Source organism: Paraburkholderia elongata, assembly GCF_013177735.1.
In the GTDB taxonomy this organism is placed as follows: domain Bacteria; phylum Pseudomonadota; class Gammaproteobacteria; order Burkholderiales; family Burkholderiaceae; genus Paraburkholderia; species Paraburkholderia elongata.
In genome coordinates this window covers 57,348-172,453 of record NZ_WOEZ01000210.1, presented here as the reverse complement: position 1 = coordinate 172,453, position 115,106 = coordinate 57,348, and the positions used below count along the sequence as shown (strand labels likewise).

The 115,106-nt window shown below is 60.3% G+C and carries 103 protein-coding genes and 7 pseudogenes (2 of these 110 cut by a window edge); 52 read left to right on the top strand and 58 right to left on the bottom strand.

Annotation, left to right across the window (positions count from 1 at the left end; genetic code table 11):
- From GNZ13_RS37935 to GNZ13_RS37915, 5 genes are all read left to right on the top strand, one after another.
- A protein-coding gene (locus tag GNZ13_RS37935; protein WP_172174562.1) for a CocE/NonD family hydrolase crosses the window boundary here: on the top strand, nt 1-964 show its 3' portion. It extends 776 nt beyond the left edge of the window; 964 of the gene's 1,740 nt are visible here — the last part of the coding sequence; its start codon lies off the left edge, out of view; it ends in the stop codon at nt 962-964.
- 65 nt (nt 965-1,029) lie between these two features.
- Nucleotides 1,030-1,818 (top strand): enoyl-CoA hydratase/isomerase family protein, encoded by a 789-nt coding sequence (locus GNZ13_RS37930; RefSeq protein WP_172174558.1) that lies wholly within the window; start codon nt 1,030-1,032, stop codon nt 1,816-1,818.
- 114 nt (nt 1,819-1,932) lie between these two features.
- Entirely contained in the window at nt 1,933-3,669 is a 1,737-nt protein-coding gene (locus GNZ13_RS37925) for an AMP-binding protein (protein WP_172174555.1), read from the top strand.
- Between the two features lie 119 nt (nt 3,670-3,788).
- Nucleotides 3,789-5,543 (top strand): FAD-dependent oxidoreductase, encoded by a 1,755-nt coding sequence (locus GNZ13_RS37920; protein WP_172174552.1) that lies wholly within the window; start codon nt 3,789-3,791, stop codon nt 5,541-5,543.
- A gap of 191 nt (nt 5,544-5,734) precedes the next feature.
- Nucleotides 5,735-6,682: a hydroxymethylglutaryl-CoA lyase gene (locus GNZ13_RS37915; RefSeq protein WP_172174549.1), complete on the top strand. Its 948-nt coding sequence runs from the start codon at nt 5,735-5,737 to the stop codon at nt 6,680-6,682.
- Between the two features lie 233 nt (nt 6,683-6,915).
- On the opposite strand, the gene GNZ13_RS37910 is transcribed toward GNZ13_RS37915, so the two are convergent.
- Nucleotides 6,916-7,989 carry a maleylacetate reductase gene (locus GNZ13_RS37910; RefSeq protein WP_172174546.1) on the bottom strand — a complete coding sequence of 358 codons (1,074 nt, stop codon included), beginning with the start codon at nt 7,987-7,989 and terminating at the stop codon, nt 6,916-6,918.
- A gap of 60 nt (nt 7,990-8,049) precedes the next feature.
- A complete protein-coding gene (locus GNZ13_RS37905; RefSeq protein WP_172174543.1) occupies nt 8,050-8,934 on the bottom strand; it encodes an intradiol ring-cleavage dioxygenase in 885 nt (294 codons plus the stop codon).
- 131 nt (nt 8,935-9,065) lie between these two features.
- Here GNZ13_RS37905 and GNZ13_RS37900 point away from each other — a divergent pair, with 131 nt between their 5' ends.
- On the top strand, nt 9,066-10,031 hold the full coding sequence (locus GNZ13_RS37900) for a LysR family transcriptional regulator (protein ID WP_172174538.1): 966 nt from the start codon (nt 9,066-9,068) through the stop codon (nt 10,029-10,031).
- A 33-nt stretch (nt 10,032-10,064) separates the two neighbouring features.
- Here GNZ13_RS37900 and GNZ13_RS37895 read toward each other — a convergent pair whose 3' ends face one another.
- The 10 genes and pseudogenes from GNZ13_RS37895 to GNZ13_RS54445 all read right to left on the bottom strand — a co-directional run.
- Nucleotides 10,065-10,523 (bottom strand): MarR family winged helix-turn-helix transcriptional regulator, encoded by a 459-nt coding sequence (locus GNZ13_RS37895; RefSeq protein ID WP_328807356.1) that lies wholly within the window; start codon nt 10,521-10,523, stop codon nt 10,065-10,067.
- Nucleotides 10,524-10,703: 180 nt separating this feature from the next.
- Entirely contained in the window at nt 10,704-11,711 is a 1,008-nt protein-coding gene (locus GNZ13_RS37890; RefSeq protein WP_172174535.1) for a lysylphosphatidylglycerol synthase domain-containing protein, read from the bottom strand.
- The gene (gene hpnK, locus GNZ13_RS37885; protein WP_172174532.1) at nt 11,708-12,580 is read right to left on the bottom strand and encodes a hopanoid biosynthesis-associated protein HpnK; all 873 of its coding nucleotides are present in this window, start codon (nt 12,578-12,580) and stop codon (nt 11,708-11,710) included. The genes GNZ13_RS37890 and hpnK overlap by 4 nt, the downstream gene beginning before the upstream one ends.
- Nucleotides 12,580-14,001, bottom strand: a complete 1,422-nt coding sequence (gene hpnJ, locus GNZ13_RS37880) for a hopanoid biosynthesis associated radical SAM protein HpnJ (protein ID WP_172174529.1) — start codon at nt 13,999-14,001, stop codon at nt 12,580-12,582. The genes hpnK and hpnJ overlap by 1 nt, the downstream gene beginning before the upstream one ends.
- Nucleotides 14,002-14,091: 90 nt before the next feature.
- Nucleotides 14,092-15,315 (bottom strand): bacteriohopanetetrol glucosamine biosynthesis glycosyltransferase HpnI, encoded by a 1,224-nt coding sequence (gene hpnI, locus GNZ13_RS37875; protein ID WP_172174526.1) that lies wholly within the window; start codon nt 15,313-15,315, stop codon nt 14,092-14,094.
- 411 nt (nt 15,316-15,726) lie between these two features.
- A complete protein-coding gene (locus GNZ13_RS37870) occupies nt 15,727-16,980 on the bottom strand; it encodes a DUF3734 domain-containing protein (RefSeq protein ID WP_172174523.1) in 1,254 nt (417 codons plus the stop codon).
- Between the two features lie 10 nt (nt 16,981-16,990).
- Entirely contained in the window at nt 16,991-17,773 is a 783-nt protein-coding gene (locus tag GNZ13_RS37865; protein ID WP_172174520.1) for a 3-hydroxybutyrate dehydrogenase, read from the bottom strand.
- A gap of 22 nt (nt 17,774-17,795) precedes the next feature.
- The gene (locus GNZ13_RS37860) at nt 17,796-18,575 is read right to left on the bottom strand and encodes an acetoacetate decarboxylase (RefSeq protein WP_172174517.1); all 780 of its coding nucleotides are present in this window, start codon (nt 18,573-18,575) and stop codon (nt 17,796-17,798) included.
- A gap of 203 nt (nt 18,576-18,778) precedes the next feature.
- Nucleotides 18,779-18,881: pseudogene (locus GNZ13_RS53005) on the bottom strand (IS5/IS1182 family transposase); the annotation flags it as partial.
- Nucleotides 18,877-18,975, bottom strand: a pseudogene (locus GNZ13_RS54445) (IS5/IS1182 family transposase); the annotation flags it as partial. The pseudogenes GNZ13_RS53005 and GNZ13_RS54445, both read right to left, overlap by 5 nt.
- A 224-nt stretch (nt 18,976-19,199) precedes the next feature.
- Between GNZ13_RS54445 and GNZ13_RS37850 the strand changes: the two are divergent.
- The 8 genes from GNZ13_RS37850 to GNZ13_RS37815 all read left to right on the top strand — a co-directional run bounded on the left by GNZ13_RS37850 (nt 19,200) and on the right by GNZ13_RS37815 (nt 30,274).
- Nucleotides 19,200-20,171, top strand: a complete 972-nt coding sequence (locus GNZ13_RS37850) for an amidohydrolase family protein (RefSeq protein WP_172174514.1) — start codon at nt 19,200-19,202, stop codon at nt 20,169-20,171.
- Nucleotides 20,172-20,193: 22 nt separating this feature from the next.
- Complete coding sequence (locus GNZ13_RS37845; RefSeq protein WP_172174511.1) at nt 20,194-21,663, top strand: aldehyde dehydrogenase family protein; 1,470 nt, start codon at nt 20,194-20,196, stop codon at nt 21,661-21,663.
- 22 nt (nt 21,664-21,685) lie between these two features.
- Nucleotides 21,686-23,059: an MFS transporter gene (locus GNZ13_RS37840; RefSeq protein WP_172174508.1), complete on the top strand. Its 1,374-nt coding sequence runs from the start codon at nt 21,686-21,688 to the stop codon at nt 23,057-23,059.
- A 139-nt stretch (nt 23,060-23,198) separates the two neighbouring features.
- A complete protein-coding gene (locus GNZ13_RS37835) occupies nt 23,199-23,663 on the top strand; it encodes a (2Fe-2S)-binding protein (RefSeq protein WP_172174505.1) in 465 nt (154 codons plus the stop codon).
- Nucleotides 23,660-25,888 (top strand): xanthine dehydrogenase family protein molybdopterin-binding subunit, encoded by a 2,229-nt coding sequence (locus GNZ13_RS37830; RefSeq protein WP_172174503.1) that lies wholly within the window; start codon nt 23,660-23,662, stop codon nt 25,886-25,888. The genes GNZ13_RS37835 and GNZ13_RS37830 overlap by 4 nt, the downstream gene beginning before the upstream one ends.
- A 91-nt stretch (nt 25,889-25,979) precedes the next feature.
- Nucleotides 25,980-27,629, top strand: a complete 1,650-nt coding sequence (locus tag GNZ13_RS37825) for an FAD-dependent monooxygenase (protein WP_172174501.1) — start codon at nt 25,980-25,982, stop codon at nt 27,627-27,629.
- Nucleotides 27,630-27,852: 223 nt separating this feature from the next.
- The gene (locus GNZ13_RS37820) at nt 27,853-29,004 is read left to right on the top strand and encodes a porin (protein WP_172174499.1); all 1,152 of its coding nucleotides are present in this window, start codon (nt 27,853-27,855) and stop codon (nt 29,002-29,004) included.
- A gap of 304 nt (nt 29,005-29,308) precedes the next feature.
- Nucleotides 29,309-30,274, top strand: a complete 966-nt coding sequence (locus GNZ13_RS37815; RefSeq protein WP_172174497.1) for an amidohydrolase family protein — start codon at nt 29,309-29,311, stop codon at nt 30,272-30,274.
- Nucleotides 30,275-30,406: 132 nt separating this feature from the next.
- Here GNZ13_RS37815 and GNZ13_RS37810 read toward each other — a convergent pair whose 3' ends face one another.
- Nucleotides 30,407-30,568, bottom strand: coding sequence for a hypothetical protein (locus GNZ13_RS37810; protein ID WP_172174495.1), 162 nt, complete (start codon nt 30,566-30,568; stop codon nt 30,407-30,409).
- A gap of 194 nt (nt 30,569-30,762) precedes the next feature.
- Here GNZ13_RS37810 and GNZ13_RS37805 point away from each other — a divergent pair, with 194 nt between their 5' ends.
- Entirely contained in the window at nt 30,763-31,047 is a 285-nt protein-coding gene (locus tag GNZ13_RS37805; RefSeq protein ID WP_172174493.1) for a DUF4148 domain-containing protein, read from the top strand.
- A gap of 111 nt (nt 31,048-31,158) precedes the next feature.
- Here the strand turns inward: GNZ13_RS37805 and GNZ13_RS37800 are convergent, their stop codons facing one another.
- Entirely contained in the window at nt 31,159-31,272 is a 114-nt protein-coding gene (locus GNZ13_RS37800) for a winged helix DNA-binding protein (protein WP_172174491.1), read from the bottom strand.
- Between the two features lie 183 nt (nt 31,273-31,455).
- On the opposite strand from GNZ13_RS37800, the gene GNZ13_RS37795 reads away from it, so the two are divergent.
- The gene (locus GNZ13_RS37795) at nt 31,456-31,878 is read left to right on the top strand and encodes a DoxX family protein (protein ID WP_172174489.1); all 423 of its coding nucleotides are present in this window, start codon (nt 31,456-31,458) and stop codon (nt 31,876-31,878) included.
- A gap of 70 nt (nt 31,879-31,948) precedes the next feature.
- Nucleotides 31,949-32,926 carry an alpha/beta hydrolase gene (locus GNZ13_RS37790; protein WP_172174486.1) on the top strand — a complete coding sequence of 326 codons (978 nt, stop codon included), beginning with the start codon at nt 31,949-31,951 and terminating at the stop codon, nt 32,924-32,926.
- 41 nt (nt 32,927-32,967) lie between these two features.
- Here the strand turns inward: GNZ13_RS37790 and GNZ13_RS37785 are convergent, their stop codons facing one another.
- Nucleotides 32,968-33,885, bottom strand: a complete 918-nt coding sequence (locus tag GNZ13_RS37785; protein WP_172174483.1) for a LysR substrate-binding domain-containing protein — start codon at nt 33,883-33,885, stop codon at nt 32,968-32,970.
- Between the two features lie 180 nt (nt 33,886-34,065).
- Here GNZ13_RS37785 and GNZ13_RS37780 point away from each other — a divergent pair, with 180 nt between their 5' ends.
- The 4 genes and pseudogenes from GNZ13_RS37780 to GNZ13_RS37765 all read left to right on the top strand — a co-directional run bounded on the left by GNZ13_RS37780 (nt 34,066) and on the right by GNZ13_RS37765 (nt 36,957).
- The gene (locus GNZ13_RS37780; protein WP_172174674.1) at nt 34,066-34,764 is read left to right on the top strand and encodes a pirin family protein; all 699 of its coding nucleotides are present in this window, start codon (nt 34,066-34,068) and stop codon (nt 34,762-34,764) included.
- Nucleotides 34,765-34,815: 51 nt separating this feature from the next.
- Entirely contained in the window at nt 34,816-35,238 is a 423-nt protein-coding gene (locus tag GNZ13_RS37775) for a DoxX family protein (protein WP_172174480.1), read from the top strand.
- Between the two features lie 223 nt (nt 35,239-35,461).
- Nucleotides 35,462-35,705: pseudogene (locus GNZ13_RS37770) on the top strand (IS6 family transposase); the annotation flags it as partial.
- Between the two features lie 253 nt (nt 35,706-35,958).
- Entirely contained in the window at nt 35,959-36,957 is a 999-nt protein-coding gene (locus GNZ13_RS37765; protein ID WP_172174477.1) for an ABC transporter substrate-binding protein, read from the top strand.
- Nucleotides 36,958-37,307: 350 nt separating this feature from the next.
- Here the strand turns inward: GNZ13_RS37765 and GNZ13_RS37760 are convergent, their stop codons facing one another.
- On the bottom strand, nt 37,308-38,180 hold the full coding sequence (locus GNZ13_RS37760; protein WP_172174474.1) for a 4Fe-4S dicluster domain-containing protein: 873 nt from the start codon (nt 38,178-38,180) through the stop codon (nt 37,308-37,310).
- The gene (locus tag GNZ13_RS37755) at nt 38,150-41,107 is read right to left on the bottom strand and encodes a molybdopterin-dependent oxidoreductase (RefSeq protein ID WP_172174471.1); all 2,958 of its coding nucleotides are present in this window, start codon (nt 41,105-41,107) and stop codon (nt 38,150-38,152) included. Before GNZ13_RS37755 ends, GNZ13_RS37760 begins: the two co-directional genes overlap by 31 nt.
- A 318-nt stretch (nt 41,108-41,425) precedes the next feature.
- Between GNZ13_RS37755 and GNZ13_RS37750 the strand changes: the two genes are divergently transcribed.
- From GNZ13_RS37750 to GNZ13_RS37710, 9 genes are all read left to right on the top strand, one after another.
- On the top strand, nt 41,426-41,965 hold the full coding sequence (locus GNZ13_RS37750; RefSeq protein WP_172174468.1) for a MarR family winged helix-turn-helix transcriptional regulator: 540 nt from the start codon (nt 41,426-41,428) through the stop codon (nt 41,963-41,965).
- Between the two features lie 229 nt (nt 41,966-42,194).
- Nucleotides 42,195-43,241, top strand: coding sequence for a cupin domain-containing protein (locus GNZ13_RS37745; protein ID WP_172174465.1), 1,047 nt, complete (start codon nt 42,195-42,197; stop codon nt 43,239-43,241).
- A 33-nt stretch (nt 43,242-43,274) separates the two neighbouring features.
- A complete protein-coding gene (locus GNZ13_RS37740; RefSeq protein WP_172174462.1) occupies nt 43,275-44,375 on the top strand; it encodes a Gfo/Idh/MocA family protein in 1,101 nt (366 codons plus the stop codon).
- A gap of 675 nt (nt 44,376-45,050) precedes the next feature.
- Nucleotides 45,051-47,528, top strand: coding sequence for an ATP-binding cassette domain-containing protein (locus GNZ13_RS37735; RefSeq protein ID WP_172174459.1), 2,478 nt, complete (start codon nt 45,051-45,053; stop codon nt 47,526-47,528).
- A 29-nt stretch (nt 47,529-47,557) separates the two neighbouring features.
- Entirely contained in the window at nt 47,558-48,556 is a 999-nt protein-coding gene (locus tag GNZ13_RS37730) for an ABC transporter permease (protein ID WP_236002369.1), read from the top strand.
- 254 nt (nt 48,557-48,810) lie between these two features.
- Entirely contained in the window at nt 48,811-49,878 is a 1,068-nt protein-coding gene (locus GNZ13_RS37725) for a porin (protein WP_172174453.1), read from the top strand.
- 154 nt (nt 49,879-50,032) lie between these two features.
- Nucleotides 50,033-50,416 carry a nuclear transport factor 2 family protein gene (locus tag GNZ13_RS37720; RefSeq protein WP_172174450.1) on the top strand — a complete coding sequence of 128 codons (384 nt, stop codon included), beginning with the start codon at nt 50,033-50,035 and terminating at the stop codon, nt 50,414-50,416.
- 17 nt (nt 50,417-50,433) lie between these two features.
- The gene (locus tag GNZ13_RS37715; protein WP_172174447.1) at nt 50,434-51,201 is read left to right on the top strand and encodes an SDR family NAD(P)-dependent oxidoreductase; all 768 of its coding nucleotides are present in this window, start codon (nt 50,434-50,436) and stop codon (nt 51,199-51,201) included.
- Nucleotides 51,202-51,444: 243 nt separating this feature from the next.
- A complete protein-coding gene (locus GNZ13_RS37710) occupies nt 51,445-51,984 on the top strand; it encodes a MarR family winged helix-turn-helix transcriptional regulator (RefSeq protein WP_172174444.1) in 540 nt (179 codons plus the stop codon).
- Nucleotides 51,985-52,108: 124 nt separating this feature from the next.
- Here GNZ13_RS37710 and GNZ13_RS37705 read toward each other — a convergent pair whose 3' ends face one another.
- The gene (locus GNZ13_RS37705) at nt 52,109-53,854 is read right to left on the bottom strand and encodes an FAD-binding protein (RefSeq protein ID WP_172174441.1); all 1,746 of its coding nucleotides are present in this window, start codon (nt 53,852-53,854) and stop codon (nt 52,109-52,111) included.
- 342 nt (nt 53,855-54,196) lie between these two features.
- On the opposite strand from GNZ13_RS37705, the gene GNZ13_RS37700 reads away from it, so the two are divergent.
- Nucleotides 54,197-54,727: a MarR family winged helix-turn-helix transcriptional regulator gene (locus tag GNZ13_RS37700; protein ID WP_172174438.1), complete on the top strand. Its 531-nt coding sequence runs from the start codon at nt 54,197-54,199 to the stop codon at nt 54,725-54,727.
- 78 nt (nt 54,728-54,805) lie between these two features.
- Here the strand turns inward: GNZ13_RS37700 and GNZ13_RS37695 are convergent, their stop codons facing one another.
- The 4 genes from GNZ13_RS37695 to GNZ13_RS37680 form a co-directional block, all read right to left on the bottom strand.
- Nucleotides 54,806-55,042 (bottom strand): hypothetical protein, encoded by a 237-nt coding sequence (locus tag GNZ13_RS37695; protein WP_172174435.1) that lies wholly within the window; start codon nt 55,040-55,042, stop codon nt 54,806-54,808.
- Nucleotides 55,043-55,275: 233 nt separating this feature from the next.
- Nucleotides 55,276-56,388: a Gfo/Idh/MocA family protein gene (locus GNZ13_RS37690; RefSeq protein ID WP_172174432.1), complete on the bottom strand. Its 1,113-nt coding sequence runs from the start codon at nt 56,386-56,388 to the stop codon at nt 55,276-55,278.
- Between the two features lie 94 nt (nt 56,389-56,482).
- Nucleotides 56,483-56,992, bottom strand: a complete 510-nt coding sequence (locus tag GNZ13_RS37685; protein WP_172174429.1) for a nuclear transport factor 2 family protein — start codon at nt 56,990-56,992, stop codon at nt 56,483-56,485.
- Between the two features lie 114 nt (nt 56,993-57,106).
- Entirely contained in the window at nt 57,107-58,054 is a 948-nt protein-coding gene (locus tag GNZ13_RS37680; RefSeq protein WP_172174426.1) for a 3-keto-5-aminohexanoate cleavage protein, read from the bottom strand.
- Between the two features lie 252 nt (nt 58,055-58,306).
- On the opposite strand from GNZ13_RS37680, the gene GNZ13_RS37675 reads away from it, so the two are divergent.
- Nucleotides 58,307-58,456, top strand: a complete 150-nt coding sequence (locus GNZ13_RS37675) for a hypothetical protein (RefSeq protein ID WP_172174423.1) — start codon at nt 58,307-58,309, stop codon at nt 58,454-58,456.
- A gap of 31 nt (nt 58,457-58,487) precedes the next feature.
- On the opposite strand, the gene GNZ13_RS37670 is transcribed toward GNZ13_RS37675, so the two are convergent.
- From GNZ13_RS37670 to GNZ13_RS37660, 3 genes are all read right to left on the bottom strand, one after another.
- Entirely contained in the window at nt 58,488-59,702 is a 1,215-nt protein-coding gene (locus GNZ13_RS37670) for a substrate-binding domain-containing protein (RefSeq protein WP_172174421.1), read from the bottom strand.
- 361 nt (nt 59,703-60,063) lie between these two features.
- Nucleotides 60,064-61,521 (bottom strand): NAD-dependent succinate-semialdehyde dehydrogenase, encoded by a 1,458-nt coding sequence (locus GNZ13_RS37665; protein WP_172174419.1) that lies wholly within the window; start codon nt 61,519-61,521, stop codon nt 60,064-60,066.
- Between the two features lie 11 nt (nt 61,522-61,532).
- Entirely contained in the window at nt 61,533-62,291 is a 759-nt protein-coding gene (locus GNZ13_RS37660; RefSeq protein ID WP_172174416.1) for an SDR family NAD(P)-dependent oxidoreductase, read from the bottom strand.
- Nucleotides 62,292-62,523: 232 nt separating this feature from the next.
- Here GNZ13_RS37660 and GNZ13_RS37655 point away from each other — a divergent pair, with 232 nt between their 5' ends.
- Entirely contained in the window at nt 62,524-63,255 is a 732-nt protein-coding gene (locus GNZ13_RS37655) for an IclR family transcriptional regulator domain-containing protein (RefSeq protein WP_236002368.1), read from the top strand.
- Nucleotides 63,256-63,353: 98 nt separating this feature from the next.
- Here the strand turns inward: GNZ13_RS37655 and GNZ13_RS37650 are convergent, their stop codons facing one another.
- Nucleotides 63,354-64,142, bottom strand: coding sequence for an IclR family transcriptional regulator domain-containing protein (locus GNZ13_RS37650; protein ID WP_236002367.1), 789 nt, complete (start codon nt 64,140-64,142; stop codon nt 63,354-63,356).
- Between the two features lie 163 nt (nt 64,143-64,305).
- Between GNZ13_RS37650 and GNZ13_RS37645 the strand changes: the two genes are divergently transcribed.
- The 3 genes from GNZ13_RS37645 (at nt 64,306) to GNZ13_RS37635 (ending at nt 67,139) form a co-directional block, all read left to right on the top strand.
- Complete coding sequence (locus GNZ13_RS37645) at nt 64,306-65,577, top strand: aromatic ring-hydroxylating dioxygenase subunit alpha (protein WP_172174407.1); 1,272 nt, start codon at nt 64,306-64,308, stop codon at nt 65,575-65,577.
- Nucleotides 65,578-65,579: 2 nt separating this feature from the next.
- Nucleotides 65,580-66,050, top strand: a complete 471-nt coding sequence (locus tag GNZ13_RS37640) for an aromatic-ring-hydroxylating dioxygenase subunit beta (protein ID WP_172174404.1) — start codon at nt 65,580-65,582, stop codon at nt 66,048-66,050.
- Between the two features lie 102 nt (nt 66,051-66,152).
- Nucleotides 66,153-67,139: a 2Fe-2S iron-sulfur cluster-binding protein gene (locus GNZ13_RS37635; protein WP_172174401.1), complete on the top strand. Its 987-nt coding sequence runs from the start codon at nt 66,153-66,155 to the stop codon at nt 67,137-67,139.
- An 85-nt stretch (nt 67,140-67,224) separates the two neighbouring features.
- On the opposite strand, the gene GNZ13_RS37630 is transcribed toward GNZ13_RS37635, so the two are convergent.
- Nucleotides 67,225-68,160: a LysR substrate-binding domain-containing protein gene (locus GNZ13_RS37630; protein ID WP_172174398.1), complete on the bottom strand. Its 936-nt coding sequence runs from the start codon at nt 68,158-68,160 to the stop codon at nt 67,225-67,227.
- A 189-nt stretch (nt 68,161-68,349) separates the two neighbouring features.
- Between GNZ13_RS37630 and gtdA the strand changes: the two genes are divergently transcribed.
- The 6 genes from gtdA to GNZ13_RS37600 all read left to right on the top strand — a co-directional run bounded on the left by gtdA (nt 68,350) and on the right by GNZ13_RS37600 (nt 73,049).
- Entirely contained in the window at nt 68,350-69,396 is a 1,047-nt protein-coding gene (gtdA, locus tag GNZ13_RS37625) for a gentisate 1,2-dioxygenase (protein ID WP_172174395.1), read from the top strand.
- A gap of 72 nt (nt 69,397-69,468) precedes the next feature.
- The gene (locus tag GNZ13_RS37620) at nt 69,469-70,167 is read left to right on the top strand and encodes a fumarylacetoacetate hydrolase family protein (RefSeq protein WP_172174392.1); all 699 of its coding nucleotides are present in this window, start codon (nt 69,469-69,471) and stop codon (nt 70,165-70,167) included.
- Nucleotides 70,168-70,200: 33 nt separating this feature from the next.
- Nucleotides 70,201-70,842 (top strand): maleylacetoacetate isomerase, encoded by a 642-nt coding sequence (gene maiA / locus GNZ13_RS37615; RefSeq protein WP_172174389.1) that lies wholly within the window; start codon nt 70,201-70,203, stop codon nt 70,840-70,842.
- Nucleotides 70,843-70,935: 93 nt separating this feature from the next.
- Nucleotides 70,936-72,144: a 3-hydroxybenzoate 6-monooxygenase gene (locus GNZ13_RS37610; RefSeq protein ID WP_172174386.1), complete on the top strand. Its 1,209-nt coding sequence runs from the start codon at nt 70,936-70,938 to the stop codon at nt 72,142-72,144.
- A 152-nt stretch (nt 72,145-72,296) separates the two neighbouring features.
- Nucleotides 72,297-72,491, top strand: a complete 195-nt coding sequence (locus GNZ13_RS53630) for a nuclear transport factor 2 family protein (RefSeq protein WP_268959227.1) — start codon at nt 72,297-72,299, stop codon at nt 72,489-72,491.
- A gap of 270 nt (nt 72,492-72,761) precedes the next feature.
- On the top strand, nt 72,762-73,049 hold the full coding sequence (locus tag GNZ13_RS37600; RefSeq protein ID WP_172174383.1) for a DUF4148 domain-containing protein: 288 nt from the start codon (nt 72,762-72,764) through the stop codon (nt 73,047-73,049).
- 216 nt (nt 73,050-73,265) lie between these two features.
- Here the strand turns inward: GNZ13_RS37600 and GNZ13_RS54440 are convergent.
- The 5 genes and pseudogenes from GNZ13_RS54440 to GNZ13_RS37580 form a co-directional block, all read right to left on the bottom strand.
- Nucleotides 73,266-73,319: pseudogene (locus GNZ13_RS54440) on the bottom strand (hypothetical protein); the annotation flags it as partial.
- 19 nt (nt 73,320-73,338) lie between these two features.
- Nucleotides 73,339-73,725: pseudogene (locus tag GNZ13_RS37595) on the bottom strand (fatty acid desaturase); the annotation flags it as partial.
- 789 nt (nt 73,726-74,514) lie between these two features.
- Nucleotides 74,515-74,901, bottom strand: coding sequence for a RidA family protein (locus GNZ13_RS37590; RefSeq protein WP_172174671.1), 387 nt, complete (start codon nt 74,899-74,901; stop codon nt 74,515-74,517).
- 69 nt (nt 74,902-74,970) lie between these two features.
- Nucleotides 74,971-76,452, bottom strand: coding sequence for an N-acyl-D-amino-acid deacylase family protein (locus tag GNZ13_RS37585; protein WP_172174380.1), 1,482 nt, complete (start codon nt 76,450-76,452; stop codon nt 74,971-74,973).
- Between the two features lie 3 nt (nt 76,453-76,455).
- On the bottom strand, nt 76,456-77,346 hold the full coding sequence (locus GNZ13_RS37580) for a MurR/RpiR family transcriptional regulator (RefSeq protein ID WP_172174377.1): 891 nt from the start codon (nt 77,344-77,346) through the stop codon (nt 76,456-76,458).
- Nucleotides 77,347-77,492: 146 nt separating this feature from the next.
- Between GNZ13_RS37580 and GNZ13_RS37575 the strand changes: the two genes are divergently transcribed.
- On the top strand, nt 77,493-78,770 hold the full coding sequence (locus GNZ13_RS37575) for an amino acid deaminase (RefSeq protein ID WP_172174374.1): 1,278 nt from the start codon (nt 77,493-77,495) through the stop codon (nt 78,768-78,770).
- 135 nt (nt 78,771-78,905) lie between these two features.
- On the opposite strand, the gene GNZ13_RS37570 is transcribed toward GNZ13_RS37575, so the two are convergent.
- Nucleotides 78,906-79,412: a MarR family winged helix-turn-helix transcriptional regulator gene (locus GNZ13_RS37570; protein ID WP_172174371.1), complete on the bottom strand. Its 507-nt coding sequence runs from the start codon at nt 79,410-79,412 to the stop codon at nt 78,906-78,908.
- Nucleotides 79,413-79,443: 31 nt separating this feature from the next.
- A complete protein-coding gene (locus GNZ13_RS37565) occupies nt 79,444-81,039 on the bottom strand; it encodes an MDR family MFS transporter (RefSeq protein ID WP_172174368.1) in 1,596 nt (531 codons plus the stop codon).
- Between the two features lie 140 nt (nt 81,040-81,179).
- Here GNZ13_RS37565 and GNZ13_RS37560 point away from each other — a divergent pair, with 140 nt between their 5' ends.
- Nucleotides 81,180-82,022, top strand: a complete 843-nt coding sequence (locus tag GNZ13_RS37560) for an EcsC family protein (RefSeq protein WP_172174365.1) — start codon at nt 81,180-81,182, stop codon at nt 82,020-82,022.
- Here GNZ13_RS37560 and GNZ13_RS37555 read toward each other — a convergent pair.
- The 5 genes and pseudogenes from GNZ13_RS37555 to GNZ13_RS37535 form a co-directional block, all read right to left on the bottom strand.
- Complete coding sequence (locus GNZ13_RS37555; RefSeq protein ID WP_172174362.1) at nt 81,992-82,966, bottom strand: alpha/beta hydrolase; 975 nt, start codon at nt 82,964-82,966, stop codon at nt 81,992-81,994. The genes GNZ13_RS37560 and GNZ13_RS37555 overlap by 31 nt on opposite strands.
- A gap of 121 nt (nt 82,967-83,087) precedes the next feature.
- Entirely contained in the window at nt 83,088-83,522 is a 435-nt protein-coding gene (locus GNZ13_RS37550) for a CHRD domain-containing protein (protein WP_172174359.1), read from the bottom strand.
- A 186-nt stretch (nt 83,523-83,708) separates the two neighbouring features.
- A pseudogene (locus GNZ13_RS37545) lies at nt 83,709-84,020 on the bottom strand (porin); the annotation flags it as partial.
- 476 nt (nt 84,021-84,496) lie between these two features.
- A pseudogene (locus tag GNZ13_RS37540) lies at nt 84,497-85,793 on the bottom strand (response regulator); the annotation flags it as partial.
- A 329-nt stretch (nt 85,794-86,122) separates the two neighbouring features.
- Nucleotides 86,123-87,439, bottom strand: coding sequence for an MFS transporter (locus GNZ13_RS37535; protein ID WP_172174353.1), 1,317 nt, complete (start codon nt 87,437-87,439; stop codon nt 86,123-86,125).
- Nucleotides 87,440-87,537: 98 nt separating this feature from the next.
- Here GNZ13_RS37535 and GNZ13_RS37530 point away from each other — a divergent pair, with 98 nt between their 5' ends.
- The 7 genes from GNZ13_RS37530 to GNZ13_RS37500 all read left to right on the top strand — a co-directional run bounded on the left by GNZ13_RS37530 (nt 87,538) and on the right by GNZ13_RS37500 (nt 94,210).
- Nucleotides 87,538-88,431 (top strand): LysR family transcriptional regulator, encoded by an 894-nt coding sequence (locus GNZ13_RS37530; RefSeq protein WP_172174350.1) that lies wholly within the window; start codon nt 87,538-87,540, stop codon nt 88,429-88,431.
- A gap of 483 nt (nt 88,432-88,914) precedes the next feature.
- Nucleotides 88,915-89,631, top strand: coding sequence for a c-type cytochrome (locus GNZ13_RS37525; protein ID WP_172174347.1), 717 nt, complete (start codon nt 88,915-88,917; stop codon nt 89,629-89,631).
- The gene (locus tag GNZ13_RS37520; protein ID WP_172174344.1) at nt 89,628-91,010 is read left to right on the top strand and encodes a c-type cytochrome; all 1,383 of its coding nucleotides are present in this window, start codon (nt 89,628-89,630) and stop codon (nt 91,008-91,010) included. Before GNZ13_RS37525 ends, GNZ13_RS37520 begins: the two co-directional genes overlap by 4 nt.
- A 30-nt stretch (nt 91,011-91,040) precedes the next feature.
- Nucleotides 91,041-91,217 (top strand): hypothetical protein, encoded by a 177-nt coding sequence (locus GNZ13_RS37515; RefSeq protein WP_167378501.1) that lies wholly within the window; start codon nt 91,041-91,043, stop codon nt 91,215-91,217.
- 2 nt (nt 91,218-91,219) lie between these two features.
- A complete protein-coding gene (locus tag GNZ13_RS37510; protein WP_169485467.1) occupies nt 91,220-91,792 on the top strand; it encodes a cupredoxin domain-containing protein in 573 nt (190 codons plus the stop codon).
- Nucleotides 91,779-93,404, top strand: a complete 1,626-nt coding sequence (locus GNZ13_RS37505) for a b(o/a)3-type cytochrome-c oxidase subunit 1 (RefSeq protein WP_172174341.1) — start codon at nt 91,779-91,781, stop codon at nt 93,402-93,404. The genes GNZ13_RS37510 and GNZ13_RS37505 overlap by 14 nt, the downstream gene beginning before the upstream one ends.
- Nucleotides 93,401-94,210, top strand: a complete 810-nt coding sequence (locus GNZ13_RS37500) for a c-type cytochrome (protein WP_172174338.1) — start codon at nt 93,401-93,403, stop codon at nt 94,208-94,210. Before GNZ13_RS37505 ends, GNZ13_RS37500 begins: the two co-directional genes overlap by 4 nt.
- A 745-nt stretch (nt 94,211-94,955) precedes the next feature.
- Here the strand turns inward: GNZ13_RS37500 and GNZ13_RS37495 are convergent.
- The gene (locus GNZ13_RS37495; protein WP_172174335.1) at nt 94,956-96,596 is read right to left on the bottom strand and encodes a methyl-accepting chemotaxis protein; all 1,641 of its coding nucleotides are present in this window, start codon (nt 96,594-96,596) and stop codon (nt 94,956-94,958) included.
- A gap of 318 nt (nt 96,597-96,914) precedes the next feature.
- On the opposite strand from GNZ13_RS37495, the gene GNZ13_RS37490 reads away from it, so the two are divergent.
- Nucleotides 96,915-97,715, top strand: coding sequence for a bestrophin-like domain (locus GNZ13_RS37490; RefSeq protein ID WP_172174332.1), 801 nt, complete (start codon nt 96,915-96,917; stop codon nt 97,713-97,715).
- 110 nt (nt 97,716-97,825) lie between these two features.
- Here GNZ13_RS37490 and GNZ13_RS37485 read toward each other — a convergent pair whose 3' ends face one another.
- From GNZ13_RS37485 to GNZ13_RS37400, 18 genes are all read right to left on the bottom strand, one after another.
- Nucleotides 97,826-98,674: a sterol desaturase family protein gene (locus GNZ13_RS37485; protein WP_172174329.1), complete on the bottom strand. Its 849-nt coding sequence runs from the start codon at nt 98,672-98,674 to the stop codon at nt 97,826-97,828.
- A gap of 184 nt (nt 98,675-98,858) precedes the next feature.
- Complete coding sequence (locus tag GNZ13_RS37480; RefSeq protein WP_172174326.1) at nt 98,859-99,236, bottom strand: GtrA family protein; 378 nt, start codon at nt 99,234-99,236, stop codon at nt 98,859-98,861.
- Nucleotides 99,237-99,243: 7 nt separating this feature from the next.
- Complete coding sequence (locus tag GNZ13_RS37475; protein WP_172174323.1) at nt 99,244-99,978, bottom strand: class I SAM-dependent methyltransferase; 735 nt, start codon at nt 99,976-99,978, stop codon at nt 99,244-99,246.
- Between the two features lie 18 nt (nt 99,979-99,996).
- Nucleotides 99,997-101,058, bottom strand: coding sequence for a glycosyltransferase (locus tag GNZ13_RS37470; protein WP_172174320.1), 1,062 nt, complete (start codon nt 101,056-101,058; stop codon nt 99,997-99,999).
- Nucleotides 101,059-101,241: 183 nt separating this feature from the next.
- Complete coding sequence (locus tag GNZ13_RS37465; protein ID WP_172174318.1) at nt 101,242-102,690, bottom strand: hypothetical protein; 1,449 nt, start codon at nt 102,688-102,690, stop codon at nt 101,242-101,244.
- 162 nt (nt 102,691-102,852) lie between these two features.
- Entirely contained in the window at nt 102,853-103,488 is a 636-nt protein-coding gene (locus GNZ13_RS37460) for a methyltransferase family protein (RefSeq protein ID WP_407945685.1), read from the bottom strand.
- Between the two features lie 59 nt (nt 103,489-103,547).
- Nucleotides 103,548-104,063 carry a MarR family winged helix-turn-helix transcriptional regulator gene (locus GNZ13_RS37455; protein ID WP_172174312.1) on the bottom strand — a complete coding sequence of 172 codons (516 nt, stop codon included), beginning with the start codon at nt 104,061-104,063 and terminating at the stop codon, nt 103,548-103,550.
- A gap of 16 nt (nt 104,064-104,079) precedes the next feature.
- Nucleotides 104,080-105,063: a type II secretion system F family protein gene (locus tag GNZ13_RS37450; RefSeq protein ID WP_172174668.1), complete on the bottom strand. Its 984-nt coding sequence runs from the start codon at nt 105,061-105,063 to the stop codon at nt 104,080-104,082.
- A gap of 42 nt (nt 105,064-105,105) precedes the next feature.
- Complete coding sequence (locus tag GNZ13_RS37445) at nt 105,106-106,083, bottom strand: type II secretion system F family protein (RefSeq protein ID WP_172174309.1); 978 nt, start codon at nt 106,081-106,083, stop codon at nt 105,106-105,108.
- Between the two features lie 74 nt (nt 106,084-106,157).
- Nucleotides 106,158-107,513: a CpaF family protein gene (locus tag GNZ13_RS37440; protein WP_407945684.1), complete on the bottom strand. Its 1,356-nt coding sequence runs from the start codon at nt 107,511-107,513 to the stop codon at nt 106,158-106,160.
- A 29-nt stretch (nt 107,514-107,542) separates the two neighbouring features.
- On the bottom strand, nt 107,543-108,721 hold the full coding sequence (locus tag GNZ13_RS37435; protein ID WP_172174303.1) for an AAA family ATPase: 1,179 nt from the start codon (nt 108,719-108,721) through the stop codon (nt 107,543-107,545).
- A gap of 29 nt (nt 108,722-108,750) precedes the next feature.
- Nucleotides 108,751-109,215 (bottom strand): TadE/TadG family type IV pilus assembly protein, encoded by a 465-nt coding sequence (locus GNZ13_RS37430; RefSeq protein WP_172174300.1) that lies wholly within the window; start codon nt 109,213-109,215, stop codon nt 108,751-108,753.
- Nucleotides 109,212-109,700 (bottom strand): TadE/TadG family type IV pilus assembly protein, encoded by a 489-nt coding sequence (locus GNZ13_RS37425; protein WP_172174297.1) that lies wholly within the window; start codon nt 109,698-109,700, stop codon nt 109,212-109,214. Before GNZ13_RS37425 ends, GNZ13_RS37430 begins: the two co-directional genes overlap by 4 nt.
- A 10-nt stretch (nt 109,701-109,710) precedes the next feature.
- Nucleotides 109,711-110,997 (bottom strand): pilus assembly protein TadG-related protein, encoded by a 1,287-nt coding sequence (locus GNZ13_RS37420; protein WP_172174294.1) that lies wholly within the window; start codon nt 110,995-110,997, stop codon nt 109,711-109,713.
- Nucleotides 110,998-111,021: 24 nt separating this feature from the next.
- Nucleotides 111,022-111,327, bottom strand: a complete 306-nt coding sequence (locus tag GNZ13_RS37415; RefSeq protein ID WP_172174291.1) for a hypothetical protein — start codon at nt 111,325-111,327, stop codon at nt 111,022-111,024.
- 22 nt (nt 111,328-111,349) lie between these two features.
- Entirely contained in the window at nt 111,350-113,314 is a 1,965-nt protein-coding gene (locus GNZ13_RS37410) for a type II and III secretion system protein family protein (RefSeq protein ID WP_172174288.1), read from the bottom strand.
- Nucleotides 113,315-113,420: 106 nt separating this feature from the next.
- Nucleotides 113,421-114,266: a Flp pilus assembly protein CpaB gene (gene cpaB, locus GNZ13_RS37405; RefSeq protein WP_172174285.1), complete on the bottom strand. Its 846-nt coding sequence runs from the start codon at nt 114,264-114,266 to the stop codon at nt 113,421-113,423.
- 63 nt (nt 114,267-114,329) lie between these two features.
- Nucleotides 114,330-115,106 carry the 3' portion of an ATP-binding protein gene (locus GNZ13_RS37400; protein WP_172174282.1) on the bottom strand. Its footprint extends 651 nt past the window's final position, so the window shows 777 of its 1,428 coding nt (coding positions 652-1,428); its start codon lies beyond the right edge, outside the window; it ends in the stop codon at nt 114,330-114,332.

Genomic DNA, 115,106 nt, shown 5'->3' with positions numbered 1-115,106 from the left:
TACGGGTTCCGGTGCCTATGCTTACACCTACAAATTGCACTGGCTTGGCGCCCAGCATTACTTCAGTAATGTCAAACAGCCGCGTAAGCTGATCTTTACGGGCCCCGCACATCTGGAACGGCCATTCCATCAATACCACGACGAGGTCATTCGTTGGTACGACTATTGGTTGAAGGGTATCGATACAGGCATCATGGACGAACCCCCAGTCCGCTACTGGGTCATGGGCGCCAACGAATGGCGAACGGGTAGTGACTGGCCTTTGCCTGAAACGCAATGGGCGAAGTACTACCTCGCGGGCTGGGAGCAGCTTTCTACAGACGCCCCTCGACCTTCAGCGGAGGTCGGCAATGCACATCGGGAGCCGGACGTCTTCACGCAAATGCCGCTCAAAAAGACATCCAAGGTTGAGCGCCTGCGCTACATGACTGATCCGCTTCCGCAAGACGTGTTGGTCGCGGGGCCGATTTCGCTGACGCTCTACGCGGAGATTGATCAGGCAGACACGAACTGGATCGTCGTGCTCAAGGACGTGGGTCCGGACGTATCGGTCGTTACCGCGCGCGTCGGCGAACGGACGGTTCCGGAGACGTTGCCGGAGCGTGAACTTACCCGCGGCTGGCTGAAAGCGTCATACCGCGCAACTGATCCCGACCGATCTACGCCTGCGGAACCGTTCCACAAATTGACGAAGGATTCGATCGAGCCGGTCACACCCGGCGAGATCGTCAAGTATGAAATCCAGGTGCTCGCGACGGCAAACCAGTTCAAGGCCGGCCATCGAATCTGTATCGAGATCTGTAGTCTTGACGTGCCTACAGGAACGGGCGCGATGACCGACGTCGAGTACATTCCGTATCACGTAACCAGTAGCAATACGGTCACCCACAAGATTTACCGGGACGCTGATCGGCCCTCACATTTGCTGCTTCCAATCATTCCGTTGAATGGACAGCAATCCTGAATTGCGAATCCCCGCAGGGGCGTCATCGACGCGTGGTGACTTTGACTGAAAAATGAGGTTAGGCGATGAAAAGCATACGTTTTGAGCGCGACGGGAAGGTTGGGAATATCGTCCTGGCGAATCCGCCCTACAACCGACTCGATGTGCAGTTTGCCCAGTGTCTCCGGGAGGCGGTTCACGAAGCTAGCGAAAGCGACATCCGGGTGCTGGTGATCCGGGCAGAGGGGCCCAACTTCAGTCTCGGTGGAGAAGTTCGCGAATGGCCAGGTAAAGACGTGAACTGGTTCCGCACATTCGTCGCGGAAATCAACAGTTCGTATCGTGCAATCGAAGCGCTTCGCGTCCCGACGGTGGCGGTGGTGCAGGGCCTGGCTTTCGGCGGTGGTTTCGAACTCGCGTTGAACTGTGACTTCATTGTGGCGGCGACCGACGCGGTGTTCCGATGCGTCGAGGTAACGACGGCGATGCTTCCCATTGCGGGAGCGCTGCAGCGGTTGGCTGAGCGAGTGGGGCGTAGCAGCGCATCCCGCTTCGCGATGCTGGGCGAACCGATTTCCGGCAGCGTGGCCGGAGAGCTCGGGATTGCGACGCACGTGGCCGAACCGGATGCGCTCGAACGTATTGCCGCGGAGCTGGTTACGCGGCTTTCCGACGGTCCCACGCTTTCGTACGCAGCTACCCGCACACTGCTCAAGGTGTGGTCAAGCGGCGGCGTCACTGGTGCAGATGCGGCCATGCTGGATGTTTGCATGGACTTATACAACACCGAGGACGCCAGGCGGGGTTTCATCAACACGGCCGAGGCGTTCGACCGCGACCAGGAACCAGGCGAGATGGTCTTTCACGGGAAATAGCCTGAGGGCTCCCCAGAGCCTTCGGTAAGGTCCGGCGGCATTGCAACCACTACTTAGCCTCGGTTCCACGGACTCCTGGCCAGAAACGCGCAGCAACGATTGGAGGATGGCTTCATGCATACTTTACCCGGTTCCCTTACGCTCGAAGCGCCTGCCGATGGCGTTGCCTACGTAAGGGGTGCGACGGACGTTCCGTTGAGCGAGTCTACAGTTGGCCAGTTTCTAAGGGAAACAGCACGCCGGTTACCTGATCAGCGAGCTGTGGTATTCCGGGAACAACTTGTACGGTGGACATGGAGGGAATTTGACGACCATGTCGATCAGCTCGCGGCAGGTTTCCTGTCGTTGGGCATAGGAAAGGGGGATCGCGTCGGCATCTGGTCTCCCAACCGGTTCGAATGGTTGCTCACGCAGTTCGCGACAGCGCGCATTGGCGCTGTATTGGTCAACATCAACCCGGCCTATCGTGTAGCGGAACTCGAGTACGCGCTACGGAAAGTCGGATGCAAAGCGCTCGTCACCGCTGAGAGTTTCAAAACGTCGAACTACATTTCGATGTTGCTCGACATAGCGCCTGAACTGGCGTCGCAGCAGCCGGACCAGTTGAGGGCCGCACGTCTGCCCGACCTTCGTACGGTGATCTCCATGGGTGATTGGCGCGTATCGGGCGTCATGTCGTTCCACGCGGTGATGCAGCACGGAGAGGATTTTCTTCGAGGCAAAGGGCGTGAAGTAATCGATAACATCGAGCAAACACTTTCTCCCCAAGACCCGATCAATGTCCAGTTCACGAGCGGCACCACCGGCAGCCCGAAGGGTGCAACGCTGACACATCGGAACATCGTCAACAACGCGCGTTTTGTCGCGATGGCGATGAAACTGTCCGAAACCGACTCACTCTGTATTCCTGTCCCGCTATACCATTGTTTCGGAATGGTGCTCGGCGTACTTGCGTGCGTGTCGGTTGGCGCGCAGATGGTCTTCCCGGGCGAAGGATTCGACGCCGGTGCGACCCTCGCGGCAGTCTCGGAAGAGCGTTGTACCGCGCTTCACGGGGTGCCCACCATGTTTATCGCTGAGCTTGGGCATCAGGACTTTTCATCGTTCGACCTGAGCAGTCTCAGGACAGGCATCATGGCGGGATCGCCCTGTCCTATCGAAACAATGAATCAGGTCGTGGCCAAAATGCATATGCGGGAGGTCACCATTGCGTACGGAATGACAGAGACCAGTCCCGTGTCGTTTCAGAGCGCAACCACGGATCCGCTAGATGAGCGCACCACAACGGTCGGGCGGATTCAACCTCATCTTGAGGTAAAGATCGTTGATTTCGATGGTAATACTGTATCTATCGGCGAGACCGGAGAACTCTGTACAAGAGGTTACTCTGTGATGCTGGGGTACTGGGAAGACGAAACGAAAACGCGCGAAAGCATCGTTGACGGATGGATGCATACAGGCGATCTCGCAACCATCGACGCCGATGGATATTGCAATATCGTCGGAAGGCTGAAGGACATGGTGATTCGAGGCGGGGAGAACATCTATCCCCGCGAAGTTGAGGAGTACCTCTTCAGGCATCCAAAGATACAAAATGTGCAGGTGTTTGGCGTGCCAGACGAAAAGAACGGCGAGGAGTTGTGTGCCTGGGTCGTGCTTCGGCAGGGTGAGGGTTCTACCGAGGAGGACATCAGAGACTTTTGCCGAGGGCAGATCGCTCACTATAAGGTGCCCAAATATATTCGCTTCGTGAGCGAGTTGCCGATGACTGTTACCGGAAAAGTACAGAAGTTCGCAATGCGTGAGGAAATGATCCGCTATCTTAATCTGACCGAGCACAAGACCGCCTGAGAGGTTCGTGAAAACTGAGCAGGCTCGTAAAAATCGAGACTCGCACACTCGCTATGACTTAGGTATCCGAAATATACGGACGCAGCGGGGTGCGAAAGTTTGACAAATGGAGGTGTGGAATGTATGAAATAACCACGGATGTACTCATCGTCGGGACGGGGCCAGCCGGCTCCGCCTGTGCCGCGCTGCTTTCGACGTACGGTATCAACAACATGGTCGTCAACCAATATCGTTGGTTGGCCAACACGCCTCGAGCGCACATCACAAACCTGCGCACCATGGAGGTCCTGCGCGACCTCGGCCAGCAAGTGGAGCAGGAGGCTTACCTGTACGCGACCGATCAGGATCTGATGGGCGGGACGGTTTTCTGCGAAAGTCTGACCGGTGAGGAGATCGGCAGGGTACCCAGTTGGGGACTGCATCCGTTGTCGAGAGCGGAACGTCAATTGTCGAGTCCGACAAAGATGAACGATTTGCCGCAGACGTTTATGGAGCCCCTGCTCTTCAAGACAGCCTGCGCACGAGGTACCGAGGCGCGGATGAGCACGGAATATCTGAGTCATACGCAGACCGAAGACGGTGTGATCACGATCTGCCGTGACCGATTGTCGGGCGAGGAGTTCACGGTCAGATCAAGATACCTTGTCGGCGCGGACGGAGGGAACTCCAAGGTCGCGAAGGACGCGGGTCTGCCTTTCGAAGGGCAGATGGGTGTGCGGGGGTCGATGAACATCTGGTTCCGCGCGGACCTGTCTGAATTCGTTGCGCACCGCCCTGCAGTGTTGTACCCAATCATGCAGCCGGGCGCGGAAGTGGGCGGTATCGGGATGGGCCTGATCCGGATGGTTCGGCCTTGGAACGAGTGGTTGATTGTTTGGGGCTATGACATCAACGAGCCTGCCCCGGTTGTGGACGAGGCAAAGGCCACCACGATCGCACGCCAGCTGGTGGGCAAGCCGGATCTCGAGATCGAACTGTTGGGCGCGAATACCTGGACAGTAAACAACATGTACGCAACTCGCATGCAGGAGGGGAGGGTGTTCTGCATGGGCGACGCGACCCACCGACACCCGCCGTCTGGCGGGTTGGGCTCCAACACATCGATTCAGGACGCGTTTAACCTCGCGTGGAAGCTCGCGGAAGTCATCAAGGGGCACGCGGGCGAAGCGCTTCTGGATACCTATTCGGCTGAGCGTGCACCGATCGCCAAGCAGGTCGTCACCCGCGCGAACCAATCGATTGCCGAATTCGCCCCGCTCTATAGCGCGCTTGGCATTGACAAATCGAACGACGGGGAAGTCTTGCAAGCGAATATGCATGCTCGAAGCGCGTCCACGGAGGCGGCGGAAAAACAGCGGGAAGCAATTCGGGAAGCGTTGGCGTTCAAGCAATATGAGTTGGACGCCCAGGGCGTGGAGATGAATCAACGCTATCACTCAAGCGCTGCGGTGACAGATGGGCAAGCCGAACCGACGTTTGAACGTGACCGCGAGCTGTATTACCAGGCCACGACATGGCCCGGTGCGCGTCTGCCGCACGCCTGGATTTTCGACTCCCGTGGACGGCAGCACTCCACGCTTGACCTCGCGGGACATGGGCGATTCGTGCTGTTCACCGGTCTTGGAGGCGAAGCATGGGTTGAGGCTGCCTCGAGAGTCGGTGAGGAGCTGGGGGTGAAGCTTGACGTACACATTATTGGTCCACGGCAGCCCTATGCGGACCACACTGGCGACTGGGCTCGCGTGCGCGAAATCAGCGACAGTGGTTGCGTATTGACCCGCCCTGACCATCATGTGGCGTGGCGAAGCCTCACATTGCCGAATGATCCGGCAGCCGAGCTTCGCCGGGTATTGGGGCAGGTGCTTTCGAGGTAAATGCTGAAGGCGAGCGTCTCGCCTGGATTCGCGTGATCACACGTCAACGGCGAGACGCATACACAATTCGAGCACCGTCGGTCATGCTAGTGGCAGGCATGCGGTCTCATTCTTTCACGGAGCTGCTTCTGCGGTGTCGCAATCGTGCCCACGTCGCGAGTGTTGCTCCTGGCCACAAAATGGAGTTCAAAATGAATCAACAGGAGCGTTGGAGAGAGGGCATCGATAGAGGTCTTCCACGGCACGTACGCATTGTTGAGGTCGGTCCGAGGGACGGTCTACAGGCGGAAAGCAAGTTCATACCAACCGACACCAAGATTGAACTGATCAATCGACTCGTTGGTGCCGGTGTACGACGAATCGAAGCTGCGTCCTTCGTGTCGCCCAAATGGATTCCGCAAATGGCCGATGGTGCAGCAGTCATGGCTGGGATAGATCGCGAGGCGGGAGTCTCGTATGCCGCACTGACACCCAACATGAGAGGGCTTGAGGCCGCGATAGAGAGCAAGGTCGACGAGGTCGTCATCTTCGGTGCGGCAAGCGAAGCATTTTCCATTCGCAACATCAATTGTTCTGTCACAGAATCCCTCGAGCGCTTTTCCCCGGTGGCGCGTATGGCGAAAGCTGCGGGATTGCGATTGCGCGCCAGCATTTCATGCTCCTTCGGATGTCCGTACCAGGGGCGGGTGAGCGTTGATGCCGTCGTCGATATGGTCAGGCGCTTTCGCGATCTGGGGTGTGACGAAATCGACATTGCCGATACGATTGGGGTGGGCACGGTGCACCATGTTCAGCGAGTTGTTCAAGCGGCTTCCAAGGAGTTTCCGTTGGAGTGTCTCGCTGGCCACTTTCATGACACTTATGGGCAGGCTTTGGCAAATATCGTCGGTGCCCTTCAGGTCGGAATGTCGATGTTCCACGCGTCCGTTGGTGGACTGGGCGGTTGCCCCTATGCCAAAGGCGCCACCGGCAATGTCGCTACAGAAGATCTACTCTACCTACTGGACGGTCTCGGGATTGAAACCGGAATTGACCTGGACGCCGTCGTTTCGATTGGCGATTGGGTGAGTCAGCAAATGGGCAGGGAGAATGGCGCACGCGCGGGTAAGGCATTGACAGCGCGCAAGGCACGCAACTGATGTTGTTGTGCCAACGGGGATCGCCTAACGTGGTGCTGATGCTCCAAACACGAGCTGCTCCACGGTGCACCAATATTCTTTAGCCAGCACCGGATCGGACGGTGATAGATCACTGGTCGCCGAAATTTCCGGACCGAATTAAGACGGCCGAACGAGTTTCCTGCGCACGTTGCTGCTCAGTACGCTTAGGTTCCGCCGGGCGGCGCGCCCGGACATTTCTTGCAAAACTCGTTCTACAACCCATCATTTGGTGCGCTACCGTCGAATGCCCGCTGCAGCAACGCGCGAATCGCTCCGCGTTCTAGCGGACGGGGATTCCAGTAAGCGTTGTTGCATGCAATGTCGGCGGCCTGGTCGAGTTGTTCCTCGAGCATGCCGATCTCCTTCAGCGCGACGGGCGCACCGTTTGCGCGCGCGAGTTCGTATAGACCTTGCGCGGCATTGTCGTGCCCGATCGCCCGCGCAATCCGTCTCACCGCATCGGGTACTGCGTCGGCGTTGTACGCCAATGCGTGTGGCAGCACAATGGTATGGGTGGGTGCGTGCGGCAGATTGAAACTGCCGCCGAGCGTATGGCATAGCTTGTGATGCAACGCCATGCCGACGCTTCCGAGCACTGTGCCGCAAAGCCAGGCGCCGTAGAGCGCATCGGCGCGTGCGGATGGGTCGTTGGGCTGTGCGACGATTTGGGGTAAGCTGCGCGCGAGCGCCGTGATGCCCTCTTCGGCCATAAGGCTGGTAAGAGGATTTGCATCACGTGAATACAGACCTTCTGCCGCGTGTGCAATTGCGTTGATGCCGCTTGTCACTGACATGCTTACTGGCAGGGTCAGGGTCAGGTCTGGATCGTAGACTACCGTTTTGGGTAATACACGCAAATCAGTGCCTGTCCGTTTCAGGCCTGATTCGGTCAACCCGAATATGGGCGTCATTTCACTGCCAGCGTAGGTGGTCGGCACGGCGAGAATAGGCAGGCTCGTCTCAAGGGCAAGACCCTTCGCGAGGCCGATTGCGGAGCCGCCGCCCACGGCGATCACGCAGTCGGCATCCAGCGACGCGGCAACCGTGCGCACTTCCGTGACCAGCTCAACCGGCACGTGCATGGCAGCGCGATCAAAAACACCCGCTGCGTGCACACCCAGTTGGTCGGCAACCGAGACACCCAATGTGCGCTGCTCTTGACTACACAGAACCAGAGCGCGCCGTACGTTCAGCGAGTGCAATTCACGTTCGATGTGGGTGCGTGAGCCGCTCCCAAAGACGACGCGCGTGCCGCGCCCGTTATAGACGAATTCAGATGTTGACATTGCGGGTCCCTTCTTCAGCGTGCCCGTTCTCTGGCACGTGCTGCGTATCGACATGCACGTTCATGACCCGTGCTCCGAAGGGTTGAGAACGAAATCGTAGTCGAGCGTATAAAACGGGGTGTCCATCGCAGTGCCGTCCGGCGCGACACCCGGCGAATGCTTGATCCAGTCAACGATCAAAGTTGAGCGGACGCCGAATACGGCGTCTGAGTCGAGGTACTTGTCCCCGTTCCGGAACACGTGTGTAATCAACGGCTCATACCCTGGCGCCTTGATCCAGAAGTGCAGGTGGGCTGGGCGCCACGGATGGCGTCCGAGCGCATCGAGCATTCGGCCAACCGGTCCGTCGTGCGGAATGGGATAAGCCTCGGCGAGAATCGAGCGGAAATGAAAGAGTCCGTCAGGCAGCGTCTGCAAACGACCACGGGCTTGATACTCTACCTTTGCTTCCAGAGGGTCTCCATACTGTACGTCGTAAAACCCATCTTCATCGGATTGCCAGACTTCGATTGCTGCCCCGGCTACAGGTTCTCCCGAAAGACCCCGAACGCTGCCGGTAACAAAGCAGGGGAGGCCTGCTGCACCGTTGGAAATATCGTCACCGTTCGCGTATTCGGGGGCGCCTGAAACAAAGAAGGGGCCAAGAACGGTTGCTTCCGTGCATTCGACCGGCTTGCGGTTGTTCTGTGTCGTAACCAGCATCGACAGACCGAGCGTATCCGACAGGAGTACGAACTCCTGACGTTTTTGATCAGTGATATGACCAACGTCGGTGAGAAAGTTAATTGCATACAGCCATTCACTCTCGGTCAGTTTCACGTCTCTTGCGAACGAATGCAAATGCTGGACGAGGCTCGTCATCACAGTGCGCAGCCTGTCGTTGGTACAGCCGGTCATCGCCGCGAGCACCGCTTGCGTGATGGTGTCTTCGTTGATATTGCGCATGGTCTTTCCTTGAACTCCGCGTTGCTGACCTCACCCCTTAGATGGGGTCTCTGCCTACTGTAACGACGTTCTTCGAGGAAAAATATGCGCTATAGTGAAAACATATTTCCAGTGAGCGGAAAAGTCGTCACATGGATCGCTACACGCAAATGGAGTTCTTCGTGCTGACGGCGGACCTCGGCAGCCTGTCCCTGGCGGCGGAACGGCTTGGCATGTCAAACGCTGCGGCGAGCCGTATGTTGAGCGCACTCGAAGACCGGTTGGGAGCGCGGCTCATCGAGCGGACCACTCGCCGACTATGGCTAACGGATGCAGGGCGCGAGTATCAGCGTCGCTGCGTGTCAATCCTTGCTGACCTTGCTGAAGCGGATACCGCAGTCAGCGACATGTCCCAGAGGCCAAGGGGCGTTTTGCGTGTGACAAGTTCGGTATCGTTCGCGGCGTTGCACATCGCACCCTGGCTGCCGGAATTCAATCAACGCTATCCTGAGCTCGTTGTCCAGATAACGGCGGCGAACCGTTACCCGAATTTCATCGAGGCGGGCATCGATGTCGCGATCCGCACGCGCGAACACGAGGGCGACTCGGGCATTACCGTGCGGCGGCTCGCGCATACGCGCCGCGTGCTGGCCGCGTCGCCCGCCTATCTGGCGCAGCACGGCGTGCCGGAGACGCCGGAAGACATCGCACAGCATAATTTGCTTGTCTATAGCTACGCGGTGAACCCGTATCTGTTGCAATTGAAGCGAGGCCGGGAACGACGCAACATTCCGGTCAGCGCGGCGCTGGAGTCGAACGAAGGGCAGGTCATTTGCGCAGCGGGTCGCGCCGGACTGGGGATCGTCATTCAGCCGCTGTACATCGTGCACGACGATATCGTTGCAGGCCGCCTGATTCCGCTGTTGTGCGACTGGGAGTTGCCGCCTCTGACGATAAACCTCGCATATCAGAGCCGGCGGAACCAGCCTGCGAAAATTCGCGTGTTTGCGGATGCATTGAGCGAGCATGTCAGGAAACAGGATCTGGAAGCTCGCTGGAACACAGTGCCGAAGAATGCCTTCAGCGCACGCACTTTGCAGATAAACCAGGCCCCATGATTCCGCACGAACAAACTGACCGCTTGAGCGAGGTTAAGGCAGATCGTCAAGCGCGCCTGCGTTCTCGTACAACCTGAGCAGCATGGAGCGCAACACCTTGACGTCGCCTGCGGTAAAGCCAGAGAGAACCACCGACTCGTGGCGCTTTGCGACAGGGACGATGCGCAGAGCAAGCTCTTCTCCCCTTTCCGTTAGAACAACCCTGATCGACCGTCCATCTGTCTCGCTCCTCTCTCGTCGCACCAACTCCTGCCCCTCGAGACGATCAATGATCCTGGAGAGAGCCGAGATATCTGATGATGCATGGAGAGACAGTTCAGACAAAGTCTGGCCCGGAACATACAGAAGCGAGGCACAGACCCGCCACTCGCTGAGGTTCAGGCCAAACGGTTTAAGTGCCTTCGAGAACGCGTTTCCCATTCGGCTGGTGGCACGTGCCATCAGGAAGGGAACCGCTTTTTCCAGTTCTTCTGGTCGCTTGGGAGTGTTCACGATCGTCGCCAAAATTGAGGGTTTACGTGAGTTTATGTGCTTGAAAATTCAATTATATTCTATTTCTTGGTAATTGAATAATCAAATAATATATCACCCCAGTGAACCTATGCGGCACGATATGTGACGATTAGCACCTGTTCATGGTCGAATCCCGCATCGAACCGCAGGCCGGAAATGTCAGCGGGTACTCGACCCACGCGGTGCTGTGCCGGCTTGCGAACGAACGAGCCGCTCCCGCACGATCTCAGCTAATTGCCACGAAGCAAGCGCCGTGCATCCAAACACCACCTCACGCATTCTCTTCACCAACGCTAACGAAAGCGCGGCGTCGCGATCGACACCGAACATCTGGGCGAGCAACACAACCGCTGCATCCTGCACCCCAAGCCCAGCGGGAATGAAAAAAGCCGCATGCCGGACCGCCTGGGTAATCGCCTCTATCGCGAGCGCGCCGCTCAACGAAACGGGATGCCCAAGCATGGCAAGCGCCCAGTAAGTCTCGAGCGCCCCCAATGCGTAGCCGGCAAACTGCCACAGGAAACTGCGCAGCAACAAGCCGCCGCGCGACATCAACGCGTCGATCTCCAGGTCGAGCTGCTTTCCGTCGATGCTCCGCAACAGCGGATGCGCGTGGCCCAGTAAGCCCGCTGCCCAGCGCTCAATCGCCTGAAAAATGCCGCCGCGGCGCGCGACCACGATCGCCATGACCGGCAGGGGAATGGATAGCAGAAACGCCACGCCGATGCTCCGTAATGCATCGACCTGCTGTGCCGATACGACGATCAGCACAATCCCCAGCGCGGAAAACGCATACTGGACAGCCATCGTCACCAGTACCTCGACGATTACCGACGCGCTCAAGCTGCAGGTGTCGGGGACGCGCCATCGCGCCAGCCGGATGCCGACAATTTCGCCGCCAATGCTCGCAACCGGCATCAAACGGCTCACGGCCTCACGCACGGTGGCGACCCACCATAGAAACCAGAGCGGCGCCCGCTTGTCGAGCAGAAGCCGCCACGCATGAGCGTCGAGCAATAACGGCAACGCATGCAGCGGCACGAGCCATAGCAGGACAAACCCGGCCCTTCCAATCACATGTATCACGTCGCCGACGCCACTCTGCAAAGCGAGGACGAGCAGCCCCCCAATGCCGATCGGCAACCCAGCCCATTTGAGCCACTTCATGCCGTTTGCAAACGTTCGGTGGACAAGTCGGCGAAACCGCCGCGCACGGCGCCCGCGGCGTCGAGTGCCGCGGCGACACGCGGGGACAGCAGCGCGGCGAGTTCGTCCGCATGCCGGTATGCCTGCATTCCCGCCGTGAGCGCGCCGTCTCCCGGCGAGGCAGGGTGGCAGTAGATTTCGCCGACGCCGGCAGGTAGGCGAGCTATCGCGTCAAGCAGCGTGTTCTCATCCATCTGTCCCGTGCGGGCAATCCCAACTACGTAGTCGTTATGCGCAATGTTGGCCCGATCGAGCCGTGCGCGCATCTGCGCAACCCAAGGTTTGAGCCACACAGGCGTGTCGGCCTCGCAAGGCAGGCGCATCGCCCGCATGCCGTACTCTTTGCCGATCTTCAGAATCAGCGAGAGCACCGTCGGGTGCATGTGAAAGTGCTTGTGCGTATTGACGTGATCGAGCGGCAAACCGGTTCGCGCGAAAGCATCGAATTGTGCGCGGATTTCCATCGCGAGTTGCGCGCGTACGTGCGGCAAAAAGAAGAAGCGGAATCCGTCACGCACCATGTTGTCGCCGAAGCGTCCCTGGGCGTCGACCAGCGCCGGAATCGCGGCGCGCGGCAGTGTTGCCGCGCCGTCCGCCAGCACCAGATGCAGGCCGACCCGCAGGCCGGGAAGATTCCGCGCCCGCTGAACGGCATCTTGTACGGCGGGCGCGCCGACCATCAGGCTTGCCGCGGTCAGCACACCGTGCCTGCACGCAAGCTCGACGGCTTCGTTGACACGCCGATGCAGACCGAAGTCGTCAGCCGTGATGATCAGCCGGCGCTGCGGGTGCGAATGCTGCTGCGCGCGGTCACCGGATGCGCTCTCCATCACGCTTGGTGCGCGCGCAGGAAGCGGAAGAATTCGACGCCTTCCCGCAGACGCCGTTTCATCATGTCCCAGCTCGTGAGCATCTCACGCAGAATTTCCCAGATCTTCGACGGACGGAAATAGAAGCGCTTGTAGAAGTTTTCGAGCTGGTGGTAAATCTCGTCGCGCGACAGATGCGGATAGCCGATCGCCGCGAGCTGCACCCCTGACTTGCTGACGAGGTTGATGACCTTGTTCTCTTCCAGCCAGCCGTTCTCGACCGCCTGGTTGTAGAGCGTCGTGCCGGGGTACGGCGCGGCGAGCGACACCTGGATCGTATGCGGATTGATTTCTTTCGCGTACTCGATGGTCTTCTTGATCGTGTCCTGCGTCTCGCCGGGCAGCCCAAGAATGAAGGTGCCGTGAATCTTGATGCCCAGCTTGCGGCAATCTTCGCTGAAACGGCGCGCGATGTCGGTGCGCAGGCCCTTCTTGATGTTCAGCAGAATCTGGTCGTCGCCGGACTCGTAGCCCACCAGCAGCAGGCGCAGGCCGTTTTCCTTCATGATCTTCAGCGTCGCGTACGGCACGTTCGCCTTTGCGTTGCATGACCACGTCACACCCAGCTTGCCGAGACCACGGGCGATCTCTTCGACGCGCGGCTTGAAGTCGGTGAAGGTGTCGTCGTCGAACATGATCTCCTTGACTTCAGGCATGTTGTCGCGAATCCACTTCACTTCTTCCAGCACGTTCTCGACCGAACGCGTGCGGTAGCGATGCCCGCCCACCGTTTGCGGCCACAGGCAGAACGTGCATTTCGAGCGGCAGCCCCGGCCCGTGTAGATCGACACGTACGGGTGCTTCAGGTAGCCGATGAAATAGTTGTTGATCGTCAGATCGCGCTTGTACACCGGCGCCACGAACGGCAGCTCGTCCATGTTCTCGAGAATCGGGCGCGCTTCGTTGTGCTCGATCGAACCGTCGGCGGCGCGATAGCTCAGGCCCTTGATCCCGGCGAACGGCTTGCCCTCGGCGACTTCCTGGCAGGTGAAGTCGAATTCTTCACGGCAGACGAAATCGATCGCCTCGCTGGCGGTCAGCGAATTGTGCGGATCGACCGCGACCTTCGCGCCGACCATGCCGATCAGCACCGCAGGCTTGCGCTTCTTCAGGTCTTCGGCAAACAGGGCGTCGGTGGGAAAGGACGGCGTGCTAGTGTGGATGATCACCTGGTCGTATTGCTGGGCGATATCGAGCGATGCGTCGACGGACAGACCGTCGGCGGGGGCGTCGAGTACGCGGCTATCGGGGATGAGCGCGGCGGGCTGCGCGAGCCACGTCGGATACCAGAACGAGCGCACTTCACGCTTGGCCTGATAGCGCGACCCCGCGCCACCGTCGAAGCCGTCGTACGACGGCGCCTGCAAAAATAGTGTTTTCATGAATGTTCTGTCTAGCAGGTTAAATCTGATGATTGATCGTGCGAATGATGCCCTACGGAATCGATTCGTGCTGGGCGGGTACTCAAGTGCTTATTTGCCATCGGAGGCTTTCATGATCCCCGGGCGTGGCTGCGCAACGCGATTGTCCACGGGCACGCGCTCGCCACGCCATACCACATTCGAACCGAATGCAGCGGCGAACCATTGAACGGCCAGCAAGATGTCGCGCAGCGGCACAAGCGGAAGATCGCGCCAGAAAGAGCGTGAGTGACGCGCGCTACGCGCGTGCAGCGTCACGCGCGCAATGAGACCGACGATCGTGGTGAGCGCCATCGTCGTAGCCGCGAACGGATGCACGATGGCGCCCGAGTCCGCCTGGAAATGCAGCGCGAGCAGTGCGCCCGCGAGCAGCCACGGTGTAGTGAAGGTTATAAAGAGGCTCGCGAAACCGGGCCGGTTCACTGACCGGATAGTGCGCAACCAACGCGTTTCGCGTTGCCACAACGTTGCGAAGGTAGGTTCGATAACATCGGTGGCCACCGTCACCTCCGAGAGAACCGTGCGAAGACCTAGAGCGCGGACATGTTCGGCAAGCCAATAGTCGTCCGCGAGGGAGTCCTTGATCGCAGCAAACCCGCCGATACGGGCGAGTGTCGCGCAACTCAGCACCAACGTCGCGCCAAATCCAAAGCGGCGCGAGCCCCCGGCGTGCGCAACACGTACCGAGGGCGCGAACCATTCATTGATGAAAAGCGCGCCGACGCGCGGCCAGAAGCCGCCGACACCCTGTGCACGATAAAGGCAGGTGACAACCCCTACCGACGGATCAGCAAGCGGGGCTGAAACCGTCTTCAGGTAGTCTGGTTCGACAGCGATGTCGCTATCGGCGATCACAATGATGTCATGCCGCGCCAGACCAGCCATGTTGATCAGATTACTGACCTTAAGGTTGCTGCCATGCACGCTTGCATTGACCGCAAGCGCTATATCGACGTGCGGATAGGCCGCCTGCAAACGCCGAACGATGGCAATCGCCGGATCGCGGGGCGACGACACACCAAACAGCAGTTGAAAGCACGGATGTGTCTGCTCACAAAACGTGGCGAGATTTTCATACAGCCGAGGCTCAGCGCCGCGCAGCGGTTTTAGCACGCTGACGGCGGGAACCGGTCGAGACACGCCAATGGGCGCGTCGCCGCTTCGCTCCGAGCCAAAGACAGGCGTGGCTAAAGCAGCAAAAACGCCATAAATCACGGCAAAACAACACACAGTCATCAGCACCCATTGGCAAGCCCACAGCAAATGGGCCGTCATCGTGTACTGCTCCTGGCCGCCCGCTGTGCATCTGACGGCAAGCGACTCACGCAATTGTCACAAGAAACGCAAGTCCGCATGGTCCTTAACTTTCCTTTGCATATCCTTTCCACTCCACGCTTTCCGCTTCAAGTCGCGGCTACGGGCGATCTCATTCAAGCACTGCGGGGTTTGAAACCAGGCAGACGGAATTGAAAGCCTGAAGAGCGCTGCCGAGGTTAGATTGTTCCTCTTTCTGCAAATCTGGAAAATTGTAGCGAAAAGCGGGAAAGTGCGCTTACAAACTGGCCGATGATCGTTTCCATGGGATCGCCGATACTTGCCGGGATCGCTTGTGCCTGATGCGTTTTGTATTTGTGAAGTCGATCTGTAGTCGAGAAGTATCGGCAAATCTGAGCGCTGCGTTACAGATTACGCCGCGGCCTTTCTATCAGTTTCGCCGGCAATTTCAAGCCTGTCCCGCTCGGCCTCCGGCACCGAACGGGCGGGGCGATGCACGTCGTGTGTTACGAACCCCTGCTCGCGACTCGGCACATCGAACCAGTCCCGATGAGAGAAGGAGGCGCGAATGTCTTCAAGCCCGCTTTCCCAGTGCTCCTTCATCGTGTCGACGCTGAATTCGTAGTCCTTGTAGTGCCCCTCATAGGGCTTGTTCTTGTAGATCAGATGGACCACGTTGATCGCGCTGCCGTTGGCGACGCATTGGGCGTGACGAAACATCGGGTTCGATTTAATCAGCGCGGACGGAACATGCTGCAGGAGTTCCTTGATGAAGCGAGCGTGCTTCTGCCGTTCCGCCAGCATGCTCGTGATTGCGCGCGAACGGCTCGAGTACTGGATGTCCTTGGCGCGCTCGGAGACATCGAGGAAGTCGCCGGGAACGTTCCCTCGCGCGCTCCACAGGTCAACCTGGAAGACCAGCGTATCCTTGTTTTCCGCATCGCGAAGCACCTCGGTGAGCGGCGTGTTCGAAACGAGGCCGCCGTCCCAGTAGTACTCGCCGTCGATCTCGACTGCCGGAAAGCCCGGCGGCAGTGCCCCCGAAGCCGTGAAATGCTCCGGCTCGAGACGCATCTTCGTGTTGTCGAAGTAGCACAGATTGCCTGTCCGCACGTTGACGGCACCTACCGAGACGCGGATATCGCCGTCGTTGATGCGATCGAAGTCCGCGAATTTCAGCAGCGTCGCTTTCAGCGCGGCCGTATCGTAATAGCTCACCGCGCTCGGGCTTCGCCTGCCGAGACCTGCCACGGGCAACGGAAAGCGCGGCGCGAAGAAGCCCGGCTGCCCCTCGGTGAGCGCCCGGCCGGCTGCCCACATGCTCGCCCACTTGCGCGCCAGATCGTGCATGCCGAGTCCGGGCAGCGCCCATGAGCCGATGCTGCCTGCCCAGTCGAGTGGATGGCAGATCGAGTCCCAGAAGCCGCGTAGCGCATCGACGCGGTTCTCGGGCGCGTTGCCGGCGATGATCGCGGTGTTCAGCGCGCCGATCGAGACGCCTGCGATCCGTTGCGGCTGTACACCCGCTTCGACCAGACCTTCGACCACACCGGCCTGATAGGAGCCGAGTGCACCGCCGCCCTGAAGCACCAGCGCAATTTCGTCGTAGTGCGGCAGCACAAACGCTTCCGACTGCCCGTTTATTCTCTTTGGATCGCTGCGCATACGTGGCCTCTCAGTGCATGGACCAGCCGTGGCTGACGATGATCGACTGCCCGGTGAGGGCGGCCGACTCGAAGCCCGCGAGGAACGCAACCGTATTCGCGACGTCTTCGACCGTCGTGAATTCGCCGTCGACCGTTTCCTTCAGCATCACGTTCTTCACCACGTCGGCTTCGGAGATGCCGAGTGCTTTGGCCTGCTCGGGAATCTGCTTGTCGACGAGCGGTGTGCGAACGAAGCCCGGACATACGACGTTTGCGCGAACCCCGCGCGGTCCACCTTCCTTCGCGACCACGCGCGCGAGTCCGAGCAGCCCGTGCTTGGCGGTCACGTACGCCGACTTCAGCTTTGATGCCTCATGCGAGTGCACCGAACCCATGTACACGATCGAACCGCCGCGCCCGGCCGCGTACATGTGCCTGATCGCCGCCCGGGTCGTGAGGAATGCGCCATCCAGGTGGATTGCGAGCATTTTCTTCCAGTCTGCGAATGCATATTCTTCAATTGGATTGACAATCTGGATGCCGGCGTTCGACACCAGCACATCGATACCGCCGAACTCTTCGACCACGCGCTCGATGCCGCGGTTGACCGCATCTTCGTTCGTCACGTCCATTGCGACCGCCAGCGCCTTTCCGCCTGCTTCGATGATGCTCGACGCGACCTTCTGCGCATTCTCCAGATTCAGATCGGCGATGACGACGGCTGCGCCGAGGCTCGCGAGCTTGCGTGCGCATTGCTCGCCAATACCGCTTGCCGCGCCGGTGACGACGGCGACTTTGTTGTTCAATGACATAAATGTTCCTTCCTGGCAGGGCTTAAAGATTGGCTGCGAGCTTCATCGTATCGACGGACGCCAGATAGTCGAACGCGACTTCGCCGATATCCAGTGTGAGGTTGGCGATCACGTGCCGTGCGCCCACCACGCGTTTGACAGGCAGATCGGCGATCGGCGCGAGCGCATGCGGATGCAGGTCAAGCGCCGCCGGACCGCCCCATGCGCCGAGCACCATAACGTCTCGCAGGTAGAAGCGCACCAGTTCACAGATGCGGGCGGAGCCATCGACGTGCGGAATCACCTTCAGCAGGTAATTCGGTGTGTCCGCAAGCTTCTTTCGTTCAGTTTCGATATCGAGCGTCTGGTGCTTGTAGCCCATCGTGCCGGTTGCGATGCGCTGCGTGCCATAGTCGAGCGTGCCGAGCAGCGTGTCGTTGCCGTCGATGGTCAGGCGCGGCCGCGCAAGTTTTTTCGGAAAACCCCAAATCTCTCTGCCACCGGCAATGGGACCCTCGTCATCGAGGTACATCGAATGCGTGTAGTTGCCTAGCCTGCCTTGCGGGTCGCGCACGGAAATAACCTGTCCGCTCTCCGTGTAGTCGCCGAATCCGGACGAGTCTGGCATCCGAATGAATTCGTAATGCACGAGAGCGTTTTCTGGCCGCAACGGCTCCGGCACGACCGCGCGCAGCGCATCGGAGTCCGTCTCGTACGAAATGATGAAGTACTCGCGATTGAGGAAGCGAAACGGCGGTCGCGGGTACGCAGGATTGTGAACGGGCATCGCGAAAGCGGATTGGCGGATTGAGGCAAGGTCCATGACGCTCCTTCAGGCATTGAGGTGTATTCGGAACCCGCAAATGGTAATGGCAAACAACGGACCATATACGCTCCCTCTGCACAACGGATTGTTTCCGTAAGTGCAACATTCATACGGGAACCAAAGTGCAATGCCCTTGCCTGTGGCGCTGTTACGTTGGCGCGGCGATCGTCTTGCCGCCTGGCATCGCTTAACTGAGCTCGACAGCGGTCGGCCACGCTTGCCACGAATCGGCGGAATGGCGTCGATCAGAAGCAGCAGTTGCGTGACGTCATGGCGGTTGGCACCGGTCAGGATCAACGCGAGCGTCTAGCGGTTTGCGCCCGGGATACCGGGGCCGCCGAGGTTTTGGCGGTGGCAGCAACGGCTGGATCAGTGTCCGTAATTCGTCGTCGAGTATCGGTTTAAGGGAATTGCTTTTTCAGTTCTTCTGGTCGCTTTGGATTGTTCAAGATCGTCAATCGGCAGAGGGTTTACACGGGGTACATATACTTGAAAAATCAAGTACAGTCTGACGCATGTATTTGAAAAATCAAGTATCGTACTACCCGAGACAAACCCATGTGACGCCCCTCATCTTCCTTTTGCAGATGAGGTTGCGACGAGTTGAATTGGAGCAGATCAATGAGAAACAAGATTGCGCTTGAAGAACACTTTGCGATAGACCTCACTATCGAGCAGTCGAAAATTTATGCGCCTGCCGCTGTTTGGGAAATGCTGAAGTCCAATCTGATGGACATTGAGCAGCAGCGACTCGAGCGCATGGAGCAGGGCGGAACCGAGTATTCGATCCTGTCGCTCAACTCGCCTGGTATCCAGGGCATCCCGAATGTAAAGGAAGCCATTGATGTTGCGAGGCGGGCCAATGATGTCCTCGCTGAACATGTTGCCCGTCATCCGTCTCGCCTGGGTGGATTCGCCGCGTTGCCAATGCAGGACCCCGAAGCGGCGGCACGTGAACTCGAGCGCACCGTGAAGGATTTCGGATTCCATGGCTTCATGGTGAATGGATTTTCCCAGGTGGGCGATGCGGAAAATGTCGTGTACTACGACGCTCCGCAGTACGCCGATTTCTGGGCGAGCGCGGCGGCACTCGGCAAACCTTTCTATATGCATCCTCGGGATCCGTTGCCATCCCGTGAACCGATCTATGACGGTTTTCCATGGCTGACCGCAGCGACCTGGGCGTTCGCGGTCGAAACGAGTATTCACGCACTGAGACTGATGACGTCAGGTCTCTTCGACCACCATCCCGGGTTGCAGATGATTCTTGGCCATCTCGGCGAGGGGATTCCGTTCAACGTCTGGCGTGTCGACCACATTCTCCAAAAGGCGCCACGAGGACTGCCCTGCAAGCGCAGCGTGGGCGAATATCTCAGGGAGAACGTCTACGTCACGACGAGCGGGAATTTCAGAACGCAGACGCTTCTGTCCACGATGCTGGAGGTTGGCAGTGACCGAATCATGTACTCGGTCGACTACCCGTTCGAAACGCATGACGAGGCGTCCCAGTGGTTCGACACATGCTCGATCAGCGAAACTGATCGCGTGAAGATTGGACGCGAGAATGCCCGGCGTCTATTCGAGCTTGAATGATACGGGGATAGGGAGAAATCTGATGTCCGTAACTGAATTGGCACCAGCAGACGTGTGGCGTAACAAAATCTTTAGCGGCGGGTGGAAAACCGGAGGCGCGGGTACGATCCCGGTGACCGAGAAGGCGACCGGTGCGGAAATGGGATCGATTGGTTGCGCGTCGGCTGCCGACGTGTCGGCCGCCGCCGCGATCGCGGCGGATGCGCAACGCGCCTGGGCCGCGACACCGGGGCCTCAGCGAGGGGATGTTTTGCGCGAGGTCGCTCGTTTGTTGGAGGTTCACAAAGAGGAGATCGCTCTTCAGATTGTCCGCGAGAGCGGGTCGATACGGCCGAAGGGGCAGCTGGAAGTGAAATTGGCGATACGCGAGATTCTCGAAGGTGCGGCGCTAGGCAGCCAGCCATCCGGGGCGATCACGGCAAGCGACGTGAAGGGGCGGCATAGCGTAGCGCGCAGAATTCCGATGGGCGTGGTCGGCGTCATTACTCCGTGGAATTCCCCGTTCATCCTGGCGGCGCGAGCCATCGCACCGGCGCTGGCCACCGGCAACGCAGTGCTACTCAAGCCCGATCCTCAAACGCCGGTCTGCGGCGGTGTCCTGTATGCGCGGCTATTCGAGGCTGCGGGTCTGCCCGAGGGGCTGTTCCACGTGCTTCCCGGTGGTGCGGAAACCGGTGACGTGCTGGTCCGGGATCCTCTTGTCAACATGATCAGCTTCACGGGATCCACGCGGGTTGGGCAGGCGATCGGCGCCGTAGCGGGCGGCTTGCTCAAGCGAGCGAGCCTCGAGCTCGGCGGCAAGAATCCCTACATCGTGCTTGACGACGTCGATGTCGAAGCTGCGGCGAGCGCTGGGGCGTGGGGATCGTTTTTGCATCAGGGGCAAGTCTGCATGTCCGCAGGCCGGCATCTCGTTCATGAAAGCATTGCTGACGCATACATTGAAAGCCTCGTGCGGCGCGCCAAGGCGCTATCGGTTGGCGACCCTTTCAAAGGCGATTTCCATCTTGGTCCCATCATCAATGAACGGCAGGCCGCAAACGTCGATCGCATCGTAGCGGACTCGGCAAGCAAGGGCGCGAAGATTCTCGCCGGTGGGTCCCGCGACGGGCTGTTTTATAAACCGACCGTCATGGTAGACGTCGCGCCGGGAATGCCTGCGTTCGAGGAAGAGATCTTCGGTCCCGTCGCCGCAGTGACCGTGTTCAAGAACGATGACGAAGCGGTTTCGTTGGCCAATCAGAACCAGTACGGCCTGGTTGCGGCAGTGGCTTCTTCCGATTTGCGCCGAGCCCGGCGGATCGCGGACCGACTGCACGCCGGCATCATCCACATCAATGATCAGACGGTCAATCACGAGGTGTTTGGTCCGATGGGCGGTCTGGGTTTGTCCGGCAACGGGCATAACTACAGCACCCTGACCAACGCGGACCAGTTCACCGAATGGCAGTGGGTGACGAGCCGCGACGATCTTCCGGCTTATCCGTTCTAGATCAAACACAGCGAGGTGAATAGTGACCCCCGATACTGCGCAGCGAGTGGAAGAGGCGCCTGCTTCGATCGTCGACATTGGCGCGCTGATCGATAGCCAGCCACTGAGCACCTTCCAGAAATGGATCATGGTAATGATCGGTTGCTCGGTGGTGATGGATGGGTTCGACGTGCAGACAATGGGTTTTGTCGCACCGGCGATTGTCCGGGCGTGGGGCATCAGCCCGGCCGAGCTCGGCCCCATTTTCGGCGCCGGCTTGCTGGGGATGCTCGTGGGCTCCATCGTTCTCGGTGCCATGGCCGATCGGGCGGGGCGCCGGCCGGTGCTGATCGGAGCGACCGTCTTCTATGGGCTATGCATGCTCGGTACCACCCTGGTTCAGACGGTGCCGGAGTTTCTTGTCATTCGTTTCTTGACCGGTTTCGGTATCGGTGGCGTGATGGGTAACGCTATCGCGCTGGTCAGCGAGTACAGTCCGCAGAAACATCGGGCGTCGCTGATGACATGGGTCTCGTGTGGCTTTACGGGTGGGGCAATCGCGGGAGGGCTTCTCTGCGCAACCCTGCTCCCGTCGATGGGCTGGAGGTCGGTGTTCCTCGTTGGAGGCATATTGCCGCTGGTCATTGCCGTCGCGATGGCCAGGTATCTGCCAGAATCGCTCCAGTTGCTGGTGATCAAACAGCGCAGCCCGGAAAGGATTGCTCAGTGGCTTGGGCGAATCGCGCCGAACGTCCAGGTGGGACCCGCGACCCGCTTTGCCGTTCATGGGCAGCGGCAAGCGAAGGCCTCAGTTGGCGAGCTCTTTCGCCATGGCCGCGGCACGACTACGCTGTTGCTATGGGGTATCAACTTCGCGAACCTGCTTGATCTCTTTTTCCTGTCGAACTGGCTTCCGATGCTTTCCTTGCGAGTCGGCCACGGGGTGTCCACGGCTGTGCTCATCGGTACCTCATTGCAGATCGGCGGTACTGCGGGTGCGCTGCTGCTGGGCCCGTTGATGGACCGTTTCGGCTTCTATCGGGTCTTGGCGCTCAGCTTTCTGGTGGCGACATTTTCGGTCGCATCCGTCGGTCTCCCTGATCTATCGACGGGATTACGCTATGCCGTCGTGCTGATTAGTGGGATCTGCATTGTAGGCGGGCAGCCGGCGGTCAACGCGTTGACCGCGACACTCTATCCAACCTCGCTGCGGGCAACCGGGGTTGGCTGGAGTCTGGGAATCGGCCGGGCGGGTTCAATTATCGGTCCTGTACTTGCCGGACAACTGATCAAACTGCAGTGGTCGAATACTGCGTTGTTTGTCGCGGCCGCGGTGCCCGCACTAGCATCGTGTCTGATGCTTGTTTTCCTCAGCCGTGTCTCGGTGAGAGATCGGATCGATTGCGTCGAGTGTTAGCTGGTCACGATGAAACCGGAGAGAATCTCTCGATCGTTAGATTAGTATTGCTAATGTAAAAATAGAATTCGCGATGAAGGTTTCTGCGCGGGGCTGATCCACAAAAAAGCACCAGGGATAGGAATTCAAGGGAGATGACATGGGCATTTCGATCGCGGTGAATGGCAAGCGACACCTTCTGACCGTAGCAGCTGATACCCCACTGCTCTACGTGCTGCGCAACGATCTCCAGTTGAACGGTCCAAAGTTCGGCTGCGGCGAGGCGCAGTGTGGCGCATGCACGGTTATGGTCGGCAACGATGCGACGCGCTCATGTGTTTTTCCGGTCGGTGCGGTAGGCGCGGCTCACGTGACCACGATTGAAGGCCTGGGCCATGGTGAACGGCTGCATGCGTTGCAGAAGGCCTTCCTCGCTGAGCAGGCCGCACAGTGCGGCTATTGCTCGAGTGGGATGTTGATGACCGCAAAAGCGCTGCTGGAGCGAATTCCCGATCCTGACCCGGCAACCATACGGAGCGAGCTAGTCGGACAGAAATGCCGGTGCGGCGCGCACAACCGAATCGTCCGTGCGATCCAGCGTGCAGCGGCGGAGTTGCGCGGATGAACACCGTAAAACTTTCTCGACGCGCGTTCGGCAAGCTGGCCGGGGCGGTAGTCGCGACGTTCTCGCTTGCGCCATTTTCGGAGTTTGCGTGGACCGAGCCCGCCCTCCCAGTTGATCTTCGTGCCAATCGCAGGCTTGACGGTTGGATTCGAATCGACGACGAGGGCACGGTCACGATCTTCACGGGAAAGGCTGAGCTGGGGCAGGGTATTCTCACTGCGCTCTTACAGATCGCCGCGGACGAACTCGATGTGGAGTGGGCCCGTGTGCGCATGATTTCTGCGGATACGGCCCGCAGCCCGAACGAGAACTATACCTTCGGCAGCCAATCGATCGAGCAAGGCGGGGCGGCGTTACGCGCTGCCGCAGCCCAGGCGAGGGCGGTCCTGCTTGGCGTGGCGTGCCGGCGATTCAACGTGTCGGCGGCGGATCTTCGCGTCGAGAACGGTGTGATTCTGGCCGCCGACGGCCGCCGCATGACCTACGCGGAGATCGTGAGGGACGAACGGGAGCTTCTCGCGCGCGAGGTGACTGCGGACGCCACGCCGAAGCGTCCGTCGGAATACAAGCTGGTCGGCAAGTCAGTGCCGCGCATTGACTTGCCGGCAAAGTTCACAGGTGGCGCGGCATTCGTTCAGGATATGCGTCTGCCGGGCATGCTTTTCGGCCGTATCGTGCGGCCTCCGAGGAATGGCGCGCAGCTGGTTTCGGTCAACGACGCATCTGTCAGGGCGCTCGCCGGCGTAGTTGCCGTTGTTCGCAATGGCAACTTCCTGGGTGTTGTTGCCGAGCGCGAAGAGCAAGCGATAGCTGCGCGCCGTGCGTTGCAGGAGGCGGCGCAGTGGAGCGCGAATTATGTCGCGTTGCCGGACGTGGACCATCTCCAGCCGGCATTGCAACGCTTGCGAAGCGAAGATGCCGTGGTTGGCGAATCGGGACAAGATACGCCCGCGCCCGATAGCGCGACGCAACTGGACGCTACTTACTCTCGCCCCTACCTTTCACACGCGTCAATTGGGCCTTCGTGTTCCGTTGCGCTGCTCAAGGACGGGCACATGACCGTCTGGTCTCACACGCAGGGCGCGTTTCCACTGCGCGGCAATCTCGCTACGGTGCTTGAAATGCCCATGAACACGGTCGACGTGGTGCATGTGCCGGGTTCAGGTTGCTACGGCCACAATGGGGCCGATGATGTGGCGCTGGACGCGGCGCTGCTTGCTCGTGAGGTGGCGGGGCGGCCGGTCAAGCTTCAATGGATGCGCGATGACGAATTCGCATGGGCGCCGATCAGTCCGGCAATGGTGATGCAGGTGAAGGCGGCCCTCTCCAAGGAAGGCCGCATTGTCGACTGGAACTATGAGGTATGGAGCAATTCGCACGCAATGCGGCCGGGCCAACCCGGTGGTGTGAATCTGCTGGCCGCCTGGCATCTCGCCAAGCCCTTTCATCCGTCTGCGCCCGTACCGATTCCACAGCCATACGGCAATGGCGACCGCAATGCGGTGCCGCTCTACGATCTGGCGCGCAAGAGAGTGACGAACCATCTGCTGCTGGACTCACCCATTCGCACGAGTTCGCTCCGCACGTTGGGCGCTTACGGAAATGTATTTGCGATCGAGTCGTTCATGGACGAGCTTGCGCTCGCGGCAAATGCCGATCCGGTCGCTTTCCGCCTGGCGCATCTCAGTGATCCGCGTGCGATTGCCGTGGTGCGGGAGGTGGCAGGCCAGTCCGGATGGCAGGCCGGGTTGAAGGGCGACGGGCAGCGCGGACGCGGCTTCGCGTATGCACGCTACAAAAACATTGGGGCTTACGCGGCGATCGTCGTCGACGTGCACGTTGACCACTCAACGGGCGTGGTCAGTGTGACAAAGGTGAATGCTGCGATTGACGTGGGCCGCGTGATCAATCCTGACGGGGTGAAGAATCAGATCGAGGGCGGCATCGTCCAGGCACTGAGCTGGGCGCTCAAGGAGCGTGTCATGTTTAGTCACACCGAGATCACCACGCGTAGTTGGCAGGACTACCCAATCCTGACCTTCGCCGAGGTGCCCCCGATCGACGTCGTGCTGATGGACGCTTCCGACGCGGCTTCCCTTGGCGCAGGCGAATGTTCCCTCGGCCCGACGGCGGCCGCGCTAGCGAACGCGGTGGCGCATGCAAGCGGTGCCCGCATGCGCGATCTGCCGATGGTGCCTGCCAAGGTTCTCGAGCGTCTCGTCTGACGTGTGCTCGGCCCCGATCAGGGGCGAGTTGAATATGGCACAGCCCTGAAGCTGCGTCTGGTAGACAAGAAATAGAAGACGGAGATTGGAAGTGGAAACTCAAGTCATCATTGTCGGAGCTGGACCGGTAGGACTGACACTTGCGATCGACCTTGGCAGGCGCGGCATAGCGTGTGTGCTTGTCGAGCAAAAGGCGGAGCCCCAGTTTCTGCCAAAAATGGAGCGTTGCAACGCGCGGACCATGGAGATTTTTCGGCGGCTGGGCCTCGCGGACCGTATCCGGGCCGCCGGCATGCCCGAGGACGTCCCCATGGACATCCAGATCATCCGCTCCATGGTGGAGCCGCCGATCCTGCGCTTGCCCTATCCATCGGTGGCCCAGGCTCGCGCGCTCACGCGCGAGAGCGACGACGGCAGCCTGCCGCTCGAGCCCTATCAGCTCATTTCGCAGTACACACTGGAACCGCTTCTTCTGGAGGTGGCCGAGCAATTGCCGCCGGTCACGGTGATGCGGAGCACGACGTTTCTGGAATTCACCGAGCAGGACGATGGCGTTCTGGTGGCGGTCAATGACGCCGACGGTGTGAGAAGAACATTGAAGGCCGCCTACCTCGTGGGTTGCGACGGTGGCGCGAGCGGCGTACGTAAGCAACTGGGCATCGGTCTGGAGGGCGAGGGCGACATTGCGCGGCTGAGGCAGGGCCTGTTCTACTGCGAGCAACTGTACGAGCGACTGCCGATAGGCAACGGACCGAGCCGGGGGCGGCACTATCTGGTAGCGGGCGGACCTCCTACCTTCATGATCATGCAGGACTCGACGCGTCACTGGACGGTTCATTCCGCCGTCGAGAGCGACGACGAGATGCGACGGATGTTCGAGCGGATCATCGGCGTTCCGCTGCCCTACGAGATGCTGTATTGCGCGGAATGGCGGCAGAATCTGCTGCTGGCCGAACGCTATGGAGAGGGAAGGGTGTTTCTCGCAGGCGATGCGGTGCACCTCGTGATTCCCACGGGCGGTCTCGGTATGAACACCGGCGTCGGCGACGCCACCGATCTTGCCTGGAAGTTGGCCGCCACGCTGCAAGGGTGGGGCGGCCCGGGGTTGCTGGCCTCCTACGAAGCTGAACGGCGCCAGATTGGGGAGCGGGTCGTCGGCGCATCGCGCTACGCGTCGCTTGGATACCGCGCATGGTTGGCAGAGGTACGCCCGGAGATCGGAGACGATACGCCCGCAGGGGTAGCTGCTCGCGCTCACCTTGCCGAAGTGGCGAACGTGGAGCAGCGCAAGTCGAACGAGATGATCGGCGCAGAGCTGGGTTATCGCTATGTGGATTCACCCATTATTGACAACGTGCCGGGCGGACCGCAGCACGATCTGCGTGCCTATCTTCCCACTACCTGGCCGGGCGCGCGGCTTCCCCACATGTGGCTCACCGACGGAAGCGCTATCCAGGACCGGCTGCGGCCGGACCGCTACACGTTGATCGACGTCGCGGGTGGGCACGATGCGGGCCCGCTTCTCGCCGCGTTCGAAGCGCTCGGCGCGCCGCTCGATGTGCTCGTGGTCCCGGATTCCGCACTTCGTGCCGTCTATGAGCGCGACCTCGTCCTCGTTCGGCCCGACATGCATGTTGCGTGGCGCGGCGACCGACTCCCGCAGGCCGCCGATGATCTCGCCGAGAGGGTGATCGGACATAGCAACATGAACCACGCATCGGGTTCGATCAGCAGCCGCTGACCGGGCCGGGCTGAATCGAATCGATATTCGGTCAGCCCGTACGCTGGAAGCCCGACATGCGACGGCGCAGGTGTGCCGTCGCCTTGTTGGGTGCCTCACCTGGACGCACGGCGCGACCTTGTACTTAACCGATGACGAAGGCCTCGCCTGCACGCCCAATCGGAGTGGGATTTATAAAGATAAGTATAACTTATGAAATTTCAACAACGTTGGAGACGGACAAATGAGTTCACGGTTGAATCGGGTCAAAGGTGGCCATTCATGGCGCGAGGTGTTTTGGTGGGCGTTCTCGTTTCTTGCGGCATTTGCGTCGAGCGCATCGCATGCGCAGAGCTCTGTCACCTTGTATGGGATCTTCGATACCGGCGTTGAATATGTGACAAACATCGGTCCTCACAAGTCCAGTTCAGTGCACATGCCGACGCTCACGGCCTCGCTACCATCACTGTGGGGCCTCCGTGGCAAAGAGGATCTGGGTGGTGGTCTAAGTGCCGTTTTTGTATTGGAGTCGGGGTTTGCTCCGTCACAGGGCACGCTGAATCAAGGGGGGCGTTTGTTTGGCAGGCAGGCCTATGTCGGGCTGTCCGGGCGGTGGGGGACGTTGACCTTCGGTCGGCAATATTCGCAAATCTTTTGGGCGGTATTAACGGGCGACACGCTGGCGCCGAATATCTATGCCGCTGCCGATCTGGACCCATACTTGACCCAGCCGCGAGTTGACAATTCGATCGCCTATACCTTCACGTCATCGGGACTGACCGTGGCCGTGGCATATTCGCTTGGACGTGACGCGGTGGATAGTGCGCCGGCCGGAGGGTGCGCCGGCCAATCGCCGACCGACTGGCGGGCGTGCAAGGCAATGTCTGCCATGCTGAAATATGACGCGGGGAAATGGGGAGTAGCGGTGGCCGTCGATCGCAACTATGGAGGAGGGGGCACCGGCTCACCCCTGCCGCTTAGCTCGCAAACCGATACGCGCGCCGTCATCGATGGCTATGTGAAGTTTGGCAACTCGACTTTCGGCACGGGATTTCTCCATCGAATCAATCACGGAGCGCAGACGCCGACCATTTTCAACGCGAACAGCAACTACTGGTGGGTCGGTGGCTCCTATCTTCCCCGTCCGGATATTGCTCTTGACGCACAGTTCGGCCATATCACCGTGACCGGCCACGCTGCGGGCGGCTCCGTGATCGCAGCGCGCGCGATGTACTTTTTCTCCAAGGGCACCTCGGTGTACGTCACTGCAGGCCGTGTGTTCAACCAGCGCAACGCAGCGTTCTCGATTGACGGCGGCGTGGTCCCGCCCGCTTCGACGCCATTGCCAGGCGTGAACCAAACCGGCGCGATGGTGGGTATTCGCCACCTGTTCTAAATGGCTCGTGGCCGCTCGATGTCGCTGCACAGTGGGCCGGGGTCGTTCGCCGAGGCGGCGACCCTGCGCCTTCTGACTATGCGTCGCCAATTCCTGTCTTACGACACACCTTGACTCTATACTTTCCACGTGTATAGTATAACGCAGGAACTGGGCGGGACTATGCCACTTGCGAGGCAAGGCGCCGATAGAGAGTTCTGAAATGCCGTCGATCATTTCGGGGCCGACCAATGCTCCGGCCTTCATGATTGGCGGCCGCGCTGCCGAACTGATCAAGGCTGTCCATTAACGAAGGAATATGACCATGTCCCTCACTATCGACGTTCACCACCACATTCTTCCCGACGTCTTCTGGCGCGCAACGAACGACGCGCACAGCCCCGTCGGCGGCATCGTGCCCGCGCCCTGGTCGAAGGAGTCCGCTCTATCTTTCATGGATGACGCCGGGATCGACGTAGCGATTACATCCATCAGCACGCCGGGCGTCCATATGGGCGATGATGCCGCCGCCCGCGATCTTGCCCGCCGGGTGAACGAACTGTCGGCAGGGCTGATCCAGGAACGTCCCGACCGCTTCGGCGGATACGCGGCACTACCGTTGCCCGATGTCGACGGTGCGTTGCGCGAGTTGGAATACGCTCTGGACGTTCTTAAGATGGATGGTGTCGTACTTTTCTCCAACGCGCGCGGCATCTATCTCGGCGATACGCGATTCCGTCCTCTGTTCGACGAGTTGGAAAGGCGCGGAGCTGTCGTCTTCATACACCCAACGTCGTCACCAGACGCCGCCGCCCGCAGCCTTGGACTGCCGGATACGTTGATCGATTTCACTGCTGACACGACGCGGGCGGTGGCGCAACTACACTATGGCAACACCTTCGCACGCACCCCGAACGTGAAATATATTATTGCTCACGCCGGCGGCACGATTCCCTTTTTGGCGGCACGTTTTTCAGTCATCGATGAGATGAACGTGATCCCTGGTGGGGAAGAGCGCGGGACCGCTGCGGACACGCTTCGCAGGCTCTATTGGGACACGGCGGTGTCGTGGCGGCAACCTGTCCTGCAGATGCTTCGTTCTGTGGTCGGCGTGGACCAGGTGCTTTTCGGCTCCGACTATCCGTATCTTCGGCGAGATCTAGCCGTCGCCTGCCGCCATGAGGTCGAGACAAGCCCGGAATTTGACAGCGAAGAAAGCCGCGCTGTCCTCGCCGGTAACGCGCTGAAGCTGTTCCCGCGGCTGGCGGCGCGTGTGGCGACCGGGAAGTAAAGTTGATGGTCGACTGGATCGACAACCGCCTACTGGGCGCCGACTAGCACGCTTGCGGAACTGGAAATGATGATTGATCACGCTGTTGCGTTTCCGGTATCGCGCCAGAGACCAGGTAGTCAAGCGCCTGTGCTATCCCACAGCGGAGCAAGCTTCGAGCATCTGCTTGTTCGCATCAAAGAGCTTGAACGAAGACTCGGTCGTTTTAAGCTTGTTTGCCTGTTCCTCAAGTAGCCGAGCTGCAGACGCAGCCTGTTCGATGAGGGCCGCGTTAGCTTGTGTCATCTTGTCCATCTGAATGACCGGATGGCCACATTCTCCACCGGAAGCGGTCGAACCCGTATTGGCCGATTGTAGACGCAGCTGAAACAGAGAATTTGAAAAACTAGTACTTACCCTGATGATTTTTACCCTTTAGACTTCATTCAACCGTGGCAGAGAAGCTCCTTTGTAGCGCCACTAACAAAAAATGGTTGAGGTACGTCATCATGAAGTCGGTCACCAGGATGGTCCTTATTGCTGCCCTTTTTGCAGCACCCGTTGTGTCGTTCGCACAGTCCAGTCAGTCGGTAAGTCGTGCGCAGGTGCGTGCCGAATTGGCGCAGCTCGAGAAAGCTGGCTACGACCCGCACGACTGGATTCACTACCCGGAGAACATCCAGGCCGCTGAGGCAAAAGTCGCGGCGCAGAACGCCACAGCCCAGGCCCCCGTTTCGGGATACGGCGGTGCTGTTGACGGAACGTCTCGTTCGGGCGCGGCAAGCGGTATGTAATATTGGGTGCTAGTGCGCCATTTTCGAAAATCGCGCAATTTGCGGCTGAGTGTTTCCCGCCTGTATCGGTAGGAAGCCTCGGCCGTTTTGTTTTATGTGCGTCTGCCAACCTTATTCTTGAATCGACTCATCGACCGGACGTTTGCCATCGTCAGTGAGGCTAACGTGGTACTTGCGCCGGTCCTTCGGATCGCGAGTGCTTTTCAATAGGCCGCGCTTTTCCATGCTCGACTACCTCTGAGAAGAGCCGAAGATCGTTTAGGCGAGCGATCTGCTCTATCGGCATGCTTTGCTTAACTCCTATCGTTCTGCCAAAAGCAACGATCCATTGCGACCGTGGAGATATGCGCATAGTCATTTCGAACGTAGCATCCACGTCGAGTCGTCATCTCATTTCAGGAGGTCGTCATGGATCGTTACAAGTTTCTTCCGCTGTTGGGTCGCATTCTGATCGGGGCACCGTTTGTCATGAGCGGGCTGGGCAAGCTCGGAGCATACGCTGCGACGGTTGGCTATATCGCGGCCATGGGTCTGCCCGTGCCGCCACTCGCGTTCGTTGCTGCCGTGCTGGTCGAACTGGGCGGCGGCCTGCTGCTGCTGTCGGGCTACAGGGCTCGCGTCGTGTCGCTGGCGATGGCGGTGTTCTGCGTGGTTACTGCGATGTTCTTTCACCACAACTTCGCAGATCAAAACCAGATGATTCACTTCCTCAAGAACGTGATGATGGCCGGTGGCCTTCTGCAGATCACTTACTTCGGTGCCGGCGCGTTCAGCCTGGACGCGCGCTCCGGGCGGACAGCTTCGGGTATTGCACCTCAGAACGCGGGCTAAGCACACGGATCCGATGAGACGGCCGCCTGACCGGTACCATTGACAATCCATCAATTCGAAAGAGCTGACCATGCAACGTCCGACGACTGAAGGTGCGGCGGGGGATTTCGTCGTAACCCATCCGCTTGACCCGGAAGATGGGGTGATCACCGCCGCTGCTCGAGCAATGGCGAGTCCCATGAAAGGCAAATTGAGGGGAATCGAAGCACGCGAGCCATTCGATGCCATGATGGAGCGCGTTTTGCCACGCGATGACGTGACCTTCGAATCCGACACGGTTGGCGGTATCCCGGGGCTCTGGGTTCATCCTGCGCATGGTCGATCTGACGAGGCGATCCTCCATCTGCACGCCGGATGGTTCAACCTGGGAACTGCCAAAGCATTCCGCCATCTGGTCGGGCATATCGCCGCGAGGGCGGGAGCGAGCGCATTTATCCCGGACTATCGGCTTGCTCCCGAGCATCCTTTTCCTGCGGCCGTCGACGATGTGCTGGCGAGCTACCGCGGGCTTGAGGAAAGGGGAGTCCGCCGGATTGCCGTTACGGGAGACTCTGCCGGAGGCAACCTCGCACTGGTACTCGCCGCACGCGTCTCCGGCGACGCCGTCTCCGCGAAGGCGGCTCTTGTCGGAGTGGCCGCACTTTCGCCGGTTACCGATTTGACGCTTTCGGGCGAGACGTATGTGACGCGCGCGGATGCCGATCCCTATTTCACCCTCCCGCAGGTGGCGGAACTGGTGCGTTCCTATTTGGGTAGTGCCGACCCGCAACTTCCGCTGGCTTCGCCGCTCCACGGGCAATTTTCCGGGTTGCCCCCCGTCCGCATTCACGTCGGAGACGACGAAGTATTGCTCGATGATTCGCGCAGCTATGTCGAGCGTGCCGTTGCCGCCGGAACCGATGCCCGGCTTGATGTCTGGATGGGGATGCCGCATGGATTCGCCGGCAGTATCGGAAGTTTGAAGGCGTCGTCACAAGCGCTGGATGCCATCGGCATGTTTCTCACGGAGCAACTGCTAGCAGGCACCGGCCCGCATACGGCACGCTGAAACCACGGCGCAAGTTGCAGGGCACAACGCGGGCGACCGCTCTAGCGTTGCTGGTTCAGACCTTCGAATCCTGCAACGAGCGCATCGAGCAGGTGACGGACGGCCGGAACCATGCCTCGGCGCGTGGGGAAGATCGCATGCACAAGGCCTGGCGTGGTAGCCAGACCTGGCAGCAGGTGCAGCAGGCGGCCGGCCTGAATATCGGCCTCAATCAGCTCCCTGGGCAGCATTGCCACGCCGACGCCAGATATCGCCGCAACCCGGAGGCTGGCCAAGTCGTCGGTCGCGAGGCGCGGCTGATGCACCCATGATGTCACGCGCCCCTCGACGTCGACCAGGTTCCAGACAAATCGCTCGCTGCTACTCGCCATGGAGAGGGTGGGCCATTCCTTCACGGATTCGATCGAGCTAGGCGCCGGATGGCGCGCCGCCAATGCGGGACTGGCAACCAGAATGTGAATCGACAAGCCCAGCTGGCGGACGGCGAGATCGGTGTTTTCCAACGGCGGAAGCCTGACCCGGATCGCAAAGTCCAGGCCTTCCTCGACCACATCCACGCGGCGGTTGGTTGCATCCAGCAGGACCTGGACATCAGGGTTGTCCTCCACGTATCGCGCGATGATCGCGGAGATGCCGGACTCCAGTAAGGCCACGGGGCAGGCGATGCGGACGGTGCCCTGCGGCCTGGAGCGCGTGCGGTCGACGATATCTTTGGCGGCCTTCGATTCCGCCACCAGTGCAAGGCAATGCTGGTGGAACTGCCGCCCCGTCTCCGTCAAGGACAGGCTGCGGCTCGTGCGGTTGAGCAGGCGGACGCCAAGTTCTTCTTCCAGGGCACGAACGCGCCGGCTCAGCTTCGACGTCTGTACGCCGAGGCCGCGGGCGGCCGCTGTAAAGCTTCCGTGCTCGACCACCTCCGCGAAGAGCCGAAGATCATTGAGGTCAGTGATTGCGTTCATGGGCAGACTTCAACTCCTTCTAATCGTTCTACTGATGGCAATGATGCGTTTCAGTATCGGACCTATGCACGAGTTCGTTGCGAATATAGCATTCTTCTCATCACCTGCACCAGCGCTGAATTCGGTCGGTCGCACAGGTGACAAGCGTCGCAGTTGCTGTGGCGGGAAACGGAGGCGGAAATGCTTACACACAGACGTTGGGAATCATTGGACACAGCTGATCTCGGCTGGCTGCACGCGAAATACCATTTCGTAGTCAGCGCCGATGGTAATCCCGAACATGCAGCGTTGGGTCCTCTGATCGTCTGGAACGATGACGAGATTGCTGCCGGCAGCGGTTTTCCCATGCACGGGCATCGTGACATGGAGATCATCACCTATGTGCGCCAGGGCATGCTCGGGCATCGCGACACCTTGGGATCCGACGGAACGATCCACGCAGGCGATGTCCAGGTCATGAGCGCCGGCACGGGCATACGCCACACCGAGTTCAACACGGGCGAGGTGCCGCTCAAGGTTTACCAGATCTGGCTGCGGCCTCGTGAAGCCGGTGGTGAACCCGCATGGGATACGAAGCCGTTTCCCAAAAGCGACAGGTCGGGTCGCTTCGTAGTCCTTGCCAGCGGGTTCGCCGGTGATGAAGGGGCACTTCCTATTCGCGCCGATGCGCGTGTGCTTGGCGCAATGCTGAAGGCAGGTGAAAGCGTTCGACACGAGTTGGATCCGGCGCGTCGTGCCTATCTCGTCGTGGCCTCGGGACGCATTGAAGTGGATGGCGAGCCCGTTGGGCCGCTAGACGGCGTGGCGATCACGAAAGTCGCCGCGGCGCAGATTTCCGTCCTAGAAGATTCCGAGCTGGTGATGGTGGACGCCGGCTAATTCCCTTCCTTTGTATTCCACCTACGCAAATTCATATTTAAGGAGTTGGTCATGGAACGTTTTAAATTTCTTCCGCTGTTGGGTCGCATTCTGATCGGAGCACCGTTTGTCATGAGCGGGCTGGGCAAGCTCGGAGCATACGCTGCGACGGTTGGCTATATCGCGGCCATGGGTCTGCCCGTGCCGCCACTCGCGTTCGTTGCTGCCGTGCTGGTTGAACTGGGCGGCGGCCTGTTGCTGCTGTCGGGCTACAGGGCTCGCGCCGTGTCGCTGGCGATGGCGGTGTTCTGCGTGGTCACTGCGATGTTCTTTCACCATAACTTCGCCGATCAGAACCAGATGATTCACTTTCTCAAGAACGTGATGATGGCCGGTGGCCTTCTGCAGATCACTTACTTCGGTGCCGGCGCGTTCAGCCTGGACGCACGCTCCGGTCGGGCGAGCTCGCGTGCTGCATCTCTGAGCGCGAGCTGAGAAGGCGGATCCGCTGAGACGAGCAGATACACGAAGTTGCGGTCATGGAGCTTATAGGGCTTGTCTTGCGGTTTGGCGTTCAGCAGTAGTGGATGGGTGAGTTTCATGGAGTTCTCCTCGACGGATAACTACCGTGAAATTCACCCGCAATTTACCCGCAGGTCGCCACTGATGTCTGTAGCGACGCTATCGCGGATAGCTGACCGGGTCTTCGTCAAAGCCTGCGCGGGTCAATAATCGAGCCGAAAATAGTCATCAGCCCACGCGAGAACGTGAGCGGCGCATGCGCGGATTTCGCGATCCCGAACGCAAGCAAGCTTTCTTATCGAGCTTCGGTCCGGTCCAGAAGCACTTCACACTCAAACGACATTTGCTGCGCGCCTCGCTCTATCGAAAACAGCTTGCCGCACGCTTCGCCGCTTGGCATCAGTTTCACTGAAATCACCAAAAATCCGTCCAGTTTCTGAGCAATTGCGTGCCATGTTCGCTAACGCGCCGCACGCGCTTTAACGTGACATTGCCGTTCGACGACACGTGATTGTGCTGCCGCCAACGTGGCACGCAGATCAATGGTCCTCCATGATCCTTGACACATGTAATCCTTAGTAGGATCATGCGATATGGAATAAATTGATTGCGATTTAACCGGTCTCCCGGCCCGCCTGGCTGGCCCGTGTTGACGCTTTCGTTTCTATCGTTCCGCAACAAGGAGAAGAGGTAATGGGAAATCACAAGCTCCGGCTGTCTATCGCCGTTGGCAACTATGACCGTATGCGTCCGCTCGTCGATGGGGATGTTCAGATCGACGGCGTAGATCCGGTCTTCATGCTGCAGGAACCTGAGGAGATCTTCTTTCGCGCGTTTCGGCACGCCGACTACGACATCTGCGAACTGTCGCTCAGCAGCTATTCTGTCAAGGTGGCTGCGGGCACGTCGCCCTATATCGCCGTACCGGTTTTTCCGTCGAGGGCGTTCCGGCATACTGCTATCTACGTGCGAGCGGACCGGGGAATCAACAAGCCTGAAGACCTGAAGGGCAAGCGCATTGGGGTACCCGAGTACCAGCTCACCGCCAATGTCTGGGTCCGGCTCTTTCTCGAGGAAGAGTATGGGGTAAAAGCGTCCGATGTGACCTGGGTGCGCGGCGGCTACGAAGATCCAGCCCGCGTCGAGAAGATCTCGCTGAACCTGCCTGACGACATCAAGCTGGAAGATGCCCCCGAAGGCGAAACCATCTCCAGGCTTCTGGCGGCGGGGGAGATCGACGCCGTCATCGGTCCGCGCGCGCCATCCTGCTTTGACCAGGGCCATCCGCAGGTTCGGTATCTCTTCGACGATCCACACAAGACTGCGGCCGATTGGTATGCGCGCACAAAGCTGTTTCCGATCATGCACACGCTCGGTGTCAGAAAGACGCTCGCCGATCAGCATCCGTGGCTGCCGGGTGCACTCGTCAAGGCATTCGAGAAGTCGAAGACCCTCGCGCTCGAGCGGCTGAGCGAGACCGGTGCGACCAAAGTGACTTTGCCATTCGTCGAAGACCAGTTGCGGGCGGCGCGCAAGCTGATGGGCTTCGATTTCTGGCCGTACGGCTTTGCGGAAAACGAGCACACTATCAACCGCTTCCTTGCTCGGCATTATGCCGAGGGCTTGTCCAGCCGTCGGCTTCAGGCGCGTGAGTTGTTCCATCCCGCGAGCCTCGAAAGCTTCAAGATCTGATTCCTGCGTCGAGCCTTGTCCGGGGTGACGCGTCGAAGCCGGGTGCGGGCCCCGAAACACCAGATATGCGGAGGATTCCTTGTCGAAATCCTCGTCGATACCGCTAGTCGTAATCCAGTTGTCGCGCTCGACGCTACGTTCGAGTCCATGTGGGTCGACGCCAATTCTTCCAGCGAGTCCGGCCAGTGTCCGGCCACCAAAAAGGTAACCAGCCTTCTCACAGCGCCAGAGCGAGCTACCGGGCCGATCGGCATAGTAGTCCGCGTGGGTCGACCGCGCCCCCTTTCAGTTCGGAATGACCCAACAGATAGGCGAGGGCGACGCGGCCCTCGCGGATTAGAGACCTGGTTTCAACAGAGTAGTGTGCCGAGGTTGACGCTCCCAGTGCGGTCTCTTGTAGCGAGGACCTTTTCCGTTCCATCCTTTCTCACCCGCAACTCGATACGCGAGGAAGTTGCAATCAGCCCGGAGAATCGGAAGTCTCCGAAATGGTCAGTCCTGGTTGTGCGTTCGCTTCCATCGGATGAGTCGCGCAGGACAACCTCGGCGCCCGCCAGATTGCGCAGTTGACCGCCACCCAGGTCTTCGCAGACGTTGCCTGCCACCAGATGGCTGAGCGCATCGTCAAGATTCTTGTAGAAGACACGCGGCCTGGTGCCGAGCTCGGGGCGAATGACTGACAGGTGCTCTTTCTCGACCATTTCCGCCAATTGGGCGTCCGCGACATTCAACGCACGGATCGCCTTGGTGGGGCAGGCTTGCGCGCAGCGCGGCTCTTTCCAGCCGGCGTCGAGCAGGTGAGCGTCGAAGTTCCAGTTCTGCGGCACCTGTTCCTGTTCGTTCCATTCGATCATGCCGTAAGGGCATGTCCCGACCAGATCGCGCCGGCCATGCGACTTGACCGGGTCGATCATGACGACGCCGTCCGGACGCTTGTAGATCGCGCCGTCCGATGCCGCTTTGACGCAGGGTGCGTTGTCACAGTGATTACAGGTCTTCGGGATATAGGTGACATCGACGAGCGCGCCCTCTCCGCGAATGTGACGTTCGATCCGGATCGTTTCCAGGCCTTCCGGCGGATGCGGCGCGGAATAACCCGGAAAGGCATTGCCGGTGTACTCGTCCTTGGTGGCAAGGACGCAGTTTCTGCAATTGATGCAGAGTGAAACGTCAACGACCAGCGCCCAGCCGTTCACGCTGCTTTCCCGAATTGTGAGTCCCATTTTTCCACCTCCACCCAGCAAGTATTGGGCATGATCCCGTCCGCGGTCGAACTCATTTTTCCACCTGGCGTCAGGAGATTGAGACAGCCTCCGCGATCGACCAGGCCGACTGAAGTCTCGATCATGTCGAGCTCGGCACACGACTCGTTGCCGCGCGCCACCCCCGCTTTGACGAGCTGCGAAACGTCCACGGCACAGATAACCGACGCCTGCGAGTTGTAGACCCGAACCAGATTGCCACGCTGTAGGCCGCGAGTCTCTGCATCCTTGGAATTCAATCGCAGGACCCAATATCGATATCCGCCGACTTCCATCCGGTGTTCGTCGATCATGCTGATGTGACTGTTCTTCCCGTCCGCATGCGTATGGAAGCTGTACACCGGATGGTTGGTCACGAGCTGCAGCGGAAACGGTTGTTTGGCGGTGCGGGCGCGGTTCATGTACCGGTTGACGGCCGGCCTTGCCGGATCAATCTGTTCGATGCGGCGCAGGCTCGACGGCACGAACTCGAACTTGCCCGACTGCGTCGGCAGCCCGTCGCCGAAGCCGACCGAATACGTGGCAGGTAGCGGATTCGGTTCCGGCAAATCCTTCGGACGACCTTCCGCAAACCAGCGCATGTCGACAGGCGGCTGGTCGTCGTCCTTCGGCGGCGGCACGACGTGATAGCCTTTTTGCAGGAATTTCTTCCAGGTGGTCTGCTTGGGCAAGTCCGTTGAATTGAACATCCGCTCGCACCAGGCCAATTCGGAGCAACCGCCTTCCGAGAACATCCCGCCGTATCCAAGCCTCGTCAGGATGTCCAGAAAGATCTGATAGTCCGACTTCGATTCGCCGAGGGGCTCGATGCATTTGTGCTGCATGGTCACCACACGGTGATTGAGCTGGCTCTGTGCATGCTGGATGTAGCCGCCGCAGTTGGCCCATTCAGAGATGTCATCACGTTCGAGCGCGGTACACGCAGGCAGAATGATGTCTGCGAACTGGGCCTCATTCTCCATCCAGATCGACTGGTTAACGATAAATTCGAGCGTTGAATGACGATACGCTTCAACGAGCCTGTTCGATCCCGGCGTTGTGCCGAACGATGACGAGCCATAGCGGTACAGCATGTGGATGCGGGAATAGCCTGGTCTCGGATACGAGTATTCGGCAAATTGCCCCTCGATCGAGAAGCCGTCCCACGCGTAGCCTTCCGCGTGTCCCTCCACGATGGCTTCGGCAAGCCGTTGCCGTGGAACGGACTGCTTCACCGGGTTGATCGTGATGATGTGAGGCATGCGGCAGTAGTTGTTGGCCGCGCTCGCAGTGTTGTTCAGATCGCCAGAGATTCCGCCCTCTGCGTACCCGGGAAAGTAAAAATTGAGGTCCTGCGGTGCACCGATCTGCAAATTGCCGAAGTTGATCCCCGGTTTCCCCCATCCCTGCATCGCCATCATCATGACGACGCTTCGCGCCCATTGAGCACCTGTCTCGGTGCGGCATGCGCCACCAAAGCCCGCGCCCAGGCCGCCCGCTGCGAGATAAGTCTTCTTTGATGCCCACAACTGCGCCAGACTGCGGACATCCTTGGCAGGCACACCGGTTTCGGCTTCTTGCCACTCCGGTGTCTTCGGTGTGCCGTCCTCTTCGCCGAGAACGTAGGCACGCCATTCGTCGAAGCCTGTGGTTTTAGACGCTACGTATTCCTTATCGTAGCTGCCGCTGATTATCCATTCATGCATGATTGCGATCGCGAGCGCCGAGTCGGTGCCAGGTTTGATTGGCAGCCATTTCCCGCCAAGGAACTGAGCGGAGTGCGTCAGATAGGGATCGATATGCACGAACTCAATGCCGAGCTGCTTGGCCCACAGTCGGCGCTCGGTGCCTTCGAATCCGCCATAGACACCACTGGTCGATTCGGGATCGCTCGACCAGAACACGATTACCTCGGCATGCTGAAGGCAGTCCTCGGTCGTGCCGTAAAAGCTCGGCGTGCCGAGGCGCAGGCTGTTGCCGTAGTGATGCATGGCCCCCCAGTACCAGCCTTCCCAACTGATCGGACTCGGTTCGACGCGGGTGAAGCCAATAAGGTTACCGAAACGCAGCATCGCGCTCAGATAATAGTTGATGTTCCCCCACTGGTGGTGTGCGCCGGTGACCATGGCGATGGCCCCGGGGCCGTAATCCTTCTTCATGCGGCGGATTTCGCCAGCGACGATATCGAGCGCTTCGTCCCAACTGATGCGTTCATAGCCCGAGATCCCGCGATTCTGGGGATTGCGTTCGCCATTGGGATCAAAGTCGACGCGCTTCATTGGGTATAGGAGGCGCTTTTCGGAGTACACGAGCGATTTGAGGGAGAGCGCGTGCGGGCTGACCGTCGCGCGCCGTGCCGGCGAAAACCGGCGGCCTCTCGCCGTGATACTCCAGCTCGGTCCATCGTCCTCTTCGAGATCGATGGGCGTGGTGCGGACGATCTTGTCGTCCTTGACGAAGACGAACACGGGTCCGCCATTGGTGAGTGTGACGTAACGCGTGGTTCCGTCCTTCATCGGCATGCCCTTGCGCCAGGCAGCCGTCTTCATCGTGTTGACGAGTTGGCCGAACCACACGAGCTTCTGGTCGCTTCCGCCCTGCGTAATCTTGAAGTTCTTGAGCGCATCGATCAGGAACGCATGATCGGTGTTCGGCGCGAGCATCTGGCGGGCTGTTGCCACATCCATGAAGACAAGCTCGGCGTCGGGTTTGGGATTCACGCCCCAGCTCCCCGACACGGTACCGTTTCGGAAATGGAGCTGCCTCGAGAGGGTGTTGTCTCTGAGCCGCAGCTGGATGACTCCACTTCCTGTGGCGAGATGCGCGCGCATGGACGGAAACTTGCGTGCCGCAATACGCAGGACGGTCGGCATGAGCCAGAGGATAAGTACAAGGATTTTTCGCTGCATGAGAATGTCATCCCTGAGCAGAACTGCGCTTTGATTGGTCACAACGACTGCCGGTCAGGCATTGGCCCACGTTGTTCCGAATTGCCCCTGATGAGCGAATTTTGCGGAGCAGCGCGACGCAGCGGTCGGTCACGTTGTATGATCCTAAAACAACGGATCATTTGTAGGGCAACGATACCTAAAAAAATAAACCTATATCGAATGATGCTGTTTGGTATAAATAAAGTCAAGGGCTCCTGTGGTGGGGTATGCCCTGACTACCACTTGTTCGTGGCCCGGAAATTTGCCCGCTTGGCCCATCTATAAAGGAATCAGGGAATGTCCAAGTCGAATCCCAGCGTCGTCAAGGCAACTTTGGATCGCGAGCCGTCAGGCGAGGCAGCCGCGAAGTTGTCGCCCGAACTATTTGATGAGCGTGGCCGAACTGTGCCGTGGATGGCCAGGACGGTGCACCGGCTCTATGATGCACAGGGCCAGAAAATTCTCGATAAGGAAAACCTTGCTATTTCGTATTGGTACTACCTCCGCGTACTGGCCGAGCGCGGCGAGTTGAATCAGCTCGAATTAAGCAAGCGAGTAGGGATAGCCTCGACGACCGCAGTGCCGGCACTCGACAACCTCGAAAAGCGCGGGCTGGTGCAAAGGATCCGGGATCCTAAGGATCGAAGAAAATATTACGTCAGTCTTAAGGAAGAGGGTAGGCGCCTGGTCGACGACATACTGCCGGAGTTCACGGACATACACTCGGCCTCGCTCGACGGAATTTCCTCGCGGGACATGCGCGTGTTCTGGAAGGTCGCGCACCAGATTGAGCAGAATCTGATTCAGATGTCCAAGGACGATGCGGCCTTGGACTGACGGCTTCGAACAGATAGCTACGTTTGCAACGTGCGTCGTCGCCCGAGATCTGCTTGGGGAATTCCCTGGTGCTCTTGACTTGATTTGTTCTGTCACACATCATTCGATATAAATCTATCCCTTATGCGATCATCGCAAAAAGGATGTGCCATGGACGTTACTTGCCGACGTCGGGCAGTGGACGTGAGAGGCGGCGGAAGTGGTGTTAGAGAACGAAGGAGGTGGACAAATGAGTGACAAAACGCATGATGCAGGCCCCCCCCTGGTGCAACTCTGGAGCCGTGATGGATTCCAAGGCGCGCTGTCAGTTGTGACCCGGCCGACATATGCGCCTGATTATGTTTCCGTGCAGGGGCCACACGCACCGCGGCGAGCCGTCCTTGAGCGCTTGACGCCTGACGATCAGGACGACCCTGAGGCTCTTCCGACCACCGTGGCGACTTCCAGGCTCGGCGTCAAACTGCATGTGTCGGGGCGGCGCAAGCCCATGCCGTACGTAGTGCGCAATGTCGAAGCGGACGAGATTCATTTCATCCAATCCGGCACGGTCAGGTTCGAAACGGACGTGGGCTGTCTCACGGCGACGGAAGGGGACTTCGTCTGCATTCCCCGATCCGTCGCGTATCGATATGCGCCGACGGGCGATGCCATGCGAAGCATCATTGTCGAGAGTCCTGCGGCCCTGAAGCTCGCGCCGCCCGCACCAAGTGGCTTGCTCAACGTTGCGCGGGATCTCAAGTTTGCCGAGATCGACTCTGCCGTGCCGGCCGGCGGCCCAACGCGGCTGGTGCTGAAAACCCTCGACACCGAGAACACAGTCTTCATGATGCCGCATGATCCGCTTGCGCTCGGCGTGTGCTTGTCGGAGTCGGTCCCGGTGTGGAAGCTGAGTCTGGCCAATATCCAGGTTCACGCCTACCTGCCTGAGGGTGGTCCGCCCAGCCAGTTTCTGTCATCAAGCACGGGCGACATTCTGATGTTTAACCTCAGCGCGCGTCCCGGGGGGCGGCCACCGGTTCACATCAACGCCGATTTCGACGAAGTGATTTGTTACGTGCGGGGACCCGGCGCCTGGGGCGGGTGTACGGAACCGGGCACCTTGACCTGTGTGCCAAAGGGGGTCATCCACCACGGGCCGTCGGAGGACGTTCCGGAGGGCTATCAGGCCTGGTTGCTGGAAACACGCGCGACGCTGCGTTGGACTCCGAAGGCCCTTGCCGCTTCGGAGTTGATGGAGACGGGCCAATACCGGCCGCACCCGAGTGTGGGCAAATGACCGGCGTGACGCTACGCGTATTTCGAGGATGCAATGAAAAAACGTTTTCGAGTGGGAATCGTGGGAGTGAGCGCGCAGCGCGGCTGGGGCACCGCAGCGCATATTCCTGCGTTGCGCGCGTTGTCCGACGTATTCGAGACCGCCGGTGTGGCAAACACGAGTCTCGCGAGCGCAAAGGCGGCCGCTGCTGCCTTTGGCATTCCGCGCGCGTTCGAGAACGTGGCGGAGCTCGTGGCCTCCCCGGATATCGACGTCGTGGCCGTCACAGTCAAAGTTCCCCACCATCGTGAAGTTGTCGCCGCGGCTTTGGCGGCGGGCAAGCATGTCTACTGTGAGTGGCCGCTCGGCAACGGCCTTGCAGAAGCGATCGAGCTTGCAGATCTCGCCAGGGAGAGCCAGGCACGGGCAGTGGTGGGCACCCAGGCCACCGCGTCGCCCGAAGTCGAACTCGTGCGCAAGCTCGTGGCTGACGGATATGTGGGCGAGGTGTTGTCGTCGACCTACCTTGGCTGCGGTCCTACCTGGGGTGACGAAGTCACGCGCGGTGACTCGTACGCGATGGATGCGGCCAACGGCGCAACCTTGCTGAGGATCATTGGCGGGCATGCACTTGCTGCCGTGCAAAGTGTGCTCGGCCCCGTCGACGAGGTGGAGGGTGTGGTGTCGCAGCGCCGCAAGACCGCGCGCATCGTCGAGACGGGCGACACGATCCCGATGCGAACACACGATCATGTGATGGTTAATGCCGTTTTGAAGTCGGGCGCACCGTTGTCGCTGGAGCTTCGCGGCGGCCTGCCGCGCGGCACGCAGCTGCTGTGGGAGATCAACGGAACGCTGGGCGATCTGCGCATTACCGCTGCGCATGACCACTATCCCGTCATCAATATCGCGCCATTGCGCGTGGAGGCGGGCCGCAAGGGCGAGCAGGGGTATCGCGAGGTCGAGGCAGCGAAATCCGATTTCGTGGATACGGTCATTGCGCGAAATGTGGCGGCCATCTATCGGCAGATGGCCGAAGACCTGGTTCACGGGACCAGCACTGCTCCTGATTTCGACGACGCGGTAGCCCTTCACAAGGTGATTGATGCCATCGAGAGGTCAGATCAGACCCGCAAGCGGGTGCGAATCGACTGATCTGTTGAGGTCTGCGATCGGGTCCATTGACACGCCAATCGCCGTCTATCGTGTTGCGAGCGGCAACCATACATCGCAACGTTGACTCCCAGCGACACCGATCTGCGCGTCGACCCGCCAGTAACACTGCTGGCGGGTTCGTCTGTCTTTGCATTGCACCACGCTCGAGAAAAATCAGGCCAGCACGGATTGCAGCGAACAAGTGTCGCACACTCAGTTGCGGCATCGCCGTTCAGACGACACCCTTGTGACATTCCCGGCCCATACAGCATGGGTAGGGAGATTCCCTAGGGTTCTTGACTTTAGTCGTTCTACAACACATCATTCGATATAAATCAATCGCGCATTGAATCATCGTATTCAAATTGATGTGCGCGAGGGTACGCTGCCCGCATTCCTCTGTTTATTTTCGAACTATTGCATTCCGCTGTCGAGGCTATCAATCCGCATCCACTTTCGGAATTAAGATTTTTCTTAATAACTTTGGGCGCAGATAGTTAAAAGAACAAGAAATCAGGTGCAAATTCACTTGTAAATATTTCGTACAACAGATCAATGCAAACGATAGGCGAGTTGTGAAACATTTAAACCGCTCTGCCTGATGCTGACTCTCCTCCGCGCTTCCTGCCGACAACCTCAAGGAAGTATTGGCACAATAATTGTTCGAGACGAATCATGAATGACCAGAAAACGCTGCTGCAGGTCGATGGTGTCACCAAGATCTTCCCCGGAGTCCGGGCGCTCGACAACGTGACGTTCTCGGTGGTCGAGGGCGAGGTACACGGTCTCGTTGGCGAGAATGGGGCAGGCAAGTCCACGCTTATGGCCGTCGCGTCCGGCGCCCTCGTTCCGGAGCAAGGGCGTGTCGTGATCGACGGCACGGAAACGCGAGGCGACACGGAGCAGGCACGCCGGTTGGGGTTGGCTATCGTACGGCAGGAACCGGCGCTTATGCCCGACCTGACCGTAGCGGAAAACCTTTATCTCGGCGTGCCTGCCGAGCAGCGTCCGTCCTTGATGGAGGTTGTGCAATGGGCACGAGGGCTCCTGAAGCAATGGAGCGACGATGTTGCGATCGATGCGAACGAGCGCGTGGTGAGCTTGGGCCCCGAGCAGAGGTTTATCGTCGAAATCGTCAAAGCGCTTGCTGCAAAGCCCAAGGTTCTGGTTCTCGACGAACCGACCGAACATCTGTTGACGGAAGACGTCGACCGTCTGTTCGAGCGCATCCGCAAGATAACGGCTTCGGGTTGTTCGGTCGTTTATATCTCGCACCGGATCCGCGAGGTGCAGAGAATTGCGCATCGCCTGACGGTTCTTCGCGACGGTCAGGGCCAGGGCACCTATGAGGCCGCGGGCCTCAGCGAACAGGAAATCGTCGAATTGATCGTTGGCGGCGCGCTCGACCGCGACTTCCCGGCCAAGGGTGACAATAGCGGTGCAAGCGTCATTCTCGACGTGACGAAGCTGCGTGGCGCCGGCTTTACCGACATATCGGTTCGGGTCAAGAAAGGCGAGATTGTCGGCCTCGCGGGGATCGACGGCAATGGCCAGCGAGAGTTCATGCGGGCTCTCGCGGGACAGACGCGAAGCCGCGGTAGCGTCACGGTGGCGGGCATTCCCGCGAAGCTTCACAACTCGCAAGCTGCCGCCGGTTCGGGCATCCGTTATCTGCCGGGCGACCGTCATCGCGAGGGCATTTTCGGCGAATTGTCGGTGCGCGAGAACTTTTCGATCCGCAGTCTCCCATTCGATTCCATCAAGGGATGGGTGAGTCAGCGCAGCGAAGCAAAGCGCGCCAGGGACGCCGTGACGCGATTCGCTGTCAAGACGCCGTCCATCGACACACCTATTCGTACGCTGTCGGGCGGTAATCAGCAGAAGCTTGTGCTGGCGAGTGTGCTCGCCAGTCATCCCAAGGTGCTGCTGGTCGACGAGCCGACCCAAGGCGTGGACATTGGCGCGCGGATGGAAATTTACAAGGTGCTTCGCGAGGCAGCAGCTGCAGGTGCCGCCGTGATCGTCGTTTCGTCGGATGCGCACGAGGTGGCGGGACTCTGTGATCGCGTGCTCATCTTCTCGCGCGGACATGTCGTCAAGGAATTGGGCGAGAACGCCGTTAGTGAGAACAACATCACGTCTGCGGTCCTGACCGCAACGACTGAGCGGGAGAAGGGCGCTTCCCGGACTTCCGGGCTCTGGAAGTGGGCTGCTGGGGATTGGGCGCCGCTCGTGATGCTTGCCGTCGCGGTCTGTGCGCTCGGCTTGTATGCGGCGCACGTCAATCCTGCCTACCTTTCTGCGCGAAACCTCAGCGGCATGCTGGCGCTCGTGGCGACACTGGCCATCGTCGCATACGGGCAACAGATGCTCATGCTGGTTGGCGGGATCGATCTTTCGGTTGGACCGCTCATGGGGCTCATCGTCGTCATACAGTCGTTCTTTCTGAATGATGGCGCCTCGTTGGCCCATCAGCTCTCGGGATGGGGGATCGTGTTGCTCGTCGCCCTTGCCGTCGGACTCGTGAACTGGATGCTGGTCGGTCCGTTCCGGTTGCATCCGATGGTGGCGACACTCGCGACGTACATGGCGCTTCAGGCGGTGTCGCTGCTCCTGCGCCCAGTTCCGGGTGGCCTGATCGCGGATTCCATTGCGGAGTCGATCAGTGCGCAGCTCGGCTTCATGCCCATTATCGCGATCGTGGCAATCGTGATTGCCGTGGCGCTCGAAATCGCGTTGTTCAAGTCAAGGGCCGGTCTCACGCTGCGCGGCGTGGGCTCCCGCGTCGAAGCGGCCCGTATGTCGGGTGCTCGCCCGCAACTGACGTCGCTCGCCGCGTACATGGGGTGTTCGTTCCTTGCGGGCGTCGCTGCCGTGCCCATGATGGCGCAGGTCGGCACTGGCGACCCCAGCGCCGGTATCAACTACACGCTCGGAAGCGTCGCAGCGGTAGTGATCGGCGGCGCGAGCCTGTTTGGCGGACGCGGCTCCTTTGTCGGTTCACTGCTGGGTGCGCTTCTCATCATTCAGGTGAACGTCGTCACCTCGTTCCTCGATATCGGGGACTCGTGGCAGTCGTATCTCCTGGGCGGGATGATCCTCACGTCAGTCGCACTCTATTCCAAGAGCAGAGAAATGGTGGTGGCGAAATGAGAAACGCAGCGCACAATCAGGCGGAAGTTATGTCGGAATTCCTTGAGCCCTCTACGTCGAAATCAAAAGCAAAGCCGGCACGGCTACTCGTGGTTGATGAATTCTCATGGATCTGGGTCGGGCTGATCCTGCTTTTCGTTTGCAGTTTCATCGTCGCGCCGGGCACGATGACGCGAGGCTCGATCCTGGCTATGCTTCCGTTCGCCGGCATTCTTGCAATCGTCGCGACGGGCCAAACGCTGGTTATCCAGCAGCGCGGGCTGGACATGTCGGCAATCGGTATGGTTTCGCTCGCGGGCATTGTCATGGCCAGAACGGGATTCGCGTTCGATTCCATCGTTCTCGCCGTCATTTTTACGGTCTGTATCGGCGGGATCGTCGGAATCATCAACGGTGCGCTCATCTCGAGGGTCGCGATTACGCCGCTGGTGGCGACGCTTGCCGTCAACGCGCTGCTGATTGGCTGCGCACGCTCGTTGACCGGTAACGTTCCGGTAAACGTTCCGACCGTCATGCAAACCATTTCGCACGCCCAGCTCCTTGGGCTTCCGGCCAACGTCTGGTTCGCCCTCGCGTTCGTGACGACCGCGTGGATCATTACCCGCAAGACCACGGTAGGGCGCAGGTTCGTCGCCGTCGGGGTGAACCCGCGCGCGGCTGAAGCCGCAGGCGTCGGCGTGCTGAAGTACAGGATTGGGGCGTACCTCGCGTCCGCCGTTTGCTTTTGCGCGGCGGGTATGCTGCTCGCCGGATTCATCGGAAGCGCGTCGCAGACTTCCGGTAACGACTATCTCCTGCCGGCGATCGCGGCCGTGGTGGTCGGGGGCACGCCGTTCACGGGCGGCAGAGGCAGCGTGGTTGCGAGTGCCGTGGCCGCATTGTTCATGGCGCAACTCGGTCAGCTCGTGCTGGCGCTTGGCGCAGGCCCCGCTGTTCAGCTCCTCGTTCAGGCTTGCGCGATTCTTCTGGCGACAACAGTACGTCATCTTCCAGAACTTTTGCGCACGATTCGCAAGTCAAGGGGGTAGTCGTTTTGTGCCGCGTCCGCCATGCCGTCGGTGGACGCGTATTGATCAGATTTGAAAATTGTCGGTTTGTAATTAGTAGTGCGATTATTTGTTCTGTTCGCTTCTGGCTTGCACCAGCGGTCGAGCTGGGCGATTGAAAGGCCCTACGGTCTATCTGTGCTAATCAGTGGCAAGACCGCTGATTCCGTACGGTGTGGCCCGGAAAGAGGCCTCGGTTTTATCCATGGAGATCATTTTTCGTTCAGGATTGCAAAATGAAAAAACTGGCGTTATTTACGGCTTTGACAGTCATCGGGATCTGCAATGCAAACGCACAGAGCTCTGTGACCCTGTATGGGCGCGTTGCGTCTGGCCTCGACTTCGTGACAAATGTGGCGACGAACGGCCAGTCAAAGAGCAATTTCCGATTCGGCAGTAATCAGTACGGGTACAGCTGGTTTGGCCTGAAAGGCGATGAAGACCTCGGCGGCGGCGTGCATGCGGTCTTTAAACTCGAAAGCCTGTTTTCGTCCGGAAACGGCCAGATTTTTACTAACGAGCTCTTTATCCGCGATGCCTATGTGGGCCTGGCCCACGAGAAATACGGAAGTATCTGGTTCGGCGAGGCCATGAGCCTGGCCGACGAAACCGGCTGGTACATTGACCCGCTGGGCGAGCAGGTTGGGACCGGTATTGCCAACTTCGCGTTCGGAAGAGCGTGGGGGCCGCGATCAAACGTGGTCACCTACAATTCACCTAACTGGGGCGGTTTCTCCTTCCGCCTTCAGGATGGTTTCGGCAACCAGGCTGGCAACTTCCGCGGCGGTCGCGAATTCAGTGCGAGCGCACAATACACGGGCGCCAGCTTCGCTGCGTACGGCGTATATGAAGAACTCCGCGATTCCAAAGGGAAATTTTCAGACCTGTACACCGCGTCCCGGGTATACATGGCCGGTGTCACCTACACGTTTGGCCAGGTCAAGTTCTACACGGGCTATCAGCAACTGGTCTCATCCGGACAGGACACGGTCGCCACTACGTTTAACCCATACGCCGCCACACGCTCCCAGCAGGAGTGGGTCGGCGCCTCGTATCAGGCTACCCCTGCGCTCTCGCTCCAGGCCGGCTGGTATCACGGTAACGTGAATCATGGCGGTGGAGTGGGCAATCTCGGTGCCATCGGCACCACCTACAACCTGTCAAAACGGACATTCCTCTACCTGACCGTCGGAGCAATGTTTAACGGCAAGCAGTCCGCGTTCCCGGTTGAAACGACTGACTCTCTGCCGCTGCCGGGCCACAACCAGCAAGGTGGCTACTTCGGCATCATGCACTTCTTCTGAGTGCAATTGATGACCTTGGCGCGCGACCGGCGGTCAGTCGGCGAGACGTTCGCGAGGTCACGACCCGGGGCGCAGACATGGTCTGTCATGTGGCGGCGTCCCGGGTCGATCAATCCGCGCGGGTGCCGGTTTACAAACCAGGAGACGATTCACGATGTTGACTACGCAAACAACCACAGCAGCAATCGAGTTTGTTTCAAAGGTATATGAAGCGATCGATTCGAAGGACGAGCAGGGATTCGCGAACTGTTTGACCGAGAACTGCACCTTCGTCTTTGCGAATAGCGATCCTGTCATCGGTCGAGCAAATGCTGCTGCGGCTTCACAGAATTTCCTGAATCAACTGGCGGGCATCAAGCATCACCTCATCAACGTATGGGCGTTCGAGGATGTCATTGTTTCGCAAATATCCGTGACTTACACACGCAAGGACGGGTCGACGTTGACGATTCCGGCCGTGACGATCTGGAAGTTGCAGGACAGGTTGATTGATGAATGCCGCATCTACATCGATATTTCCCCGCTGTTCGAGCGTTGATCTATGGGGGCAACGAAATGAATCGCGATCTTGAAGGGAAGACCATCATCGTCACCGGCGGCGGCTCGGGTATCGGGCGTGCGGCGGCGCTGGCATTCTCCGTGGCGGGGGCCCGCGTTGTTGTTGCCGATATTGTTGATGCCGCGGGAGAGGAGACGGTCTCGGCGATTCGACGCGCAAGCGGTGATGCAATCTTTGCAGCAACGAACGTAGCCGATGAAAAACAGGTCGAAGCGCTCGTGGCTGCGGCATTGAGCAAGTATGGGCGGCTCGATGGCGCATTCAACAATGCCGGTCTTTCCCAGACGAACGTCCTGCTGCACGAACTGACTGCCGAGCAATGGCGCCGAATTCAGTCAGTCAACTACGACGGCGTGTTCTTTTGCATGAAGCATGAGATACGCGCCATGCTGCAGACGGGGGGCGGCTCCATCGTCAATACTTCGTCCACGCTTGGCCGCGTGGCAGTGCGCAGTGCAGCGGACTACTGTGGTTCCAAGGGCGGCGTACTGGGGGTGACGAAAGGCGCAGCGGTCGACTACGGTGACATGCATATCCGGGTCAACGCTATACTCCCGGGCGCCGTGGACACGCCAATGGTCCAGGCGCTGGTATCCGATCCGCAATTTGCCCATTTGATCGAGCAGCTTCGAGCCAGTCACCCACTGGGAAGAATCGGCGTTCCGGAGGAGATTGCTGCTGCCGCCGTTTGGCTTCTTTCGGATAAGGCATCCTTCGTGACGGGAGCCGAGTTGGCGGTCGATGGAGGATTCCTCGCCATTTGATGCTGCTGTGCGCTTGATGCGGCCGTCCTGTCACTCGTGGAAGGACGGCCTTCTACGGAACTCTCCGACCATGCGGGCGTGCCGTTTGCTTCAGCCGAAACTGTATTCGCGGGTCTCAGCCGTTTCTCCTTCCGCCGCCCATAGAGGCCGTGCCAAACCTGTTGTATGATTTCTCTTTGGTTGAATCAATTTGAACAGGTAAGTACCGACCGATGGCTCGATCCCATGCTGAGGAATGAGTGAATGCCCAAATCCAATTCGTCTGCAATCAAGGCAGTCACCACCGCTCCGAAGTTAGTAGAGGCAACAGCGAAGAGACCATCAGATGTATTTGATGATCGCGGCAGAACCATTCCGTGGATCGCGCGAACGGTACACCGACTTTACGATGCACAAGCGCAGAAGCTCCTTGACAGGGAGGCTATTCCGATTGCGTACTGGTACTACCTTCGTGTACTGGCCGAACGCGGCGAGGTCAATCAACTCGAGCTCAGTAAGCGTGTTGGCATTGCGTCGACGACCGCGGTACCCGCGCTCGACTATCTGGAAAAGCGCGGGCTGGTAAAAAGGGTGCGCGATCCAAACGACAGGCGAAAGTATTTCGTCCAGCTACAGGACGAAGGCAAGCGCCTCGTCGACACAATGCTGCCCGATCTTACCGACATGATTTCGGTGTCACTCGAGGGAATCTCCCAGAAGGACATGCGCCTCTTCTGGAAGGTCATGCACCAGATCGAAGCAAACCTGATTCAAATGGCCCAAGGCGACACGATCGTCGACTGACTAATCGCGAGCGCCGACGGCAGCGAAGATTCTGCGCTCGTGTGATTGACGATCGATGCGTACGCAGCGCCGCTTTCAACAACTAAATTTTGCTGTGCTCCGCCTGATTCCGGCAGCGGTACTGTCAGGTTTGGGTGATATTGTGAGCCGGCGAAGAGGCGGCCGTGGAAACGGGGGCGGCCTCTGACTGACTACGCTTTACCAGCGCCATTGCGGCCAGATAACCAAACGTGATCGCCGGCCCCAGTGTAATGCCTGCGCCAATGTAGTGGCCGCCAACTGGCGAGTTCATGTCGTTGCCGCATGCAAAGATGCCGGGAATCGGACGGTCGTCGTTGTCCAGGACTTCACCGTTGGGCCCCGTCACAAGACCGCGGCTGGTGCCGAAGTCGCCCGGCATCAGCTTGACTGCATAGAAAGGTCCCTTCGTGATCGGGCCGATACACGGGTTCGGGGTGTGAGTGGGGTCGCCCTTGTAGGTGTTGTAGGCCGACGCACCCTTGCCGAAGTCCTCGTCGACCCCGGTCTCCGCGAAGCGGTTGTTGCGTACGACGCTGCGCGCGAGCCCGGCGGCATTGATGCCTGCCTTGGCGGCGAGCTCCGCGAGTGTCTCGCCGCTATAGAGATAACCCGACTCCTCATAGCGGCGCAGCGACATGCCCGGCAGGATGACGCCAATGCCATACTTCTTCACGGCTGCTGCGTCGGCGACCAGAAACGCAGGGATCGCGCCGGCATCGAACATTCCCTGGGTGAAGGCGTGGTACGACGCGGCTTCATTGGTGAAGCGATTGCCTTCCTTGTTCACTGCAATGAAACCGGGCTTGGGCCGATCGAGCATGAAGTGGCCCCACAGCGTATTACCTTTTTCGTTCCGGTATTGCGAAATCGGCACGTAGTAACCCGTGTCGCGCGCGTTGTGATCGAGCCGGCCACCCACTGAAAGTCCGAGTCGAATGCCTTCACCGACATTGCTCGGCAAGCCGAGGCCGAGTTCGACCGTTGGCTGACGGGAATGCTCGCGTCGCATTTCGAGGTTACCGCTGTAGCCGCCGGTCGCAATAATGACGCCGCGGTGTGCGCGTACGCGAGACGTGCGGCCATCGCACGTCACTTCGGCACCGATCACGGCGCCATTCTCGGTGATGAGCCGCGTTGCATGCGCGCCTAGCCAAACCGGAATCTGCTCGTCGAGGATCGTCTTGTACAGGCGCGCAATGAGCGCATTACCGCCCACGAGGCGGGTGCCGCGATGATAGCTCAGGCGGTCTTTGCCGTAGCGCAGGAAGCGCTTCACGACATGCGAGAACGACTTGAACGAGCGCGTGAAGGACAAGAAGTGGTTCAAATCCAGAAGGTCGAGCATCATCCCGCCAAATGGAGCGAATGCCGGCAGCGGTGCCCGCAGGTCCTTGAAGTGCGGACCGAGCACGCGCCCGTCGAACTCGAGCGGGGCGTGAGCCCGTCCGAACATGCCGCCATCGGACTCCGGATAGTAGTCCGGGTAATGGACCGCCATCACCTTGAGTTCGGAATGGCGTTCCAGATAGTCCAGTGCGACCCGGCCCTGGGTGATGTAGCTTTCCTGAAGCGGACTACCCACGGTGGCGCCGACGGTCGCCGCAAAGTATCGACGTGCTTTCTCGAAGGAATCCTGGAAGCCAGCTTCCTGCATCGGCGCGCTATCTACGAACCACATCATGCCGACCGACCAGGCGGAGGTGCCGCCAACCTGGTCTGTCTTCTCCAGAAGGAGCGGCTTGAGCCCTGCGTTCTTCGACACGATGGCCGCCGACATGCCGCCTGCACCCGCTCCCAGAATAATGACGTCGACCTCGAAATCCCAGCTTGCCGTAATATCAGTACCCATAGCGCTTGTCCTGTTTGAGAGGTCCCGGAAGGTATGTCGGGAAAATGCCGGCCAGTGCACGCGCCATGCCCGACAGGCCGGCTATCCTTTGGATCAACGCTGGCGGGTCGGCGCTACAGCGGGGCGCTTGCACATCCATTTTGCGCATGCTGTATAATCATCGCAAAACAGATTATCTTCAGAGAGATAATTCTTTGTAGTATCGATTTATATCGAATGATGTGTTCTAGGATGGGAAAAGTCAAGAGTTCCAGGGAATTCTCTGTATCGAGAGCACGATGTTTGCTACCCATGCCCGGTCCGTGCGTTGCCGGACGGGTGGCCCCAGTTGAGGAATAGCCAATGTCAAAATTGAGTTCGAATGCAATGCACGACGCGCTCGAGGGGCTGGAAGCGGCGGGTAGTCAGCGCTCAGACGTTTTTGACGACCGCGGCCGAACCGTGCCATGGATGGCACGCACGATATACCGTCTCTACGACGCCCAAGGCCAGAAGCTACTGGATAAGGAGGGCGTTTCGGTTGCGCACTGGTTCTATCTTCGGGTTCTGGCCGAACGTGGCGAGATGAACCAGCTCGAACTCAGCAAGCGGGTAGGCATTGCATCGACCACGGCCGTACCGGCGCTTGATAGCATGGAAAAGCGCAATCTCGTGCGACGCACACGCGACCCCAAGGACAGAAGAAAATACTACGTCAGCCTGCAGGATGAAGGACGACGCCTTGTCGACGAAATGCTGCCTGAGCTCACCGAAATGATTTCGGCTTCGCTCGAAGGCATCTCGGCAAAAGATCTCCGGGTTTTCTGGAAAGTCATGCACCAGATCGAAGACAACCTGACGCAGATGTCTCAGGGCGACTCGGTGATCGACTAGCCGCCGGCCGGTCGTTGGCACGACGACGATGTCGTTGGGAGCATTGCTGATCGTTGTGCTGCGAACGGCGGCGGGCGCTCACGCCACGCGCATGGACGGGCGCTCCCGGCACGGCGGGAAAATACACCAGAGTCCGTCCTTGTGGCGAAAGAAGAACATTGCCGCGGTTCCGGCGGCCCTGCGTGCTTCGACGCACACGTAACATTGCCGCCTCGCACGCTGGTTCTTGAATTCGATCACATGCACCGTGTCCATCGAGGTGGGAGCAAGCCAGTGTTCCACCATCGAGTGCAACGACTTTCCTGCGCTAGCCATGATCTTCTCCTTATCACGCTCGCCTTGATCGCGTGACTACAACCAACTGACCGGCCTCGCTCACCAAATGGACGTTCACGTCCGCCGCGAGGCCAGCCAGGACCAACACCTGCAACCTGCCTGCATCGCTCCGCGCCCAGCCCCGGCCGACCATGGACAGGATGGGGCACTGCACACTCCTGTCTACGCGTTTCATGTGCGTGTGCGGCGCATACGAGAGCCGCACACGCTTGTTACTTCCTCACCTTGACCCGCTTGCCCGTTTCACTCGACTGCTCGATTGCATAGAGCACTTCGTGTAGTACGCGTGCGTGATCAAAGCTGGGCGCCGTGCGGGTGCCATGGCGCAGGTCATCGGCGAGCAACCGGTAAACGCCGGCGACATTGCGCGCTGCAACGGCATCGTCGGCATCGATCGGGAAGGGATCCGGGATGTCGAGTTCCTCGTAGCCGTTCTGGCCTTTGCGTCCGAACTCGACGCGCAAGGGCGAGATGTTGACCGCCGGGACGTATTCATTCCTCGCCGTGACACGCAGATCGCCCTCGCTTCCGTTGATCTCCCACAGCAGCTTGATCCCACGCGGCACGCCACCACGGAGTTGCAACGACAGCGGCACTCCGGAGCGCAAAATCGCGTTCGCCATGAGGTGATCGGGCGTTTTCATCTCGACGGTTTCGCCCGTCTCGATGATGCGCACGGTTTGCCTGCGTTGCGAGAGCACCGCGCCGATCTGTTCGATATCGCCGAGGACGGCATCAATCGCCGAAATCGCATGCCCCCCGATCACGGAAAGCAGTGTGGCGCCGTTCCGGTTGTCCATGGCGTAGGCGTCACCCTGCAGGATGTCGTCTCCCCAGCTGAAACCCGAACCGACGTACGTCGACGACAGGACATCGCCGATCTTGCCGTCGGCGACGAGCTTGCGCATGAACTGCACTTCGGGGGAGGCGATCGCCTGTGCGCCAACGACGGCCAATGTCTTTTTCTCGCGCGCGAGTTCGGCAAGTGCGATGGTTTCTTCGAGCCCATTGCCGAGCGGCCATTCGCTGTACACGCTCTTGCCTGCCTGCAGGGCCGCCGTGATGACTTCCTTGTGATGCTGAACCTTGACGGTGACGACGACGATGTCGATGTCTGGCGATGCGGCCAGCGCAGCGGCACTTTCGAACGCTCGCGGGATGTCGAAAGCGGCTGCCGAAGCCTGCGAGCTCGCGAGGCTTGTATTCGCCACGCCGGCAAGCTCAAAGACGTCGGACAAGGCCCGCAAGGCCGGAATATGGGCTGTCGCCGCCCAACCGCGTCCTGGGCTCAGGCCGACGATACCGACACGATATTTTCCTTCCATTGCTTCCTCTAATCTTTAGATAACTGCAATAACGTCGAGCGCCTGATCTCAAAGGTTGCTCATCTGGAGCCAGCCACAGGCACTGGCGGAGCCGTCATGCGATCCGGTATTTGTACGACGGATCCTCCTTGTCACGGCGCCCGACAGTGAAATTTTCGAGCGGTGCCAGATCTCCGGGAACCGGGTCCGATCGCTGGGAGTCGAGCACGACCATCCGATCGGCAATGCGCCATTCACCTTTTCGCCGCTCCATGCGGTCCACGTAGCGAATGTTCACCACCCAATCCATCGCTGGCTTGTCGCCGTCGGGTTTCGTGCGGTGGCTTGCCTGCGCATAGTGTTCCGCAAACGCCACATCGCCGTGGACCTCGACATACTGGTTGCCGGTGAAGTGCTGCGTCGATTCGAAGTTCGGCAACAACTCGGCTGCCCAGTCGATGAAACCTTCAACACCTCCGTTGTACGCGCCGTGCCTGTCGATTGCATCCGGGTGATAACACGACCGCACGAGATCCCAGTCCATCCGATCGATGCCACGGCAATAGCGGATATGAACGCGGCAAATCTCCGCTTCATCCAGTAGCTGCTGAAGTTTCGCTTCCAATTTCGGTCTCCTTGATTGGATCGTCGCGGTTGAACTCGCGTGCAGAGCACGATCGCCCACTCCCGTCGTGCCTGCACCGTTGTCCGCTTGCGCGGTCATGGCCGCGCTATCCTTTTAATTCCGGGCCGGCTTGCCGACCAGCGCCCGGTATTCATTGGCCGAGGCAGGCTTGCGTCCGAGCAGGCCGGCGATGTCGCGCGCCATGTTGAACATCTCCAGATTGTCCTTGAGGCGCTCGTCGCTGTTCGGGTACTTCCACGGCGTGTCTTCGGTGCCAATCCGGATATGCAGGCCCATCATCGTGGCAAGGGTCGTCATATAGAGTGTCGCGCGACCGGCCGCACAGACGCTGATGACCGAAGTCGGATCGATCTTGCGAATCTGGTCGACCATGAGGAACATGTGGCGCGTCATGTCCTGGGCATCGCTCACCCACGTGCCGGACACCAGCGTGCGACCGACGTTGAACGGCAGGCCATAGAGAATCAGCCAGTTGTAGGGCTTCTTGAGAATGCCGGTATCGATCAGTTTGCGCTTCGCGAGCTCGATCTCGCCGGAGCTGTGGATGGCCAGTTCCGGCTTGACGCCGGTTGCCTCGAGCTCCGCGATGGCGGGCACCATGAAGGCTTCCGGATGACCCGGCGCGCACGGTGCGACTTCGGTCAGACCTGCGCGCGCGGGGCTCACACACTCATCGAATGTCGAGCCGTTGAGGACGTTCAGATTCGGCACGAAGTCGTTGCCAAAGCGCGAGCGCAGCGGCTCGAGAACGGCGGAATATGCCTCAACTGGCGGGATGTCACGGTCGAGGCGCCGCCCCTTCTCGTCGGTCATGAACGAAAAGTCGATGTGCACGCCGCAGGCGCCGGCTTCGATGACGTCCGACGCGGCATCCACATACTCCGCGAGCGACGTGGTGCTCTCAAAGCGCCCCGATACGGCGGCATTGATCGCAATCTTTTCCGACACGTCCCATTTGGGTTGCAGCTCGGCTCCGGCAATGAACTGGTACTCCTCCATTTCGCGTTTGGCGGCTTCCCAGAGAGACAGTTTTTCGACCATGATGATCCTCGACACAGGTAGTGAATTTAGGCTCGCAAATCTTCCGAACCCACGGCAACCAAACTGGAGAGGTTTTGGCGGGTCGCGCCGAAAAGCAGACCCCTCCGGAAATCAGATCGCGTGCATCAAGATAATTCCATGCAACATCGATTTATATCGAATGATGCGTTGTAGAATTAAATAAGTCAAGGAACTTGGGGAATGCCCTGGTGAACGGCGCGCGAGCAACGGTCCTACTGAGACCAGGAGGTCATGCTCGGGAAGAAATTGGGAAGCCTGTCGCCCTCGGAGGTAGGGCGCGCGAGGCAGTTCGAGGAAGAAAGCGCGAAGCCCGCGCGGCTCGTGGCGGACTTCGCGCTGGACAAGACCATCGTTTGTGACCTTATCGATCTGCAGCAGTGAATGCTGTTCGTTTGTGACGCGTTTTTAGCGATCAACGCTCGAACACGGCCTTCAGCTTCTGCGGCGGGAGCGCGGAGGTGAGGTCGGCATCCGGCGGAGCGGTCGGATCGCACTTCGGATCGAGGCCCTTGGCACTATCTGCGTAGGCAAAGGGCAGAATCGACGGCGACTCCTTGTTTACCGTCCCCTGATAGGCCGCTACACCCTGCCGCACGGCAAAGCGGACGTAAGTCGTCGTGCCGTCGAGCGTGTAATACGGATAGGGCTTGCCCGACTGCTTCGCCGACATAAAGTGGCAATTCACCTGGTTGTCGCTTGCAATCGTCGCGATGGCGGGGACAGGCAGGTGAGCCTGCTCGAATGCCTTTACGGCGGCCAGCGCAGTTTCGCCGCCATCTGTCACGATGGCGTCAATCTTCGGATACTGCGCGATCAGACCGACGGTGGCCTTCTGGGCGTCGACGGGATTCCAGTTCGTCACGATGTACTGCTCGTTGAGCAGCTTCAGATCCGGGTATTTCTTGAGTCCGCCTCTCAGACCGTCCATGAAGTTTTGGGAGGTGGTCGCTCCGGGCGATCCGCCCATGAACACGACATTCCCCTTCTTCAGCGTGGTTCCGAGCCAGTCGGCCCACAGGACACCGATCTGCTGCGTATCGCCCACCACGTTGACGACGTAGTCACGGCCAGGTGTGCCCGCCATCTGAGCCGAGTACGGGACGACCGCGACGCCCGCCTTCATGGCCGCCCGCATTGCGGGAAGCTGCACCGCGCCGAAGTCAGGAAGCAGAATGAGGACGTTGATGCCCTGCGCGACCATGCTGTTGATATCGGAATTCGCCTTCTGCGGATCGCCGTTGGCATTGCTGTAGATGATCCGCGTGACGTTCTTGCACCGACTGAGCTCGTCCTTGACTTCCGCGAGGCCAGTCTTGCGCCACGTATTGCCGCCGTAGCCGTCCGACACGCCGACGATCATCGGCTTCGTACCGCACATCGGCGTGATGTCGCCTTGATGGTTCGTGATGGAATCTCCCGCCGCGTGGGCAGGGGTACAGATCAAACCCGTGGCAAGAAGCAGGCTGGCGCTTATTTGCGTAATCGAGACGAGCATCTTCCCTCGCCAGAATCGAAGATCGCGCCGATTCTTGAGGCCGCACTGATAAGCGGGCATAGTCTTTTGCGCAACGAGCGGACTTTGCGGTTTTTGCACTGCAGCTTGCGACGCGCGAAGCTTGAAGAACATGGTGATCCTCGCCTTGGGTGATGGATGAGTAATGGAAATGGGTCGATCAGGAAAATGGAACTTCCTGTGGCGGTATTGGTACGTGATGCTAAATGAAACAGTGTGTTGCAGGATCGATTTATATCGAATAATGCGTCTTGGGATGAGTGAAGTCAAGCACCCTGGGGAAAGTCCCTGGCAAGGGCGCACGTGAACGTGACGGGTGCGGCCGAATGCGCTTCGCGTGCAGTGGTGAGGAAGGGGCGAGTGCTGCGGCCAGTACCGACGCAGCGGCGGAGGACACGGTACGAACGCGTTCTCAGAAATGCACGAAAGTTTGCTCGTACGGGGTCACTAACGAAGAGGTCCAGTCGCGTCGTTGTCAGGGCACCCGACTGGCCTGCGACACAAACTTGGTGACGAGGTAGCCATCGAACGTCTCGATGCCTCCTTCGCTGCCCATGCCGCTCTCCTTCACGCCCCCCAGTGGCGTCTCGGCCAATGCCAGGCCGAAATGGTTGATTCCAACCATTCCGGCCTCGATACGACCTGCAACGTATTCGGCGGTCGCGATCGAATTGGTGAACACGTAGGAAGCCAGGCCGTATGGCAGTGCGTTGGCACGTGACAACACCTCTTCAGTGCTACTGAATGTCGTTATCGGAACAACGGGTCCGAATGGTTCCTCGACCATCAGGCGCGCGTCATCGGGCACGCCGGTGAGGATGGTCGGGGGGAAGAAGTAACCTGTTTCAGCCAGACGGCTGCCACCACACACCAGCGATGCGCCGCGCTCCCGCGCGTCCGTCACCAGGGCCTGCATTGCGTCGATGCGTCGTTCGTGGGCCAGCGGTCCCATCTGGGTCTGGGGATCGAGGCCGTCTCCGACCCGTAGCGGCGCGTATTCGGCAGCGAAGGCATTCACGAACCGCTCATAGGCTTTTTCGTGCACGAAGAAGCGGCTCGGTGCCATGCAGACCTGACCGGCATTGCGTGTCTTGGTGCGCGCCAGAAAACGCGCTGCCTGTTCTACGTCAGAATCGTCGAACACCAGCACCGGCGAGTGACCCCCTAGTTCCATCGTCATGCGCTTCATCTGCGCGCCGGCCATCGACGCCAACTGTTTGCCGACAGTGGCGGAGCCAGTGAACGAAATCTTTCGCACCGCCGGAGCGTTGATGAGATGGGTGGAAACCTCGGACGGCACGCCCCAGACGACGTTGAGGCATCCCGATGGCAAACCTGCATCGTGAAATATACGCGCCAGCGCGACCACTGCGCTTGGCGAATCCTCAGGGCCCTTGAGTACTATCGTGCAGCCCGCACCCAAGGCGGCGACCACCTTGCGTAGTGCCAGGTTGAAGGGGAAGTTCCACGGTGTGAACGCAGCGCAAACACCTATGGGCTCACGGGAGACCGTCTGCCGCACGCCCGGCGTGCGCGCCGGAATCACGCGCCCATAAATACGCCGGCACTCCTCTGCATGCCATTCGGCGTGCTCAGCGCAACTTTGTACCTCCAGAATGGCTTCGGCCAAAGGCTTACCCTGGTCGAGGGTAATGTTACGGGCGATCTGCGGAGCTCGCTCCCGGATCAACGAGGCAACACGGCGCAGCAATGCTGAGCGTTCGATTGCCGGCGTGTGCCGCCAGACCTGGAATGCATCCGCCGCTGCGTTCACGGCATCATCCAGGTCCTGGGGCGTAGCGTGCGGCAATCGGGCGAACGCCTCGCCAGTTGCAGGGTTGATCACATCCTGTTCGGGTCGCCCACGGGCGCTCAGGAAACGGCCACCGATGTAGAGGGCGAGTGCTTCGTATTGTGCGGTTGTGGTGTCCATGGCGGCCTGACTCAAAGAAATACACTACCGCCGTCCACGGCGAGGGTTTGGCCGGTGACAAAGCCCGCACCATCACTGACCAGGTACGCGAGCGCCGCCACGAGGTCACCCGGCACCTGATCGCGCTGAATACAGCGGCCGGAAGTACGGGCGTTTTCACCAATGCGGTCTTGCAGATCGGTCTGCAGCACGCCGTCGCTCAGCGTGAAGCCCGGGGCAATCGCATTGACCGTAATGCTGTCCTTCGCCAGTTCCCGCGCAAGTGCGCGCGTGAAGGCAATGACGGCTCCCTTGCTGGCCACGTAGTGCGCCATATTCACCGGCCCCTTGATTGGCACAGTGGAAGCGATGTTCACCAGGCGCCCCCGGCCGCTCTTGCGCAGATGCGGCAACACTGCTTTGGCACAGTTGAATGGCCCCATGGTGTTGACTTCCATCACCCGCATCCATTCCTGATTCGTGATCTGCTCAAACGGCTTGAGCGTCAGGGTGGTAAACAGTGCGGCGTTATTGACCAGTCCATCGATTCCGCCGAACTCCGAGACTGCTGCGGCCGCCATGTCAGCGACATCTGCCTCGCTGACAACGTCCGTGCGCACGCCGATGACTTGATGTCCGGACTCACGAAGACGTGCTGCAGCTTCGTCTGCGCCACGCAGGTCGGCGATGACGACACGATGCCCCAGCTGTGCAAGGTGTTCGCTGAAAGCGTAGCCAATGCCGCTGGCACCGCCAGTGACAATAATGCGCTTGGGTAATTCAGGTTTCATGATTTCCTTCGCACGTCAGAATATTTCAGGTGGCAATGAGTGATCTATGTTCATGGGGCGGCCGCTTGCCCTCTGGTATGTAGCGAAATATCGGCAAAGGCTGATTAGGTGTCAACGAACCTGGCTAGAATGTCCGCATACCGGACTTTTATACGGAATTCGAATTTCGCGAGGGTCTATGGCGTCTCATGCGGGCGGGAAAGAATCACGGCAAAACGAACCGGAATACGTGATGGGGCTCGAAAAAGGGCTGTCCGTCATCGAAGCTTTCGGTATGAAAAAAGGACCGTTGACCGTGACACAGGCGGCCGAGATAACCGGCCATACCAAGGGTTCGGTACGACGCAGTTTGCTCACGCTTTGCAGGCTGGGCTATGCCACGCAGGATGGTTACAGTTTTGTCCTGGCACCCCGCGCTCTGAGGCTGGGCTACGCCTATGTCGTTTCAGATCCGCTGACCAAGGTCGCGCAACCCATTCTGGAGATCACCAGCGAACGCACGCAGGAGTCGGCCTCGATCGCAGTGCTGGATTTGCAGGATGCCGTCTTCGTCGCGCGCTCAACGCATCGGCGCCGCCTGTCCAGCGGTTTGGGTGTTGGCTCGCGCCTGCCTGCTTACTGTAGTGCCACAGGGCGCGTTTTGCTGTCAGGACGACCGCCGGCCGAGGTGAGATTCATGCTCAACAGAATGGCACGTCCCGCTCTGACGCCTCACACCCTCACTACGATCACCAGCATCATGAAGGAGATCGAATTTGTGGGCAGACACGGGTACGCCATCATCGATGAAGAACTGGAGATCGGTATTCGCTCAATCGCCGTTCCGATCCGCAACGCACGTGGTGAGATGGTTGCTGCCATGAGCCTTTCGGTGTCCACAAGCCGCATGACGCGCGAAGGCGTAGTGGAACACCTGCTGCCAGAACTTGAAAGCGCGCGCCGCCACCTTGCCGCCCTGTTGTAGCGCTCCGCCTCTCGTGCCGGGCAAAGTCAGCGAGCCTGCGCGGCGTGCCGCATACGTCAGGAAACATTCGTAGTACGGAACACGCCTCGCCAGCCGGCCTAAAGCGAACGTTGCAGGCGCGCGGCCGTTTCACGCAGCGCCGGCAGGAAGGTTTCCCGCAACGTTTCGATATTCACGCGCCCTGAATAGACGCTTACGCTCACCGCCGCCTCGATCTGCCCGGCGCTGTTCTTCACCGGAACCGCCATCGCCGACATGCCGATTTCGATCTCCTCGTCGCTGATCGCATAGCCGTCCTCTGCCGCGCGCCGGATCGCCTTCAACACCCCGTCGAGATTGGCCACGGTGCGATCGGTGAGCCGCTTCATGGGCACGCTTTCGAGGTGCGCGCGCACCTGCTCTTCAGGCAGGCCGGCGAGCAGCACGCGTCCCGTGGCTGAGCAATAGGCGGGCAAGCGGCCGCCGAGCTTCACGCCCGTCGACACGATACGGACCGCCTCGGCGCGTGCGATGAACACCGCATAACCCTCGTCCAGCACGGCCAACGAGACGGACTCCTGCAGCTTGTCGCGCGTGCTCGCCAGAAGCGGCTGTGCAATCTGCGGTAGCGAGGACGTGCTGAGGTAGGCGCTACCCAGTCTCAGCATGCGCGGCAGCGGCGTGAAGAACTTGCCGTCGTGGGCGAGATAGCCGTGCTCGACGAGCGTTAGCAGGCAGCGCCGCGCCGCGGGGCGGCTCAGGTCAGCCAGATTTGCCGCATCCGAAACGGTCATGCGCGTGGTGTTCGGGCCGAACGCCTCGATGATGGCCAGCCCTTTGGCCAGGCCCCCCATACCTTCCTTCGCGTGGGACTTGATGGTTCCGGACTCGTCTTCGATGGGCGACATTGCGCGCTCCTCTGTATTGACAGGGCTTTTGATGGGTGTCATATTGGGTCGTATATCGAACATTGTACGATATTCGAACACACCTGGGAGGGGCTGTCAACTGCAGTCCCGCCGAGGCCCCGGTAATCGGCGTTTGGCAAACGCCCTCTACGGAGTCAGCAACTTGAACATCATCCCCATCCAGCCGGCGCGCCGCGCCAGCATCGAGTGGCCCATCGAGGGCGTCACACGCGTGCCTTATGCGCTGTTCCAGAGTGACGATGCCTATGCGGACGAGCAGGAAGCGATCTTTCGTGGTCCGAACTGGAGTTATCTGTGCCTCGAAGCCGAGCTACCGAATCCGGGCGACTTCCGCAGTACGTTCATCGGCGATGCTCCCGTGGTGGTCACGCGCGACACGGACGGCGAGCTCTATGCATTCGAAAACCGCTGCGCGCATCGCGGCGCGATGGTTTGCCTGGAAGACGCGGGCAACGCGAAGGATTTCAGTTGCGTCTACCATGCCTGGACCTACAGCCTGCAGGGCGATCTGCTCGGCGTCGCGTTCCGGGACGGCATCAACGGCCAGGGCGGCATGAAGGAAGACTTCTGCCTCGGCGATCACGGCCTGCGCAAGCTGCGCGTGGCGACGCTCCACGGTCTCGTGTTCGGCAGCTTCTCCGACGACGTGCCAGCCCTCGACGAATACCTTGGCGACGAGATCGTCGAACGCATTGCACGTGTGCTTGAAAACCGCACGCCCGTTGTGCTCGGCCGCTTCACACAGATGTTGCCGAACAACTGGAAGCTCTATTTCGAGAACGTCAAGGATTCCTATCATGCAAGCATCCTGCATCTGTTCTTCACGACCTTCCAGTTGAACAAGCTGTCGCAGCGCGGTGGCATCATCGTCGACCCCAGCGGCGGGCATCACGTCAGCTATTCAGCAGTCGATCACGCGGCTGAAGCGGCGAAGCAGGCAGCCACGAAGGACTACGCAGCTCAGAACATCCGCTCGGAGAGCGGCCACCGCCTCGAAGATACCTCGGTGCTTGCGGGCACCGACGAGTTCGGCGACGGCATCACGCTGCAGATTCTTTCAGTCTTTCCGGGCTTCGTGCTCCAGCAGATCCAGAACGCCATCGCGGTGCGCCAGATCTTGCCACGCGGCGTGCGCCAGACCGAACTGAATTGGATCTATCTCGGCTTCGAGGACGATACGCCCGAGTTGCGGGAAATGCGTCTGCGCCAGGCGAACCTCGTGGGCCCGGCCGGGTATGTTTCGATGGAGGACGGCTGCGTGGGCGGCTTCGTGCAGCGCGGAATCGACGGGGCAAGCGACGCACGCTCGGTGATTGAGATGGGCGGCGACGGCACGACCAGCAGTGCGATCCGCGTAACGGAAGCATCGATTCGAGGCTTCTGGAAGGCCTACCGTAACGCAATGGGATATTGACGATGACGCAGGACATCCACCAACTGATCGCCCATGCGCAGGCCGAATACGTGCGCTGCATCGACGACGGCGACCTCGGGCAGTGGCCCGAGTTCTTCATCACGTCGTGCGTGTACAGGGTCACGACCGCCGATAACCATCGCCGCGGTCTCGTGGGCAGCATGATCTACGCGGCCTCCCACGGCATGCTGGTCGACAGGGTTGCGTCGCTGCGCGACGCCAATGTCTATGAACGGCACGCCTACCGCCATCTGCTCGGGCAACCGTATGTGATCAGCGACGACGGCACTGAGGTGCGCAGCGAAACATCGTTCATGGTCGCGCGCATCATGCGCGACGGGACCACCGACCTGTTTGCGACGGGTCGCTATTGCGACGTGTACGTGCGCGACGAGGCGGGCGTGCGGTTGCGCGAGCGCGTCGTCGTGTGCGACAGCTCGCGTATCGACACGCTGCTTGCGTTGCCGCTATGACGCCCGCGAACCTGCCTGGGAGGCGCATGCGATGGTGGCCGCGCCGGCTGATCCGCCCCGAACTTCGACCGACACCTGCTGACAACGCATCGAGGTGACATCTTGGACTTTTTAATTTCCGTCGCTGACAGCGACATAACGTTTCCGTGCGCGGCCGGTGAAACCGTGCTCGACGCGGCCGAACGCGCCGGCTATGTGGTGCCGTACTCATGCCGCAAGGGCGTCTGCGCGTCCTGCGAAGGACGCCTCGTGGCGGGCGAGGGGTGTTCGACGGTGCAGGGCGCAGTGGCGGCGCCGGCCGAGCGCGCGCTGCTGTGCTGCCTAAGCCCCGACACGGACCTGACGATCGCGCCGCGTCGCATCGAGAAGCGCGACCCCGTCGTGCGCAAGACGCTCGAGGTCTCCGTGTACCGCATCACGCAGCCGGCCTCCGACGTCAGCATCCTGCAGTTGCGGCTGCCCGCGGGTGTGCGCGCGAAGTTCGGTGCCGGCCAGTATCTGCAGATCGAACTGGAGGACGGCACGCGGCGCAACTATTCGATGGCGAATGCGCCGCACGAGAACGACAGCGTGCAGCTGCACGTGCGCCACGTGCCTGGCGGCCGATTCTCCGAAGGCGTGCTGGGCCGCCTCGCGAAGGGCGACAGGCTGCGCATCGAGCTGCCGTTCGGAGAGTTCACGCTACGCGAAGGGTCGAACAGGCCCGCCGTGCTGCTCGCGACAGGCACGGGGTTCGCGCCGGTGAAGTCGATCGTCGAGGACGCCATCAAGCGCAAGCTCGGACGGCCGTTGCATCTGTACTGGGGCGCGCGCCGCGCCGAAGACCTCTATCTCGCGGCACCCGCGCAGAAATGGCACGACAGTGGCCGCGTGAAGTTCGTGCCGGTGCTGTCCGAAGCGGACGAGGCGTGGACGGGCCGGCGCGGTTTCGTGCACGAGGCTGTGCTCGAAGACTTCGGCTCGCTCGCGGGATATGAAGTGTACGCATGCGGCAACCCGTCGATGACGAGCGCCGCGCGCGACACCTTCGTGAAGACCGGCTTGCCCGAAGACGACTTCTTCAGCGACGCATTCGTTCATACCGGCTGACGCAGTGCGAAAAGAAAGAGCGCCCAGGCCGAAAAAACCTGGTTGATTCCGGCCGGGGCAGTGGGATCCGTTTGGAAAAGGCGCCTCAGGCGGTGTGCCATTCTTTCATGTGCGGGTCTGCAAAATTGCGAAGACTCTCCAGTGCCATGGCCACCGCGACGCGATTGACGTTCTCGGCGTGCCAGTAGACCGATACCGAGCCGAAGCCTTCGAGTTGAACCGGCAGAATGCGAAGCGCGTTCAGTTGCTCAAAGCGAAGCGCGGCCCGATGCGAGGCGACGCCCACCAGATCAGTGTTGTTCAGCAGCGTGAGATTGAAAATCGACGAATTCGATTCGACGCAGTGATTGGGCAGCGTGCGTGCCGCGGCCGCGAGCGCCGTCTCCAGCGCGTTGCGCACGGGCGTGCCCTGCGGCCAGACGATCCACGAATACGCGAGCACGTCGTCCCAGCCGAGTTGTGCTTTTTCCATGAGCGCATGATCTGGCCGTGCGACGAAGTTGATCGGCTCCGTATATAGCGTTTCGGTCTGCAGCTGTGGGTCGTCGTACTGCTGTCCCGAGCGGCCGACAACGATATCGAGTTCCCCGCGCGCAAGCTGTGGCATCAATTGGTTCATTGTGCTTTCGACCAGCCGAACCTGCGCCCGCGGCATGCGCTCGAGAAGCCGCGAGACCGCGAGCGGCACCGTGTCTGCCGCCGATACGCCCGAGGTCCCAATGCTGACGAGGCCGCTGCCGCCCGCGCGCAGCGCCTGCATGTCGTCGCGCGCAATGTCGAGACGCGCTTCGATCCGGCGCGCGTGCTCGATCAGCGCCTCGCCATACGACGTGGGTCGCAGGCCGCGCGCATGCCTCTCAAAAAGGGGCAGGCCGACGTCTTCCTCGAGTTCCTTCAGCCATTTCGACAGCGCCGGCTGCGTCGTGTTGAGCGCCGCGGCCGACTGGCTGAGATTGCCCGTGCTTGCGAGGCTCAGCAGTACCTGCAGATGCCTCAGTCGCAGGCGGTAAGTCCAGTCCATTGCGCAGCTCCTTCGTCACGATTTTCGTCAGTCCTGTGTTGCAGGTATATCCAAAACCGTATGGATTAGATGATTTCACCATTTTACTGGGCATGGCACTGTCGCATATAAATCATTGTGCGGGATCCACTGAGCCGCCGCGGCCGGCTAGTGAGTCGGAACCCACGAGACACCATAAAGGAGACGCGAATGACGAGTAACAATCCGGGCGAATCGCGCGCGGCCTATTACGAGCGGATCGCCCAGCAGGGTATGGCTCCGCTTTGGGAATCGCTGCACAACCTGGTGCCCAAGGCACCGCAACCGAAAGCGCGGCCTGCGATCTGGAAGTACGCGCAAGTGCGCGAACTGGTGATGCAGGCGGGTGCCGTGATCAGCGCGGAAGAAGCCGTGCGCCGCGTGCTGGTGCTTGAAAACCCGGGCCTGCCGGGCAAGTCGAGCATGACGCCGAACCTGTACGCGGGACTCCAGTTGATCCTGCCCGGCGAGATCGCGCCGAGCCACCGGCATACGCAGTCGGCGCTTCGCTTCATCGTCGAAGGCGAGGGCGCGTGGACGGCTGTCAACGGCGAACGCACAACGATGCATCCGGGCGACTTCATCATCACACCATCTTGGACATGGCACGATCACGGTAATCCTTCCGTGGAGGAGGGCGGCGAGCCTGTCGTGTGGCTCGATGGCCTCGATATACCGCTCGTCGCGCAGATGGACGCCGGATTCGCCGAGAACTACCCCGAAGCGACACAGCCGGTTTCGCGCCCTGAAGGCGACAGCTTCGCGCGCTTCGGCCACAACATGGTGCCCGTGCGGCATCGCGTGTCCAATCCCACTTCACCGATTTTCAGCTACCCGTACGCGCGCAGCCGCGAAGCGCTCGACGCGCTGTACCGCAATGGCGAACTCGACGAATGGGACGGCGTGAAGCTGCGCTACGTGAATCCGGCCACAGGCGGTTGGCCGATGCCGACCATTGCGACCTTCATGCAATACCTGCCTGCCGGCTTCAAGGGCCGCACATATCGCAGCACCGATGCAACGGTGTATTGCGTCGTCGAAGGCAACGGCACAGTCAAGATCGGCAATGACGAATTCACCTTCGAGCCGCACGACGTGTTCGTCGTGCCGTCGTGGGCGCCCGTGCAACTGGCGGCATCGGCGGAAAGCGTGTTGTTTAGCTATTCGGATCGTCCTGTGCTCGCGGCATTGAATCTGCTGCGCGAAGAGCGCAGCTAGACGCGTTACTTTCCTTTCCAGGCGCCGCATTGGCGGTGAGCTACCAATCCTATTTGCCGAGTCCAACTCATCATGACCTTTGTTTTCCCGCCCGAAGCGCCCGTTGCTGTACCCGTCGCCGGTAGCGACGCTCAATTCGCGGTGCGCCGCGTCTATTGCGTTGGCCGCAACTACGCCGCGCATGCGCGCGAAATGGGCTTTGATCCCGATCGCGAACCGCCGTTCTTCTTCTGCAAGCCGGCCGATGCCGTCGTGCCCGTCGCTTACGGCGAAACGCTAGAACTGGCTTACCCTTCGCAGACGCAGAACTACCATTACGAAGCCGAACTCGTCGCTGTGATTGGCAAAGGCGGCTCGGATATCCCGCTCGAACAGGCTCTCGATCACGTATGGGGCTACGCGGTCGGCCTCGACATGACGCGGCGCGATCTGCAGATGAAAATGCGCGAAATGGGCCGTCCGTGGGAGATTGGCAAGGCGTTTGACCGCTCGGCGCCGATCGGGCCGATTCATCCGACGAGCGAGGTCGGTCACTTCGAAAACGCCGGCCTGTGGCTGACGGTCAACGGCGAGACCAAACAGAAGAGTGACGTGTCGCATCTGATTTGGTCGGTCGCGGAGACGGTGGCGTATTTGTCTAAGTTCTTCCGCGTCGAACCGGGTGACCTGATCTTCACGGGCACGCCTGAAGGCGTCGGCGCGGTGCAGAAGGGAGATACGATGAAGGTTGGTGTCGAACGTCTTGGCGAAGTAACGGTGCGTGTGGCCTGAGATACGTAATCTGCATTCATCGGAGGTCTACCCGTGCAACTCCATAGCTTCTTCAATAGTTCGACGTCGTACCGCGTACGCATTGCACTTGCGCTCAAGGAACTCGCGTACGAGACGCTGCCCGTTAACATCCGCGTGGGCGAACATCGCGCAGAGGACTATGTGGCGAACGTGAATCCGTCCGCGTCGGTGCCCGCGCTCATCGATGACGATTTCAGACTCGGCCAGTCGCTCGCGATCATCGACTACCTCGACCAGAAATACCCCGAGCCGCGCCTGATTCCGCTCGAACCGGCCCTGCGGGCGCGCGTGCTCGAGTTCGCCGCGCTGATCTCGTGCGACATCCATCCCCTCAATAACTTGCGGGTGTTGCGATATCTGGAAACGGAACTCGAAGTCACGCCGCAGCAGAAAAGCTCGTGGTACCGGCACTGGATCGCCCAGGGCATGGCGGGCGCCGAGCGCATGCTCGAACGCGGCAACACAGGTCCGTGGTGCTTTGGCGCGCAGCCGACGCTCGCCGACATGTGCCTCGTGCCACAGGTCGCCAACGCGCTGCGCATGGACTGCGACCTGAGTCCGTATCCGCGCAGTCTCGCCGTCTTTGAGCACGCGTCGAAACACCCGGCATTCGAAGCCGCGCAGCCGCAGCGCCAGCCCGATTACATCGCCTGATTACATGGGACTGGAGTGAGCTTGGGACCGGAGTAAGCGCTAAAGAGCTAACTTCTGTCGACACGCCAACTCCTGTCGACAATGGAGACAAACATGATTGAGACAGACAGCAAAGGGCGGCGCGTGCTCGTGATCGGCGGCGGTATTGGCGGCTTGGCCGCCGCGCTGGCGCTCGCACGTCAAGGCATTCACATACAGCTGCTGGAGCAGGCCCCTGAGATACAGGAAATCGGCGCAGGAATCCAGTTGGCCGCAAATGCGTTCAACGCGCTCGATGCACTGGGCGTCGGTGAAGCGGCGCGCAGCCGCGCTGTCTTTACGGATTACCTGAAACTGATGGATGCGCTTGACGCAAAAGAGGTGATGCGAATCGACGTCGGCGCCCCGTATCGTACGCGCTTTGGCAATCCATATGCGGTGATTCATCGTGCCGACATTCACCAGTCGATACTCGAAGCTGTGAAGGATCATCCGTTGATCCAGTTCCGCACCAACACGAGGGTCTGCGAACTCGACCAGAATGCCGGCGGTGTGACCGTCATCGATCAGAATGGCGAGCGGTACGACGCGAATGCCGTGATCGGTTGCGATGGCGTGAAGTCGGCAATACGCAAGGCATTGATCGGCGACGAGCATCGCGTGACGGGACATGTCGTGTATCGCGCCGTCGTTGATGTCGAAAACATGCCGAAGGATTTGCAGGTCAATGCGCCTGTGGTGTGGGCGGGCCCGAATTGCCACCTCGTGCACTACCCGCTGCGAGGCGGCAAGCAATACAACCTCGTCGTCACGTTCCACAGTCGCGAGAAAGAAGAATGGGGGGTGCGCGAAGGCAGCAAGGAGGAAGTGCTGTCCTATTTCGAAGGCATTCATCCGTTGCCACATCAGATGCTCGACCGACCAACTTCGTGGAAGCGCTGGGCCACGGCGGACCGGGACCCTGTCGAGCGCTGGAGCTATGGCCGTGCGACGGTGCTTGGCGACGCCGCGCATCCGATGACGCAATACCTGGCACAAGGCGCCTGCCAGGCGCTCGAAGATGCCGTTACGCTGGGTGCCGCCGTCGCTGTGACGGGTGGCGATTTCGAAGCCGCGTTCAAACTATACGAGACTGCACGTATTCCGCGCACGGCGCGCGTGTTGTATTCGGCACGTGAAATGGGTCGCATCTATCACGCGAAGGGCGTTGAGCGACAAGTTCGGAATTCCCTTTGGATCGGCCGAACGCAGGAGCAGTTTTACGACGCACTGCAATGGTTGCACGGCTGGCGCGCGGAAGAGTGCTTGAAGGGCGTCATTTGAGATTTGACGCGGTACGCGGCAGCAGCCATTGCCGGGCTTGGTTTGGTTTGCAACAAACTATTGCCAGCAGCGTGTCGAGCTTGAAGCCGAGAATGTCCCGGCATTAGTTGGGGCAATGTGCTTCAGCTTTTACTTGAACTGGGAGACACAAATTGGATTCGAAGCGTCAGGAACAGCAAGACAAGGCGGAGATCCGTGAAGTCCACACGCGCTACTGCCGAGGCATCGATCGCATGGACTTCGATCTGGTGCGTTCGTGTTATCACCCAGACGCGATTGACCGACATGGTGCTTACGAAGGCGGGGTCGAAGGATTTATCGAGTCATCTAGGGTGGTTCGTGGGTGAGGGCATGATAATCAGTCAACCGGATTAAATTCCTGGCAGGAGTGCTTCCTCAGGTCTAGCAGGCGTTCTAGTTGCTGATTCGAAGCAAACGACGATTAGCGCGTCACAAGAAACGGTCGAACCCGTGTTGACCGATTGTTGTCACTAGAGCAACGGAGAGTTAAAAAACCAGTACTTACCCTAATGATTTTTGCCCTTTAGACTGTGCGCAGCAGTGGCCGAGCAGGTCCTTCGTAGCGCCACTAACAGAAATCATTGAGGTACGTCACGATGAAGTCATTCACCCGGAAGGTCCTTGTTGCTGCCCTTATTGCAGCCCCCGTTGCGTCGTTTGCTCAATCCAATCAGCCGGTAAGCCGTGAGCAGGTGCGTGCCGAACTGGCGCAGGTCGAGAAAGCCGGCTATAACCCGCGCGACGGGATTCACTACCCGGAAAATATCCAGGCCGCTGAAGCAAAAGTGACGGCACAGAACGCCACAGCCCAAGCAGGTGTTTCGGGATATGGCGGTGCCGCCAACGGAACGTCTCGTTCGGGTTCGGAAAGCGGTATGCAATAGTGATGGGGGGGCGCCGCTTTCGTAAGCGTCCGATCCTGACCGTGCTTGACTGCGCGCGGGTCTCGATGTTCCCGAGGTTATCCGGGCGACTTTGAGCAGGACTATGCGGCTGTTCGTATCGGCGTATAGCCTCAGTCTGACGGGTTCCCGCAATATGTCGGCTATCGACAGATCGGGGAACCGCCCAAGGGTATAACTGCAATCCTTGCCATCCAGCCGGTAGTCAAATTTCCATACCTTCGAACCCGGGACCGACACCCGTAGATACATGGAGTCGCGATCACGGAGCTTATAGGGCTTGTCTTGCGGTTTGGCGTTCAGCAGCAGCGGGTGGGCGAGCTTCATGGAGTTCTCTTCGACGGATAACTACCATGAAATTCGCCCGCAATTTACTCGCGAAGCTTGCGGAAACCGACGGATTCCTCTGGAGGGAATCGGACAGGTCGTCATGCACTGGACGCGCAACCGGAGCGAATGCGTAAAGCCTCAGCCATTCGCCGTAACCCTGTACGAGAAAGCCTCCGGAACGTTCTATGTATTGCTGGCGGGACGTTTCATAGACTTGCCGGAGCGCAAACCACGGGACATGCGGCAAGTCATGGTGAACCAAATGATAGTTGTTATTCAGGAACAGCAGCCGCCAGAACCACGCGGCCTCATTGATGACGGTGCGATGCTCGTGATCCGTCTTCTCGTACATTCGGCGTAAGTGACAAGGCAGTCATACTTCCGGCGGCGCTGCGCGCGCCGAAGCCTACTTCATAAAACCCATTCGCTCGTTTTCGCGCTTCGCTCAACGCCGCGGCTCGCCGGTGCATCCCCACGTTTCTCCAATCCGCCAGCGCTTCGTTTGTATTAGCTGGAACTCGCCCCATCAGACACTGTCTGTCGAGTTAAGTGCTGACGTCTACACTTCATTCGAGGTACGAACTGACACCTGCATGCGCTACCGCGACTTGTCGGCCGCTCGGAGCCCCGAGCGGCACTTCCCGAAACAGATATGCTTTCCGGCGCCTCGCCGAGTCGAAGTCGACGGCTCCCACCACCCCAAAACAAAGCCACTGGTTTCTCATGCAGCCCGTCCGCGCCGAGGCAAGGCCGATGGCTCCCCCCATGTCCAAACGAAGCCATGGATTTGCATGATGAACCCTTCCGGCGAGCACATAGTGCGAGGCGGGAAGCATGACTGCCTTGTCACTTACGCCGAATGTGCGAGAACACAGATTCCAGATGCACCACTACCGCGACTGCGCGAGGGACCCGCTTAGCAGGGGTCTTTAGCCGCTTTCTCTTGCTTACTTCTCTTTGCGGCGGCAAAGAGAAGTAAGTGCCCGCCCCGCACAGGGGCGACACTAATAAACCAATATCAATTCAAGGCAAGGCCAACGCCGCAGGCAACCAGACAAACAAGCGCCGCGCAGGCAAAAAAACCGCCCACCGCCTACGGCGAACAAAAAAACCCCAATTAAGCCGAAGGCTTCTTATAGGCGACGCAGTCAACTTCGACTCGACAATCAATCACCATAGAAGAAACCACACAAGCCCGAGCCGGCGGATTCTCGCCAAAATACTCCCGAAACACCTTATTGAAAGAAGCAAAATCACGCGGATCATCAAGCCACACCCCACAGCGGACAACATGCTCCGCCCCATACCCAGCTTCCTTCAAAATGGCAAAAACATTCTGAATCGCCTTGCGCGATTGCTCAACGATGCCACCGTTGATCACCTCACCGTTCTCCATCGGCGTCTGCCCAGAAACAAACAACCAGCCATCCGCTTCGACTGCCCGAGCAAAGGGCATATGTTGACCACCAGTACCCTTGCCGCCTTCAACGCCATATCGCTTCATCATCCAACTCCTTCAAAAGTCCGGCACGCGCCAACGAATACGCATGCCGCATCGATCAGAAAACCAAAATCAAAACGCGCCGTGCGCATCGCCCTTCGACGCCGCACCCCGCGCAACAAAATGCCCTGCCCGTTCACCGGTCACCGCGCCATCGCGGTAAGTCAACACGCCATTCACCCACACCGCGTCGATGCCATCGGCGGCCTGTTGCGGATTCTCGAACGTCGCCGCGTCGCGAACCCTGGCCGGGTCGAACAACACCAGATCCGCGTGATAACCGATACGCACCTCGCCTCGCTGCGTCAAACCAAACCGTTGCGCCGACAAGCTGGTCATCTTGCGCACCGCCTCTTCGAGCGGCAGCAACTTCGCATCGCGCGCGTAGTGGCCGAGCACGCGCGGAAACGCGCCCCACAAACGCGGATGCGGCAGCGGATCGTTCGGCAAACCATCTGAGCCGACCATCGTTGCGGGATGCGACAGAATCCGCCGCACGTCGTCCTCAGACATGTTGTGATACACCGCGCCCGCCGGCTGCAAGCGCTTGCCCGCCTCCTGCTGCGTGACGCCCCACTCGGCGGCAATTTCCTTGATCAGCTTGCCCGCCATCTCGGGATGCGGCTCCGACCACGTAATCGTGATGTCGATATCGCCCGTCACCTGCTTCAGATCGAGCGTCGACGAACTGCGGTTGTACGGATAGCAATCGCAGCCGATCGGCTGCAAACGACGCGCGCCTTCCAGCGACTTCAGCACCTCTTCGCTGCGCCCCCAGTTCGACGGCCCCGCGCACTTCAGATGCGAAATCACCACCGGCACATGTGCGTGACGGCCCACCCGATAGGCTTCGTCCATCGCGTCGAGAATCGCGTCGAACTCGGTACGCATGTGCGTCGTGTAAAGCGCACCCGCAGCGGCCAGCGGCTCGGCCAGCGCCATCACCTCTTCGGTCGGCGCCGAGAAAGCAGAGCCGTACGCGAGTCCCGAACTCAAACCCAGCGCCCCGTTCGACAACGCCTCTTCGAGTTGCGCACGCATGCCGTCGATTTCCTCGGCCGTCGCCGCGCGATCGAGTCGGTCCATCTGATTGCTGCGCAACGCCGTGTGCCCAATCAGCGCGCCGACATTCACCGCGGGACGCGCCGCGTTCACCGCTTCGACGTACGCAGCGAAAGTCGGGTATTGGAACGCGTCACGCTCGCCGAGCAGGTTCATCGGATCAGGCGGATCGCCCTTCAACGAAACCGGCGACGCGCTGATCCCGCAATTGCCGACGATCACCGTTGTCACGCCCTGGGTGATCTTCGGCAACATTTGCGGCGACTGGATCACGTGCGTGTCGTCATGCGTATGAACGTCGATGAAGCCCGGCGCCAGCGCGCGGCCGTTGGCCTCGATCACCTCTTCGGCGAGCCAGTTCGACAGATTGCCGATCGCGACGATGCGACCGTCACGGATCGCGACGTCGCGTTCGACCGGCGGCGCGCCCGTGCCGTCGTACAGTTGCGCGCCGACGATCAGCGTATCGGCGGCTTCGGGATGCGAATGCATGGATCAGTCTCCTAACGGTTGTCGATCGCCGCCGCCACGGTGCGCGTCGAGCGCGTGCTTCATGCGGCGCAGCAATTCTCGGCTCTCGTCACCCTGACTGACGGCAAGTTCGGTGACGAGCACATCGAGCGCCATCATCATCGCGTAGCGCGACGACGATGGCTTGTAAATGAAATCGGTTTCAAAGGCGACAATCGGGATCACCCAATCGGCCAGTTTGGCCAAAGGCGAAGCCGGCGCGGTCAGGGCGATCACAGTCGCCCCGTAGCTGCGTGCGATCTTGCAGTTCTCGACCATCTCGGGCACGCGCCCGGTGGTGGACAGCGCGATCACCACGCACTCGCGCGATACGGTGCTCGCCACCATGCGCTGCAACAAGCCGTCCTGATAGGTCGCGACAGGCCGGCCGAGGCGCACGAGCCTGAAGCGCATCTCATCGGCCAATGCGGTCGAACCGCCGCCCATACCGAATACATAGATCATTCGCGCGGCGCGCAAGGCGGCTGCCGCTTCGGCTAAAGGCGCCTGGCGAAGAAGTTGATGGTTATGCGCAAGCGCGGTTTGCAGTTCGTCGAATACGCGGGTGGCGATCGGCTCGGGTGCATCGGTGGGTCCGCCCGCTTGCAAGAAGCGCTGGCCGACCGCTGCAGCCTGCGCGAGCCGCAGCTTCAACTCCCGCACGTCGCGGCAACCCACCGCCTTGGCAAAACGGGTCACGGTCGCAACGCTCACCTCTGCCTGCTCGGCGAGCGCGCCAATGCTGGCGCGCGATGCGCCGGTCAGATCGTCGAGAATCAGTGCCGCAACCTTCCGTTCGGCCGAACGCAGTTCCGGCGCGCATTCGGCGATGCGCGCGACAATATCGAAGGCCAGCGGTTCGGCAGTTGAATTCATTGCAGGCTGTGGGATGTCTCGCGAAGGCTTACAAAACGCCTCCGGCAAGCTGTGGTACTAAATAACATTTCTTCAAGCATCGTACTTTCGGTAACATAGTAAAGTCAACTTTGATTCAATTTAACTGGACGATGGAGCAGGGAGACATGAAAGTTACAAACTATCAGGGCGCAACGATTGATCCTTATAGCAAGGGCTTGGGCATGGTTCCGGGCACCAGTATCCAACTCACGGATGCCGCGCGCCTCGAGTGGAACCTGCTGAACGAAGACGTGAGCCTGCCCGCCGCCGTGCTGTACGCGGATCGTGTGGAACACAATCTGAAGTGGATGCAGGCGTTCGTCGCGGAATACGGCGTCAAGCTCGCGCCGCACGGCAAAACCACCATGGCGCCGCAACTGTTTCGCCGTCAACTCGAAACCGGCGCATGGGGCATCACGCTCGCCACCGCGCATCAGGTGCGCGCGGCGTATCACGGCGGCGTATCGCGGATCCTGATGGCCAACCAGCTGGTTGGCCACCGCAACATGATGATGGTCGCCGAGTTGCTGAGCGATCCTGATTTCGAGTTCTTCTGCCTCGTCGATTCAGTCGAAGGCGTCGAGCAACTGGGTCAGTTTTTCACGTCGGTGCGCAAGCCGCTACAAGTATTGCTCGAGCTCGGCGTGCCGGGCGGCCGCACCGGCGTGCGCGACGAAGCGCAGCGCAACGCGGTGCTCGAGGCGATCGCGCGCTATCCGGATGTGTTGAAGCTGGCAGGCGTCGAGTTGTATGAAGGCGTGCTGAAAGAAGAACACGAAGTGCGCGAGTTCCTGCAGAGCGCCGTCGCTGTGACGCGCGCGCTTGTCGAGGAAGGACGTTTTGCCCGCACGCCCGCCGTTTTGTCAGGCGCCGGCTCGGCCTGGTACGACGTGGTCGCGGAAGAATTCGTGAAGGCCTCGGAGACCGGCAAGGTCGAAGTCGTGCTGCGGCCCGGCTGCTATCTGTCGCATGACGTCGGCATCTACCGCAAGGCGCAAACAGACATCTTCGCGCGCAATCCGGTCGCGAAGAAAATGGGTGAAGGCCTGTTGCCGGCGCTGCAACTGTGGGCGTATGTGCAGTCGATTCCGGAACCGGATCGAGCGATCATCGGTCTCGGCAAACGCGATTCCGCTTTCGACGCGGGCATGCCTGAGCCGGCGCGCCACTATCGTCCGGGCACCGAAGCGCCGCGCGATATCGCGGCGAGCGAAGGCTGGGAGATTTTCGGCCTGATGGATCAGCACGCGTACCTGCGGATTCCCGCGGGCGCCGATCTGAAGGTGGGCGACATGATTTCGTTCGACATCTCGCATCCATGCCTGACGTTCGACAAGTGGCGTCAGGTGCTGGTGGTCGATCCGTCGTACCGCGTCACGGAAGTGATCGAAACGTTCTTCTGATCTTGACGCAAACGGCGCGCTTCACGGTGAAGTGGCGCGCCGTTCGTGATGCTCATGACGTTCATGACCTCGGCTCAGGTCATGTCATTCGCAACGGCTGCGGCGCTGAATCGGCCGCTCTTTGGTCTGTGAGGTCTAACGTGCCGGGACAGTGCTAGCCGCGTCCTGCGCTTGCGCAGAAGCGGCAGAGTCCGTGCCTGCAGCGTTAGCCGTCGCCGCCACTTCGCCGATCCGCACTTCCAGCATCTTCAAAGCCCCCGACAGCGCGCTCAGCGCATCGTCCGGCAATGCCGCCATCGTGTCGTGCAAAAAAGCGTTGCGGCGCGGCAGGCTGGCTTCAGTCGCCGACTGCCCCGCTTCGGTCAAACGCACATTGGTCACGCGGTTATCGCGCGTATCCATGCTGCGAGCGATCCAGCCTAGACCCTCGAGCGTTTTCAATTGCCGCGTGAGCGCGCCCGGATCGACGCGCAAGCGTTCGACCAGCCGCTTCTGCGACGACTCGCCAGCCTGCTCGTGCAGCGCGAGCAGAATGCGCCAGCGCGGCAACGGCTGGCCGACGTGGGCCTCGAATGCCGACATGAACGCCCGATAAGTGCGGCCGAATTGCTGCATGACGGCGACGCGGTCCTGTTCTTCCATGATCTGTCTGTAAAACGGTAGGGCTAAAAAATCAATCCGCGTGAATCACCGGCTCGAGCTTGCGCTGGAGCTTGATTGGCGGCACACGACGGCTTTGCCACACGGACACCACGGCGATGATCGCCGCCAGCGCGAGACCCAGATGAATCGCCGCGACGAGCGCCTCGCGCGCGCTCTCGAGCAGCATCGCGCCGTTGTGGCCCGCATGCGTCAACTGGCCGAGCAAGGTGGTTTGCGCGTCGCGATTGATCAGGATTTGCGGGTCGCCGAGATCGGGGAACCATTGCGACGCGCGATCGTTTTCCAGCGCGCTACGCACGCCGCTCGCGTACATATGGCTAATCAAAGTGCCGGTGAGCGCAGTGCCGATCATCCCGCCGATCATCCGCAGCGACTGCAGCAGCGCGGTGGCGATACCGAGGTGCTCGCGGCCGGCCGTCTGCTGCGCGAAGATCGTCAGATTCGGCATCACGAAGCCGAGACCGAGGCCGCCGAGCACCATGAACGACATCAGCAGCCATTGCGGCATGGAACGCGTTGCGATGACCACGCCGAGGCACGCCAGCGCCACCAGCGCGAAGCCGATGTACAGCATCAGATTCGGATTGCGCACACGCGAGACAATACGGCCGTTGGCGATACTGCCGATCGTGATGAACACGACGAGCGGCGTAATGACAAGCCCCGCTTCTTTCGGCGACATCCCGAAGCCGCCCTGGAACAGCAACGGCGCGTAGAACAGCAACGAGAACATGGTGAAGCCGCCCAGCACGGCGAGCGTAAAGAGCGCCGCCAGACTGCGATTACGAAACATATCCACCGGCAGAATCGCCGTCGGGCAACGCTTTTCCCACTGCCACAACCCGTACGCCGAAGCGACGCTCAGTGCAAGCAGCGCGAAGGCGCTCAAAGTGACGCCGTGCTTCGGCAACAACTCGACGAACAGCTGCAGCGAACCGAGCGCCACTGCGATCAGCAGCGCACCCGGCCAATCGAGCCGCATCTTGCCCTCGTGCTCGACATGCCGCAAATGTGGGAGGAAGCGCCAGACGAAAAACAGCGACAGCAAGCCGACCGGCAGATTCACATAGAACACCGAGCGCCAGCCGTAGTACTGCGTGAGAAAGCCGCCGAGCGACGGCCCCACCGCGTTCGCAATCCCGAACGCCGAACTCATCAGCACTTGCCAGCGTAGTCGCACGACCGAGTCGGGGAAGAGATCAGGAATGCACGCGAAGGCGGTACCGACCAGCATGCCGCCACCGATGCCCTGCAGACCGCGCGCGAGCACGAGGAACAGCATGTTGTTGGCGGCGCCGCACAGCACCGAAGCCCCCGTGAACACCACGATCGATGCGATCACGAATGGCTTGCGCCCGTAGTAATCGCCGAGTCGGCCGAAGATCGGCACGGTAATCACCGAGGTCAACAAATACGACGTGGCGACCCACGCGTAAAGCTCGAAACCCTTCAGTTCCGAAACGATAGTGGGCAACGCGGTGCCGACCACCGTCTGGTCGAGGGCGACCAGCATCGTGACGAAGGAAATGCCGAGCATCGCCAGTAGCGATTCACGGAAAGGCAAAACTTGCCCACTCGAGTGGTGGGCGGCGGTATGGACAGCCATTTTTGATAGAGCAACAGTTGACTCGTCAAACGATTGGGAATCATACCACGGGGTGATGCTCTAAGCTGGAACCCGCCGGCGCGGTTCACTGCGTCGGCAATCGACTGAAGAATGGAAAACACATGACGCCAGGGAGGCACATGGAGCCGAGTTCGCTCGCAGCACAATCGTTATCGGACGACGACCTGAGCGCGCTGCGACGCGCGAAACACGAACTGGAGAGCCCCGCGCTGGCGATGAAGCTGGCCAGCATCGTCGGCTCGCCACTCGAAAAGCTGCTCTCACGCATGCCGGCGTTTGCTAACGAGAAGGTCACGGACGCGACTGAACTGGCGCTGCGCAAGTGTCTCTCGATTGCACTGCGCACGCTTGGGCGGCAGGCAGGCGCCTCGCCCCTGATCGTGCCCGACAAGCCGAGCAACCTGCTGCACAAGTTCGCCGTGGCCACCACCGGCGCGGCCGGCGGTGCCTTCGGCCTGTTCGCGCTGCCCGTCGAGCTGCCGGTCACGACCACGCTGATGTTTCGCTCGATCTGCGACATCGCGCGCAGCGAGGGCGAGGATCTGACGTCGATCGACACGCAGCTGCAATGCCTAACGGTGCTCGGCATGGGCGGCACCTCGAAAGCCGACGACGACGCCGACTTCGGTTACTTCATCATGCGCGGCGCGCTGGCGCAGGCGGTATCGAAGGCTTCATCCGAAATCGCGACGAAAGGCGTCTCCGCGCATGGCTCCGCAGCTTTGCTACGCCTGCTCAACGCGATCGCCGCGCGTTTTTCGGTGCAGGTGAGCGAGCAGATCGCCGCCAAGTCGATTCCGGCGATCGGCGCGGTGCTCGGCGCGATGGTCAATACGGTGTTCATCGACCACTTCCAGCAGGTCGCGCACGGCCACTTCACGGTGAGGCGACTGGAGCGGAAATACGGCCAGGAAACGGTCGAGGCCGCCTATCAGGCGATGGATGTCACGCTGGATGGCTGAGCGGCCGTGTTGCGCCCGCGCGTTGCACTCGTCACGCGCCGCACGAATGCCGCGGCACGGTCGAGCGCGCGGCCGCCTTCCGGGATGAACGGTGTGAACAACGGCCAGACGTGCGGCATCTTCTTCCACACTTCTAACTCACAGTCGACGCCCGCTGCACGCGCCTTGTCGGCAACGCGTTGCGAGTCGTCAAGCAGTACCTCGGTGCTGCCCGCCATGATGAAGAGCGGCGGCAAGCCGTGCAGGTCTGCATAGACCGGCGAAGCGTAGGGATGTGTCGCGGACGTTTCGCCGAGATAAGGCTTGGCTGCGGGCCCGATAGCGGGACCGCTGAACATGGGATCGAGACCGTCGTTGGTGCGGATGGTGGCGCCGGTAGCGGCCAGATCGGTCCACGGCGAGAACAGCAGGCAGCCTGCCGGCAACGGATCGCCGGCGTCGCGCAAGGCGATTAGCGTAGCGAGCGCAAGGCCGCCGCCTGCTGAGTCCCCGGCGATCACGATCGACTCGTGCGGCGTGCCGTCTGCGATCAGTTGGCGGTACGCCGCGGCCGCATCGTCGAGGGCGGCTGGAAAACGATGCTCGGGGGCGAGCCTGTAGTCGAGGGACAAGATCGGTGCATTCGCACGCGTGGCCAAGCCGAATACGATGGAGCGATGCGTACGCGGCGAACAGAAGTAGTAGCCGCCGCCGTGGCAATACAGCACGGTCGTGCCGTTCCCGGAAGTGGACCCGCCGTCCGCGCGCTCGATCCACTCACCCCGCAGCGGCCGATCTCCCGACCCGTACAATTCACGCAGACGCCAGCCGCCTGGCACGCGCGGCGACCAGACACGTTTGGCCGTCAGCGCACGCGCTTTCTCGACATTGACGCCCGGCTTGAGGGTTTGCGGGCGAAACTGCCTGCGCAGATACCAGCACGCGAGTGCACTTTGCCAGCTCATCGGGACACGCTCCCTAGAGATAGTGTCCCGTCATGGTACGTGCGTTCGCCGCTGTGGCAATGGAAGACGGCTTCTAATCCTGAAAAAGTGCCCGCGCCACCGGGCACGGCTTTCCTTTTGCTTAGTTCGCCGGCAAAACCTGCCCGCGAATCTCGCCCGTCGGATTCTGCTCGGTATGGACGTTGAAGTACCACTGCCCCGCCATCAGATCCGTCACCTGCTGTTCGGTGAGCGCCGCCGATCCTTTGATCGGACTTGCGAGCGCGCCCTTCCCGATCGGCACCTGGATCTTGGCGTTCTGCCCGACCGGCGCGGGACCGTGGAAATGTGCGGCGGTTGCCGGGCCGCTCAGCCCTTCATAGGTAATCGTCCACTGCAGGGACTTGGTCGACGTATCGAACGTGGCGTTCAACATGCCGTGCCCGTGACTCACGCGTGGCGGCACTTCGCTCGACGGTTCGAGGTCGGCCTTCAACGCCACCGTATCCGCAAAGGCGACGCCCGACGCCAATGCCCACACCACCACCGCAAAATTCAGTTTTCGAAGCGCAATCATGGTCTTCTCCGGACTTTAATGCACCGCCGCACCGACATATCGGCCACGCGCGAAGCAACCACATACTAGTGCAAATCCGCCGGACCTGTTTGCGCCTGGGGCCATATGACAAGGGTGCCTTCGCCAGACGCGCGCCCAACAAAAAAAGCAGCGCGAGCGGTGCTTTTTCCTTCCTGCAGCAATGCTTTAGAAGCGGTGACGGATACCCGTGGTCACGACCACCTGGTTCTTGCTCGACGACGGTGCGTCGGTGCCGAACACTTGCGCGCCGACCGTGTTACCGTCCGCGCCGATATCCGCGACGCCTTCGGCGTACAGATCAGTGCGCTTGGACAGCGCGTAATCAGCCTGCAAACCGAATTGGTTCCAGTGGCTCGATCCGTTCGACGTGCCAGGCGTGTGCTGCAACGCTTGCGTGTACGTGTAGGCCGCGCCGAATGCCAGAGCCGGCGTCAGGTTATAGCGCGCGTTGACTTCGTACTTGTTGTAACGTACCGAGGCGTCGTTGTACATATCGAATCAAAGGTGCGGACAAGGAAGTCTCGCTGGTCTGCCCCAGGCGCCGGCATGTGTCCGCGAGGACACACTCGTTCGTCGAATTCACCGTCGACTATTTTCGAAACAGAGCCGGGTCGACGCTTTCATCGATTTTTCCAAACAGTTAATTGCGAATTTTGTGATGAATCTTTTGCGCCGTCCCGGTTATGCTTCCGATTGCGAGAAGTGACTCCTTCATCGAGGGATGTCTCCAAATCTTTAACGCGGCTTCGGCCGCGTTTTTTTTGTCCTCTCGTTTTGTCCTCTCGTTTTGTCCTCTCGTTTTGTCCTCTCGTTTTGTCCTCTCGTTTTGTCCTCTCGTTTTGTCCTCTCGTTTTGTCCTCTCGATTTGCCGCCTAGATTCACTTTCGAGGCCCGCCGCGGCGATCGCCCAAGCGAGGCGCCACGGCGCCGTCTCGCCGCGGTACGGAGCAACGTCATGCAAGCAACGCAGCCTGCTCTTCGATTCCATCCAGCATCGTATTGCACTTGCGTGCCAACGCCAGCCCGTCGCTGCGCAAGCGTTCCGGCGTCTTGACGGTGATGTCCCGCCGGTAGTCTTCCAACGCGTTAAGCAGCGGCGGGTACTGCAACACGCTCGCCGCCCCTGCCAAGCGATGATGCCACTCGCGCAGACGCTCGACCTCGACGCGCTCGAGTAGCGGCGACAACGCCTGCACGTCTTCGCGCACCGAAGAAACGAACGAATCGAGCAACGCCTTAACGGTCGATTCGCTCCCCCACAACTGCGTCATGTGACTCAGGTCGACCGGAACGAATGGCTCAGAGCCACCGCACGCATCCGGCCCTGAAACTGGCGGCGCGTTGACCATTTCAGCGGGTACGGCTTGCCATGCGCTGTCAGTGCCGAACCAACGGCTCAGGTAGTCGCGCAAAGTAGCGAGCCGCGTCGGCTTGACGAGGCAGTCATCCATGCCCGCGTCACGACATAGTTTCAGGTCTTCTGGCGCGGTGTTCGCGGTAATACGCAGGATCGGCAGATGGTGTGCGCCACCCTGCTCCTGCTCCCGGACGCGCCGCGCCAGCTCGTAGCCGGACAGGTTCGGCATGTGGCAGTCTGTGATCAGACTTCCATAGCTGGTTTGTTCGAGCGCGGCGAGTGCCTCGACGCCGTCGTTCGTCACGTCGCAGGCAAAACCGAGCAAGGCCAGTTGATGACGGATCAACTCCTGATTCATCGGATGGTCTTCCGCAACCAGGATCAGCCGTCCGCCGGCAATTGCCCGTTCGCGGTCCGGCGACACGGTGGCGCCTTCAGCCATGCGCGGCATGCCGGCGGACGCGGCGCCATCGACGGCAGCTCCGTCATCGCCGCGGCGCATGCCGCACCGAGACCGCGCCACGAGATCGGGTTGATACTGACGCGAACGTTGTTGTCGAGGATGCGGTAGCCGGTCGGCTTCGGCTTTTCGGTCAGGCAGATGATCCGCGCACCGGACCCGACGCTCGTGTGCACCACCACATCTTCACCCAGGAAAATCATATCCACGCCTGCCAGAGCGGCAGGTTCGCCGAGTTCGGCCACGTCGGACGACACACGGCGCAATTCGAGTCCGAGAGCTTCGCCGAAATGCACCAGTGCCTGCGCGACCCGTGCGTCATCCGTCGCCACAACGCCGCGTTTGCCGCGCAAGCCGCTCGTTCAGTAACGCTGCGATGCCACAGGCATCGTGAGGTGCACAGTCTGCGCGTACCGACCCCAGGTTCGCCGACAATGGTGACGCCGGCATGCATTTCCAGTTCAGCCCGAACCCGAAGCAGAACGAAAGGATGATCATCTGCCAGAATGACTCGAAGGTTCACAAAGATTTTTCTCGGTTGTTGTAGGTGTATTCGGCGAACGCGCAGGGGAAATCCAACTCGCTTGACACTTGCCTTGACGCCCCTCGACGTGAAATCACGTGCCAAGGGTGACTATAAAACCACTACCACAGCCGAGCGAAAATCGGAGAGTCCCGAAACCGGCAGACAATTTGATAGTCCATTGCGGCGCTATCAAAATAGGAATACGTAATTATGTGGATCGAATATACGAGAGTTGTTCATGCAGCATCACAGGCGCGCACCGCCGCCAGTTTGCCAGCGCGAGCCGCGTGTGGAAATACCGGTAGCGCGATCAATGCGCACACACTGGCTACCGCCCACACCAGCGGCCACGAACCCACCGACAACAATGTTGGAATCGCAAGCGGAGTCAAGAACAGCGTGAGAAAGACGCAGGTGTTGCCGATCGCGAGTGCGGTACCTGCGCGGCTCGTCCCTGCGAGCGTCGCGAGTTCCGTGAAGGCAACGCCGTGCCATGCAGATGCGGTTACGCCGCCCAGCACGATCATCAGCGCGAACACCGTCGTCATCGCGGCGTGGTGTATGCCGGCCAACCCCGTCACCAAGGCAAGCGATGCGAACAGCACCGCGGTCACCACACTGCAGCCGCGCATGTAAGCGCGTCGATTGCCGCGCCGGTCGGTCCACGCGCCGCTCCAGACCCGCGCAATCGCAGCGCCCATTTGCACCGCCGCCATCGTCACGCTGAGCGCCAGAACGCCGGCGCGACTGAAGTCGTGAAGGAAGACGGTCCCGAAGGTCACGACGGCAAGCTGCGGCACGCACAATGCGCCGGCGCCGAGCGCCACACGCCAGATGCCGATATCGCGTAGCGGCGAATCCTTCGCCGGCACTGCACCCGCAACTGCCGCGTTGCGAACCGTACCCGCACCATTCCCCTCGGTATGCGAAGGTTCGTGCAGCCAGCACCATGCGAACGCCGCAGTAATCGCGCAGGCAAGGGCCAGCACGGTGTACGCGCTAGCAAAGCCGAATCTCGAGGCGAGCACCGGCAAGATCAGCGCCCCCAGGCCACCGCCGGCCGGCACCGCGGTTTGCCGGATACTCATCGCGAGGCCGCGCTCACCTTCGCGAAACCAGGCCATCACCGCGCGGCCACTCGAACCGTTGACGCTGCCGCCGAGCAGGCCGACCAGCAACAAACCGAGCGCGAGCGTCGCCACGTTCGGCACATGCGCGCCGGACGGCGCCACGAACAACGCCAGCCCGGCTAACGCCGCGGCAGTCGAAAGAAGTCCGAGCAACAGCACGCGGCGGTCGCCCCAACGGTCCGTCAGGAGTCCCCATGGCAACTCGCTGAGCGCAATGCCCAAACCGAGCATGCCTAGCACCAGCCCCAGCCCTTCGTTGCCGAGGTGATAACCCGAACGCAAAAAGACGGCCGTGGTCGGAATCCCGGAGAAAGCCGCCGAAAAACTCGCGTTCGCCGCGAAGCCTACTCCCAACACCTTCCACCGATGGCTCGCTGCCCGCTCACCCGGAAGCCGCACGGCAGCAATCGAATCGTTTCCCATGACAACCCCTGCAATGAATGAATTGGAGGTATCCTACGGCTGGTCCACCCATCGGAAAAGCCGGAAATTCCGATGACTTCCATCGGATATACCGAATCATGAGCCAACGCGGATTCGACCTGACACAGCTGCGCACCTTCGTCGCCGTCGCCGAATCGGGCAGCGTCTCGGCGGGCGCAGAGCGCGTGTTCCTGTCGCAGTCGTCGGTGAGCGAGCAGTTGAAGAAACTCGAGGAGCGCGCCGGCCAGCCGCTCTTTGTGCGCAGCAAGCAGGGGGTGTCTGCCACGCCGGCTGGCAGCCGCCTGCTCGATCACGCGCGCCGCATCATCGCAATGAGCGAGGCGGCGTTCGAAGACCTGCAAGGCCGCTCGCTCGACGGCGAACTGCGCATCGCCATCACGGACTACTACCGTCCGCTCGACATCGCGCGCATTCTCAAGACGTTTTCGGAACAGCACCCGCGCCTGAAACTGCATGTCACCGTGCTGCCGAGCGCCGTGATCGATAGCGACGCCGGCGACGATGCTTCGTATGACATCGGCCTCTCGTTGCGGCTCGTCACCGGTAACACGCGCGCCACCATCCGCCGCGCCGGCGCCGGTACGCAAAGCACGGTAGTGCGGCGCGAGAAACTGCTGTGGGTCTGCGCGGCCGATGCCAGTCCGCGGCCGGCCACGCCTTATCCGCTGGTATTGCTGCCGTCGAGTTGCCAGTTGCAGCGTTTCGTCGTGAAGCTCCTCGACGAACACAAGGTGCCGTATCTGTTGTCGCATTCGGCCTCCGGGGTGGCCGGGCTGCAACTGGCATTGAAGGCCGGGCTGGGCATTTCCTGCCTGAACGAGTCGTCGATTGGCGGGGGCGTGGTGGCCTGCCCGCCGAGCGTCGGATTGCCCGCACTGCCTGCCGTCGAGTTTCATCTGCTGCCGGGGCGAATCGGCGAAAGCGAACGCGTTAGCAATGCGCGCACAGCGTTGATGCGTCTTTTCAGCTGACGCGCCAGGCGTCGATTCACGCGCCGGGATTCATGAATCCCGGCAGAAACATGGAGCAGCGCATCAATCGCATTTCGCGATGCAGCCCACATTCAAACCGGACGCAGAATAAATATTGAAGGCGCGCTAATCGACGCCTATGCTGATCAAGTACGCCTCCGATTGGTCCCTCAATTTTCATTGACGCATCGGATAAATTCCTGCAACCTGCTACACGTCTGCTAAACGCATCAAGCGTTATTACCGCAGCCCGAAAGCCGCCACCCACCGGCGCGCTCAGGCAGATCATTGTTTTGTAAAGCAATTGCATTGCCGTATCTATTCAACACTGCGCCTCCTTAATAAGTGCGTTTCGATTTGCTGTCCATGCAGTCGTTATATACAAGAGCAATTGGCAGGCTTGTCATGCATCGTTCATCGAATCCATGAGCGAACGCGCGAAAAATAAATAGCGAAATAACCGTTCCCCCGACGAGGCTTGGCGTGCATCGTAGAACTATCGGATTTTCGATCCTGCTGGTGTTTTACGTCATGTGGCATGGTGCGGCATTCGCGGCCACTGACGCACCCGGCGCGATGCCCTCGGCCATGGACGAGCGCGTGCGCGCCTGCACCTCGTGTCATGGCGTGCAAGGCCAGGGCCTGAACAACGATTACTTCCCGCGTATCGCCGGCAAACCGGCCGACTATCTGTTCAATCAGTTGAGCGCGTTTCGCGACGGTGGCCGCACCTATCCGCCGATGGGTTATCTGCTCGCCTTTCTGCCCGACGACTATCTGCGCAAGATCAGCCAGTACTTCGCCGACCTGCAACCGCCCTACCCCAATTCCGATCACACCGATGTCGCCCCGGCAGTGCTTGCAGCCGGACAACGACTCGTCACGCAAGGCGACCCGGCGCGCAAGATCCCGGCGTGCATCGCCTGTCATGGAGCACGCATGACGGGGACGCAACCTGGCATTCCGGGCCTGCTCGGCCTGCATGCGAGCTACATCGCCGGACAGATGGGCACGTGGCGCTCGGGCACACGTCACGCGCTTGCGCCGGACTGTATGCATTCGATCGCCGTCAAGCTGACCGACAAGGACATCACCGCGGTATCGAGCTGGCTCGCGCGCCAGCCGCGCCCTGCCAATCCGCGACCCGCGCCGGCGTCCGCAGAGCGGCTGCCTCTCGCATGCGGGAGCCAACCGCAATGAAGCCGACCCTCCGCTCGATCCGCCCTGTTTCGTATGCCATGACGAAGCGCCGTTGCACCGCTGTGTCGCTCGTATCCGGCTTGTTGATCGCCGGCTTGATCGTCGCCGGCAGCGCCGCGCTTCCCCGCGCACCGCGTGCGTTGCTGATCGCTGAAGCAAGCGCCGCCGAAGCCACGCCTGCTGCTGCGACTGCAACTGCAACTGGCGACCAAGCCGACACCCGCCCCGACATCGTCAAACGCGGCGAGTATCTGGCCCGCGCCGGCGACTGCGTCGCCTGCCATACCGCACCGCGCGGCAAGCTGTTCGCCGGCGGCCTCGCCATGGATACGCCGTTCGGCACGCTGTATTCGCCGAACATCACGCCGGATGCGCAATACGGCATCGGCACATGGAGCGAGGAAGCGTTCTTCAGGATGATGCGCACCGGCCGCACGCCGGACGGCTCCATGCTCTACCCCGCGATGCCAATCGCCCAATACACCAAGGTCACACGTGAAGACTCGAACGCAATCTTCGCTTATCTGAAGTCCGTGACACCGGTACGCGAGCCGAACCACAAGCACACGCTGCGCTTCCCGTTCAACCAGCGCAAGCTGCTGTACGGCTGGCGCACGCTGTATTTCCGCGAAGGCGAGTTCCAGCCGGACCCGACCAAATCCGTCGAATGGAATCGCGGTGCGTATCTTGTCGATGGGCTCGGGCACTGCACGATGTGCCACACCAAGATCAACATGCTCGGCGGCTCGTCGCAAAGCGAGCAGTTCGCCGGCGGTCTGATTCCGGTGCAGAACTGGTACGCGCCGTCGCTGACGTCCGACAAGGACGGCGGTCTCGGTGACTGGAGCATCAAGGACATCGTCGACCTGCTGCAGGCGGGCATTTCCGATCGCGGCGCGGTGTACGGGCCGATGGCCGAGGTCACCTATCACAGCCTTCAGTACATGACTGAAGAAGACGTCAAGGCGATGGCCGTCTATCTGAAGACACTGCCGGACAAGCAAGGTCGCAAGTCGGGCCCCTCCGCGCCGACCAATACCAACGTGTTCGCGTTGGGCGAAAAGATCTACGCCGACAAATGCGCCCTGTGCCACGGCGCGAACGGCGAGGGCCAGTTGCAGCACTACCCGCCGCTCGCACGCAACCAGTCGATCGAAATGGACTCCGCGGTCAACCCGATCCGCATCGTGCTCAATGGCGGCTTCCCGCCCGGCACCATGCGCAATCCCGAGCCGTACGGCATGCCGCCGTTCGGTCAGGAGTTGAACGACACCGATGCCGCCGCCGTCGTCACGTATATCCGCACTGCGTGGGGCAACCACGGCCAGCCGGTGACGTCCCGCGAGGTCAACGAATTGCGCAAAGCGCCGCTGCACTGAACCTGAACCGCTGCACCGGAGAATCTCCAGATGGAAGCGAACGATACCCGCAGCGCGGCCCCACCGACGGATGAAGAAGTGGAACGCGTCGTCGCGGCCGGTCCGCATGGCGCGATCGCCGTGGCCGGTGTCGCCACGCTGATTGTCATGGCGATCTGGTTCGGCTTCTACTTTCTTGTCTTTCTGCCGCGCGGCGTCATCCACTGACTATGTCGACTGATTCCAATCACCAACCGGGCAGCGGCCACGAAGTCGCCTTACGCGCCGAGCGCCGCTGGGCGATTTTCGCCACGGCGCTGATCGTTCTGATGCTCGCCGTCATCGTGTTCTCGGGGCTGCATTGGGCGATGATGCCGCCGTCGCGGGTCGAGACGATCGATCCTTCGCGCCTGCAATTGTCCGGCGAATTCGTCGAAGACAACCTCGGCAGCGCCGTCGAGCCAGACGGCTCCGTGGTTGTGCGTTTCATCGCGCAGCAGTATTCGTTCACGCCGCAATGTCTGCTGGTGCCTGCCGACACGCCGATCACGATCCGCACCACCAGCGCCGATGTCGTGCACGGCCTGCTCGTCACCGACACCAACATCAACACGATGGTCGTGCCCGGCTATGTCGCCACGCTGAACACGCGCTTCGACAAACCCGCCGATCACACCATGCCGTGTCACGAGTTCTGTGGCTTCGGCCACCAGACCATGTGGGCGCACGTCAAGGTCATCGACAAAGCCACGTTCTTCGAGCAAGCCCGACAATCACGGAGACTCAGCTGTGTTTCACGCTAAGCGACTCGTTCTCGCGCATTTCTGGCTGGCCTTCATCGCATTTCTGATCGCGCTGCTGCTCGGTGCCTGGCAGATGCTGGTACGCAGCCCGCTGGTGCCGTGGGTCGGCGACCCCGAGCTCTACTATCGATCGGTGACCGCGCATGGCTCGGTGATGGCTTACGTGCTGCCCACCCTGGTGTCGATGGGTTTCGGCTACGCGATCGTCGAACTCGCACTCGCACAGCGGCTCGTCGGTCTCAAATGGGCGTGGGCCGCGTTCATCATGCTGGCGGTTGGCGCGGTGATGGCGATGGTCCCGGTCGCGCTCGGCCAAGCCTCGGTGCTCTTCACCTTCTATCCACCGATGATCGGCAGTCCATTCTATTACCTCGGTGTGGTGCTGGTGGTGGTCGGCTCATGGATCTGGGTCGCGCTGATGCACGTGAATCTGCGCATCTGGAAGCGCGCCAACCCCGGCAAGCCCATTCCACTCGCGATGTTCGCCAACGTGGCGGGCGCGTATCTGTGGGCGTGGACTGCGATCGGCGCGGCGCTCGAAATCCTGTTCCAGATATTGCCTGTTGCCTTCGGCCTAACCAACACGATCGATGCCGGTCTCTCGCGCATCCTGTTCTCGTGGACGCTGCATGCGATCGTCTACTTCTGGCTGATTCCGGCTTACATCGCGTACTACACGCTGGTGCCGCGTGCAATCGGCGGCCGGCTCTACAGCGATTCGATGGCGCGCGTGTCGTTCATTCTGTTCCTCGTGTTCGCGATGCCCATCGGCATTCACCACCTGTTTGCCGATCCGCAGGTCGGCTCGGGCTTCAAGTTCCTGCATGCGGTGTTCACTGGCATGGTGTCGGTGCCGACGTTGCTAACGGTGTTCACCATCTGCGCTTCGGTGGAAATCGCCGGGCGGCTGCGCGGCGGCAAGGGCGCGTTCGGCTGGTTGACCGCGTTGCCGTGGCAGAACCCGATGATGCTGGTGATCGCGTTTTCGTTCGTGATGCTGGGCCTTGGCGGTGCGGGTGGCCTGATCAACATGAGCTACCAGTTGAACTCCACGGTGCACAACACGCAGTGGGTGACCGGGCACTTCCATCTGATTTTCGGCGGTGCGATCGTCATCATGTACTTCGCGATCGCGTACGAACTGTGGCCGCAACTGACCGGCCGTGCGATTGCGTCGGTGAAGCTGGTGCGTACGCAACTGTGGTTGTGGTTCATCGGCATGATGGTGACGACGTTGCCGTGGCACTACGTCGGCTTGCTCGGCGCCCCGCGCCGCATGGCGTACTACGACTACAACATGCCGGGGATGGAATCGCAGGCGTTTTGGGTTGGCATGTCGGCGGTGGGCGGACTGGTCCTGGTGGTGTCCGGCGTGCTGTTCATCTACATCCTGGCGAAGTCGCAATTCGGACCGCAGGTACAGCAACAAAGTTTCCGCTTCGCGAGCGCGGTGCAACCGGTGGAGCGCGTGCCTGCCGCGCTCAACAGTTTCGGCTTGTGGGTGGCGTTGATGATCGGGCTGACGGTTGTCAACTACAGTGTGCCGATCGTTCAGTTGCTCAGATTGCCGCAGACGTCGGTGCCGGCAGTTGTCGTCGGAGCGCAGCGATGAGTCAGGAACGCGTCTTCAGCTTGCGCAACCCGTGGTTCACGGTGGGCCTTGGCGGCACGGTAGCGATTGCCGTCGTGTCGATACTGATCGGCTTCGTCTGGTTACCGTCGGCGAATAGTGGATTCAGTGAGCGTGGCTTATGGGCAACCATTTGCGGCGCCGCGGGCGTACCGTCGAGCTGGTACGGCGGCGCCAATATTGCCGGCCCGGCGCCGAGCGAAGTCGTGGTCTTGCCGCCTTTGCGGCGGGTACGAGCTGACGCGAATTCGATTGGCCGCGGCGCGACGATTGCGACGCAGAATTGTTCGATGTGTCATGGCGTGCTGGGCACAGTGCAGGTGACGGCGCCTGCGTTGGCCGGGCAGTATGCCGACGTGGTCTATAAAGAGTTGCGCGATTATCAGAACGGCGTGCGGCAGAACGCAGTCATGCAGCCGATTATTGCTGCTCGCAGTGAGCAGGATCTGCATGATCTGGCGGCTTATTATGCTTCGCTGTCTCGCGCGCCGGCGGCCGAGGTTTCGCCTACGGGCGTTGGACCGGATGCGAATGCCGTGAAGCTTGCCATGCAGGGTGATCCGCAGCGGAATATCGCGCCTTGTGCGGCTTGCCATGGGCAGCTTGATCGTAAGGGGGCGGCACCCTGGCTTGGTGGGCAGTCTTCTGTTTATCTCGCTGCGCAGATGCGGGCGTTTGCTTCCGGTGCGCGGCATAACGATATTAATGAGCAGATGCGGAATGTGGCGAGGCAGATGACCTCGGCTGAGATCGATAGTTTGGCTAAGTATTATGCTGCTATGCAGTGAGGTGAGGGTTTTGCCCGCTCGGCGCTTGTTCGTCTGTTTGCCTACGGCGTTGGGCTTTGCTTGGCTTTTTTTGCCTGCTCGGCGGGTTTTGTCTGTGCTTTTATGGCGTTGGCCTTTCCTTGAATTGATATTGGATTATTAGCGTCGCCCCTGTGCGGGGCGGGCACTTACTTTCTTTGCCGCCGCAAAGAAAGTAAGCAAAGAAAGCGGCTCACACCGCTAATTCTTAAGCGGGTCCCCTGGCTTGGAGCGGGCAGTGGTGCATCTGGAATCCGTGCCCTCGCACATTCAGCCCGAGTGACAAGGCAGTCATACTTCCGGCGGCGCTACGCGCGCCGAAGAGCACTTCATAAAACCCTCTGCTGCGTTCTCGCGCTCACGCTTCATTGAGCGCTTCGCCGAGGCGAAGCCGACGGCCCCACCACGCCCAAACGAAACCGCTGGTTTCCCATGCATACCCATCCGCGACGCACGCAGTGCGGAGTGGGAGCTGATGACTTCCTTGTCACCAACGCTGAATGTGCGAGGACACGGATTCCAGATGCACCACTGCCCCCTCCAAGCCAGGGGACCCGCTTAAGAATTTGCGGTGTGAAGCCGCTTTCTTTGCTTACTTTCTTTGCGGCGGCAAAGAAAGTAAGTGCCTGCCCCGCACAGGGGCGACGCTAATAATCCAATATCAATTCAAGGAAAGGCCAACCCCGTAGGCAAACAGACAAAACCCGCCGAGCAGGCAAAAAAAACATCAACCCGCGACAACCCCACCCAAATCTCTCATCGCCGGCGCAGCAACAATTCCACCTCGCCGCCCGGCAAAAGAAGAACCCCCACTCCCCGTCTGAAACACAGCCACCGCCAAAGTCAACCTGCGAGCCTGCTCCTCAAGCGAACTAGCCGCCGCAGCAGCCTGCTCAACCAACGCAGCATTCTGTTGAGTCACCTCATCCATCTGCGCAACAGCAAGATTCACCTGATCGATCCCGGTACTCTGCTCAATCGCCGCCGCCGCAATCTCACTCATAATCGAACTCACGCGAGAAATCGCCTCGACAATTTCCGTCATCGTCGAACCCGAGCGTTCAACCAGTTGCGAGCCCGCCTGCACCCGTGCCGTCGAAGCATCGATCAACCCTTTGATCTCCTTGGCCGCCGCAGCGCTTCGCTGTGCCAACGACCGCACTTCGCTCGCCACCACCGCAAACCCACGCCCTTGCTCACCGGCACGAGCCGCCTCAACCGCAGCATTCAGCGCCAGAATATTGGTCTGGAAAGCAATCCCTTCAATCACACCAACAATGTCTGCAATCCGCCGCGAGTCGTCAACGATGCCACGCATCGTGCCCACCACCTGCTCGGTCAGATCGCCGCCCTGTGCCGCCAGGCTCGACGCGCCCTGCGCCAGCGAGCTCGCCTGCTTCGCGTTGTCCGCCGTCTGCTTGACCGTCGAGGTCAGCTCTTCGATGCTGGCCGCCGTCTCTTCGAGCGATGCAGCCTGCTCCTCAGTGCGTTGCGACAGATCGGTATTGCCCGCCGCAATTTCGCTCACACCCGTATCGATCGATTCCGTACCGTGACGCACAGCATTCACCGTCTCGATCAGCGAGTCCTGCATTTTGCGCAGCGCCGCGGCGAGACGACCCATTTCGTTATTGCTCGTCACGTCGATCTGGCTGGTCAGATCGCCATTGGCAATCCGCTGAAACTGCGCAATGGTCGCGTCGACCGGGCTGACAATTGCCCGCACCATGACCGCCCGCCCGATCAAGGAGCCCAACAGCGACAACCCCATGCCGATCGCCACCGCGATACAGATCGCGTAGAACAGGTCCTGCGCATCCTGATAGCGCTGTGCGCCGTGGTCGAGTTGCAATTGCTCGAGCGTAAGCATCGCCTTTTCGTACGCGCTATAGAGCGACGGCAGCTTGTGCGCCTGCAACTGCTCAAATGCGGTCTTGTCGCCGGACTTGAGCGCGGCCAGCGCCGGATCGACGCCCTCGTGCAGGAAGGTGTCGCGCTTGTCCTGCATGTCTTTGATCAGGCGCTGTTCGTCGGCATCCGTGCTCGCGCGGCTCACATAGTGGGCTAGGCGATCGTTCGATGCTTTCTGGTACTGATCAAAACGCTTGAGCACCGCGTTCGCACCGTCCTGATCGTTCAGGTCGACCAACGATGCGTAGGTCGCCAAAGCCAGCCGCAGACGCAGCAGCTGTCCGGCACTGCCTTCGAGGTCGGCGACGGCGGGCGTGTCCACGGTGTACATCTGCTGCAGCGACGCGTTGCTCGAACGCAACGACAACAGTCCGGCAGCGGCGCCGAACAGCAGCACCACGCCGAAGAACACAATCATCAGGGTAAGGCAGGTTCGAATCGACAGATTTTTCAACATCGGGCTTGTCTCCATTGGGCTGCCTGACCGGATGTCCAGAAAATTAGCTTCGGCCACGCGTGCTGCGCCCAAGCCCATACGGCCAGGTTCGCAACTTTTGTTTGAAATTTAAGCGAACGCCACATAAATGGTCTACGGCGGGATTGCAGAAAACTTTATGGTTGATGGCGCAGACCTTTGCGATACATCAACATGCGAGCGAGAGTCAGCGGCCGCTCGCGCACGGGCATTTGCGGGACTAATTTGCGGGACTACCCGGGTGGTCGGCGGGCGGCGGTTGGTAGAAAGTGACGAGGCGCGCGTCCCCGGAGCATTTCTATGTCAGAAATAGGCTCGGCTCTTTTGGTTTTCGCTTTATTGCTTGTCGGAACCGGCCCGGGCGTGTGGGTGCGACCGTTGCTGCCCGAGGAGCATAAGGCGCACGAAACCGTGCAACTCATCCAACTGGTTATCGGCATGCTGGTGACGTTTGCCGCTTTGGTGCTCGGGTTGATGACGGCATCCGCGAAATCCAGTTTCGATACCGAATCGAATGATTTGCGCACCTTTGCGGCCGACCTGATCGAATTCGACACGACCATGCGGGAATACGGTAGCGATACCGATGAGGCCCGGCACCTGTTGCGTGTGTACACCGCGGCCGCAATTGCATCGACATGGCCAGACGAGCCGGCGCCAGCCGGTGACTATCCGAGGAACATCGGAACGCAGGACAACTCGCAGAAGCTGGAGAACGTGCGGCTCGGCGATATGCTGACCGCGGTGGGCAGGCAGTTGCGGCAATTGCGGGCGCATGATCCGTTACAACAGCGCGCGCTCGATGATGCGTTGACGCAATATCGGCGAACTGTGGATGCTCGATGGAAGATCATCGAGGAAGCGCACAGTTCAATTTCCCTGCCATTCTTCATGACGCTGACGTTCTGGCTGTGCGTGATTTTTCTCAGCTTCGGATTGATCGCGCCACGCAATGCGTTGGCGTTGGTCACGATCTCGCTTCGGGCAGTTTCTATTGCTTCTGCCATCTATGTAATTGTCGATCTGGATACGCCGTTCACCGGGCCGATTGTTATTTCCAGTTTGCCGATGAGAGATGCTCTGGAGCACCTCAGGCGGTGAGGCGTTGTTACCGTCGATAGCCGTGGCGTGAGCGCTCAAGACTCTGCATATGTCCATCGACGGTGCGTGACAAAAGAGAGTGGCGGCGTCACGCGGCGTTTGGCGGACCGTCATTCGGCCACGCGCGGCGCCGAGGCGGCGGGGTCGCCGGCGATGCGCCTGCGCAGCGGCCAGTACAGCGCGACCAGCACTGACGCGGGCTCGGCGTCGCCGTCCAGCCCGGTTGGCGGCCACTCGTGCGGCGCCGGTGTCCACATCGTGCCGAACAGGCGATCCCACAGCGGCAACATTTGCGTGAAATTCTTATTGAAATGTTCGGCTCGGCGAGAGTGATGCAGCCGGTGATATTGCGGGTTGTTGACCCATGTAACGACGCGACCGAGGTTGATGCGCAGGTTCATATGCGCAAAAAAGTTGACTGGCAAAAACACCAGGGCGGCGATGCCCGCGATCGACGGATCGACCTTGAACAGCACGCCGACCAGCGGAAACAGCAGGAAGCCCTTGAGTAGCGCCTCAAACCAGTAGTGGCGCGTGGTCACGGTGACGTTCAACGATTCCGCGCTGTGATGCAACGAATGCATGCGCCACAGCAGCGGCCACGCATGTTGCAGGCGGTGAAACAGATATTCGAGCAGGTCGATCGTGAGCACGAGCGCAAGAACCGATACGAGCACGCCCCAACCGTGGGCCGGCAACACGATCAGGCCGCCTCCCAGCAGGTTGACGATCCAGACCGAGGCGGCCATGGTCAACGGCCGCGCGGCCTGACCCAAGGCCGTATAGATGGCTGAGTATGCGAGGTTCAGACGGATGGCCGCCCTGGACTGCAGACGCTGTACCGGCCGGCGCGCCTCGATCAACGCGCCTACAATGAACAGCGACAACACGACCTCATAGCCGAACCACCATTCGCATGCGAAGTGCCACAGCGCAGGAAGCGGATTGGACGCAAGCATGGATTTCCTCGATAGATATAAGGCCGGCTTCTTGCCTGGCCGCCAGCGACTGACGTTCAATGTCCTTGCGACCGGATCTTCTTTCGCTCGAACCAATCCAGACGCGAAAAATCGGACCGAATCCCCGTCGAGAAACAGAACGTTCTCGATAGAGAGAATGCGACGACTCACAGATATCCCCACCCTATCGATACGTCCAGCGGCGGTGTGTGACAAAAGTGAGCGGAGTCACTGCGCAGACGACCATTGCAATCCCTATCCACGGACCCGCTCCCGCAACCTGCATGAGGTACGACACCAGTCCGGCCAAAGCCATACCGCCAAGCGAAACGACGATGAATCGCCAGACGTTCCTGAGACGAAGCGAAGACGAAAAGCTCCAAAGCGTGTTCACCAGATATGACCAGCACGTCGCGCAAGCGAACGCTACCGTGTTCGCCAGCGTCGGCGACGCGCCGGCGTACGACATCAGCACGACGGCCACGATGATATGCAACCCTGTCGCCAGCAGTCCGCAGACACCGAAGCGGACCAGTCTTATCAACTCGGTGCGGGTTGTCATAGCCGCGTCACTTCACCGTCAGCACAGCGAGTAGCGAAACTCCGCACGGCAATGCGCCATGTGAAACCCAGTGGCGCTCCGCGCTGAAGACCCGGTATAGCAGCGTATTCAGCACGCCGGCCGGCGTGGCATCGCCGCTCGATCTGTCGCGCTTGAGCAGACGATCGATAAAACGCACGGCAATCGCCAGCGGAAGCAGCAGCGTGTTGAAGTACGTGATGCGTTCGATGCGGTATCCGGCTTCGTTCGCACACGCCGTCAGCGTCGCTCGACTGTAGCGTCTGTGGTGCTGAAGAAACACGTCATGCGCGCTCCATAACCATTGATAGGCCGGTACCGTCACGACGATCTTTCCGTCGGGAGACAGTATTGTGCGCATGCGCGCCAGCGAACCGACGTCGTCGGCGATGTGCTCAAGGCAATCAAAAAAACAGATCAGGTCAAAGCGTTCGCCGTCGAACGGCACATCATCGGGACAACGCCCTGCGCGAATGTCGAAGCGCTCACCGGTGCTTTTTGCGGTTAGCCTCCGTGCCGTTTCGTCCATTTCAATTCCACTCACACTGCCAAATTCCGCCAGCATCTCCAGGTTACCGCCTGTGCCTGAGCCCACTTCGAGCACGCGCGCTCGGGACGGCAACGCGAGGCGGCGCAGTATCGAGCGCAACACATCGCGCCGGCCGCGAAACCACCAATGTTCGGCCTCGGTTTCGGCCATCTGCAAATAGGCATCCGGGAACATGATTTATGCCTCCAAGACTCAGCGGGCAGCGAACCGCACACGCTGGGCATTACGCTTGCGTGAGCCTTCGAGCCGCAGTGTGTTCGACGTGCGCGAATTGTTGCGCCCGACGGGCAGCGTGCTGACCTTGCTCTTTGCCTGATAGCGTCGGCGCACGAGATAGACTGGTCTGCCCTTCGTCTCGTAGTAGATGCGCCCGATATATTCGCCAACCACGCCGATGCCGATCAGTTCGATACCGCCCATGAACAGCATCACGGAAAGCAGCGACGCATAACCGGGGACCGGGTTGCCGAACCACAACGTGCGGCCGATGATGAAACCGCCATAGAGAAAAGCCACGGTGGCGATCGCGAGGCCAATATAGGTCCAGCTGCGCAGCGGCACGGTGCTGAAGCTCGTGATGCCTTCGAGTGCGAAATTCCACAACCGCCACCCGGAAAATTTCGAATGGCCGGCGCTGCGCGGCTCGCGCTGATACTCGACAATGACAGTCCGATAGCCAACCCACGCAAACAGTCCTTTCATGAAGCGCCGCCGCTCAGGCAAGTTTCGCAGTGAATTGACGACCTGGCGGTCCATCAGACGAAAGTCGCCGACGTTTTCCGGAAGCTTCACTTCGGACAGTGCGTTATGAACGCGATAGTAGATCGCGGCGGCGGTGCGTTTCGCGAAGGTGTCGCACGCACGGTTGGTCCGTTTGGCGGCCACCACTTCCGCTCCTTGCCGCCAGTGTTCGACCATAACCGGAATCAGGCTCGGCGGATCCTGAAGGTCCGCGTCAATCGGGATCACCGCGTCGCCGCACGCTTCGTCGATACCAGCGGTCAGCGCCGCCTCCTTGCCGAAGTTTCGCGTCAGGTCGATTACACGTATGCGCGCGTCCCGCACGCTGGCAGCGATCAGCTTGTCAAGGGTTCCATCGGTGCTGCCGTCGTTGATGCAGACGATTTCGAAGCGCGTCAATGCAATCCCTTCGAGAACCGGGACGATCTCGCTGAAGAAGTGGCCTACCGCGTCGCATTCGTTGTAGAACGGCACCACCAGTGAAATCAGTGGCCTGTTGTGTTGCTCAGACATGGCTACCTCCCCGTTATTCTGATTTGACACGCTATGCCGGATGAACGCGGGCGAATGGCTTGCAAATCGCGTACGCTCATCTCCGACGTTTCTCTGTCTTGTGCAATCCGGCCATAGGCTCGCGGCGAACACAATGTCCTGCAATCGAAAGCTTCGACGGCAACGAGAGCGATGCGCGACAAGCTATGATCGCGGTCCATCGCGCACGTACACGACGGCAACGCCGTCCGCATACAGACGCCGCCATTGCGGAAGCGCATCGACCATATCCAGCGTGGTACTGTTCGCGCTCAGGATCGCCCATCGAATTCCGTACTTCTCTACTAGCCGCTCAAAGGCAACGCGGTTCGGCGTCAAGGCGACCATGTAGTTTGCAAAAAAATCATCCCCGTACATGTCGGCGCGGCCATCGATGAATGGTTTGATATTCTTGAATATCAAATAGCCGCCGAAGTCATAACTGTTGAGGACAGGCTCCCGCAAAATCTCAGCCGGCACATGATTTAGCGCCGTGATCGGCGACACGTGCTCATCGGTACGCACGAGAGGATGCGCCAGACGGAGTGTCGTCAATAGCACCACGCAAGCCAACCCAACGACGGTCCAGCGTAACGAGGCGAGGCGGCTCGTGTTTCCATGCTCGTTCCCGCCGAAAGCCTCGCCAAGGGGCCTCGCCAGTATTAACGCGCCCACGACGCCGGCGAGCATTTGATGCCGACTGTGCTGAAGCGCAAGATGCAGCAACGCGATAAGCGTGAGCAGCCGGGGAATCGGCAACCGGATCCCCCGCGAAAACGCGATGTAGAACGCCGCCATTAGCGCTAGCTCCAGCGGCTCAAGCGTCTGAAAGTTCGTTGGGCTCCACTCGCCGATGAGCGAGAGATGCGGCATGCGTGAGACCTGAAACGGGAACAGCAGTCCATGCCAGCCATTCGGCGTCAAAAGCGATACCCCAGTTGCCGCTGCGCAGAACACGCCCCAACTGCGTGCAATCCGGGCTCGGTCCACCTTCGTCGCAACCAGTGCTTCGAGTGCGATCGGCAAGGTAAGCGCAAGGCCGAAAACGAAGCTGCTATGCAAATTTGCCCAGATCAGCATAAGTGGAAGCAGAAGCAGCGATGGCGCCGCGCCCCTGTCCTTCGCCAAAAGTAGGCCGGCGGACCAAAGCACCACGACCGGCAACACGAGAATGTGCGGACGCGCAAGCAGGCTCGGGCTGACACATGCGGCTGCGAGAACAAAGACGACCAGCGCAGCCGGTTGATTTAACCAGCGTCGAAGGAAATGCGCCAACAGTCCAAATGCCAACGCGGTTGTGGCGCCATAGAGCATGACGATGCCGTTCCAGGCGCCAGCCTTGTAGGCGAGCGCCATAAGAACTTCGGACAGCCACTCGTGCGCTACCCACGGCGCTCCGGCGGCCGTATACGAAAACGGGTCTGCGTGCGGGACCGAGCCGTTCTGAAGCATCCAGTTGCCCGCTGCAATGTGCCAGTAGGTATCGCCATCATTCAGAAACTGCCGCGCGAACAGGACGATGCCATAGCCGATTAACGCGACAACGATCGGGAAAGGTACTCTGTCCCATGAATCGGAAATCGTTCGCCTTTCGATAATGAATGCATTCTTCACTTGAGTCCCCGGTCCGTTTCTATGCTTTGTTTTGTCCTATCCCCAACACTCGGAAATCGCTCATACCAGACCACCGCCCTTCATCGGACGCCTCATCTTCAAGCTGCGACCCATCGAGTGGCCGCTGCCGCTGCCGATGCCGATGCCAAACGATTCGCAGGATCAGAACACCCCAGGAATCACCCGATAGCGCACTTTTCCTTTGTACCGACGATAGTTCTCGTCGGAAGACAGAATCCACTCCTCACGCAGGATGCGTCCACCCTGCAAGGCAAACTGAAAGCCGTACACGAGAACGTTCTGCAAACCGAAGTTTGTCAGCAGAAAGCCAATATCCGCAACGAGGTAGCCGAGATACATTGGATGCCGTACGAACCGGTAGGCACCACAGGACACGACACCGCGGTTGGCCGGCAGAATGCCGAACGAGCGCCGCAGCGAGGCCTTTGCAACGAGCTGCCAGCAGATACCGGAAACCTGAAGCGCAGCCCCGACCGATTCCGGTACGAGTCGGGCCCCGGGTCCAAGCTGAACGGCAAGAAAGTAGTACGTGGCACCCATCGAGCACACGAATGCAAACGGCGTCCAGTCACGCATGACCGGAACCCTTGTGAAAAGCGACAGACCCACGGTGAAGCACTCGGCGATCACCAGCAGCAACAGCGTGATACGTCCGGGATCGGCAAGCCAATGCCGGATCGCGAAGTATGCGAACAGGCCCAACAGCAAAGCCGAGCCGACCCGCGCCAATACTTCGAGAAGCGCATCGCCCAAGCGCGGTATCGCCTTGTGCATCATGTATGCGAGGCTCCCGGCTAGAGGTATTACAAGTGCCGCTGTTTCGGCGGTGATCGTGCTCATGTCCTTCTCCGACTGTTCTTATTGGGCCGCAGCATCGAGTGGGCCTGCATCATCGGGCTGGGTGCTGACATATATTCGTCGAGGATCCTCATCAATCCGCACAGATACTTTTTGACGCTTTCCAGTTCTCCGCTATCGAGCGTGCGATCGATAGCGGCCAGATCACGGTTGACCGGTTCAAAGTAAGCATCGATCATCGCCCGCCGGCCTGGAATAAAGCGCAACAGGATGCGCCGCCCGTCGGTCGGATCGGTTTCGCGTTTTATCAGTTCGGCTTTTTCAAGGTTTTTCAGGGAAGTCGTGATCGTGCCAGGCGATAGTCCCGTCAGTTTCGACAGCCGGCCAGGCGTGACCGGCTGCACCTCATCGTAATAAGCGACTTCCAGGCATTTCAGGTCGGTGACGTTCAGTCTCAGTTGCCCCGCAACAAATTGGTTGAAGGCCGCGAGCTTGACACCCAGCATGAACCGGAGCTTGACGACCTCCACGCGTTCATCGGGGGTATGAGTCATGTTTGCACTCCAGTCATCAAAACTGTGATAAGGCCGCACCTGACTCACCGGACAGCGTCGGCAACAGTACGCGTATAACCTGAATGACCGCCGGGCCGAGCAGCACCAGCATCAGCGTCGGAAATATGCAGAACATAAGCGGAAACAATAATTTGACGGCGATTTTCCCGGCTGTCTCCTCGGCGCGAAGCCGTCGCTTGAGCCGCAGATTTTCCGAATGCACGCGCAGCGAATCGCCCATGCTGGTGCCGAAGCGCTCCGCCTGAATCAGCATGGCGACCAGCACGTCCAGGTCTTCCACGCCAGTGCGCAGTGCCAGGTTCTTGAGCGCGGTTTCCTTGCTTAACCCCGCTCTCAACTCGAGCAGCAGCAGTTGCAATTCGTCGCTCAACGTCGGGCTTTTGAGGTGCATTTCATCGGCCACCTTCATCAGCGCCGCGTCCAGCCCCAGACCCGCCTCCACGCACACGGTGAGCAGGTCCAGCGCGTCCGGAAAATCCTCGAAAATAGTCAGTTGGCGCTGGCGCACACGGCGAGCCAGCGCGACATTGGGCAGGTAATAGCCGATACCCGCCAGCACCAGCAGCAGGACCATTAGCAACCTGCCGTTATTGTTCGACAGGTAAGGGCCAACCGCCATCAGGCACGCGAGAGGCAGCCCAATGACCCCAACCGTCTTGGCAGCAAAGAAAACTCCGGGGGCAGACGGACTGCGCCATCCCGCATGAATGAATTTCGTGCGCAACACCGAATGCTCCCAACCTTCTTTGGGAATCGAGAGTTTGGCGATCGGCTGCGAAGCCTGCACAACCTTCCTGACCCATTGGGCGACTTCGCCATCGTCCGGTTCCAACGAGGGCTGGCCGGAACTCGTGAGCTGACCAAGGCGGCGATGGATCGAGTTCGGCATAAGCAGCGCCATCACCCCGAATGCGACAAGGGCGACAATCACAAAAACGATGGCCAGCAGTATGAGTTGTTCATTTTTCATGGTAGGCATGGGATCGACCCATCTCCAAAGAATCAAAGTGACGTGTCTCGATCAAACATGGATGCGAATGACTTTTCTCATCCAGACCACGCCGAGCGCCATCATGACCAGCGCCACGCCGATCAGTTTTATGCCGGCCGGATCGGTCCACAGAACGCGAAGGAAACGCGGATTCACTATCGAAATCAGAAAGGCCATCACGAACGGCAGAACCCCAAGGACCCAGGCCGACAGCCGGCCTTCTGCCGACAGCACCCGGACCTTGGCAAGCAGCGTGAGCCGGCTGCGGATGAGCTGCGCGATATTGACGAGAATTTCGGCCAGGTTGCCGCCACTCTCGCGCTGAATCAGCACCGCAATCACGAAGTAGCGCAGATCGCTGATCGGTACGCGGTTGGCCAGCCCCCCCAACGCGTCGTTGAGCGGCACGCCAAAATTGATTTCGTCGAACGCCGTGCGAAACTCGGCGCCGATCGGCTCGGGCATTTCGTCGCCCACGATGCCGAGAGCCGTCGAGAATGAATGACCGGCCCGCAACGACCGGCTGATCATATCGGCGGCCTCGGGCAATTGCTCCTCGATCAGTCTCAGCCGCTTGCCCTTGGCCCGGCTGACTCTGAGTGGCGCAAAGACGCCCGCGATCAGCATCACCGCCAATAGCGCCATCAACGGCATGTAGATCAAGCTGCCGACCACCCACACCACGAGCGGCGGAAACACGGTGTAAGTAAGAAACTGCGCCACCGACCAGCTCAGTCCCGATTGAACCAGCCAGCGATCAAGCCGTTGAATCCGCGGTACCCGCAGCAGCAGACGGGTCATCAGCGGTGAATTGCTCAACCCGCGCTGCTTGAGAATCGACACCGCCTTGTCATTGGCATGCCCCCCTGCGGACATCATGCGGATGCGGCTTTCGAGGCGTTTGGCGGCGCTGCTGTGCCGGCTCTGCCACCAAATATTGCCGGCCTCGATCAACAAAATGATCGCGAAGAACACCAAAATGATGAAGCCGTAGTAAAGATAATTCATGGCGATGTCCCTCGTGGTGGCGCGGCCGCTCGCCGCAGCCGTTCCGTCCTGCCTGTCGGCTATATCAGCCGCCGTTAGACCGGATAGTGATGTGTCGGGTCATACAACGTATCCGGCACCGGCACGCCAAACGCTTGCAGCCGCTCGGAAAATTTCGGCCGCACGCCCGTCGCGCAAAAGTACCCGCACACCTTGCCGTCCTTATCCACACCGCTACGCTTGAACGTGAAGATTTCCTGCAAATTGATCACCTCGCCTTCCATGCCGGTGATTTCCTGAATGCTGACGATCTTTCTGCGCCCGTCGGTAAGACGCGCCACCTGAATGATGACGCTGATCGCCGAGCTGATCTGGTGGCGCGCGGCCTTGGGCGGCAGATTCAAACCGGCCATGCCGATCATGTTCTCGAGCCGTGTCAGCGCGTCTCGCGGGGTATTGGCATGCACCGTCGCGAGCGAACCCTCATGCCCTGTGTTCATCGCCTGCAGCATGTCCAGCGCTTCGGGGCCCCGCACCTCGCCAAGAATGATCCGGTCGGGCCGCATCCGCAGCGCGTTGCGCACCAGCGAGCGCTGCGTGATTTCCCCCTTGCCTTCGATGTTGGGCGGACGCGTTTCGAGCCGCAGCACGTGTATCTGGCGCAACTGAAGTTCGGCAGCGTCCTCGATCGTCACGATACGTTCGTCGGACGGAATGAACCCCGACAGAACGTTGAGCAATGTCGTCTTGCCGCTGCCCGTGCCGCCCGAAATCAACGTGTTGATCTTGGCGGCGGAAAGCGCTTCCAGCATCTGAACCATCGGTGGCGTGAGGCTCTGATAGTCGACCAGGTCCTTCACTGTCAGCGGATTGACGGCAAAACGGCGAATCGACAGCAGCGGGCCGTCGATCGCCGACGGCGGAATGATCGCATTCATGCGCGAGCCGTCCGGCAGACGTGCGTCCACCATCGGGTTCGATTCGTCAATGCGGCGGCCGACGCGCGACACAATCTTTTCGATGACTTTCATCAAATGCGCGTCGTCATAGAACGTGACATCGGTCAGTTCCAGTTTGCCGCGCCGCTCGATATATACATGCTTGCACGTGTTGACCAGAATGTCGGAGATCGTCGGGTCCGCCAGCAGCGGCTCGAGTGGTCCAAAGCCAAGCATCTCGTCACGCACGTCGCGCACGAGGTGGCGCCGCTCGACCTCGTTGATCGGAATGTTGTCTTCTTCGATGATGCGCTCGACCAGTTGCGCCAGTTCATGCTGAATCTGTTCGTTCGACAGGCGCTGGAGTTTTTCCAGCTCGACGCGGTCGATAATGGCCTCGTGCACGTTTTTCTTGAGTTGCTGGTACGCTCTCTTGGCCATTCTGTTCCGGCTAAGGCTTTGCTCGTGTGCAGACGCATCAACTTGTTCACTAAATTGCTCGCGCAGCGTCAAGATGTTTTCCATTTTTCCTCTCCTCTCTCTCAAGCCCTGCTTAACACCGGCTTACCGAAAAATTTCTGCAGAATGCTGCGACGATCGTTTGCCGGCGGCGGCGACAGGCTTCGCACCAGTTCGCTCAGGCTCTTTGCCACGCCACTCGATTTGGCGAGCCGCAGAATCGGTACACCCTGATTGATTGACGCCGACACCGAAGCACCGTCTTCCGGAATCACACTGGCCACCCTCAGGCCCAGTGCTTTCTCCAGTTCGGGCAACCCCACCGGCCCCTTCTTCTGATAGCGATTGACCAGCACGCGTACCTTGTCACCCCGGTAGCCGAGCGAGCGGAACATATCGAGCAACCGGCGGCCGCCACGCAGATACGGCAAACTCAGTTGCAGCACCGGAAAAATGCACTCGCTCTGGTCGAGTGCCGCAATCGACACGTTGCTGATGCTCTGGCCGATATCGAAAATGATCAGGTCGTATTGACTCCGCACCAGATGCAGAATCCGCTGCAAATGTTCCGGTTTGATTTCCTTTGCCTTGGCCGGATCAGGTGCGCCGGCCAGCACATCGAAACGATCGCTGACGTGAGTCAGGCACGCGTCGAGAAATGCGGGGTCGAGCCGGTCGATCTGGATGCTCACATCGGCCAGCGTGGCGGGCGGCGTGACTTCCGATACCAGAAAGGCCGCCTCACCGAATTGCTGATTCAGATCGATCAGCAGCGTACGCTTGCCGACCGCCGACGCGGCGAACCCCAGATTAGCGGCGAGAAACGAAGTGCCGCTTCCACCTTTGCAGGACACGAAAGAGATCACCCGGCCCTCGCACCGCGTGCCGGTAACTTTTTGCGCGATGCCTTCGACGGCGTGCTGCAGGTCTTTGGGATCAGCCGGCCACGGCTGCACATCGCGCACGCCGGCACGCATCGCACGAATCAGCAGATCGGCGGTCGGCGACGGTGCCAGCAGCATGCAGGCCAGACCCACTCGCTGCGCGGTGAGCGCAGTGAGTGTGCCGAAATCCTCCTGCGTCATCTGCGCGCCATCAATAACCAGCAAATCGACGCCATCGAGCGCCTGCTGATGCGCGCACAGATCGGCCAGCCCGGCGGTCGATGTCCTGACTCGGTGATGGAACTCTCCCGCCGCGACGATCCGTGCGATCGCGCTGGCATGTGCGGGATCCGATGAAATCGTGAGGATGTCGATCATTTCGTTCTTCCCTGTGGATGGGCGGTGTACTAACTGCAAGTGGGATTGGTGCCGTTCACACTATTCAGGCTTTCTCTTGGCAAAGTTGTCGAGAATGGCGGCATCGATATCGAAAGCGGCATAAAGGGCATGACAGTATTGACAGTGACGTTGGTCACGCTGACCGTGACCGCGGTGCATGACGAAGCGTCGCAGCCCGACGGCGCGTAGGCCACGGTGACGTTGGCAGGCTGCAGGATCGGCAGCAACTGCTGCATCTGTGCGATCACCGGATTGCTCGCCGACTGGCTGCTGTTGATGTCGCAGACCACCGCCATCCGGGCGCCAAGCCGGGTCGCTTCCGCAGCGGTGTTCCAGTAAAAGAGCACGCGCCCCATCTCCATGATGCCGATCAGCAACGTGAAAAAGACTATCGATATCAAGGCAAATTCAAGCGCCGCAGCGCCGCGCTGGCGCCGGGCGCCAGGCAAACGATGGATGTTGAACGTTTTCATAGCGTCTGCCTCATCACGCAACTGATATCGCCGAAGATCAGACCGGCCAGATTAAAAAAACCGGTTACCTGCGCGTACGGATAGCCAGTGATCTTCACTTGCACGAGATTGATCGTGTCGCCGGTCGGATCGGTTTGCACGTTCTGGAATTGCCCGGTGCAGCCGCTGGTATTCACCTGATCGCACACCACGACCATGTTCGTCGTCAATCCCTCGACGAGAGGTGAGCCCGAGCAGTCATTCGTGCCGTAAACAGCGAGGCACTGGGCTTGTGCGATCGGGTACGTGGTCGTCGCTGTCGGATCGTATGCAGACAGCAAGCGTGTCGAATCGCGCACCGACTTGACGAGAGTGTTGTACTCATAGAACGCATGACCGAACTCGGCGATGCCAAGCAGCAGAATGATCATCGGGATCGCAAGCAGCGCGAATTCGACGGCCACGACACCGCGCATGCGGCGAACGGATCTGATTCGATGGCGCATGACGGCTCTCCTATTGCACTAGCACCGGCACCATCGGCCCGATGCCAGCCGTCGTGCTGCCTGGGATACCCTGCGACGCACAGGGAGAAGTCGGATCGGTGGCATCGCCGCGATATTCGAGATAGATGGTGCCGTTGAGCGCCTGGTTGATGTTTTTCTCCATCGGGTGAAGCATCAGCACGCAGGCCCAAGACTGAATCGGTGCTTTCTGACTGCCTATCAACGCCGAGCAGTCGACCACGGGGACCAACGCCAGCCGGCGGTCGGCGCCATTGGTGTAATAGCTTGCCGGTTGTGGCCCGGGGTTGGATCCTTTAACGGACAACCCCGATGCCGTATCGCCCTGGTAGGGTTTGTGGCCCGGCCGCCGTTGGTCGCGGAAATCCGGGAAGGCATTCGACGTGAGCGGTGCCCCGCCGTTAAACGGGGTCACGGGCGAGTACGCATAGCCTGTGAAATCGGGCACCGCCGCGGAGGGATCAGGCGGAGAGTTGTATGGATTCTGGTAAATCCCAAAACGGGTATTCCAGGCACCGTCCATGCTCTGAATGTTGCCTGTCGCGCCGACCTTGCTGCCAATCGTGGGTAACGAGCACTGCCCTGCACTCGTCAAGAGTGCCTTGATCTCGGGCACCGTCATGAGACTCCCATCGGGGTTGTAATACTTGACCCACATGAAGTTGCCGGTCAGCTGGTTATTCGAGCCGACCTTGCTGGCCAGCCAGTGGCCCTTCGCGAAGGGGCTTGCGGCCGGCGGCTGGCAAACGGACACCGGTAGCGCACACGTCGTCTGCGACTGCGTGGTCGACGCTACCGCGGTTGCGGCAACGGCTGACGTGCCGAGCGTGGCGCTGATCACCTGCATGAACCAGTTGCTGATGTTGGCGCGGTTGACGGTACAGCGCACAAAACCGATGCTCGGCACATCTGCAGCACTGAACTGGTCTTTGGTCAGATACGGGCCGGTAAACTGCTTGCTGAACGTGACGTTGCTGTTAGTCGTGAGCACCACATTTTCACTCTGCAGCAACACCCGATTTTTCTCGCCAACGGAAATACCCGCAGCCTCGGGCGTCGCCAGCGCCTCCGCCTTCGTGAGATCGCGCGCGGCCGCCAGCGCACAGGCATCGGCGGCGTTCGACAGCTCGCTCTTAGCGGTGTAGAGCTTGCCCAGATCCAACGCGAGACCGGCGAAGGCGATCAGCACCGCGAGCGTCAGTGCGACGACGATCGCCACGACGCCGCGCTCGCCCCGACGAGCCAGACCGCACGCACCAGCTTGCATTACGTGACGCATGACGCCCTCCCCTGCATGTTGTTTTCACTGACCGCCGGCGCTGCCGCTCCCGACGCCGATGACGAATGCATTCGGCGCGGGTGCGGGCTGCTGGAACGATTTCTCGTAGGTGTCCATCGCCGAGACGGCAGACTTGCCGTCGATGCCCGGTGCGGACTGCGCGTGCTCTGCGGCGTGCGGATCGATGATCTGCGCCTGCATGACGGCGCGCTCGGCCTCGCCGAAGTGGGCGTCCCAGATCGGCGTGCTGGTCATGCAGCCGCTGAGGGCGGCGAGCATCGACACGGCGAGCACGGACCGATGCGGGAACACGATGTGTGCGAGTTTCATGAGAGTCTCCTTGACGATGGCATCAGTGTTCGGCGGCCTGGCTGGCCGCAGCGGTCTTTGCGACCTGCTGCGGCTTGTGGCCCTGCATGCTTGCGGCCGCGATCCGGGCGGCAGCGCTTTCAATGCGCGCGGCGCGCTCAGCTTCCTGGTCGCCGGGCGGTTGCGCTGCTGCTGTTGTTGCTGGCGATATCGCCGATGTCGCTGCTGTTGACGGCGCCCCTGCCGACGTCCGGCCCGGCACCGCGGCCTGCGGGTCAGGAAGCGGCAACGCTGTCGCAACGGGTGCGGCGGGCGTTTGTGGCGCCGGTGCGGGCGAGGGCAGCGGTGTCGGCGGGCTCACCGAAGCCGGGGCTGGCATGGGCGAAGTGGCCGGGGGAGCGCCCGCAGGCGCGGCATGCGCTTTCGGGGGGCGGCCTTCCATGGCGCCCGTCGCATAGACATCGACTGCGTTGGGCTGCGAGAAGCTGTCCGTCGGCAGAGGCAGATCGGCGGTCTGCAGCGGCTTGACGAGATGCGGCGTGATGATGAACACGAGCTCCGTCAGGTCCTGCTGGAACGACGTGCTGCGCGCCAGCGCACCGAGCACCGGCACTTCGCCAATGCCGGGAATGGCTTTCAGCGCGCCGGTGACGTTGCTCTTCATCAGTCCGCCGATCGCAAACGACTCGCCGTCGCTCATCTGGACGACAGTGGACGCGCGACGGGTCGTGATCAGTGGCAAGATCGACACACCGCTCACGTTGGACGCGCTAAGCGTGATGCCAGTCGGCGACAGCTCGGACACCTCGGGTGCAACCTTCAGGCTGATACGGCCGTTGGAAAGCACGGTCGGCGTGAACTTCAGGCCGACACCGAATTCTTCTTCCTGGAGCGTGATGCTCGTCACGCCGGTACCGCTGCTCTGCGGCACCGGAATGAAAATCTTGCCGCCGGCGAGGAAGGTGGCCTCCTGGCCGCTGATTGCAACGAGGTTCGGTTCGGCGAGGATCTTGACGAGGTCGTCTGTCTTCTGCGCATCGATAGCGAAGCTAAGCGGGCGGTTGTTCGCCTTGCTGCCCGTAATGACGCTCGTTACGCCGGCCAGCAGATTGCTCACGAGCGCGCCACTCCATGAACCGAAGCCGCCCTGAATGTTGAGCGCCGCGCCCAACTGGTTGATGAGCGTCTTCGACACCTCGGCGACCTTGACTTCGAGCATCACCTGCTGGGGCGCGTCGACCGTCATCATGTTGATCACCTCGGCCGGCTTGCTCGTGCTCGAACTCTGCTGGCTCACGTTGGTCCCGCCGACGCTGCCGGACGCCCCCTGCGATTGCTCGGTGGGCTGCGCGCCTGCAAAGGCCTGCGCGATCTGCATCGCCTGCTGGGCAGCCGGCGAGCTCGACGCGTGCCCCCCGAGCACCAGGTTGCCTGCTGCGGTCGATACCCGGATGCCGCGCTCCTGGGGTAACAGTTGTCCAAGCGATTGCTGCAGTCCGTTCGGATCGATGTTGACGATCACGTCGATGATCTGGCATGAGCCGCTGCGTCCCTGAACGATCATGTTGGTCGTGCCGACCGCCATGCCCACGAGGTAGAGCGTGCGCGGCGACACCAGCGTGGCCTGCACGATCGACGGATTGCCGAGTGTGCGGTTGCGCGCCGGCTCGGCGAGAGGCACGAGCGTCGACTTGCCGATCGGCACGACGACGCTGGTTTCATCATGGATCGCGCCGGTGCAGTTCGGGCCGCGCAGCGGCGCGGCGACTGCGGCTGCCCCACCGGCCGGTATTGGCGCCATGCTGACCATCATCGGCGTCGGCCCGCGGCCTACCGGCAACGGTGCTTTCATTGCGCCTTTCGCGAGAGCCGGGCTCTCGAGCGCCTCCTGTGCTACGCCGTTTTGGGCGGCGAACATTCCGGTGCACAGCGCCGCGGCGAGCACGATACTGCCCGGCGAGCGGCAACGCATCGCGCTGCCGGATGAGAACCCCAGTTTCGTCTTCATTTTTTCATGCCCCCGTTACCCGATATCGGTCAATCGAGACTTCCGTTCTTTGTCTTCGTGGTGCCCGCTGCAGCGGTCCGTCATCGCAGGCACCACAGAGTCCAGCCTAGAAACATTCGACACTGCCCAACACGCCCGACAGCACGCCCACGCAGTCCCGCTTCGCCGCTGGTCGTGCGGCGTAGTGCACGCGTGCCGGACGCGCGGGCAAAGCAGCGGGCGCCGAGGCCGGCACGGCTGGCGTGCCGAGCAGCGTGACCTTCGTGGCGCCGACGGTGGGCAGCGTCGCGGTATCCACCTGGTTGCGCAGCACCAGTGACAGCGTGCCGACACTGCGCGCGAGGTCGAGTTTTTCCGCCTGCTCAGGCGTGACTTCGAGCGTGACCGCATTGACGACTTTCGGTTTTGTTTCGTCACGGCCCACTTCCTGCGCGACAGCCAGCACCAGAATTTTTTCCAGCACGATCTTGGAGATGCTTTCGTCGTTGCCCGATTTGTTCGTGCTGCTTTTGTCTTGCTGGGTGCTGACGATGATGTCGACATAGTTGCCTGGCAGGGCGAAGCCAGCCACGCCGATCACATCGTTGACGCGTACTGTGATTGCGCGGCGGCCTTCTTCGATCACCGCCGATAGCCCGCCCTGTGTGCCTACCGGCGTCAGCTTGCCCTCCAGAATCGGTTCGCCGCGCAGCGCGCTGTTTTTCATCACACGCCCATCGAGTTTCTGCACATCGGTGAACGCACCAGACGGTATGCTGCCCGCCGGCCAGTCGACCATCTTGATGAATTCAGGGTTAAGGCGTTGCCCGAGATTGACGTCAAGGGCAGCGACCGCGACTTTGGTTGTCATCCCCGACGATCGGTCCATCAACCAGCGCGATGCCATCGCGACCGCACCGAGCCCCGCCACTGCAGCGACCAGCAACATCACCAACGCACGTACGTTTTTCATGATGAATCTCCCTGATGCCTGACCTGTTTCCTGACTAGAGTTTCCGGCCGCTTATCCGGTCAATTAACCGGCCGCGAATTTTTTTGCTGCCCACTCCGCGCCGCCCTGCTGCTGTGGCGGCGAGTTATCGTGTTCGCCGACCACCGCGAAGTAACTGTTCCACGCGCGTAGCAGGTTCGGCCCGTCCGCTACGGCTGGCTGTTCGAGGTATCGTGCGTTGGCCAGCACGATGCGCAGCAGATCACCCGGATAACATGCGAGCAGTGGCCGGCCGGACGACATATGCAAGTGATGCACGAGATACTCGAAGGCGTCGTCGTCCGACGCCACGGCGAGTTCTTCACAGCGCTGCTCGTACACGGCGCGATACTCGACGACATCGAGTGGGCCGACATACAGCTTGCAGCCGAGGCGCCGGAAGAACGCTTCATCGCCGAGGTCGGCGGGTGAGAAATTGCTCGAAAACGCAACCCAGACGTCGAAGGGCACTGAGAAGCGCAAACCGGTATGCAGCGTGAGCATGTCGCGTCCACGATCGAATGGCACGATCCAGCGGTTGAGAAGATCAGCCGGCTCCACGCGCTGGCGGCCCAGGTCATCGACAACGTAGAGACCGCCGTTGGCCTTCACGTGCGGGGGTGCCTGGTAAAAACCGCTGGCCGCGTCGTAGCGCAGTTCGAGCATGTCGAGCGTCAGCTCGCCGCCGGAGAGCACGGTGGGCCGCTTGCAAATTTGCCAGCGGGCATCCGAAGGCGCGCTCAACACGCTGTCGGACTGTGTCGAGCTACAGGGTTCGTGAATGAGCGGGTCGAAAATCTGGATGACTTCGTTTTCGACCAC

Bases quoted from the DNA above. Each gene is read 5' to 3' on its own strand.
- GNZ13_RS37765 (WP_172174477.1), top strand. From the start codon at position 35,959: ATGGGAAATCACAAGCTCCGGCTGTCTATCGCCGTTGGCAACTATGAC.
- GNZ13_RS37700 (WP_172174438.1), top strand. From the start codon at position 54,197: ATGTCAAAATTGAGTTCGAATGCAATGCACGACGCGCTCGAGGGGCTG.
- GNZ13_RS37575 (WP_172174374.1), top strand. From the start codon at position 77,493: ATGAAAGTTACAAACTATCAGGGCGCAACGATTGATCCTTATAGCAAG.
- GNZ13_RS37485 (WP_172174329.1), bottom strand. From the start codon at position 98,674: ATGCTTGCGTCCAATCCGCTTCCTGCGCTGTGGCACTTCGCATGCGAA.
- GNZ13_RS37435 (WP_172174303.1), bottom strand. From the start codon at position 108,721: ATGATCGACATCCTCACGATTTCATCGGATCCCGCACATGCCAGCGCG.
- GNZ13_RS37655 (WP_236002368.1), top strand. From the start codon at position 62,524: ATGGGGCTCGAAAAAGGGCTGTCCGTCATCGAAGCTTTCGGTATGAAA.
- gtdA (WP_172174395.1), top strand. From the start codon at position 68,350: ATGACGAGTAACAATCCGGGCGAATCGCGCGCGGCCTATTACGAGCGG.
- GNZ13_RS37810 (WP_172174495.1), bottom strand. From the start codon at position 30,568: ATGGACAAGATGACACAAGCTAACGCGGCCCTCATCGAACAGGCTGCG.
- GNZ13_RS37780 (WP_172174674.1), top strand. From the start codon at position 34,066: ATGCTTACACACAGACGTTGGGAATCATTGGACACAGCTGATCTCGGC.
- GNZ13_RS37410 (WP_172174288.1), bottom strand. From the start codon at position 113,314: ATGAAGACGAAACTGGGGTTCTCATCCGGCAGCGCGATGCGTTGCCGC.
- GNZ13_RS37535 (WP_172174353.1), bottom strand. From the start codon at position 87,439: ATGGGAAACGATTCGATTGCTGCCGTGCGGCTTCCGGGTGAGCGGGCA.
- GNZ13_RS37580 (WP_172174377.1), bottom strand. From the start codon at position 77,346: ATGAATTCAACTGCCGAACCGCTGGCCTTCGATATTGTCGCGCGCATC.
- GNZ13_RS37730 (WP_236002369.1), top strand. From the start codon at position 47,558: ATGTCGGAATTCCTTGAGCCCTCTACGTCGAAATCAAAAGCAAAGCCG.
- GNZ13_RS37790 (WP_172174486.1), top strand. From the start codon at position 31,949: ATGCAACGTCCGACGACTGAAGGTGCGGCGGGGGATTTCGTCGTAACC.
- GNZ13_RS37570 (WP_172174371.1), bottom strand. From the start codon at position 79,412: ATGGAAGAACAGGACCGCGTCGCCGTCATGCAGCAATTCGGCCGCACT.
- hpnK (WP_172174532.1), bottom strand. From the start codon at position 12,580: ATGGAGAGCGCATCCGGTGACCGCGCGCAGCAGCATTCGCACCCGCAG.
- GNZ13_RS37650 (WP_236002367.1), bottom strand. From the start codon at position 64,142: ATGTCGCCCATCGAAGACGAGTCCGGAACCATCAAGTCCCACGCGAAG.
- GNZ13_RS37470 (WP_172174320.1), bottom strand. From the start codon at position 101,058: ATGTCTGAGCAACACAACAGGCCACTGATTTCACTGGTGGTGCCGTTC.
- GNZ13_RS37460 (WP_407945685.1), bottom strand. From the start codon at position 103,488: ATGATGCACAAGGCGATACCGCGCTTGGGCGATGCGCTTCTCGAAGTA.
- GNZ13_RS37425 (WP_172174297.1), bottom strand. From the start codon at position 109,700: ATGCGCCATCGAATCAGATCCGTTCGCCGCATGCGCGGTGTCGTGGCC.
- GNZ13_RS37920 (WP_172174552.1), top strand. From the start codon at position 3,789: ATGTATGAAATAACCACGGATGTACTCATCGTCGGGACGGGGCCAGCC.
- GNZ13_RS37475 (WP_172174323.1), bottom strand. From the start codon at position 99,978: ATGTTCCCGGATGCCTATTTGCAGATGGCCGAAACCGAGGCCGAACAT.
- GNZ13_RS37890 (WP_172174535.1), bottom strand. From the start codon at position 11,711: ATGAAGTGGCTCAAATGGGCTGGGTTGCCGATCGGCATTGGGGGGCTG.
- cpaB (WP_172174285.1), bottom strand. From the start codon at position 114,266: ATGAAAAACGTACGTGCGTTGGTGATGTTGCTGGTCGCTGCAGTGGCG.
- GNZ13_RS37680 (WP_172174426.1), bottom strand. From the start codon at position 58,054: ATGGTCGAAAAACTGTCTCTCTGGGAAGCCGCCAAACGCGAAATGGAG.
- GNZ13_RS37725 (WP_172174453.1), top strand. From the start codon at position 48,811: ATGAAAAAACTGGCGTTATTTACGGCTTTGACAGTCATCGGGATCTGC.
- GNZ13_RS37620 (WP_172174392.1), top strand. From the start codon at position 69,469: ATGACCTTTGTTTTCCCGCCCGAAGCGCCCGTTGCTGTACCCGTCGCC.
- GNZ13_RS37900 (WP_172174538.1), top strand. From the start codon at position 9,066: ATGGATCGCTACACGCAAATGGAGTTCTTCGTGCTGACGGCGGACCTC.
- GNZ13_RS37585 (WP_172174380.1), bottom strand. From the start codon at position 76,452: ATGCATTCGCATCCCGAAGCCGCCGATACGCTGATCGTCGGCGCGCAA.
- GNZ13_RS37500 (WP_172174338.1), top strand. From the start codon at position 93,401: ATGAGTCAGGAACGCGTCTTCAGCTTGCGCAACCCGTGGTTCACGGTG.
- GNZ13_RS37455 (WP_172174312.1), bottom strand. From the start codon at position 104,063: ATGACTCATACCCCCGATGAACGCGTGGAGGTCGTCAAGCTCCGGTTC.
- GNZ13_RS37715 (WP_172174447.1), top strand. From the start codon at position 50,434: ATGAATCGCGATCTTGAAGGGAAGACCATCATCGTCACCGGCGGCGGC.
- GNZ13_RS37930 (WP_172174558.1), top strand. From the start codon at position 1,030: ATGAAAAGCATACGTTTTGAGCGCGACGGGAAGGTTGGGAATATCGTC.
- GNZ13_RS37695 (WP_172174435.1), bottom strand. From the start codon at position 55,042: ATGGCTAGCGCAGGAAAGTCGTTGCACTCGATGGTGGAACACTGGCTT.
- GNZ13_RS37850 (WP_172174514.1), top strand. From the start codon at position 19,200: ATGAGAAACAAGATTGCGCTTGAAGAACACTTTGCGATAGACCTCACT.
- GNZ13_RS37755 (WP_172174471.1), bottom strand. From the start codon at position 41,107: ATGCAGCGAAAAATCCTTGTACTTATCCTCTGGCTCATGCCGACCGTC.
- hpnI (WP_172174526.1), bottom strand. From the start codon at position 15,315: ATGACGGCCCATTTGCTGTGGGCTTGCCAATGGGTGCTGATGACTGTG.
- GNZ13_RS37555 (WP_172174362.1), bottom strand. From the start codon at position 82,966: ATGAGCTGGCAAAGTGCACTCGCGTGCTGGTATCTGCGCAGGCAGTTT.
- GNZ13_RS37515 (WP_167378501.1), top strand. From the start codon at position 91,041: ATGGAAGCGAACGATACCCGCAGCGCGGCCCCACCGACGGATGAAGAA.
- GNZ13_RS37660 (WP_172174416.1), bottom strand. From the start codon at position 62,291: ATGAAACCTGAATTACCCAAGCGCATTATTGTCACTGGCGGTGCCAGC.
- GNZ13_RS37735 (WP_172174459.1), top strand. From the start codon at position 45,051: ATGAATGACCAGAAAACGCTGCTGCAGGTCGATGGTGTCACCAAGATC.
- GNZ13_RS37865 (WP_172174520.1), bottom strand. From the start codon at position 17,773: ATGTCATTGAACAACAAAGTCGCCGTCGTCACCGGCGCGGCAAGCGGT.
- GNZ13_RS37750 (WP_172174468.1), top strand. From the start codon at position 41,426: ATGTCCAAGTCGAATCCCAGCGTCGTCAAGGCAACTTTGGATCGCGAG.
- GNZ13_RS37480 (WP_172174326.1), bottom strand. From the start codon at position 99,236: ATGACAACCCGCACCGAGTTGATAAGACTGGTCCGCTTCGGTGTCTGC.
- GNZ13_RS37420 (WP_172174294.1), bottom strand. From the start codon at position 110,997: ATGCGTCACGTAATGCAAGCTGGTGCGTGCGGTCTGGCTCGTCGGGGC.
- GNZ13_RS37495 (WP_172174335.1), bottom strand. From the start codon at position 96,596: ATGTTGAAAAATCTGTCGATTCGAACCTGCCTTACCCTGATGATTGTG.
- GNZ13_RS37710 (WP_172174444.1), top strand. From the start codon at position 51,445: ATGCCCAAATCCAATTCGTCTGCAATCAAGGCAGTCACCACCGCTCCG.
- GNZ13_RS37740 (WP_172174462.1), top strand. From the start codon at position 43,275: ATGAAAAAACGTTTTCGAGTGGGAATCGTGGGAGTGAGCGCGCAGCGC.
- GNZ13_RS37845 (WP_172174511.1), top strand. From the start codon at position 20,194: ATGTCCGTAACTGAATTGGCACCAGCAGACGTGTGGCGTAACAAAATC.
- GNZ13_RS37870 (WP_172174523.1), bottom strand. From the start codon at position 16,980: ATGCGCAGCGATCCAAAGAGAATAAACGGGCAGTCGGAAGCGTTTGTG.
- GNZ13_RS37745 (WP_172174465.1), top strand. From the start codon at position 42,195: ATGAGTGACAAAACGCATGATGCAGGCCCCCCCCTGGTGCAACTCTGG.
- GNZ13_RS37565 (WP_172174368.1), bottom strand. From the start codon at position 81,039: ATGGCTGTCCATACCGCCGCCCACCACTCGAGTGGGCAAGTTTTGCCT.
- hpnJ (WP_172174529.1), bottom strand. From the start codon at position 14,001: ATGAAAACACTATTTTTGCAGGCGCCGTCGTACGACGGCTTCGACGGT.
- GNZ13_RS37590 (WP_172174671.1), bottom strand. From the start codon at position 74,901: ATGAAGCGATATGGCGTTGAAGGCGGCAAGGGTACTGGTGGTCAACAT.
- GNZ13_RS37550 (WP_172174359.1), bottom strand. From the start codon at position 83,522: ATGATTGCGCTTCGAAAACTGAATTTTGCGGTGGTGGTGTGGGCATTG.
- GNZ13_RS37445 (WP_172174309.1), bottom strand. From the start codon at position 106,083: ATGAATTATCTTTACTACGGCTTCATCATTTTGGTGTTCTTCGCGATC.
- GNZ13_RS37675 (WP_172174423.1), top strand. From the start codon at position 58,307: ATGCTCGGGAAGAAATTGGGAAGCCTGTCGCCCTCGGAGGTAGGGCGC.
- GNZ13_RS37630 (WP_172174398.1), bottom strand. From the start codon at position 68,160: ATGGACTGGACTTACCGCCTGCGACTGAGGCATCTGCAGGTACTGCTG.
- GNZ13_RS37640 (WP_172174404.1), top strand. From the start codon at position 65,580: ATGACGCAGGACATCCACCAACTGATCGCCCATGCGCAGGCCGAATAC.
- GNZ13_RS37720 (WP_172174450.1), top strand. From the start codon at position 50,033: ATGTTGACTACGCAAACAACCACAGCAGCAATCGAGTTTGTTTCAAAG.
- GNZ13_RS37785 (WP_172174483.1), bottom strand. From the start codon at position 33,885: ATGAACGCAATCACTGACCTCAATGATCTTCGGCTCTTCGCGGAGGTG.
- GNZ13_RS37415 (WP_172174291.1), bottom strand. From the start codon at position 111,327: ATGAAACTCGCACACATCGTGTTCCCGCATCGGTCCGTGCTCGCCGTG.
- GNZ13_RS37805 (WP_172174493.1), top strand. From the start codon at position 30,763: ATGAAGTCGGTCACCAGGATGGTCCTTATTGCTGCCCTTTTTGCAGCA.
- GNZ13_RS37690 (WP_172174432.1), bottom strand. From the start codon at position 56,388: ATGGAAGGAAAATATCGTGTCGGTATCGTCGGCCTGAGCCCAGGACGC.
- GNZ13_RS37705 (WP_172174441.1), bottom strand. From the start codon at position 53,854: ATGGGTACTGATATTACGGCAAGCTGGGATTTCGAGGTCGACGTCATT.
- GNZ13_RS37600 (WP_172174383.1), top strand. From the start codon at position 72,762: ATGAAGTCATTCACCCGGAAGGTCCTTGTTGCTGCCCTTATTGCAGCC.
- GNZ13_RS37530 (WP_172174350.1), top strand. From the start codon at position 87,538: ATGAGCCAACGCGGATTCGACCTGACACAGCTGCGCACCTTCGTCGCC.
- GNZ13_RS37610 (WP_172174386.1), top strand. From the start codon at position 70,936: ATGATTGAGACAGACAGCAAAGGGCGGCGCGTGCTCGTGATCGGCGGC.
- GNZ13_RS37800 (WP_172174491.1), bottom strand. From the start codon at position 31,272: ATGGAAAAGCGCGGCCTATTGAAAAGCACTCGCGATCCGAAGGACCGG.
- GNZ13_RS37905 (WP_172174543.1), bottom strand. From the start codon at position 8,934: ATGCGCAATATCAACGAAGACACCATCACGCAAGCGGTGCTCGCGGCG.
- GNZ13_RS37860 (WP_172174517.1), bottom strand. From the start codon at position 18,575: ATGGACCTTGCCTCAATCCGCCAATCCGCTTTCGCGATGCCCGTTCAC.
- GNZ13_RS37820 (WP_172174499.1), top strand. From the start codon at position 27,853: ATGAGTTCACGGTTGAATCGGGTCAAAGGTGGCCATTCATGGCGCGAG.
- GNZ13_RS37510 (WP_169485467.1), top strand. From the start codon at position 91,220: ATGTCGACTGATTCCAATCACCAACCGGGCAGCGGCCACGAAGTCGCC.
- GNZ13_RS37520 (WP_172174344.1), top strand. From the start codon at position 89,628: ATGAAGCCGACCCTCCGCTCGATCCGCCCTGTTTCGTATGCCATGACG.
- GNZ13_RS37760 (WP_172174474.1), bottom strand. From the start codon at position 38,180: ATGGGACTCACAATTCGGGAAAGCAGCGTGAACGGCTGGGCGCTGGTC.
- GNZ13_RS37910 (WP_172174546.1), bottom strand. From the start codon at position 7,989: ATGTCAACATCTGAATTCGTCTATAACGGGCGCGGCACGCGCGTCGTC.
- GNZ13_RS37490 (WP_172174332.1), top strand. From the start codon at position 96,915: ATGTCAGAAATAGGCTCGGCTCTTTTGGTTTTCGCTTTATTGCTTGTC.
- GNZ13_RS37560 (WP_172174365.1), top strand. From the start codon at position 81,180: ATGGAGCCGAGTTCGCTCGCAGCACAATCGTTATCGGACGACGACCTG.
- GNZ13_RS37450 (WP_172174668.1), bottom strand. From the start codon at position 105,063: ATGCCTACCATGAAAAATGAACAACTCATACTGCTGGCCATCGTTTTT.
- GNZ13_RS37925 (WP_172174555.1), top strand. From the start codon at position 1,933: ATGCATACTTTACCCGGTTCCCTTACGCTCGAAGCGCCTGCCGATGGC.
- GNZ13_RS37775 (WP_172174480.1), top strand. From the start codon at position 34,816: ATGGAACGTTTTAAATTTCTTCCGCTGTTGGGTCGCATTCTGATCGGA.
- GNZ13_RS37830 (WP_172174503.1), top strand. From the start codon at position 23,660: ATGAACACCGTAAAACTTTCTCGACGCGCGTTCGGCAAGCTGGCCGGG.
- GNZ13_RS37815 (WP_172174497.1), top strand. From the start codon at position 29,309: ATGTCCCTCACTATCGACGTTCACCACCACATTCTTCCCGACGTCTTC.
- GNZ13_RS37795 (WP_172174489.1), top strand. From the start codon at position 31,456: ATGGATCGTTACAAGTTTCTTCCGCTGTTGGGTCGCATTCTGATCGGG.
- GNZ13_RS37835 (WP_172174505.1), top strand. From the start codon at position 23,199: ATGGGCATTTCGATCGCGGTGAATGGCAAGCGACACCTTCTGACCGTA.
- GNZ13_RS37670 (WP_172174421.1), bottom strand. From the start codon at position 59,702: ATGTTCTTCAAGCTTCGCGCGTCGCAAGCTGCAGTGCAAAAACCGCAA.
- GNZ13_RS37665 (WP_172174419.1), bottom strand. From the start codon at position 61,521: ATGGACACCACAACCGCACAATACGAAGCACTCGCCCTCTACATCGGT.
- GNZ13_RS37430 (WP_172174300.1), bottom strand. From the start codon at position 109,215: ATGAAAACGTTCAACATCCATCGTTTGCCTGGCGCCCGGCGCCAGCGC.
- GNZ13_RS37915 (WP_172174549.1), top strand. From the start codon at position 5,735: ATGAATCAACAGGAGCGTTGGAGAGAGGGCATCGATAGAGGTCTTCCA.